112 protein-coding genes, 4 pseudogenes, 1 riboswitch and 1 other annotated feature (1 of these 118 only partly in view) are annotated in these 113,496 nt (G+C 41.9%); of the genes and pseudogenes, 88 read left to right on the top strand and 28 right to left on the bottom strand.

Annotated elements, in window-relative coordinates; genetic code table 11:
• A protein-coding gene (locus tag HMPREF1150_RS08775; protein ID WP_009659244.1) for a C69 family dipeptidase crosses the window boundary here: on the top strand, positions 1 to 261 show its end. Its footprint begins 1,791 nt before the window's first position; only the last 261 of its 2,052 coding nucleotides appear in the window; its start codon lies off the left edge, out of view; its stop codon occupies positions 259 to 261.
• Positions 262 to 351: 90 nt separating this feature from the next.
• On the opposite strand, the gene HMPREF1150_RS08780 is transcribed toward HMPREF1150_RS08775, so the two are convergent.
• On the bottom strand, positions 352 to 912 hold the full coding sequence (locus HMPREF1150_RS08780; protein ID WP_009659293.1) for a TetR/AcrR family transcriptional regulator: 561 nt from the start codon (positions 910 to 912) through the stop codon (positions 352 to 354).
• Between the two features lie 141 nt (positions 913 to 1,053).
• Here HMPREF1150_RS08780 and HMPREF1150_RS08785 point away from each other — a divergent pair, with 141 nt between their 5' ends.
• The 12 genes and pseudogenes from HMPREF1150_RS08785 to HMPREF1150_RS12000 all read left to right on the top strand — a co-directional run.
• On the top strand, positions 1,054 to 1,755 hold the full coding sequence (locus tag HMPREF1150_RS08785) for an ABC transporter ATP-binding protein (RefSeq protein ID WP_009659251.1): 702 nt from the start codon (positions 1,054 to 1,056) through the stop codon (positions 1,753 to 1,755).
• Between the two features lies 1 nt (position 1,756).
• Positions 1,757 to 4,477 carry an FtsX-like permease family protein gene (locus HMPREF1150_RS08790; RefSeq protein ID WP_009659271.1) on the top strand — a complete coding sequence of 907 codons (2,721 nt, stop codon included), beginning with the start codon at positions 1,757 to 1,759 and terminating at the stop codon, positions 4,475 to 4,477.
• Between the two features lie 95 nt (positions 4,478 to 4,572).
• The gene (locus HMPREF1150_RS08795; RefSeq protein WP_009659259.1) at positions 4,573 to 5,421 is read left to right on the top strand and encodes a metallophosphoesterase; all 849 of its coding nucleotides are present in this window, start codon (positions 4,573 to 4,575) and stop codon (positions 5,419 to 5,421) included.
• A 56-nt stretch (positions 5,422 to 5,477) separates the two neighbouring features.
• Positions 5,478 to 5,927, top strand: a complete 450-nt coding sequence (locus HMPREF1150_RS08800; protein ID WP_002912933.1) for an Rrf2 family transcriptional regulator — start codon at positions 5,478 to 5,480, stop codon at positions 5,925 to 5,927.
• A 227-nt stretch (positions 5,928 to 6,154) separates the two neighbouring features.
• Positions 6,155 to 7,012, top strand: a complete 858-nt coding sequence (locus tag HMPREF1150_RS08805; RefSeq protein WP_009659281.1) for a VOC family protein — start codon at positions 6,155 to 6,157, stop codon at positions 7,010 to 7,012.
• Positions 7,013 to 7,047: 35 nt separating this feature from the next.
• Positions 7,048 to 7,554, top strand: a complete 507-nt coding sequence (locus HMPREF1150_RS08810; protein ID WP_009659253.1) for a methylated-DNA--[protein]-cysteine S-methyltransferase — start codon at positions 7,048 to 7,050, stop codon at positions 7,552 to 7,554.
• 103 nt (positions 7,555 to 7,657) lie between these two features.
• Positions 7,658 to 8,224 (top strand): annotated as a pseudogene (locus HMPREF1150_RS08815) (type I restriction-modification system subunit M N-terminal domain-containing protein); the annotation flags it as partial.
• A gap of 31 nt (positions 8,225 to 8,255) precedes the next feature.
• Positions 8,256 to 10,268: a class I SAM-dependent DNA methyltransferase gene (locus tag HMPREF1150_RS08820; protein ID WP_009659272.1), complete on the top strand. Its 2,013-nt coding sequence runs from the start codon at positions 8,256 to 8,258 to the stop codon at positions 10,266 to 10,268.
• 2 nt (positions 10,269 to 10,270) lie between these two features.
• The gene (locus HMPREF1150_RS11400) at positions 10,271 to 11,572 is read left to right on the top strand and encodes a restriction endonuclease subunit S (protein ID WP_009659353.1); all 1,302 of its coding nucleotides are present in this window, start codon (positions 10,271 to 10,273) and stop codon (positions 11,570 to 11,572) included.
• Positions 11,572 to 14,574: a type I restriction endonuclease subunit R gene (locus HMPREF1150_RS08825; RefSeq protein WP_009659276.1), complete on the top strand. Its 3,003-nt coding sequence runs from the start codon at positions 11,572 to 11,574 to the stop codon at positions 14,572 to 14,574. Before HMPREF1150_RS11400 ends, HMPREF1150_RS08825 begins: the two co-directional genes overlap by 1 nt.
• Before the next feature lie 94 nt (positions 14,575 to 14,668).
• Positions 14,669 to 14,935 (top strand): annotated as a pseudogene (locus HMPREF1150_RS0111070) (recombinase family protein); the annotation flags it as partial.
• Positions 14,934 to 15,293, top strand: a pseudogene (locus HMPREF1150_RS12000) (type I restriction enzyme endonuclease domain-containing protein); the annotation flags it as partial. The pseudogenes HMPREF1150_RS0111070 and HMPREF1150_RS12000, both read left to right, overlap by 2 nt.
• Positions 15,294 to 15,480: 187 nt before the next feature.
• Here the strand turns inward: HMPREF1150_RS12000 and HMPREF1150_RS08835 are convergent.
• From HMPREF1150_RS08835 to HMPREF1150_RS08855, 5 genes are all read right to left on the bottom strand, one after another.
• Positions 15,481 to 16,173 carry an alpha/beta hydrolase-fold protein gene (locus HMPREF1150_RS08835; RefSeq protein WP_032905368.1) on the bottom strand — a complete coding sequence of 231 codons (693 nt, stop codon included), beginning with the start codon at positions 16,171 to 16,173 and terminating at the stop codon, positions 15,481 to 15,483.
• Positions 16,154 to 17,182, bottom strand: coding sequence for an ABC transporter substrate-binding protein (locus HMPREF1150_RS08840; protein ID WP_009659263.1), 1,029 nt, complete (start codon positions 17,180 to 17,182; stop codon positions 16,154 to 16,156). The genes HMPREF1150_RS08835 and HMPREF1150_RS08840 overlap by 20 nt, the downstream gene beginning before the upstream one ends.
• Positions 17,183 to 17,237: 55 nt before the next feature.
• The gene (locus HMPREF1150_RS08845) at positions 17,238 to 17,993 is read right to left on the bottom strand and encodes an ABC transporter ATP-binding protein (protein ID WP_009659294.1); all 756 of its coding nucleotides are present in this window, start codon (positions 17,991 to 17,993) and stop codon (positions 17,238 to 17,240) included.
• A 1-nt stretch (position 17,994) separates the two neighbouring features.
• Entirely contained in the window at positions 17,995 to 19,041 is a 1,047-nt protein-coding gene (locus tag HMPREF1150_RS08850) for an iron ABC transporter permease (RefSeq protein ID WP_009659260.1), read from the bottom strand.
• Positions 19,042 to 19,471: 430 nt separating this feature from the next.
• Positions 19,472 to 20,554, bottom strand: coding sequence for a Xaa-Pro peptidase family protein (locus tag HMPREF1150_RS08855; protein WP_009659300.1), 1,083 nt, complete (start codon positions 20,552 to 20,554; stop codon positions 19,472 to 19,474).
• A gap of 162 nt (positions 20,555 to 20,716) precedes the next feature.
• Between HMPREF1150_RS08855 and ccpA the strand changes: the two genes are divergently transcribed.
• The 6 genes from ccpA to thrS all read left to right on the top strand — a co-directional run bounded on the left by ccpA (position 20,717) and on the right by thrS (position 27,687).
• Positions 20,717 to 21,721 (top strand): catabolite control protein A, encoded by a 1,005-nt coding sequence (gene ccpA / locus HMPREF1150_RS08860; protein WP_002894913.1) that lies wholly within the window; start codon positions 20,717 to 20,719, stop codon positions 21,719 to 21,721.
• Positions 21,722 to 21,966: 245 nt separating this feature from the next.
• Positions 21,967 to 22,965, top strand: a complete 999-nt coding sequence (locus HMPREF1150_RS08865) for a glycosyltransferase family 4 protein (RefSeq protein ID WP_002904961.1) — start codon at positions 21,967 to 21,969, stop codon at positions 22,963 to 22,965.
• A gap of 1 nt (position 22,966) precedes the next feature.
• Positions 22,967 to 24,289: a glycosyltransferase family 4 protein gene (locus HMPREF1150_RS08870; RefSeq protein WP_002904960.1), complete on the top strand. Its 1,323-nt coding sequence runs from the start codon at positions 22,967 to 22,969 to the stop codon at positions 24,287 to 24,289.
• A 71-nt stretch (positions 24,290 to 24,360) separates the two neighbouring features.
• Complete coding sequence (locus tag HMPREF1150_RS08875) at positions 24,361 to 24,840, top strand: hypothetical protein (protein WP_009659292.1); 480 nt, start codon at positions 24,361 to 24,363, stop codon at positions 24,838 to 24,840.
• Between the two features lie 266 nt (positions 24,841 to 25,106).
• Positions 25,107 to 25,751 (top strand): ATPase AAA, encoded by a 645-nt coding sequence (locus HMPREF1150_RS08880; RefSeq protein WP_032905381.1) that lies wholly within the window; start codon positions 25,107 to 25,109, stop codon positions 25,749 to 25,751.
• Positions 25,744 to 27,687, top strand: coding sequence for a threonine--tRNA ligase (gene thrS / locus HMPREF1150_RS08885; RefSeq protein WP_009659313.1), 1,944 nt, complete (start codon positions 25,744 to 25,746; stop codon positions 27,685 to 27,687). The genes HMPREF1150_RS08880 and thrS overlap by 8 nt, the downstream gene beginning before the upstream one ends.
• A 103-nt stretch (positions 27,688 to 27,790) precedes the next feature.
• Here the strand turns inward: thrS and HMPREF1150_RS08890 are convergent, their stop codons facing one another.
• From HMPREF1150_RS08890 to HMPREF1150_RS08910, 5 genes are all read right to left on the bottom strand, one after another.
• Entirely contained in the window at positions 27,791 to 28,189 is a 399-nt protein-coding gene (locus tag HMPREF1150_RS08890; protein WP_009659277.1) for a hypothetical protein, read from the bottom strand.
• Between the two features lie 108 nt (positions 28,190 to 28,297).
• A complete protein-coding gene (locus HMPREF1150_RS08895) occupies positions 28,298 to 28,957 on the bottom strand; it encodes an amino acid ABC transporter permease (RefSeq protein WP_009659320.1) in 660 nt (219 codons plus the stop codon).
• A 10-nt stretch (positions 28,958 to 28,967) separates the two neighbouring features.
• Positions 28,968 to 29,648 carry an amino acid ABC transporter permease gene (locus HMPREF1150_RS08900; RefSeq protein WP_009659278.1) on the bottom strand — a complete coding sequence of 227 codons (681 nt, stop codon included), beginning with the start codon at positions 29,646 to 29,648 and terminating at the stop codon, positions 28,968 to 28,970.
• Positions 29,649 to 29,660: 12 nt separating this feature from the next.
• Positions 29,661 to 30,473 carry a transporter substrate-binding domain-containing protein gene (locus HMPREF1150_RS08905; RefSeq protein ID WP_009659316.1) on the bottom strand — a complete coding sequence of 271 codons (813 nt, stop codon included), beginning with the start codon at positions 30,471 to 30,473 and terminating at the stop codon, positions 29,661 to 29,663.
• Positions 30,474 to 30,487: 14 nt separating this feature from the next.
• Entirely contained in the window at positions 30,488 to 31,249 is a 762-nt protein-coding gene (locus tag HMPREF1150_RS08910; RefSeq protein ID WP_009659238.1) for an amino acid ABC transporter ATP-binding protein, read from the bottom strand.
• Between the two features lie 338 nt (positions 31,250 to 31,587).
• Here HMPREF1150_RS08910 and yycF point away from each other — a divergent pair, with 338 nt between their 5' ends.
• The 9 genes from yycF (at position 31,588) to ftsY (ending at position 42,377) form a co-directional block, all read left to right on the top strand.
• Entirely contained in the window at positions 31,588 to 32,289 is a 702-nt protein-coding gene (gene yycF, locus HMPREF1150_RS08915; protein WP_009659314.1) for a response regulator YycF, read from the top strand.
• Positions 32,282 to 33,631, top strand: a complete 1,350-nt coding sequence (vicK, locus tag HMPREF1150_RS08920; protein WP_002899938.1) for a cell wall metabolism sensor histidine kinase VicK — start codon at positions 32,282 to 32,284, stop codon at positions 33,629 to 33,631. Before yycF ends, vicK begins: the two co-directional genes overlap by 8 nt.
• A gap of 9 nt (positions 33,632 to 33,640) precedes the next feature.
• On the top strand, positions 33,641 to 34,441 hold the full coding sequence (locus tag HMPREF1150_RS08925; RefSeq protein WP_009659352.1) for an MBL fold metallo-hydrolase: 801 nt from the start codon (positions 33,641 to 33,643) through the stop codon (positions 34,439 to 34,441).
• A gap of 91 nt (positions 34,442 to 34,532) precedes the next feature.
• Positions 34,533 to 34,892 carry a YbaN family protein gene (locus HMPREF1150_RS08930; RefSeq protein WP_002903152.1) on the top strand — a complete coding sequence of 120 codons (360 nt, stop codon included), beginning with the start codon at positions 34,533 to 34,535 and terminating at the stop codon, positions 34,890 to 34,892.
• A gap of 121 nt (positions 34,893 to 35,013) precedes the next feature.
• On the top strand, positions 35,014 to 35,712 hold the full coding sequence (gene rnc / locus HMPREF1150_RS08935; protein ID WP_002903151.1) for a ribonuclease III: 699 nt from the start codon (positions 35,014 to 35,016) through the stop codon (positions 35,710 to 35,712).
• On the top strand, positions 35,703 to 39,239 hold the full coding sequence (smc, locus tag HMPREF1150_RS08940; protein WP_009659343.1) for a chromosome segregation protein SMC: 3,537 nt from the start codon (positions 35,703 to 35,705) through the stop codon (positions 39,237 to 39,239). Before rnc ends, smc begins: the two co-directional genes overlap by 10 nt.
• Position 39,240: 1 nt before the next feature.
• The gene (locus HMPREF1150_RS08945; RefSeq protein WP_002906098.1) at positions 39,241 to 40,035 is read left to right on the top strand and encodes a Cof-type HAD-IIB family hydrolase; all 795 of its coding nucleotides are present in this window, start codon (positions 39,241 to 39,243) and stop codon (positions 40,033 to 40,035) included.
• Positions 40,035 to 40,853, top strand: a complete 819-nt coding sequence (locus HMPREF1150_RS08950) for a Cof-type HAD-IIB family hydrolase (protein WP_009659296.1) — start codon at positions 40,035 to 40,037, stop codon at positions 40,851 to 40,853. The genes HMPREF1150_RS08945 and HMPREF1150_RS08950 overlap by 1 nt, the downstream gene beginning before the upstream one ends.
• A 3-nt stretch (positions 40,854 to 40,856) precedes the next feature.
• The gene (gene ftsY / locus HMPREF1150_RS08955) at positions 40,857 to 42,377 is read left to right on the top strand and encodes a signal recognition particle-docking protein FtsY (protein ID WP_009659247.1); all 1,521 of its coding nucleotides are present in this window, start codon (positions 40,857 to 40,859) and stop codon (positions 42,375 to 42,377) included.
• 50 nt (positions 42,378 to 42,427) lie between these two features.
• Here the strand turns inward: ftsY and zwf are convergent, their stop codons facing one another.
• From zwf to HMPREF1150_RS11490, 4 genes are all read right to left on the bottom strand, one after another.
• The gene (zwf, locus tag HMPREF1150_RS08960) at positions 42,428 to 43,888 is read right to left on the bottom strand and encodes a glucose-6-phosphate dehydrogenase (RefSeq protein ID WP_009659299.1); all 1,461 of its coding nucleotides are present in this window, start codon (positions 43,886 to 43,888) and stop codon (positions 42,428 to 42,430) included.
• Between the two features lie 174 nt (positions 43,889 to 44,062).
• On the bottom strand, positions 44,063 to 44,881 hold the full coding sequence (locus HMPREF1150_RS08965) for a TIGR03943 family protein (protein WP_032905367.1): 819 nt from the start codon (positions 44,879 to 44,881) through the stop codon (positions 44,063 to 44,065).
• Complete coding sequence (locus tag HMPREF1150_RS08970) at positions 44,878 to 45,783, bottom strand: permease (protein WP_002912891.1); 906 nt, start codon at positions 45,781 to 45,783, stop codon at positions 44,878 to 44,880. Before HMPREF1150_RS08970 ends, HMPREF1150_RS08965 begins: the two co-directional genes overlap by 4 nt.
• Positions 45,780 to 45,917, bottom strand: coding sequence for an SPJ_0845 family protein (locus tag HMPREF1150_RS11490; protein WP_002897213.1), 138 nt, complete (start codon positions 45,915 to 45,917; stop codon positions 45,780 to 45,782). The genes HMPREF1150_RS08970 and HMPREF1150_RS11490 overlap by 4 nt, the downstream gene beginning before the upstream one ends.
• Before the next feature lie 178 nt (positions 45,918 to 46,095).
• On the opposite strand from HMPREF1150_RS11490, the gene HMPREF1150_RS08975 reads away from it, so the two are divergent.
• From HMPREF1150_RS08975 to HMPREF1150_RS09020, 10 genes are all read left to right on the top strand, one after another.
• On the top strand, positions 46,096 to 48,228 hold the full coding sequence (locus HMPREF1150_RS08975; protein WP_009659356.1) for a Tex family protein: 2,133 nt from the start codon (positions 46,096 to 46,098) through the stop codon (positions 48,226 to 48,228).
• The gene (locus tag HMPREF1150_RS08980) at positions 48,215 to 48,652 is read left to right on the top strand and encodes a SprT family protein (protein WP_009659268.1); all 438 of its coding nucleotides are present in this window, start codon (positions 48,215 to 48,217) and stop codon (positions 48,650 to 48,652) included. The genes HMPREF1150_RS08975 and HMPREF1150_RS08980 overlap by 14 nt, the downstream gene beginning before the upstream one ends.
• A 137-nt stretch (positions 48,653 to 48,789) precedes the next feature.
• Positions 48,790 to 49,065: a PspC domain-containing protein gene (locus HMPREF1150_RS08985; protein ID WP_032905380.1), complete on the top strand. Its 276-nt coding sequence runs from the start codon at positions 48,790 to 48,792 to the stop codon at positions 49,063 to 49,065.
• Between the two features lie 71 nt (positions 49,066 to 49,136).
• Positions 49,137 to 49,625: a hypothetical protein gene (locus HMPREF1150_RS08990; RefSeq protein ID WP_009659347.1), complete on the top strand. Its 489-nt coding sequence runs from the start codon at positions 49,137 to 49,139 to the stop codon at positions 49,623 to 49,625.
• Between the two features lie 12 nt (positions 49,626 to 49,637).
• Entirely contained in the window at positions 49,638 to 50,087 is a 450-nt protein-coding gene (locus HMPREF1150_RS08995) for a hypothetical protein (RefSeq protein ID WP_009659266.1), read from the top strand.
• A gap of 47 nt (positions 50,088 to 50,134) precedes the next feature.
• Positions 50,135 to 50,626: an NUDIX domain-containing protein gene (locus tag HMPREF1150_RS09000; protein ID WP_009659262.1), complete on the top strand. Its 492-nt coding sequence runs from the start codon at positions 50,135 to 50,137 to the stop codon at positions 50,624 to 50,626.
• A 138-nt stretch (positions 50,627 to 50,764) separates the two neighbouring features.
• Positions 50,765 to 51,700, top strand: a complete 936-nt coding sequence (hprK, locus tag HMPREF1150_RS09005; RefSeq protein ID WP_009659315.1) for an HPr(Ser) kinase/phosphatase — start codon at positions 50,765 to 50,767, stop codon at positions 51,698 to 51,700.
• Complete coding sequence (gene lgt / locus HMPREF1150_RS09010; protein WP_002894973.1) at positions 51,693 to 52,478, top strand: prolipoprotein diacylglyceryl transferase; 786 nt, start codon at positions 51,693 to 51,695, stop codon at positions 52,476 to 52,478. The genes hprK and lgt overlap by 8 nt, the downstream gene beginning before the upstream one ends.
• A gap of 57 nt (positions 52,479 to 52,535) precedes the next feature.
• Positions 52,536 to 52,934, top strand: a complete 399-nt coding sequence (locus HMPREF1150_RS09015) for a DUF948 domain-containing protein (protein WP_002897219.1) — start codon at positions 52,536 to 52,538, stop codon at positions 52,932 to 52,934.
• 15 nt (positions 52,935 to 52,949) lie between these two features.
• Positions 52,950 to 53,429 carry a YtxH domain-containing protein gene (locus HMPREF1150_RS09020; RefSeq protein ID WP_002909316.1) on the top strand — a complete coding sequence of 160 codons (480 nt, stop codon included), beginning with the start codon at positions 52,950 to 52,952 and terminating at the stop codon, positions 53,427 to 53,429.
• 121 nt (positions 53,430 to 53,550) lie between these two features.
• On the opposite strand, the gene HMPREF1150_RS09025 is transcribed toward HMPREF1150_RS09020, so the two are convergent.
• Positions 53,551 to 53,853, bottom strand: a complete 303-nt coding sequence (locus HMPREF1150_RS09025; protein WP_009659279.1) for a DUF3270 family protein — start codon at positions 53,851 to 53,853, stop codon at positions 53,551 to 53,553.
• Positions 53,854 to 53,983: 130 nt separating this feature from the next.
• Here HMPREF1150_RS09025 and HMPREF1150_RS09030 point away from each other — a divergent pair, with 130 nt between their 5' ends.
• The 3 genes from HMPREF1150_RS09030 (at position 53,984) to HMPREF1150_RS0111065 (ending at position 56,823) form a co-directional block, all read left to right on the top strand.
• On the top strand, positions 53,984 to 54,913 hold the full coding sequence (locus HMPREF1150_RS09030; RefSeq protein ID WP_009659335.1) for a peptidase U32 family protein: 930 nt from the start codon (positions 53,984 to 53,986) through the stop codon (positions 54,911 to 54,913).
• Positions 54,914 to 55,140: 227 nt separating this feature from the next.
• Positions 55,141 to 56,427 carry a U32 family peptidase gene (locus HMPREF1150_RS09035; RefSeq protein WP_009659250.1) on the top strand — a complete coding sequence of 429 codons (1,287 nt, stop codon included), beginning with the start codon at positions 55,141 to 55,143 and terminating at the stop codon, positions 56,425 to 56,427.
• Between the two features lie 72 nt (positions 56,428 to 56,499).
• Positions 56,500 to 56,823: a CHY zinc finger protein gene (locus tag HMPREF1150_RS0111065; RefSeq protein WP_032905366.1), complete on the top strand. Its 324-nt coding sequence runs from the start codon at positions 56,500 to 56,502 to the stop codon at positions 56,821 to 56,823.
• A gap of 26 nt (positions 56,824 to 56,849) precedes the next feature.
• Here the strand turns inward: HMPREF1150_RS0111065 and HMPREF1150_RS09040 are convergent, their stop codons facing one another.
• Positions 56,850 to 57,206, bottom strand: a complete 357-nt coding sequence (locus HMPREF1150_RS09040) for a hypothetical protein (protein ID WP_002897226.1) — start codon at positions 57,204 to 57,206, stop codon at positions 56,850 to 56,852.
• Positions 57,207 to 57,296: 90 nt separating this feature from the next.
• Here HMPREF1150_RS09040 and HMPREF1150_RS09045 point away from each other — a divergent pair, with 90 nt between their 5' ends.
• Complete coding sequence (locus HMPREF1150_RS09045) at positions 57,297 to 57,509, top strand: YdbC family protein (RefSeq protein ID WP_002897227.1); 213 nt, start codon at positions 57,297 to 57,299, stop codon at positions 57,507 to 57,509.
• Positions 57,510 to 57,533: 24 nt separating this feature from the next.
• Here HMPREF1150_RS09045 and HMPREF1150_RS09050 read toward each other — a convergent pair whose 3' ends face one another.
• Together HMPREF1150_RS09050 and HMPREF1150_RS09055 are read right to left on the bottom strand one after the other, a co-directional pair.
• A complete protein-coding gene (locus HMPREF1150_RS09050; protein ID WP_009659324.1) occupies positions 57,534 to 58,079 on the bottom strand; it encodes a biotin transporter BioY in 546 nt (181 codons plus the stop codon).
• A 103-nt stretch (positions 58,080 to 58,182) separates the two neighbouring features.
• Positions 58,183 to 58,728, bottom strand: coding sequence for a biotin transporter BioY (locus tag HMPREF1150_RS09055; RefSeq protein WP_009659274.1), 546 nt, complete (start codon positions 58,726 to 58,728; stop codon positions 58,183 to 58,185).
• A 470-nt stretch (positions 58,729 to 59,198) separates the two neighbouring features.
• Here HMPREF1150_RS09055 and HMPREF1150_RS09060 point away from each other — a divergent pair, with 470 nt between their 5' ends.
• Positions 59,199 to 59,930: a cyclase family protein gene (locus HMPREF1150_RS09060; RefSeq protein WP_009659340.1), complete on the top strand. Its 732-nt coding sequence runs from the start codon at positions 59,199 to 59,201 to the stop codon at positions 59,928 to 59,930.
• Positions 59,931 to 60,282: 352 nt separating this feature from the next.
• Here the strand turns inward: HMPREF1150_RS09060 and gorA are convergent, their stop codons facing one another.
• On the bottom strand, positions 60,283 to 61,632 hold the full coding sequence (gorA, locus tag HMPREF1150_RS09065; protein ID WP_009659273.1) for a glutathione-disulfide reductase: 1,350 nt from the start codon (positions 61,630 to 61,632) through the stop codon (positions 60,283 to 60,285).
• A 209-nt stretch (positions 61,633 to 61,841) separates the two neighbouring features.
• Between gorA and HMPREF1150_RS09070 the strand changes: the two genes are divergently transcribed.
• Genes HMPREF1150_RS09070 through HMPREF1150_RS09080 form a run of 3 tightly spaced genes read left to right on the top strand, consistent with a single transcriptional unit; the run spans position 61,842 to position 64,955 of the window.
• Positions 61,842 to 63,005: an efflux RND transporter periplasmic adaptor subunit gene (locus tag HMPREF1150_RS09070; RefSeq protein WP_009659243.1), complete on the top strand. Its 1,164-nt coding sequence runs from the start codon at positions 61,842 to 61,844 to the stop codon at positions 63,003 to 63,005.
• Positions 62,989 to 63,687 carry an ABC transporter ATP-binding protein gene (locus HMPREF1150_RS09075; RefSeq protein ID WP_002912879.1) on the top strand — a complete coding sequence of 233 codons (699 nt, stop codon included), beginning with the start codon at positions 62,989 to 62,991 and terminating at the stop codon, positions 63,685 to 63,687. The genes HMPREF1150_RS09070 and HMPREF1150_RS09075 overlap by 17 nt, the downstream gene beginning before the upstream one ends.
• A complete protein-coding gene (locus HMPREF1150_RS09080; RefSeq protein ID WP_009659328.1) occupies positions 63,687 to 64,955 on the top strand; it encodes an ABC transporter permease in 1,269 nt (422 codons plus the stop codon). The genes HMPREF1150_RS09075 and HMPREF1150_RS09080 overlap by 1 nt, the downstream gene beginning before the upstream one ends.
• A 98-nt stretch (positions 64,956 to 65,053) precedes the next feature.
• On the opposite strand, the gene lysS is transcribed toward HMPREF1150_RS09080, so the two are convergent.
• From lysS to HMPREF1150_RS09110, 6 genes are all read right to left on the bottom strand, one after another.
• Positions 65,054 to 66,544 carry a lysine--tRNA ligase gene (lysS, locus tag HMPREF1150_RS09085; RefSeq protein WP_009659254.1) on the bottom strand — a complete coding sequence of 497 codons (1,491 nt, stop codon included), beginning with the start codon at positions 66,542 to 66,544 and terminating at the stop codon, positions 65,054 to 65,056.
• Between the two features lie 100 nt (positions 66,545 to 66,644).
• Positions 66,645 to 67,280, bottom strand: a complete 636-nt coding sequence (locus tag HMPREF1150_RS09090; protein WP_009659339.1) for a histidine phosphatase family protein — start codon at positions 67,278 to 67,280, stop codon at positions 66,645 to 66,647.
• 62 nt (positions 67,281 to 67,342) lie between these two features.
• Entirely contained in the window at positions 67,343 to 67,828 is a 486-nt protein-coding gene (locus tag HMPREF1150_RS09095; RefSeq protein ID WP_009659306.1) for an aminoacyl-tRNA deacylase, read from the bottom strand.
• The gene (locus HMPREF1150_RS09100; protein WP_009659235.1) at positions 67,821 to 68,669 is read right to left on the bottom strand and encodes a DUF368 domain-containing protein; all 849 of its coding nucleotides are present in this window, start codon (positions 68,667 to 68,669) and stop codon (positions 67,821 to 67,823) included. Before HMPREF1150_RS09100 ends, HMPREF1150_RS09095 begins: the two co-directional genes overlap by 8 nt.
• A gap of 142 nt (positions 68,670 to 68,811) precedes the next feature.
• Positions 68,812 to 69,669, bottom strand: coding sequence for a glycoside hydrolase family 25 protein (locus tag HMPREF1150_RS09105; RefSeq protein WP_002903128.1), 858 nt, complete (start codon positions 69,667 to 69,669; stop codon positions 68,812 to 68,814).
• Between the two features lie 209 nt (positions 69,670 to 69,878).
• Complete coding sequence (locus HMPREF1150_RS09110; protein WP_009659344.1) at positions 69,879 to 70,355, bottom strand: glutathione peroxidase; 477 nt, start codon at positions 70,353 to 70,355, stop codon at positions 69,879 to 69,881.
• 154 nt (positions 70,356 to 70,509) lie between these two features.
• Between HMPREF1150_RS09110 and HMPREF1150_RS09115 the strand changes: the two genes are divergently transcribed.
• The 19 genes from HMPREF1150_RS09115 to HMPREF1150_RS09205 all read left to right on the top strand — a co-directional run bounded on the left by HMPREF1150_RS09115 (position 70,510) and on the right by HMPREF1150_RS09205 (position 96,038).
• Positions 70,510 to 71,742: a cell division peptidoglycan polymerase FtsW gene (locus HMPREF1150_RS09115; protein ID WP_009659257.1), complete on the top strand. Its 1,233-nt coding sequence runs from the start codon at positions 70,510 to 70,512 to the stop codon at positions 71,740 to 71,742.
• A gap of 46 nt (positions 71,743 to 71,788) precedes the next feature.
• Positions 71,789 to 74,635 (top strand): phosphoenolpyruvate carboxylase, encoded by a 2,847-nt coding sequence (ppc, locus tag HMPREF1150_RS09120; protein WP_009659318.1) that lies wholly within the window; start codon positions 71,789 to 71,791, stop codon positions 74,633 to 74,635.
• Positions 74,636 to 74,889: 254 nt separating this feature from the next.
• Positions 74,890 to 76,086: an elongation factor Tu gene (tuf, locus tag HMPREF1150_RS09125; RefSeq protein ID WP_002895003.1), complete on the top strand. Its 1,197-nt coding sequence runs from the start codon at positions 74,890 to 74,892 to the stop codon at positions 76,084 to 76,086.
• Positions 76,087 to 76,401: 315 nt separating this feature from the next.
• Positions 76,402 to 77,676: a lipopolysaccharide biosynthesis protein gene (locus tag HMPREF1150_RS09130; RefSeq protein ID WP_032905379.1), complete on the top strand. Its 1,275-nt coding sequence runs from the start codon at positions 76,402 to 76,404 to the stop codon at positions 77,674 to 77,676.
• Positions 77,677 to 77,682: 6 nt separating this feature from the next.
• Positions 77,683 to 78,657, top strand: a complete 975-nt coding sequence (locus tag HMPREF1150_RS09135) for a glycosyltransferase family 2 protein (RefSeq protein ID WP_009659345.1) — start codon at positions 77,683 to 77,685, stop codon at positions 78,655 to 78,657.
• Between the two features lie 26 nt (positions 78,658 to 78,683).
• A complete protein-coding gene (locus HMPREF1150_RS09140) occupies positions 78,684 to 79,655 on the top strand; it encodes a glycosyltransferase (RefSeq protein WP_009659285.1) in 972 nt (323 codons plus the stop codon).
• Entirely contained in the window at positions 79,652 to 80,368 is a 717-nt protein-coding gene (locus HMPREF1150_RS09145; protein ID WP_032905365.1) for a glycosyltransferase family 2 protein, read from the top strand. Before HMPREF1150_RS09140 ends, HMPREF1150_RS09145 begins: the two co-directional genes overlap by 4 nt.
• On the top strand, positions 80,368 to 80,727 hold the full coding sequence (locus HMPREF1150_RS09150; protein WP_009659269.1) for a DUF2304 domain-containing protein: 360 nt from the start codon (positions 80,368 to 80,370) through the stop codon (positions 80,725 to 80,727). Before HMPREF1150_RS09145 ends, HMPREF1150_RS09150 begins: the two co-directional genes overlap by 1 nt.
• Complete coding sequence (locus HMPREF1150_RS09155) at positions 80,717 to 81,496, top strand: glycosyltransferase family 2 protein (RefSeq protein ID WP_009659327.1); 780 nt, start codon at positions 80,717 to 80,719, stop codon at positions 81,494 to 81,496. The genes HMPREF1150_RS09150 and HMPREF1150_RS09155 overlap by 11 nt, the downstream gene beginning before the upstream one ends.
• Positions 81,497 to 81,520: 24 nt before the next feature.
• On the top strand, positions 81,521 to 84,502 hold the full coding sequence (locus HMPREF1150_RS09160; RefSeq protein WP_002912848.1) for a rhamnan synthesis F family protein: 2,982 nt from the start codon (positions 81,521 to 81,523) through the stop codon (positions 84,500 to 84,502).
• Positions 84,489 to 85,796, top strand: a complete 1,308-nt coding sequence (locus HMPREF1150_RS09165; RefSeq protein ID WP_009659290.1) for a DUF2142 domain-containing protein — start codon at positions 84,489 to 84,491, stop codon at positions 85,794 to 85,796. Before HMPREF1150_RS09160 ends, HMPREF1150_RS09165 begins: the two co-directional genes overlap by 14 nt.
• A gap of 3 nt (positions 85,797 to 85,799) precedes the next feature.
• Entirely contained in the window at positions 85,800 to 87,047 is a 1,248-nt protein-coding gene (locus HMPREF1150_RS09170; RefSeq protein WP_009659249.1) for a glycosyltransferase family 4 protein, read from the top strand.
• A 113-nt stretch (positions 87,048 to 87,160) separates the two neighbouring features.
• Positions 87,161 to 88,309 (top strand): beta 1-4 rhamnosyltransferase Cps2T, encoded by a 1,149-nt coding sequence (gene cps2T / locus HMPREF1150_RS09175; RefSeq protein WP_009659331.1) that lies wholly within the window; start codon positions 87,161 to 87,163, stop codon positions 88,307 to 88,309.
• On the top strand, positions 88,306 to 89,241 hold the full coding sequence (locus tag HMPREF1150_RS09180; RefSeq protein WP_002912843.1) for a glycosyltransferase family 2 protein: 936 nt from the start codon (positions 88,306 to 88,308) through the stop codon (positions 89,239 to 89,241). Before cps2T ends, HMPREF1150_RS09180 begins: the two co-directional genes overlap by 4 nt.
• Positions 89,242 to 89,246: 5 nt before the next feature.
• Positions 89,247 to 90,053 (top strand): ABC transporter permease, encoded by an 807-nt coding sequence (locus HMPREF1150_RS09185; RefSeq protein WP_002912841.1) that lies wholly within the window; start codon positions 89,247 to 89,249, stop codon positions 90,051 to 90,053.
• Complete coding sequence (locus HMPREF1150_RS09190; RefSeq protein ID WP_002912840.1) at positions 90,053 to 91,258, top strand: ABC transporter ATP-binding protein; 1,206 nt, start codon at positions 90,053 to 90,055, stop codon at positions 91,256 to 91,258. The genes HMPREF1150_RS09185 and HMPREF1150_RS09190 overlap by 1 nt, the downstream gene beginning before the upstream one ends.
• A 16-nt stretch (positions 91,259 to 91,274) precedes the next feature.
• Positions 91,275 to 92,945, top strand: coding sequence for a rhamnan synthesis F family protein (locus HMPREF1150_RS09195; RefSeq protein ID WP_009659287.1), 1,671 nt, complete (start codon positions 91,275 to 91,277; stop codon positions 92,943 to 92,945).
• Between the two features lie 57 nt (positions 92,946 to 93,002).
• Positions 93,003 to 95,471, top strand: coding sequence for an LTA synthase family protein (locus HMPREF1150_RS09200; RefSeq protein WP_002912836.1), 2,469 nt, complete (start codon positions 93,003 to 93,005; stop codon positions 95,469 to 95,471).
• A 78-nt stretch (positions 95,472 to 95,549) separates the two neighbouring features.
• Positions 95,550 to 96,038: an EbsA family protein gene (locus tag HMPREF1150_RS09205; protein ID WP_002900006.1), complete on the top strand. Its 489-nt coding sequence runs from the start codon at positions 95,550 to 95,552 to the stop codon at positions 96,036 to 96,038.
• Here HMPREF1150_RS09205 and HMPREF1150_RS09210 read toward each other — a convergent pair.
• Entirely contained in the window at positions 96,035 to 96,232 is a 198-nt protein-coding gene (locus HMPREF1150_RS09210; RefSeq protein ID WP_295345912.1) for a ferredoxin, read from the bottom strand. The genes HMPREF1150_RS09205 and HMPREF1150_RS09210 overlap by 4 nt on opposite strands.
• Before the next feature lie 45 nt (positions 96,233 to 96,277).
• On the opposite strand from HMPREF1150_RS09210, the gene HMPREF1150_RS09215 reads away from it, so the two are divergent.
• The 16 genes from HMPREF1150_RS09215 to HMPREF1150_RS09285 all read left to right on the top strand — a co-directional run bounded on the left by HMPREF1150_RS09215 (position 96,278) and on the right by HMPREF1150_RS09285 (position 108,722).
• Complete coding sequence (locus HMPREF1150_RS09215) at positions 96,278 to 96,715, top strand: SAG1386/EF1546 family surface-associated protein (protein ID WP_002895035.1); 438 nt, start codon at positions 96,278 to 96,280, stop codon at positions 96,713 to 96,715.
• Between the two features lie 9 nt (positions 96,716 to 96,724).
• Entirely contained in the window at positions 96,725 to 97,402 is a 678-nt protein-coding gene (gene cmk / locus HMPREF1150_RS09220; protein WP_002920778.1) for a (d)CMP kinase, read from the top strand.
• A gap of 26 nt (positions 97,403 to 97,428) precedes the next feature.
• Positions 97,429 to 97,559 (top strand) — a sequence feature (ribosomal protein L20 leader region).
• A gap of 16 nt (positions 97,560 to 97,575) precedes the next feature.
• Positions 97,576 to 98,106: a translation initiation factor IF-3 gene (infC, locus tag HMPREF1150_RS09225; protein WP_002895037.1), complete on the top strand. Its 531-nt coding sequence runs from the start codon at positions 97,576 to 97,578 to the stop codon at positions 98,104 to 98,106.
• Between the two features lie 33 nt (positions 98,107 to 98,139).
• Positions 98,140 to 98,340 (top strand): 50S ribosomal protein L35, encoded by a 201-nt coding sequence (gene rpmI / locus HMPREF1150_RS09230; RefSeq protein ID WP_002895038.1) that lies wholly within the window; start codon positions 98,140 to 98,142, stop codon positions 98,338 to 98,340.
• A 44-nt stretch (positions 98,341 to 98,384) separates the two neighbouring features.
• Positions 98,385 to 98,744: a 50S ribosomal protein L20 gene (gene rplT, locus HMPREF1150_RS09235; RefSeq protein ID WP_000124830.1), complete on the top strand. Its 360-nt coding sequence runs from the start codon at positions 98,385 to 98,387 to the stop codon at positions 98,742 to 98,744.
• Positions 98,745 to 98,958: 214 nt separating this feature from the next.
• A complete protein-coding gene (locus HMPREF1150_RS09240; RefSeq protein WP_002895042.1) occupies positions 98,959 to 99,426 on the top strand; it encodes a deaminase in 468 nt (155 codons plus the stop codon).
• 34 nt (positions 99,427 to 99,460) lie between these two features.
• Positions 99,461 to 100,075, top strand: a complete 615-nt coding sequence (locus HMPREF1150_RS09245; protein WP_009659261.1) for a tetratricopeptide repeat protein — start codon at positions 99,461 to 99,463, stop codon at positions 100,073 to 100,075.
• Positions 100,076 to 100,419: 344 nt separating this feature from the next.
• A complete protein-coding gene (gene metK, locus HMPREF1150_RS09250) occupies positions 100,420 to 101,610 on the top strand; it encodes a methionine adenosyltransferase (RefSeq protein ID WP_009659323.1) in 1,191 nt (396 codons plus the stop codon).
• Positions 101,611 to 101,854: 244 nt separating this feature from the next.
• Positions 101,855 to 103,114 (top strand): UDP-N-acetylglucosamine 1-carboxyvinyltransferase, encoded by a 1,260-nt coding sequence (locus HMPREF1150_RS09255; protein ID WP_002895048.1) that lies wholly within the window; start codon positions 101,855 to 101,857, stop codon positions 103,112 to 103,114.
• A gap of 33 nt (positions 103,115 to 103,147) precedes the next feature.
• On the top strand, positions 103,148 to 103,699 hold the full coding sequence (locus tag HMPREF1150_RS09260) for a GNAT family N-acetyltransferase (protein ID WP_009659355.1): 552 nt from the start codon (positions 103,148 to 103,150) through the stop codon (positions 103,697 to 103,699).
• On the top strand, positions 103,692 to 104,969 hold the full coding sequence (gene spxR / locus HMPREF1150_RS09265) for a CBS-HotDog domain-containing transcription factor SpxR (protein ID WP_009659239.1): 1,278 nt from the start codon (positions 103,692 to 103,694) through the stop codon (positions 104,967 to 104,969). Before HMPREF1150_RS09260 ends, spxR begins: the two co-directional genes overlap by 8 nt.
• Before the next feature lie 21 nt (positions 104,970 to 104,990).
• Entirely contained in the window at positions 104,991 to 105,848 is an 858-nt protein-coding gene (locus HMPREF1150_RS09270) for a methionyl aminopeptidase (RefSeq protein ID WP_009659317.1), read from the top strand.
• Between the two features lie 33 nt (positions 105,849 to 105,881).
• A complete protein-coding gene (locus HMPREF1150_RS09275; protein ID WP_032905378.1) occupies positions 105,882 to 106,811 on the top strand; it encodes a YihY/virulence factor BrkB family protein in 930 nt (309 codons plus the stop codon).
• 38 nt (positions 106,812 to 106,849) lie between these two features.
• The gene (locus HMPREF1150_RS11395; RefSeq protein ID WP_009659267.1) at positions 106,850 to 107,209 is read left to right on the top strand and encodes a hypothetical protein; all 360 of its coding nucleotides are present in this window, start codon (positions 106,850 to 106,852) and stop codon (positions 107,207 to 107,209) included.
• A gap of 338 nt (positions 107,210 to 107,547) precedes the next feature.
• The gene (locus tag HMPREF1150_RS09280; RefSeq protein ID WP_002900018.1) at positions 107,548 to 107,997 is read left to right on the top strand and encodes a MarR family winged helix-turn-helix transcriptional regulator; all 450 of its coding nucleotides are present in this window, start codon (positions 107,548 to 107,550) and stop codon (positions 107,995 to 107,997) included.
• 17 nt (positions 107,998 to 108,014) lie between these two features.
• A complete protein-coding gene (locus HMPREF1150_RS09285; protein ID WP_009659255.1) occupies positions 108,015 to 108,722 on the top strand; it encodes a B3/4 domain-containing protein in 708 nt (235 codons plus the stop codon).
• 72 nt (positions 108,723 to 108,794) lie between these two features.
• Here the strand turns inward: HMPREF1150_RS09285 and HMPREF1150_RS09290 are convergent, their stop codons facing one another.
• Positions 108,795 to 109,235, bottom strand: coding sequence for a GtrA family protein (locus HMPREF1150_RS09290; protein ID WP_009659304.1), 441 nt, complete (start codon positions 109,233 to 109,235; stop codon positions 108,795 to 108,797).
• 28 nt (positions 109,236 to 109,263) lie between these two features.
• Positions 109,264 to 109,400, top strand: a riboswitch (PreQ1 riboswitch).
• On the opposite strand from HMPREF1150_RS09290, the gene HMPREF1150_RS09295 reads away from it, so the two are divergent.
• The 7 genes and pseudogenes from HMPREF1150_RS09295 to HMPREF1150_RS09325 all read left to right on the top strand — a co-directional run.
• Entirely contained in the window at positions 109,398 to 109,913 is a 516-nt protein-coding gene (locus tag HMPREF1150_RS09295) for a QueT transporter family protein (RefSeq protein ID WP_009659280.1), read from the top strand. (Overlaps the previous riboswitch by 3 nt.)
• 156 nt (positions 109,914 to 110,069) lie before the next feature.
• Positions 110,070 to 110,492: a hypothetical protein gene (locus HMPREF1150_RS09300; protein WP_009659330.1), complete on the top strand. Its 423-nt coding sequence runs from the start codon at positions 110,070 to 110,072 to the stop codon at positions 110,490 to 110,492.
• 14 nt (positions 110,493 to 110,506) lie between these two features.
• Positions 110,507 to 110,899, top strand: coding sequence for a hypothetical protein (locus HMPREF1150_RS09305; protein ID WP_002924159.1), 393 nt, complete (start codon positions 110,507 to 110,509; stop codon positions 110,897 to 110,899).
• A 20-nt stretch (positions 110,900 to 110,919) separates the two neighbouring features.
• Positions 110,920 to 111,255, top strand: a complete 336-nt coding sequence (locus HMPREF1150_RS09310) for a hypothetical protein (RefSeq protein ID WP_002924160.1) — start codon at positions 110,920 to 110,922, stop codon at positions 111,253 to 111,255.
• Positions 111,252 to 111,911, top strand: coding sequence for a hypothetical protein (locus HMPREF1150_RS09315; protein WP_009659256.1), 660 nt, complete (start codon positions 111,252 to 111,254; stop codon positions 111,909 to 111,911). The genes HMPREF1150_RS09310 and HMPREF1150_RS09315 overlap by 4 nt, the downstream gene beginning before the upstream one ends.
• Before the next feature lies 1 nt (position 111,912).
• A complete protein-coding gene (locus tag HMPREF1150_RS09320) occupies positions 111,913 to 112,389 on the top strand; it encodes a hypothetical protein (protein WP_002924162.1) in 477 nt (158 codons plus the stop codon).
• Between the two features lie 15 nt (positions 112,390 to 112,404).
• Positions 112,405 to 113,496 (top strand): annotated as a pseudogene (locus HMPREF1150_RS09325) (hypothetical protein); the annotation flags it as partial.

The following is a 113,496-nucleotide window of genomic DNA, read 5'->3' as shown; positions in this document are numbered from 1 at the left end:
CCAATAGATGCCGTCTATGCTTTGGATGAAAATGGCAAGCAGGTTGAGAAATTTGATGTAACAGTTAATCAAAACCAGACTATCAGCTTCACGACCAATCATTTCTCTGTTTACCAAGTGCAGTATCGAAATGAGCAGTCCGTCAAGGCCAAGAAAAAAGACCTGCCATCAACAGGGGAGCAAGTCACAATCATGGGCCTTGCAGGTTTGATTATCCTAGCAGGAGTCTTCTTCCTTTTGAAGAAAACAAAGAAAAACTAATCTAAAATAAAAAGAAGGCCGAGCAAAATGTTCGGCTTTTCATAGTGGAAAAAACGACTTTTGTCCAGGCTATACTTCAAGCTAGAGCCTTTATCTTAAATAGTCATAGTTATAAGTAGTCAAAATTATATCAGTGAGTTCTTCAGGTTCTTCTTGAGCTCCGCCGGCTATCCAAAGAGAAATAATCCCCTCAACACTGGATAGGAAGATTTCTAGGGCGTATTTCTGAGGGATGTGAAAATTCTCCTCTAAAAAACGCTGGGTAGCAGCCTTTTGCTTATCACTCAGAATGATACTGGTTATGTACTCCCGAATAGCTTCCCGAAAGTCAATATAATGGCTTCTGGTCAGGGCATTGATTAGACGCTCATTGGCACGCAGTATATGAAATTTTGCTATCATTAACTTTTGGGGATATTCGTTCTCCGCTTCAAACATGCTATAACTAGAAAGTTGGGAAATAATTTCGCTTTTGAGACTATCAACCATCTGATACTTATCTTGGTAGTGGAGGTAGAAGGTGCCGCGGTTAATCCCAGCCCGCATGCAGAGCTTGCTGATAGAGATATTATCAAATCTTTCCTCTGATAGTAGTTGAATCAAGGCTTCTTTGATGTCTTCCTTAGTGCTAGTTTTTCGTTTCTGGACCATTTTTCTTCCTTTTTGCTTAAATCAACACTTTGTTGATTTTTGGTTATTGCTTTTTATCTAAGCTCATTATATAATATCTGTGATTTGGAATCAACAGTTTGTTGATTTAAGGAAACGAGCTTTGAAAAGGAGAGGAACGATATGGCTTATATTGAAATGAAACATAGCTTTAAACGTTATCAAATGGGGGATACGGAAATAGTTGCCAATCACGATATTTCATTTGAGATTGAAAAGGGGGAACTGGTTATTATCCTGGGTGCTTCTGGTGCCGGTAAGTCTACGGTACTTAATATCCTCGGAGGTATGGATACCAATGATGAGGGAGACATCCTGATAGACGGACAGAATATTGCTGACTACAATTCCCACCAGCTGACGGACTATCGCCGCAATGACGTGGGCTTCGTCTTTCAGTTTTATAATTTGGTGCCTAACCTGACGGCAAAGGAAAATGTCGAATTGGCTTCTGAAATCGTCAAGGACGCTCAAGATCCTGTTGCCGTTCTAACTGCGGTTGGTATGGAAAATCGCCTCAATAATTTTCCGGCCCAGCTATCAGGAGGGGAGCAGCAGCGGGTGTCTATCGCTCGGGCTGTGGCTAAGAATCCCAAGATTTTGCTCTGCGATGAGCCGACAGGAGCTTTGGACTACAATACCGGCAAGCAAGTGCTGCAAATCTTACAGGACATGTCCCGCAATCAAGGGGCGACGGTGATTATCGTAACCCACAATGCTGCCTTGGCTCCCATTGCTGACCGGGTTATCCGCATGCACGATGCGAGGGTCAAGAGTGTTACAGTCAATGAACAACCGCAGGATATAAGTACATTGGAGTATTGATATGAAGAGAAAGATTTATTGGAAAGATATTCTGCGCTCCTTCACTAGCTCTAAAGGACGTTTCCTATCTATTTTAATCCTCATGATGCTGGGTTCTTTAGCTCTTGTGGGACTTAAGGTCGCTCCACCCAATATGCGCAGAACAGCAACAGATTACTTGAAAGAGCAGCGAACCATGGACTTGGCTGTTATGGCGGACTATGGTTTGGATAAGGCGGATCAAAAAGAGCTGGAAGCTATCAAGGGAGCTGATGTCGAGTTTGGCTATCTGACAGATGTCACCGTAGACGAAGAGGCTCTCCGAGTATTCTCGGATACCAAGGATATTTCAAACTTTCAAGTGACCTCTGGTCGTCTTCCCAAGAAAGAGAAAGAAATTGCTCTGGCTAGCTTTTGGTCTAAGAAATACAAACTTGGTCAGGAGATTGATCTGACCGAGAAAGCCGGCAGTCCGTCAGTTCTAAAAAACAAGACCTATAAGGTCGTGGGATTTGTCAACTCAGCAGAGCTTTGGTCTGATAGAAATCTGGGCAATGCGACTAGTGGCAGCGGGGCTTTATCTGCCTATGCTGTAGTCAGTCCAAAGGCCTTTGATACAGATGTTTACAGTATTGCCCGCCTGCGCTATCATGATTTAGAAAAGCTGGCTCCCTTCTCTGAAAGCTATCAGGAGCATTTGGAGCAGCACCAGACAGCTTTAGACAAGAGCCTGGAAGATAACGGAGCAGCTCGCTTTAAGCGATTAGAGGCAGATGCCAAAAGCACCATTCAAAAGGGCCAAGATAAGATTGCTCAGGCTGAGAGCGAACTGACCCAAGGTAAAAAACAATTAGAGCAAGCTCAGAGTCAGCTGGACCAGCAAAAAAGTCAGCTAGCAGCAGCTCAATCCGCTTCTATCCTCCCTCCTGCACAGCTCAGCCAGAGCCAGCAGATTCAGGAAGCTGAGTCCCAACTCAATCAGAAAAAAGCAGAGCTGGCACAGGCAGAGAAAGACTTATCAGCTAGCAAGGACAAGCTAGCTGACGCTAAGGCAAACCTTAGTCGTTTGAAAGAGCCGGCCTATCATAGCTATGACCGCAAGTCTCTGCCAGGTGGTAATGGCTATCATATGTATAAAAACTCCATGAATAGTATTGCGTCGATTGGTAATATTTTCCCAGTGGTGCTCTATCTGGTGGCTGCTATGGTGACCTTTACCACCATGACTCGCTTTGTCGATGAGGAGCGAACGAATGCAGGCGTCTTCAAAGCTCTAGGCTATCATAGCCGTGATATCATTCGCAAGTTTGCTCTTTACGGTTTGGTGGCGGGGAGTCTAGGTACCCTCATAGGGATTCTGCTGGGACATTATTTCTTATCGGGAGTGATTTCTTCTATTATTACCAGAGGAATGGTGCTTTCTGCCCCACATGCATATTTTTATATTTCCTATAGTTTACTGGCCCTGGGGATTTCCCTTCTTTCCAGCGTTCTCCCTGCCTATTTGGTGGCAAGACGGGAGCTGACAGAGGAAGCAGCTCACTTGCTTTTGCCCAAGCCACCGGTCAAGGGCTCCAAGATTTTCTTGGAAAGACTGCCCTTTATCTGGCGACGTCTTAGCTTTACTCAGAAGGTCACAGCACGCAATATCTTTCGCTATAAGCAGCGGATGTTTATGACCATCTTTGGTGTGGCAGGTTCTGTTGCCCTGCTCTTTGCCGGTCTAGGACTCCAATCTTCTATTGGTGGTATTCCCAAACGTCAGTTTGAGGAGATTCTGCGATACGACTTGATTGTTGCTGTCAATCCTGGGGAAAATCAAGCCGAACAAGACAAGCTGAAAAAGATGCTGGCAGATCACTCGATTGCTGACTATCAGGAAATCCATAGTGAAACCCTAACAGAGAAATACAAAGGGAAAAAAGAGACAGAATCAGTCACTTTAATGGTTACGGACAAGGAAAATTTTGAACCTTTTATTTCGTTAGAAAGTCCTGACAACCAGCAAAAGCTGACTCTCAAGGACGGTGCAGTCGTTTCGGATAAATTGGCCCGCATAGCTGGAGTTAGCCCCGGTGGCAGTATAGAGCTGGGTGGCAAGTCTGTCAAGCTCGCAGCAGTCAATGAGAATCATTTTGGCCATTTTGCCTTTATGAAGGCGACTGACTACCAGAAGATTTACGGGAAAAAGCCTGAGAAAAATGCTTATCTAGTGCGGCTCAAGGACTCTTCTAGTAAAAATATTGTCGATAAGGCCAATGAATTTATGAGCCTCAAGTCTGTCAAGAGTGTCTCCCAAAATGCTAGCATGGTGAAGCAGTTCAACGTCCTAGCTGATTCTCTTAATAATACGATGCTGGTTTTGGTCCTGATTTCCATTCTTTTAGCAGTCGTCATTCTCTACAACCTGACCAATATCAATGTAGCTGAGCGGATTCGCGAGCTGTCCACTATCAAGGTTTTGGGCTTCCATAATAAGGAAGTGACCCTCTATATCTATCGAGAGACCATTATTCTTTCAGTGATTGGGATGGCAGTTGGGCTTCTAGGCGGTTTCTTCCTGCATCGTTTTTTGATTGAGAAGGTTGCGCCTAGCATTATCAGCTTAACCCCTCAAGTAAGTCCCTCAGTCTATCTGTTTCCTCTAACAGCAGTGACTCTTATTCTGACCTTGCTTGGCTTCTTTGTCAATTACCGCCTCAGACGGGTGGATATGCTGGAAGCGCTCAAGTCTGTTGATTGATAAAAAAACACTTTAAAACTTTCACTCACTTAATGAGTGGAAGTTTTTTTGAACTTTGATATAATATTCCTTGTAAAGAAAGAGAAAGACATACGATGACACGAAAAATTGCCTTATTATCCGATGTGCATGGAAATAGCACAGCCTTGGAAGCAGTACTGGCGGATGCGGAAAGCCAGCAAGTGACAGAATATTGGTTTTTGGGGGACTTGCTCCTGCCAGGAACCGGTCGCAGAAATATCTTAGATAGGATGGAGCAGCTGCACATCAGCCTCCAGGTCAGGGGGAATTGGGAAGACAGTCTCTGGCATGCTTTGCATCAAAAGCTGGATTTGGATCGTCCCAGCCATCTCTACCTGACTCGGCTCTGCCATTTTGTCCTAGAGGAAATCCGTCCAGAAGAGATTGACCGCATGCAGGAACTTCCTCTGCAAATCCTAACAGAAGTAGAGGGGTTGAAGATTGCGGTCAGCCACCATCTGCCAGATAAGAATTGGGGGCGGGAGCTGATTCATATTGGCGAGCAGAGGGATTTCGACCGACTTTTTGATGGAAATGACTGTGCTGTTGCTGTTTATGGTCATATTCACCAACAGTTTCTCCGCTACGGGACTAAGGGCCAGCTGATTATCAATCCCGGCTCTATTGGTCAGCCATTCTTTCTAGATTCGGCTTTGCGTCAGGACTTGCGAGCCCAGTATGCCATTTTAGAGATTGATGAGACGGGTCTGGCTGATGTCGACCTTCGGCGCGTGGCTTATGATGTGGAGCAGGAGCTGAGATTGGCTCGGGAGCTCCACTTGCCTTACTATGAGATTTATCGGGAGAGTTTGGTCAATGGTATCCACCATACCCATAACCACGACCTGCTGCGGGAAATCAGTGAGCGGGAAGGCTATGCAGATGAGATTGCAGCTTTCTTAAAGTCCAGTCGTAACTCTTGAAGTTACACCCTTTTTGGGATATAATAGTGAGAGAAAATGATGAGGGAGGAGAGAAAATGCAGATTTCCAGCCGTTTTACCATTGCCACTCATATGCTGATTGTACTGGCTTTGGAGGGAAAAAAACAAAAACTGACAAGTGATATCCTTGCTGGCAGTGTCGGAGTCAACCCGGTCATTATCCGCAAGACCTTGTCCCAGCTCAAGAATGCCGGGATGATTACCGTTGCTCGTGGGACTGGAGGAGCAGAGATTGCCAAAGATTTGAAAGATATTAGTCTGTTGGACGTCTATAGTGCGGTTGAATGTCTAGGCAAGAGTGGCCAGCTCTTTAGTTTTCATGACAAGCCCAATCCAGACTGTCCTATCGGCAAGAACATTCACAATGTCTTAGATGACCGCTTGGCAGCTATTCAGGCAGCTATGGAAGCTGAATTGGCTCAGACCAGCCTTGACGAAGTTGTCGCAGCGACCGAAAAAGAAATTAAAGAACAATCTGTTTCCTAGTGAGCAGATTTTTTTTGTTAAGAATTTTCTAAGATGTAATTGTTGACATTACATTAGACTGTGCTATACTAATAGTTGTAATAAAAACAATTACAATCTGAATAATCCTTCGGAGCAAATAGAGATGTGGAAAACCATATCAAGGAACCTATCTCTGTTTTGGAGAAATAAAAAAAGATGGAGCAGGAGCACTCCTGACATTTAAAATTAAAGAGAGGAGAAAGAACATGACTTTTGAATATCAAAGCAAGATTTATCTAGGAGAGGTGGCACTTTATGTTGCCGATTTAGCAAGACAAAAGGACTTTTATCAGCGTGTTTTAGGGCTGGAGCTTTTGGAAGAGCAGGACGGACAGGTGGCTTTGGGCAGGGACGGACAAGCGCTGGTGAGACTCTTAGCAACCAGTGACCGACAGCCCGTCAAGTCGGCTTACGGTCTTTATCATTTGGCGCTTTTGCTTCCAAGTCGTCAAGCTTTGGCGGATATCCTTAAGCATTTATCAGAGAATAAAGTTCCTATGGTTGGAGGGGCAGACCACGGTTATAGTGAAGCCATTTATCTGGAGGATCCAGAAGGCAATGGCATTGAGCTTTATCGGGATAAACCTCAGGCTGATTGGGATATTCGAGAAGATGGCCGCATTATCGGAGTGACGGAAGCGCTCGCGGCTCAAGAAATCTATGAACTAGGTCAGGAAGTCCAACCATTTAGTATTGCGGAAGGCACTCGTATGGGCCATGTCCATCTGTCTGTGAAAAATAGCAGAGCTGCCAGTCATTTTTACCAAAAGCTTCTAGACTTGGAGGATAAATTTTCTGTACCTTCTGCTAGCTGGCTGGCATCCGGAAACTACCATCATCATTTAGCCGTTAATGAATGGGGAGGTTCTCACTTGAATCATCGCCAACCTAAGCAAATGGGACTAGCCTATTTCGAAGCGCAAGTAGAAGGGAAAGAAGACCTAGTAGCTATTTATGAAAATGCTCAGGACTTGCAAGCGCCAGTCCGATGGATTAGCTCCCAAGATCTGGAAGTCACAGACCCAGATGGAATTGTGGCTAAAGTTAAGACAAGAGTGGTATAATAAGGCATATCAAGAAGCTAAAAGAAAGAAAAAACATGTACAAGACTTATTATGCATCACCGATTGGTCGGATTCTTATCTTGACAGACGCAAATGCCTTGTTGGGGCTTTGGCTGGAGAATCAGAAATATTTTGGGGCAGGCTATGATCTGGAGCAAGCGCAGCAGGAGGAGACAGAAATCAGCCGACGCGTCTCTGCTTGGCTGGATGCTTATTTTAAGGGAGAAAATCCCGCAATAAATGAAATTCCATTGGCACCCCAAGTAACTGAGTTCAGAAGCAAGGTTCTGACAGTGCTGCAGAAGATTCCTTATGGACAAACGTCTACCTATTCAGACATTCTACGAGAATTACAAGCTGAGTACGGTAAGATTGGCTCGGCTAGAGCAGTCGGTGGTGCCATCGGCCATAATCCTATTTCACTACTGATTCCCTGTCACCGGATTGTCGGAAGCGACGGCAAGCTGACCGGCTATGCCGGCGGTCTTGATAAAAAAGCCTTCTTGTTGAAACTAGAGGCGGGGGAGAAAACAAGAGAATGACTGTTTTAAACTATTGATAAGCTAAAAAAGCATCGTTCGGTGCTTTTTAACTTACTTTAAATATGGTAAAATGGATGTGATTAAAATAGGAAAAGAGTATAAAATGGCGAAAAAATCAAACGCAAATATTGGATTTGAAAAGGAACTATGGGATGCTGCAGATTCACTTCGGGGGCACATTTCAGCGTCAGAGTACAGAAAAGTTATTGTTGGTCTAATCTTTTTAAAATATGTATCAGATGCTTTTGAAGAAAAATACCAACAATTACTTGCAGAGGGTTACGGATTTGAGAATGATCCTGATGCATATTCAGAGGAGAACATTTTCTTTGTCCCTGAAATAGCTAGATGGCAATTTATTGCGAGTCATGCCCATTCTTCGGAAATTGGCACAGTCTTGGATGAAGCTATGCGTGAAATTGAAGAGGATAATCCTAGTCTAGAGAATGTCCTTCCTCAGATCTATGCCAGTCCAGACTTAGATAAGCGAGTTTTAGGGGAAGTTGTAGACATCTTTACTAATATTCAAATGTATGAAGGTGAGAATGAAAAAGATATACTTGGGCGTGCTTATGAATATTGTATTGAACAGTTTGCGGCATATGAAGGAAAACGAGGCGGTGAATTTTATACTCCGACCAGCATCGTAGAAACGATTGTAGAAATATTAACATAAATACTATTTAATGGAGGATAACAAAATGAGCATTAGCATATCAGATAAGTCTAATTTTATATGGAAAATTGCAGATATCTTAAGAGGAGATTATAAACAACATGAGTATGCAGATGTCATACTTCCTTTTACAGTACTGAAACGTTTAGACAGCGTTTTAATAGATACGCACGATGAGGTTATTAGATTAAATAATACTTTAACTTATAAAAATAAAGCTCCTTTCTTATGCAAGGCGAGTGGATATAAATTTTATAACATCAGTGAATTTACTTTTGAAAAATTAAAAGATGATCCTGATAATCTTGATGAAAATATTGTCGATTATATAAAAGGGTTCTCTGATAACGCCAGAGAAATACTAGAAGCATTTAACATATATTCTCAAATAGAACGCCTAGAAAAAGAAGGACTTTTATATCTTATTGTTAGTAAATTTGCAGATGAAATTGACCTTCACCCAGATAGAGTATCTAACACTGAAATGGGATACATTTTTGAAGAACTTATTAGAAAATTTTCAGAAATGTCTAATGAAACTGCTGGTGAACACTTTACACCAAGAGAAGTTATTAGATTGATGGTGGCGGTTTTATTTGAGCCAGATATGAAAAAAATCACTGAACCTTCTTTCATGGCCAAGCTATATGATCCAGCTGCAGGAACGGGTGGGATGCTTTCAGCTGGAATATCATACGCGGAGGAATTGAATGAAAAAGCTATTATCGAGGTGTATGGTCAAGAACTTAATCAAAGTACTTATGCAGTATGTAAATCGGATACTTTGATTAAAGGTAAGGGTTATGAAAATATCTATTATGGAAATAGCTTCACGGAAGATGGACTAAAACTTGAAAAATTTGATTATATGCTTTGCAATCCTCCATTTGGTGTTGAATGGAAAAAGTATCAAGTTCCAATAAAAGATGAAGCTGAAGAAAAAGGATTTGATGGCAGATTTGGAGCAGGGTTACCTAGAATTTCTGATGGATCATTTTTGTTTTTACAACACATGATTAGCAAAATGAAAGATCCAAAAGACGGCGGTAGTAGAATCGGTATTGTATTTAATGGGTCACCATTATTTACTGGGGATGCTGGTTCGGGAGAAAGTGAAATCAGAAAATGGATAATTGAAAATGGATGGTTAGAAGCTATTATCGCATTACCAGATCAGTTGTTCTACAATACAGGAATCCTTACGTATATTTGGATTTTGAGCAATAGAAAGAGTAAACTCAGACAAGGCAAAATTCAACTTATTGATGGAACATCATTCTATGAAAGGATGAGAAAGCCTCTGGGTGATAAAAGAAAGCAATTATCTGAAGATGATATAAAAACTATTGCAAGTATATATGGTAGCTTTGTTGAAGGTGAATATTCTAAAATTTTTGATGAAGAAGACTTTGCCTATAACAAAGTGACTGTAGAAAGACCACTAAGATTAAATTTTAATACAAGCTTAGAAAGATTGGAAAGGCTATATCAAGAAACAGCATTTATAAATTTAGCTAAGTCAAAAAAGAAAAACGAGGAAGCAAGGGCCAAGGATATCGAAGATGGTGAAAAACTTCAGAAGTCAATTATTGCGACATTAAATAAAATTGATGAAACAATGCTCTATAAAAACAGAGATGATTTTGAAAAAGTAATTGCTAAAGTATTGAAAAAAGAGAGTATTAGCATAAAGGCTCCAGTGAAAAAGGCAATTTTAAATGCACTTTCAGAAAAAGATGAAACTGCAGAGATTTGTAGGGATAAAAATGGAAATCCAGAACCTGATTCCGACTTAAGAGATACAGAACAAATCCCTGTAAAAGAAGACATTCAAGATTACTTTAAAAGAGAAGTTTTACCGTATGCACCAGATGCTTGGATAGATGAAGATAAAACAAAAGTAGGTTATGAAATTCCATTCACAAAGTATTTTTGTAAGTATGAAGAACTTGGAAACTCCGATGAAACATTAGCTGAAATAAAGGCTTTAGGTAACTCAATCCAGGAATCTATAAAAAGTCTTTTTGAAGAGGTGTAGTCATGAAGTATGAAAAATATAAAGATTGTGGTATGGAATGGATAGGCGGTATACCTGTTCATTGGGACTTAATTAAATATAAATATTTCGCAAATTTATATACTGGCAATAGTATTCCAGATGGAGAAAAATATATCTATGAAGAGGTTGATGAAGGCTTTTCGTATATATCAACAAAAGATGTAGGTGTAGATAGAACTATAGACTATGACAACGGAATGCTGATTCCGTTTAGTAACAAAAAATTTAAGGTTGCACCCCAAAATAGTACGATAATGTGTATTGAAGGTGGAAGTGCAGGGATCAAAAAAGCATTTCTTGATATGGATGTGTGTTTTGGTAATAAGTTGTGTTGTTTTGATGTTAAAGGCGTTATTAATAAAAAGTATGTATATTATTTGCTAAATTCACCGGATTATGAACAATACTTCAAACTTCATGTAAATGGATTAATTGGAGGAGTAAATGTTCAAATATTAAAAAACTTTTTAGCACTACAACCTCCTATTGATGAACAAAATACTATAGTTAAATATCTCGATGATAAAACTTCTATAATTGACTCCATAATTAAGAATTTGGAAAGTGAAAAAGAGAAATTAGAGGTTTATAAAAGGGAGCTAATAGCAGAAGTAGTTACAAAAGGCCTTAATAGCAACATTCCTATGAAGGATAGTGGGGTTGATTGGATAGGTCAAGTTCCTGAACATTGGGAAATACATCCCCTATTTTCCATTTTCAAACAAAATAAAGTGAAAAATATAGGAATGGAAAATGACAACTTATTAAGTTTAAGTTATGGGAATATTATAAGAAAGGATATAGATACTACATTTGGACTTTTACCAGCAAATTTTGAAAACTATCAAATTGTAGACAAAGAATATATTATTTTAAGATTGACTGATTTACAAAATGATAAAAAAAGCTTAAGAACTGCTTTGGTAAATGAGAAAGGAATTATTACGTCTGCTTATATTGGGTTGGTAAAAATCAATTCCAAATGTAACACCGATTATATGCATTATTTATTACATTCATATGATCTCAGGAAAGTTTTTTATAGTATGGGTAGTGGATTAAGGCAAAGTTTAAACTTTGATGATATAAAAAGGTTGCCTATAGTATTACCAAAAGATGACGAACAGAAGGAAATAGTAGAATATCTTGATTATAGAGTTAATAAAGTTGAAAGTATTAAGAATAAGTTGCAATTACAAATAGAAAAATTAAGAGATTACAGAAAAATCCTTATTCATGAAGCTGTAACAGGTAAGGTAAAGATTGATGGAGGTGCAAAGTGATGGATACCACTGAAAGACGATTTGAAGAAGAAATAGAATATTCTCTTCTTAATATAGGTGAAGAAAAAGATAGATATATAAAGGGTAATCCTCAAAACTATAATAGAGAACTAGCTATGGATACTGGTGCTGTTATAGATTTTATAAAAAGCACTCAGAGTAAGGAGTGGACACTGCTTACCAAAAGACATGGTGCATTGGTTGAACAAAACTTCCTTAAGAGATTAGACAATGAACTAAAAAGAAGAGGAATGATTGATGTATTAAGGCATGGAATTGATGATACAGGGGTTTCATTTAAGCTTTCGTATTTCAAACCAGGTAGTACTATGAATAAATCTGCAATCGAATCATATGATATGAATCGATTAATGATTACAAGACAGGTGCATTATAGCCTTGATAACAATAATAGCTTGGATACAGTGATTTTCTTAAACGGATTACCAATCATTACAATTGAGTTAAAAAATCAATTAACAGGTCAAAATGTACAAAATGCAATATCTCAATATAAGAGTGATAGAAATCCTAAGGAAAAAATATTTGCATTTAAACAAAGGGCATTAGTTCATTTTGCTGTCGATGCAGATGAAATTTACATGACAACTAAGCTTGATGGACAAGATACTTTCTTTTTGCCATTTAATAGAGGTTGGAATGATGGTGCTGGGAATCCGCCGGTAGATGGGGATTACAAGACATCATACTTATGGAAAGACATTTTACAAAAAGATAGTTTAATGGATATCATCCAAAGATTTATCCAGATAAAAAAGGATGAAAACACAGGAAAAGAAACTCTTATATTTCCTAGATTTCATCAATTGAAAGTTGTAAGAAGACTTGTTAAGGATGTATATGAAAATGGATCGGGTAAGAATTATTTGATTCAGCATTCAGCAGGCAGTGGCAAATCCAACTCAATAGCATGGTTAGCACATCATTTGTCGAATTTACATGATAAAGAAAATAAGCCTGTTTTTAATAGTGTTATAGTTATCACTGATAGAAGAGTTCTTGATAAACAACTTCAAAGGGATATCTATAATATGGAGCATAAACAAGGTGTTGTAACCAAAGTTGATAAGAATTCAAAGCAGCTTACTAAGGCTTTAGAAAACGGGGATAAAATAATTATATGTACTTTGCAGAAGTTTCCTTTTGTAGATGTTTCTAATATATCTACAAAAGATAAGCGATTCGCAATTATAGTTGATGAGGCACATTCTTCTCAAACAGGTAAATCAAGTGAAAAACTAAGAGAGACTCTTGCAGATATATCTACAAAAGGTGAGGACTACATCGAAGAAAAACTTCATGCATTTGCTGAGTACGAGGCGAAACTAGAGAAGGATTCAGAAGAAGCAGAAATAGATGAAGCTATTTCTAATGAAATGAAAACACATGGTGTACAGCCAAATCTATCATTCTTTGCTTTTACTGCTACTCCTAAGCAAAAAACATTAGAGATTTTTGGTGAAAGAGATGATAGTGGAAAACCAGGTCCTTATGATAAATACAGCATGAAACAAGCTATTGAAGAAGGATTTATCTTTGATGTGCTTCAAAACTATACTACCTATAAAACATATTTTCAGTTAGGTAAAAAAGTTAAAGATGATCCTGAGTATGAAAAGAGCAAGGCTAATAAGGCGCTTGGAAGATATATGAGCTTGCATCCGCATAATTTAAGGCAGAAAACAGAGATTATTGTTGAACATTTTAGAAACAATGTGCAGCATTTAATTGGTGGGAAAGCTAAGGCTATGTTAGTAACAGGTTCTAGGCTTCATGCTGTTAGATACTATTTTGAGTTCCAAAAATATATACAAGAAAAACAGTATGGTGATTTAGGAATATTGGTTGCATTCTCAGGGGCTGTAAAAGATAGTATAACTGGAGAAATAAAAGAGTATACTGAGGAATCATTAAATAAGTTTCCTGAAAATGAGTTGCCTGAAAAATTTGATACAGAGGAATATCAAATTTTGTTGGTTGCTGAAAAATATCAAACCGGATTTGATCAACCACTACTACATACAATGTATGTAGATAAAAAATTGTCTGGTGTTAAAGCTGTTCAAACTTTGTCCAGAATCAATAGAATGTGCAAAGGAAAAACGGATACATTTGTTTTAGATTTTGTAAATGAAAAAGAAGATATACAGAAAGCCTTTCAAGATTATTATGTATCTACCACCGTTTCTGAAACAACTGATCCAAATATCATTTATGATATAAAGAATTTCTTAGATAGTTTTATGCTATATGAAGATAAAGATATAAATAATTTAGCTAAGATATTTTTCAAATTGAAAAAGACAGAAAAGCAAATGGATCTTGGAAGATTGAATTCATATATTGATCCATCTGTAGAAAAATATATGGATTTGGATAAAGAGGAGAGATTAGACTTTAAAAATGCTCTTAATAAGTATGTTAGACTATACTCATTCTTAACCCATATCATTCAGTTAGAGGATGCCAAACTCCATAAGTTTTATGCATTTGGAAAATTGCTATTAAGGAAGCTTCCAAGAGAAAGTGGTGAGAAATTCCCGAATCTGACAAATGATGTAGAATTGCAATACTACAGAATACAAAAACAATATGAAGGTAAAATAGAGTTAGAAGTGGAAGAAGGTGTTCTAAATAATCCGACCAGCGGTACTGGAATGCCATTTGAAGATGAGAAGGAAAACTTATCTAAAATTATTAATGATCTAAATTCAAGACTTGGAACAAATTTCACGGAGATTGATAAAGTTCTAGAGCAGATAGTTGAAGATATGTCTAAAGATGCTGAAATGGTCATAAGAGCAAAAAATCCATTAGATTTATTCAAAATTGTGTATGATGATAAAGTAATGGGTGTAGTTCTTTCTAGGATGACTAAAAACCAAGAATTCTGTGAGAAATACTTAGAGGATGAAGATTTTAGAATAGAAATTGATAAAATACTACTTCCATTAGTGTATAATCGATTAGCCGAAAAATAATAAACGAGCACTCGACTTAAAAATGATATGATACCTCTTAAGTAGACATGGTAAATAACCAAAATCTACTTAAGAGGTATTTTTATGTATAGAAGAGAAAAGGGTTGCAGGATATGCCAGAGTATCAACTGATAGTGAAGAACAGCAAACTTCCTATGAGGCACAGGTGGACTACTATACAAACTACATCAAAAGCAGAGATGACTGGGAGTTCGTACAAGTTTATACAGATGAAGGAATATCAGCTACAAACACCAAAAAGCGTGATGGTTTTAAGCGAATGGTAAAAGATGCCCTTGGTGGAAAGATAGACCTTATTGTTACTAAATCAGTTAGTAGATTTGCCAGAAATACCGTAGATAGGTCTTACAGATGAAGAATTGGCTTTCTATGACGCTTTGACACAACCACAAGCAGTCAAAGACTTTTATGAAAATGATGAGCTTGTTGCAATGACTCATGAATTAACTGAGACCTTGCGCAAAAGCAGAACTATTGATTGGCAGAAAAAACATTCTGCGCGTGCTCGTATGCGCATGCTTGTTAAACGGCTCCTTAGGAAATACAAATATCCACCAGAGGGTTTCGAAGACGCCATTGTGACAGTTATCAAGCAATGTGAAATGTGGACAGATAATCCTGATAATAATTATGAGTCTTATTCATTTTCTGACCAACTGATGGCTGCTGAAAGTAGGGTAGAATTTGAATCGAAATAAAATTTGACCGGCTATGCCGGCGGCCTTGATAAAAAATCCTTCCTACTGGAGTTGGAGGCGGGGGAGAAGACTCAATAAATCTTTCTACTCAAGATTTTTACCATTTTACTGGTGAGAGTCTTTTTACGTACAGCAATAAACTAAAAATCCCTTTGTCAGCTGTTGTAAGTGACAAAGGGGTTTTTCATTAGTCGAGATGCCATTGTGTGGCCAGCCAATCGGCAAAGCCACCATAGCGCTCTTTGAGGGCTTCATGATGACCGTAAGGATCAAAGACGGAGCAAGTTGTAAGGATTTCTTTCTGAATCAAGCGATGAATTTCTTCAGCATAAAAAGGAGCTTTGGAAAGTCGGTTCGAGTGATTCGCGCCTTCAGTCTTTCCATTCTGCAAATAGACTAGACAGTCCTTGTTTTTCAACTCCTGTGTCCGACAATAGTCGGTAAAACCAGGGTACCAAAAGGAACCGCAGATAGAAAAGACGCAGGGGATCTTGCAGTCGCTATAGAGACTGTAAACAGCCGCTAGTCCACCGAGAGAGTAGCCACCATAGGCAATTCTCTTGTCATCCAGTAGGTAGTGCTGTCTGATTTCGGTTAATATACCGTTGAATAGTTTCTGATGGTAGCTATCCGCTTCGCCGCCAAAATCAGGATTGCCAGGCTTTAGAGCATTGGCTTTCCAGGGTGTATAATCGTCCAGCCTGTTGTTCGATATCAGTCCGATCAAGATTACCGATGAAGAAAGCCTGCTCAGGTAGTTTATCTTTCCATCATTTAGTAAGATTGCTGGATAAGGTCGTGATTTGTCATAATCTTGGGGCAGGGCAATGTTGACAGTGATACCCTCCCAGACAAAAGTCTTATTTATTGACAAAGTCATTGATTTTCTCGAGTGAGTCGATTACAGCAGGACCATAATCCATGAACTCATCATAGGAGATGGTCATGATTTTCTGATTTTTGACCGCTGGAACATCTTCCAGAACGGGATTAGCTTTCATTAGATCAACTGCTTGTTCATCCATGGCCTTGTTGCGGTCGCTGGTTACATAGATGATGACTTCTGGATCCATAGAGACCAGATTTTCCAAGGTCAAGTCAGAGGTTCCGGTCGCTACATTGGTATAGCCGAGCTGGTTAAGCAGGCTCTCCTGTAGAGCAGATTTATAAGCACCGAAAGTCTCATCATTGTAGGCACACATGATGAGCGCTTTTTTCTTTTCACCTTGGCTAGCCTTATTAGCTTTCTTGACAGTGTCAATTCTTGTCTGCAGCTGGTCAGCATACTGATTGGCCTTGTCTTGGACATTAAAGATGGTTCCTATATTCTTGACATCTTCAACGATATTTCCTAGGTCTTGCTTGATATTAGACAGGGAAGCCTTCTGTGTGTAGACAGGGATTTTGTTTTCATTCCAGGCACTGACTGTTCCCAGAGATTTCTCGGAAAACATCATGTTTCGGCCAAGAAGAGCGTCTGGCTCATAAGATAGCACAGTTTCCTGTGATACGGTTTTCTTGTCGCCGACTTGCGGAATGGTGGCAATATCAGCCTTGTATTTATCTGTGACATCATTGTCTGGATTGAGCATACCGGCAATCTTGTCTTTCAATCCTAGTTCAATCAAGATTTCGGTCGTCGAAAGGTTGTTGGTGATGACCTTTTCCGGTGCCTTTTCAAAGACCTGATCAATCTCCTTGCCTTCGGCATCGTAAGTTTTGATTATCACTGGGTATTTTGTCTCTGCTGTGCTCTTTTTCGCGCTTTCTGTTTTGGAGGAAGATTGTGAAGTTGAGCTTTCTTTCGTACTCTCCTTAGATGAAGAATTGCAGGCTGCCATTGTCAGTGCAGCAGTTGCGACGAGTAAGATACTGAGTGTTTTTTTCATATTGCCTTCCTTTCTTGGGCTTGGAGCTTGTATAGATAAAGCTGAAAACAGATTCTTATAGATACTGAATCATGGCCTGTCGATCCTTGGTCCAGATCACTTTGCTCTGAATACCGTAAACGGTTTGCAGTGAATCATGGGTGATGGCCTCCTTTGGAGCGCCTTGGTATGCAATCTCACCTCCCTTCATGAGGTACAAATAGTCTGAATACCGACAAGCCAGTTGGATATCATGTAAAACAGCCAAAACATTGATGTTCAGGTCTTTGACGATACGCAGCATATCCAGCTGGTATTTGATATCCAGATGATTGGTTGGCTCGTCTAGGAGCAGTAGGCTTGGCTGCTGGGCCAAAGCGCGTGCCAGCAAGACTCTTTGCTTCTCACCGCCAGACAGGGATAGATAGGTTCGCTCTCTCTTGTCCAGCATGTCCACCTGTCTCAAGGCATGACGGACGAGGGCGTAGTCTTTTTCGCTCTCTTTTTGAAAAAGGGACAGATGGGGCGTCCTGCCCAGCATGACGATTTCTTGGACGGTACAGTCAAACTGAAGATGGTTAAACTGAGTTACAACGGCTATTTTCTGGGCAGCTCTTTTTATGCTGACCTGTTCAAGCGGCCTTCCGTTTAGATAAATGTTCCCGCTGTCAGGTTTGATTTGGCGGTAGATGGTTTTGAGCAGACTAGTTTTGCCACTTCCGTTGGGCCCTAAAATGGTGTGAAACTGATTTCCCTCGACCTTGAGCGAAATTCCTTTTAAGATCTCTTTTTGGCCGACAGCATAGTGGATATTTTGGCAAGTTAGATCCATTTTAGCTACTTACCTCCTTTCTGCTTTTGGCAACAATGTAGATGAAGAAGGGGGCGCCGACTAAAGCGGTGAAAATCCCAATCGGCAGCTCGGCATTTTTGACCAAAATTCGAGCTAAAACATCTGCCCAGACAAGAAAGAGAGAGCCGAGCAGGGTAGCGATAGGAAAGAGCCTTTTGTAATTGGTACCGACTAATCTACGAGCAATATGCGGAGTGATTAGTCCGACAAAGCCAATAATACCGCAGCAGGCAACCAGCACCGCTGTCATAATTGCGACAACTGTGATATAGAGGAACCAGTAAAAACGCAGAGGTACCCCCAGTGTCAAAGCTGCTTCGTCCCCCATCATCATAGTATTGAAAATACGATACTGGGAACAGAAAAACAAAAAGGAGAAACCAACAACAAGAGCCGGCAAGGCAAGGTCTGACCAAGAAGTTCCGGCTAGCGAGCCCATGGTCCAGAACTTGATCGTCATAAGGCTGTCAGCATTGGCACCGACGGAAATGATAAAGTTGGAAAAGGCGATAAAGAGGGCATTTACAACTGTTCCTGATAAAATCAGACTGCTTGTCGTCATTTTTCCCTGCATGGATGCGATAAAAAGGACCACAGCCGATGCCAGAATAGCTCCTATAAAGGCACCTGCGCCAGTAATGGATTTGAGGACTAAGATAATGCTCAGTGTGGCTCCGAAGGTTGCACCCGCTGAAATTCCCAGGATATAAGGCTCTGCGATGGGATTATTGACAGTAGATTGCATGACGCTGCCACAGACAGACAGGCCAGCACCAGCTAGGATTCCCAAAAGCACTCTTGGAACCCGCATGTTCCAAACAATCGCGATTGTGGACGGAGATAGTTTGCCTGTGCCAAGGGGAAAACCGAGCTTACTGAAAATAATCTGGTAAGTATCTTGTATGTCAATAGTGACCGATCCCAGGGATACAGCTAAAAAGAGGGAGAAAGCCAGAAAAATGATGAGAAGCAAGAGCAGGCAGACATAGCGAGAAAATCCGTGATTTTCTGACTTTTTAAAGAGCATCCAGACCTCCTTAACAGCAAAGATTAGAATTTTTAGACAATTTTTCATAAAAAATTATAACATTTTTAAATCAGAAGGGCAAGAAGGGATAAAAAACTCTGATATGATAAGGGTTTGTGACGCTTTCTCTTCTCAATGATGAAAGCATCGTGCTTAGTGTAAGAACTGGATAGTGAGGAGTAATTGATTTCTTCGGAAAGTCTCTGACAGCTCACATCATTAGAGGAAAAGCAGGTAAATCTAAATGACTTAGTATAATTACTAGGAAACAAGAAAAAAACGACAGAAACTTTTCTATCGTTTTTTTGAAATTATAAACGCTTAAGGACTAAGACAGCTATAACAATGTTCAACAATGATAGCTTAAATAGCCAGAAGGTCTTTGCCAAATCTAATAATCATTCAAGACATAATATAGGCTTATAAAATTCTATTCAAAATACAGCAAGTCCTTGCCAGTCTCGGTGAAGAGTTCAAAACCATTTTTAGTGACATGGCCGCAGTCTTCGATGCGGACACCGACCTTACCAGGGATGTAAATGCCAGGCTCAACAGAGAAGCACATGCCTTCTTCGATGACCATGTTGTTGCCCTCCATGATAGATGGAAATTCGTGAACATCCATACCGATACCATGGCCGAGGCGGTGATTGAAATACTTACCGTAGCCCGCTTTTTCGATGACTTGCCGAGCGGCGCGGTCTACTTCATGAGCTGTGACGCCTGGCTTGATAAAGTCAAGAGCAGCTTGCTGGGCTTCCAATGTCAGATGGTAGATATCTTTTTTAAACTGATCCGGCTGGCCGACAGCAACGGTCCTTGTCATATCGCTGGCATAGCCATTGACCATGCAGCCAAGGTCAAAGAGAAGGAGGGCGTTATTTTCGACTTTATTTGCTCCGGGAATGCCATGCGGATTAGCTGCATTATTTCCTGTCAGGACCATGGTTTCAAAGCTCATCTCATAGCCTTCGCGTTTGATAGCAAAGTCAATCTGAGCAATGATATCCGTTTCGGTATTTTCCAGTGAAATATTGTCAAAACCGATATTGACAGCCTTGTCAGCATATTGCCCAGCTACCAGCATTTTCTGGATTTCATCGGCTGATTTGATCAAGCGCAAGCGATTGACATAAGGAGTCAGGTTGGTAAATTCTGCAGTTTCAAAGACAGTTTTCAATCCATGATATTTGGTCAAAATCAAGTTGTCAAACTCAAGAGCGACAGTCTTGAAGGAGTGATCCGGCAGGGCTGCTTTAATCTTCTGCCAAGGATTTTCAGAGTCTATATAGCCAAGGACTGAAAAGGGAACAGATCCTGAAGCCCGCTCAACCTCTAGAGCTGGCACGAAGAGCAGGGGCTCATGGTCAGGATAGACAAACAAAAACATCTGCCGCTCATGCGGGTCACTGTAAAAACCAGTCAGATAATTGATAGTGACTGGATCAGACAGAACAGCAGCATCTAGCTTCTCATTCTCGAGATAGTGGGTGATTTGTTGGATTTTTGTCATGGTCACAACCTTCTTTCTATGCCTCTATTTTGGCAAAAAATGTCAAAAAAAGCAAGACTTTTCAAAAACTTATCAAAATACTTGAAAGTGTTTACAAGAAGTGATAAAATGGTGAATGTAGGAAAGTGAAAACGATATTTTCAATAGAAGAAAGGAAACTATATGAACACAGACGACACAGTAACGATTTATGATGTCGCCCGTGAAGCGGGAGTTTCGATGGCGACAGTCAGTCGAGTAGTGAATGGAAACAAGAACGTCAAAGAAAACACACGTAAAAAAGTTTTAGAGGTCATTGATCGTCTTGACTATCGTCCAAATGCAGTGGCACGTGGACTAGCCAGCAAGAAGACTACAACCGTCGGCGTTGTCATTCCAAATATTACCAATAGCTATTTCTCAACCTTGGCAAAAGGGATTGATGATATTGCCGAAATGTATAAATACAACATTGTCTTGGCTAACAGCGATGAGGATGATGATAAGGAAGTATCCGTTGTCAATACTCTCTTCTCTAAGCAGGTGGATGGCATTATTTTCATGGGCTATCATTTGACAGAGAAAATTCGCTCAGAGTTTTCACGTTCACGCACACCGGTCGTTTTGGCGGGTACTGTTGATGTGGAGCATCAGCTTCCGAGCGTCAATATTGACTACAAGCAAGCAACGGTTGATGCTGTAGAATTACTGGCTAAGCGCAATAAGAAAATTGCCTTTGTCAGCGGACCACTTGTAGATGATATCAACGGGAAAATCCGTCTATCAGGCTATAAAGATGGCTTGAAGAACAAGAAACTTTCTTACAGCGAAGGCTTGGTTTTTGAGTCTAAATATTCTTATGATGATGGCTACCACTTGGCGGAGCGTGTCATTGCTTCCAAAGCAACTGCAGCTTTTGTCACAGGAGATGAATTGGCAGCAGGCCTCTTAAATGGTCTGTCTGATCAAGGAATCAAGGTTCCAGAAGATTTTGAAATCATTACCAGTGATGATTCGCAAGTAGCTCGTTTCACTCGTCCTAACCTTTCCACAATCGGTCAGCCCCTCTATGACATCGGCGCTATCAGTATGCGCATGCTGACTAAGATTATGCATAAGGAAGAATTGGAAGAACGCGAAGTTCTCCTAGCTCACAGCATTAGCGAGCGTAAATCAACTCGGAAATAAGCGGTGTTCTGCAAGTCTGATTAGGAATTTCTCTGAACTTTAAAATCGAGTGAAGAGACTAAGTCAATGACTGCTTTAATAGAGTTTCATGATTATGAAGCGAGGCTGAGGTATAGTACCTCAGCTTTTTTGTGTTTCCGTTCAGCTAGAGCGTTTTCTATATGCTATCAGGCTTTGGATGGATTTTTTACCTCATTTGACCTTGTGGTTTTCCTTTTTATTTGATTTTCGGTATAATAGGAAGTATGAAAGTATTACTGTACCTTGAAGGAAAGTCCGTTTTGGAGAAATCAGGAATCGGCCGAGCCCTCCAGCACCAGATGCACGCCTTGGATTTGGCTGGGATTCCTTATACGACGGACGTTTTAGGAGATTATGATGTGGTCCACATCAATACCTATGGTCCCCGTAGCTTGCTTCTTCTGCATGCTGCCAAGAGGGGCAATAAAAAAGTGATTATGCATGGGCATTCGACCAAGGAGGACTTTGAAAATTCCTTTATTGGTTCCAATCTCTTTGCTCCGCTTTTTGGTAAATATCTGACTCACATGTATAAAAAGGCGGATTTCATTATCACGCCATCGGAGTATTCCAAGCAGCTGATCCAGTCTTATGGGGTCACTACACCCATGGTGGCTGTGTCAAACGGCATTGACCTGCCTAAGTATAAGAAAGATGCTCGCAAGGAAGAAGTATTTAAAAAGTACTTCAAGATTGAAGAGGGGCAGAAGGTGGTTGTCTGTGCTGGCCTTTATTTCCGCCGCAAGGGGATTGAGGATTTTGTAGAGGTTGCCCGCAGGATGCCAGATGTACGCTTTATCTGGCTGGGCTCTATCAATCTCTGGCTGATTCCGCGCAAGATTCGCCGGCTGGTTCTCTTTGACCATCCTGATAATGTCGAATTCCCTGGTTATTTTAAGGGAGCGGTATTTCAGGGAGCCATGTCTGGAGCAGATGCTTTCTTTTTCCCGTCCTATGAGGAAACTGAAGGAATTGTTGTCCTGGAAGCCTTGGCTAGTGAGCAGAATGTTGTGCTGCGTGATATTCCAGTCTATCAGGGCTGGGTGGATGAGCGTTCAGCCGAGCTCTGCCATAATGTAGATGAGTTTGTCCAGTCTCTGAGAAATGTCTTAGATAAAAAGGTGGACAAGCGCGAAGCAGGCTATCAGGTGGCTAAAAGCCGGTCTATTGACGATGTTGCAGATCAGTTAGTTGAGGCTTATCAAACAGTTTTGGAGATGTAAGATGCGTATTGGTCTTTTTACAGATACCTATTTTCCTCAGGTCTCTGGGGTTGCTACCAGTATTCGGACTTTGAAGACGGAGCTAGAAAAATTAGGTCACACAGTATTTATTTTTACGACGACGGACAAGGATGTCAATCGTTATGAAGATTGGCAGATTATTCGGATTCCCAGCGTACCTTTCTTTGCCTTTAAGGACCGAAGAGTGGCTTACCGAGGCTTTTCTCATGCCTTAGAAATTGCCCGTCAGTACCAGCTGGACATTATCCATACCCAGACTGAGTTTTCACTAGGGCTGCTGGGGATTTGGATTGCTAAAGAGCTGCGGATTCCGGTAGTACATACCTATCATACCCAGTATGAGGATTATGTGCACTATATTGCTAAGGGGATGGTCATCCGTCCTAGCATGGTCAAATATATCGTCCGTGGCTTCATGAGTGACTTGGATGGGGTTATTTGCCCTAGCGAGATTGTTTATGACCTTTTGGTTGATTATAAAATCGAAGCAGAAAAACGGGTGATTCCGACAGGGATTGAGCTGGCGAAGTTTGAGCGTCCAGAAATTTCGCGTGAGGATATCAAAAAGCTGCGTTTCAAGCTAGGACTGGCTGAAGATGAGATAATGCTGCTCAGTCTGTCCCGTATTTCTTATGAAAAGAATATCCAGGCTATCGTTGAGGCGATGCCTGCTGTTCTTGAAGAAAATGACAAAGTCAAGCTGGTCATTGTCGGCGACGGCCCCTACGCGGAAGACTTGAAAGAAATGGTTGCTAAGCTTCAGATTGAAGAAGCGGTCATCTTTACGGGGATGATTGCTCCTAGTGATACGGCCCTTTACTATAAAGCTGCGGATTTCTTTATCTCTGCCTCAACCAGTGAGACTCAAGGTCTGACTTATCTGGAAAGCTTAGCCAGCGGTACGCCGATTATTGCTCATGGCAATCCTTATCTGGATAATGTTATCAGTGACAAAATTTTTGGAACCCTTTATTACCAAGAGCGTGATTTATCAGGCGCTATTTTAGAGGCAATTATTGCGACGCCTGATATGGATGAGCAGAAGTTAGCAGACAAGCTCTACGAAATTTCAGCGGAGAATTTTGGCCGCAGAGTCTATGAGTTTTATCTGGATTTAACCATTTCCAAGGACTTCCACAACGAGCTTAGCCCAGAGGAAAGTGCTGCCAAGCGTCTGGCCAAGACGGTGGCCTATTTGCCTGGCAAGGTCATCTCTCTACCCATCAATGGCTCCGTTCGTATCCTCAAAGCTTCGAGTAAGCAAGTGAAAAAAATCAGGAATATTACTAAATTATTAGAATAGAAACATGCCTTGCATCATTGTGGCGATAGCTATTTATGCAAGGTTTTATTTAGAAATAGAGGAGAAATCTTATGAAAAAATATCTCAAACAGCTGCCTTTGTTGCTTTTGTTCTATGGCATTGTCGTTGGTTCGGGTTTGATTTGGGAACAAATTTGGCAATATTTTATAAATAATACAGAGAGTATGGGAAGCGATTTGAACTGGCTTTCTAATCTTAATTTATTTTATTATGCTGTGCTGCTTCCTTTGATTGGTGCAGTGATTGTTTATATAAATACTCGGATGCAAGGCTTTTCACTGCCCTTTCTTCTTTTGATTCCGGGGGTTCAGTATTATTACCTATTCAAAAACTTTTTTGACGGACTTTTTTACTCAGGAGATAAGATTTATAATCCAATCACTTCCACGTTTTATAATGCTAGGGATATTCATGTCTTGTTATTCCTTTCTTTGGGAGGAATGCTGTTGGCAGAGCAATACCGTAAAAAACGTCAAGCTGCCACTTTGAGTCAAGAGGCTCTAAATCGTTTTTCTGGTTTTGATGGTTAATAGCTCTTGCAAATTTTTCCAATCGTGCTATAATGTTTTCTAGAGACATATCACCTGCAGGAAATCTTTTAGAGAGCGCGTGGAGCTGGAAATCGCGTAGAGGATGCAGTTGGGACTACTCTATCAGCTTTTATGCAAACATAAAACGGTGGCTACGTTAGAGCCGATTCGAGGTGTGAGTCTTTTGACTTGCATAAATGAAGGTGGAACCACGTTGCGACGTCCTTTTGAGGATGTCGTTTTTTGTTTTGTCAGAAGGAGGAAGAATAGTGCTTTATATGATTGGCGGATCGCCTTGTAGTGGGAAGTCAACAATTGCTTCACTTCTTGCTAGACAGTATCAGCTGCTTCATATCAAGCTGGATGATTTGGTAGACGAGATGATGAGTCAAGCAAGTGCAGATTCACAGCCGATTTGCCTTCTTAGACAGGACAGAAATCCGGAACAAATCTGGATGAGAAATCCAAAAGAGATGGCTGATGAAGAATGGCGCTTTTATGAAGAGATTTTTCCTTATGTAAAATCTTACTTGATAAAAAATCAAGATAGACCTCTCTTGGTGGAGGGAGCAGGACTTTTGCCTCACTTGGTAAAGGAGCTTGAATGGCCAGCGCCTTCTTATCTATGCTTGACTCCGACAGCTGATTTTCAGAAAAAGCATTATAGACAGAGAGAATGGGTTCCTTATGTCTTAGAGGGAACAACCAATCCTGAGCAAGCTTTTGAAAACTGGATGCAGCGAGACATTCTTTTTGCCCAAATGGTTCGGAAGGAAGCGGTGAGATTAGGTTATCCTAGCCTCATGACAGATGGTAGTCAGTCAGAAAAGCAGACTGCGGAAGAGATTGCTCGAATCTTTAAATTGCTTAACAGAAACAATATAATATTAAAGGAGAAAACACATGATTAAGATTACTTTCCCAGATGGCGCTGTTCGTGAATTCGAATCTGGCGTTACAACTTTTGAAATTGCTCAATCTATCAGCAATTCCCTAGCTAAAAAAGCTTTGGCTGGTAAATTCAATGGCAAATTAATTGATACAACTCGCGCTATTACTGAAGATGGTGCTATTGAAATCGTGACACCTGACCACGAAGATGCTTTAGATGTCTTGCGTCACTCAGCAGCCCACCTCTTTGCGCAAGCAGCTCGCCGTCTTTTCCCAGATATTCACTTGGGCGTTGGTCCTGCTATTCAGGACGGTTTCTACTATGATACGGACAATGAAGCAGGGCAAATTTCAAATGAAGACCTGCCTCGTATCGAAGAAGAAATGAAGAAAATCGTCAAAGAAAACTTCCCATCCATCCGTGAAGAAGTGACCAAGGATGAGGCGCGTGAAATTTTCAAAAACGATCCTTACAAGTTGGAATTGATTGAAGAGCACTCTGAAGATGAGGATGGTTTGACTATCTACCGTCAGGGTGAATATGTGGATCTCTGCCGTGGGCCTCACGTTCCATCTACAGGTCGGATTCAAATCTTCCATCTCTTGAACGTGGCTGGAGCATACTGGCGCGGGAACAGCGACAATGCTATGATGCAGCGGGTCTATGGTACTGCTTGGTTTGACAAGAAAGACCTGAAGAAATATCTGCAAATGCGGGAAGAAGCTAAAGAACGCGACCACCGTAAGTTAGGTAAAGAGCTGGATCTCTTCATGATTTCACAAGAAGTGGGTCAAGGCTTGCCATTCTGGCTGCCAAACGGTGCGACGGTCCGTCGCGAGTTGGAGCGCTACATAGTTGACAAAGAGTTGGCTTCTGGCTACCAACACGTCTACACTCCGCCTTTGGCTTCTGTGGAGCTTTATAAGACTTCTGGCCACTGGGAGCACTACCAAGAGGATATGTTCCCAACCATGGATATGGGTGATGGAGAAGAGTTTGTTTTGCGTCCGATGAACTGCCCTCACCACATCCAGGTCTACAAACACCATGTTCACTCTTACCGTGAGCTGCCAATCCGTATTGCTGAGATTGGCATGATGCACCGTTACGAAAAATCTGGTGCCCTGACTGGTCTTCAACGTGTACGCGAAATGTCCTTGAATGACGGTCACCTCTTTGTTACTCCTGAACAAATCCAAGAAGAATTCCAGCGTGCGCTGCAGTTGATTATCGACGTTTACGCTGATTTCAACTTGACAGAATATCGTTTCCGTCTCTCTCTTCGTGACCCTCAGGATACGCATAAGTATTTTGATAACGATGAGATGTGGGAAAATGCCCAAACCATGCTGCGAGCAGCCTTGGACGAAATGGGTGTGGACTACTTTGAAGCAGAAGGAGAAGCAGCCTTCTACGGTCCTAAACTTGATATCCAGGTTAAAACAGCCCTAGGAAATGAAGAAACTCTGTCAACTATCCAGCTGGACTTCCTCTTGCCAGAGCGTTTTGATCTCAAGTATATCGGAGCTGACGGTGAAGAGCATCGCCCAGTTATGATTCACCGTGGGGTTATCTCAACTATGGAGCGCTTCACAGCTATCTTGATTGAGAATTACAAGGGTGCCTTCCCGACTTGGCTGGCTCCGCATCAAGTGACTTTGATTCCAGTTTCTAATGAAGCCCATATTGACTATGCTTGGCAAGTAGCTAAAAAGCTGCGTGATAGGGGTGTCCGTGCTGATGTGGATGAGCGTAATGAAAAGATGCAGTACAAGATTCGTGCCTCACAAACTAGCAAGATTCCTTATCAGCTCATCGTTGGTGACAAGGAAGTAGAAGACGGTACTGTCAATGTCCGCCGCTACGGTCAAAAAGAAACACATACAATACCAGTAGACGAATTTGTAGAGCAAATCTTAGCAGACATTGCCAGCAAATCCCGCGTTGAAAAGTAGAATTCATTAGATAACAATTAAACCCGAGCAATTAGCTCGGGTTTTATTGTTTTCTATCTGTAGGTAGAAACTTCTTTAACTAATTATGTTAGCAAGTTTAATCTTAATTCAAGTATTTATCCACATAATCATCAAAATCAGGATACTCATTTCGGTTCATGGCATAGAGCATTTCCCCATAGAGAGGGTCACTAGACGGGTCATCAGGTTCTAGAAGAGTAGCTATTTTCATATCATCATCTGGGAAAAGGATGGTGTAGTGATAGGTGTCGCTGACAGTGATACTGTAATATTTGGTATTATCTTGGTAGCCTGACTTATCTATCTTATAGTGAAATTCTTTATCGCCTAGCTTGCCTGTTTTGTCATTGAAGACAATGTCAATGTCCTCTCCGTTTGCTTTCTGAGCCTTCCATTTTCCCTGAAAGCTAGCGTACTGACTGCAGGCACTGAGAAAGATTAGTGTTAAGAAAGTGGTGAAAAGCAATGTCAGTTTTTTCATATCGTTCTCCTTGTCTATCCTTTGATATTATTCTACCACAAATATTAAAAATAAAAAAGCTGAGTTGGTAAACTCAACTTTTGGACAGTTGATCTGTATCTGAGCTACTTATTCTGCAGCTTGAGCCCAGCGTTGGGATAGCTTGCGCGAGAAGCTGGAAATGGCGAAGTTAATCAGGAAATAGATTGCTGCTACTAGTAGGTAGAGCGTGAAGACCTGTTCAGCTTCAAAATAGCGTCCCATTAGAATTTGAGCAGAACCAAAGAGTTCTTGGAGCGCAATAACAGAATAGAGCAGGCTGGTATCCTTAATCACTGTGACAAACTGAGAAATGATGGCTGGCAGCATTTTCCGAATAGCCTGAGGTAGGATGATAAAACGCAAAATCTGAAACTGAGTAAATCCTTGAGATAAGCCAGCTTCAGTCTGACCTGGGTCAATGGCATTGAGACCGCCTCGGATAATTTCTGCCAAAGCAGCAGAAGTAAAGACAGTGAAGCTGATGATACCGGCTGGCGTTGATTTAATCTGAAAGACTAAAAAGATAGTGAAAATCCAGAGCAGATTGGGTACATTACGGACAAATTCGATGTAAATGCTGGCAATCAGCTTGAGCAGTTTATTTTTTCCGTTTCTCATGACGGCTAGAATAGTTCCAAAAATCGTGGATAGGACAATGGAAATGAAAGAAATTTGCAGCGTCAGCCAGAGCCCCTTAAGGATAAAGAGGAGGTTGTTTGCGGTTAAGACTTTTAAAATATTTTCCATAGAGACCTCCTTAGATGCTGTAAGCTTGTTTATTGGCTTCCTCTACCCTACGTCCCCAGCTAGCGATTGGGAAGCAAAGGAGGAAGTAGAGCAGAGCTGCTCCGGCAAAAGCTGGTATGTAGTTGGAGTTCAGAGCAGACCAAGACTTGGTCACGAACATCAGATCCATACCAGAGATAATAGCGACGGTAGAAGTATTTTTTATCAGATTGACAACCTGATTGATTAGCGGTGGCAGGATAATCCGAAAAGCTTGGGGCAGGATGATATATCGCATAGTTTCGACATAGGTAAAGCCCTGAGATAGTGCAGCTTCGGTCTGTCCGCGAGGAATGGACTGGATACCTGAGCGGATAACTTCGGCGATATAAGCGCCGTGGTACAGTCCCACACAGAGAACCGCAGTCCAATAGATTGAGGGCATGATGGTGTAATTGCTGACTAGCGGAAGACCGTAAAAGACAATTACAAATTGAACTAAGAGTGGTGTATTCTGGTAAAACTCAACAAAAACACGAGCTAGACCACGTAGAACTTTATGCTTACCAGTGCTGATAGCTCCAAAGAAAATCCCTAGTAAAAGAGCCAAGGTCAGGGCACCGATAGAAATAGCTAAGGTAAAGAGGAATCCTTGGAAAAACTTGCCAAAGTCCGCAAAGTAGGCCTGCCAAGAAGAAATACTAAAACTCATGGGGTCTCCTTTCTAATCATCTGTTGAAGTAGATGGTTTTAAATCATATTTGTCATAAAGTTTCTGTAGACTGCCGTCTTCCTTCCATTTAGAGATTAGGCCATCTACATAGTCATTCAATTGAGTATTGGATTTTTTTGTTACCACACCATAATCGGCTTTTTTGAAGCTGTAATCCAGAATGTTTGACTTGGAGCTTACATAGCCGGTCAGGATGGACTTATCAACAGAAATGGCATCAATACGGTGAGCCCGCAAGGAAACAGCAAGTTCAGGGTAGGAGCCTAACTCCACATATTCGAAGTTGAGTTTTTTCTCTTGGGCGATTTCTTCCAGCAAGGTCTGAGTGATAGAGCCTTGAACGACGCCGATAGTCTTGTTATTCAAGTCCTTGACGTCTGTAATTTTGCTGGATTTATTAACCAAAAAACCAGAAGCATCAGTGTAGTAAGGGGTTGTGAAATTATAGATTTCCTTACGCTCATCTGTGATGGTAAAAGTCGCAATGACCATGTCAACTTGTCCATTGTCTAGCAGTGGTCCGCGGGTTTGTGCGGTAACTGGGACGTAGTTGATTTTGACGCCTAGTTCCTTGGCAATTTTCTTTGCAATATCGATTTCTAGACCGCTGTAAGTATTACTATCAGGATTGAGGTAACCAAAGTTAGGTACATCCTGTTTGACACCGACATTGAGGACACCACGTTTCTGGATAGCCTTGACCTGTTGGCTGGTACTGGAATCGGCTTGTGCGGGAACGACGTGAATCAAGCCAAGAGTCAATAGGAGTAAGACTAGGCTGATGATTATTTTCTTTAGTTTCATAGATCTTCTCCTTTCTAAGAAAGCACATTATCACTCTCATGGTTGATAATTTTACTGAGAAATTGCTTAGCGCGAGGTTCAGTAGGATTGTCAAAGAAAGCATCTACATCAGTAGTATCCACCAGCACCTCACCGTCTGCCATGAAGATAATGCGGTCAGCTACCTCACGGGCAAAACCCATTTCGTGTGTGACCACAATCATGTTCATGCCGTCTTTGGCTAATTTTTGCATAACAGCCAGAACATCACCGATTGTTTCAGGGTCCAGGGCAGAAGTTGGTTCATCAAAGAGTAGGAGCTCAGGGTGCATGGCTAAACCACGGGCAATGGCAATCCTTTGCTTTTGTCCACCGGACAGCATGCCTGGGTAAGAGTCTTTTTTGTCCCACATGTTGACAAATTCTAGATATTTTTGAGCGATTTTTTTAGCTTCTTGTTTATCCATTCCTAAAACTTTAATAGGCGCCAAGGTAACATTTTCTAACACCGTTTTGTGGGGGTAAAGATTAAAATGTTGAAAGACCATTCCGACTTCTTTGCGTAAGTTGACCAGATCTTTGGCAGCAGCGTTCACGACCTCATGGCCGTTGACAATCAGACTTCCCTGGTCAATACCTTCTAAAGCGTTGATTGTACGGATAAGAGTAGATTTTCCTGAGCCAGATGGTCCTAACAGTACGACTACTTGCCCTTTTTCAAAACTGAGATTGATATTGCGCAGAGCATGGTAATCTCCGTAATACTTTTCGACATTTTTAAATTCAACTAAAGCCATATCTTTCTCCTTTGTGTTAGATAATATGACATAGATTTTACCATAGAATAAATAAACTGTCAAATTGAATAAAAATGACTATTTTTATTCAGAGAGAAATTTTTTTGATGAGAATCGTCCATTTTCTACAAATGTGGAATAAAAATGGCTTGAATTAGTGTTTTTTAAGAAAACTTTGGTATAATAAGATATATAAATAAATAAAATTGGATTGGGAGTCTAGCTAGGCAAACTAGATTGCCTTTTGCACGTGTTGATGCAGGACGACTTAGCTGACTATGTCACAACTTTTCTATCATGGAGTTGATTCAATCCCAATCTTATGTTAAGGTGAACATATGAAGAAAATATTAGTTGTAGATGATGAGAAGCCAATCTCAGATATTATTAAGTTTAATATGGCCAAGGAAGGCTATGAGGTTTTGACTGCTTTTGATGGTAAGGAAGCCTTGGAAATGTTTGAAGCAGAACAGCCAGATATCTTGATTTTGGACTTGATGCTGCCAGAAGTGGATGGATTGGAAGTGGCTCGGACTATTCGTAAGACCAGCAATGTTCCGATTATTGTATTGTCCGCTAAGGACAGTGAGTTTGACAAGGTTATCGGCCTTGAAATCGGTGCGGATGATTATGTGACCAAGCCTTTCTCAAATCGTGAGCTTCAGGCGCGTGTTAAGGCACTTCTTCGTCGGGCAGACCTTGTTGTGGAAAACCAAATAGAAGAAAGTGGCCCGAACGAGCTGACCATTGGGGAACTGCAGATTTTGCCAGATGCTTTTGTTGCTAAGAAGCATGGCAAGGAGCTGGAGTTGACTCACCGCGAGTTTGAACTTCTTCACCATTTGGCGACACATATCGGTCAGGTGATGACACGTGAGCACTTGCTGGAAACAGTATGGGGTTATGACTATTTTGGCGATGTCCGTACAGTCGATGTGACCATTCGTCGCCTGCGTGAAAAGATTGAAGATACGCCAAGCCGACCTGAGTATATCCTGACTCGCCGCGGAGTTGGCTACTATATGAGAAATAATGATTGAAGCAATTAAACAATTTGTGATTTCTGCGGATTTTGTCTTTGCAATCATTATTATCGGCTTCATTGTAGTTGTTGCCTTGCTTTTATTGGAAAATCGCCGTGATAACCAAAAGCTTGTACAGCTTAATCAAAAGGTTAAAGATTTGATTGCAGGGGACTATTCTGAAGTGCTGGACATGCAGGGAAGTCCGGAAATCACAGATATGACCAACAGTATCAATGATCTTTCAGAGGTCATTCGACTGACACATGAAAACCTTGAGCAAGAAACAAAACGCCTTTCCAGTATCCTGTCCTATATGACAGATGGCGTGCTTGCGACCAACCGCCGGGGACAGATTATCACTATCAACGATATGGCAACCAAGCAGTTGGGAGTTAAGAGAGATGAGGTCCAAAATATGAGTATTTTGGATCTGCTTTCGATTTCAGACGAGTATGATTTGAGGGACCTGATTACCAATGTACCTGAGCTGACGATAGATTCTCAGGATGAAAATGGTGAGTATTTGAGCTTGCGGGTTCGCTTTGCCCTAGTAAGGCGTGAGTCGGGCTTCATTTCTGGTTTGGTAGCTGTCTTGCATGACACGACAGAGCAGGACAAGGAAGAGCGGGAGCGTCGCCTCTTTGTCTCCAACGTCAGCCATGAGTTGCGGACTCCGCTGACCAGTGTTAAGTCCTATCTGGAAGCCCTGGATGAGGGAGCCTTGTCTGAGCCAGTAGCGCCAGACTTTGTCAAGGTATCGCTCAATGAAACCAACCGCATGATGCGGATGGTGACGGACTTGCTCAGCTTGTCACGTATCGACAACGAGACTAGTCATCTGGAAGTGGAGCTGACGAATTTTACAGCCTTTATCACCTTTATCCTCAATCGCTTTGACAAGATAAAAAATCAAGACGAAACCAAGAAATATGAGATTATCCGTGATTATCCGATAACACCGATTTGGGTGGAGATTGATACAGATAAGCTGACCCAGGTGATTGATAATATCATGAACAATGCCATCAAGTATTCGCCAGATGGTGGAACCATTACTGTTTCCATCAAGACAACTGATGAGCAGTTGATTCTCTCGATTGCAGATGAAGGTCTGGGGATTCCCAAACAGGACCTTCCTAAGATTTTTGATCGCTTTTATCGAGTGGACAAAGCACGCAGCCGTGCCCAAGGCGGAACGGGTCTGGGGCTGGCTATTGCCAAGGAAATTATCAAGCAGCATCAGGGCTTTATCTGGGCTAAGAGTGAGTATGGTGTGGGCTCGACCTTTACCATTGTCTTGCCTTATGAGAATGATGGTGTCCGGGATGACGACTGGGATAATGAAGATGATATATAGAAAGTAAACATGACTAAAGGATTTCAATACAGTATTCTGGCGTCAGGATCAAGTGGTAACTGTTTCTATCTGGAAACAGATCAAAAGCGGATTCTGGTTGACGCTGGCTTATCAGGCAAGAAAATTACGAGCTTGCTGGGCGAAATTGGCCGCAAGCCTGAGGATTTGGATGCTATTTTAGTGACTCATGAGCACAAGGATCACATTCATGGTGTTGGTGTATTGGCTCGCAAGTATCATCTGGATATTTATGCTAATGAGGCCACTTGGAAGGCTATGGAAAAGGACCTGGGCAAGCTGGATGCTAGTCAAAAGCATATCTTTGAATTGGGCAAGACCAAGACCTTTGGAGACTTGGATGTGGAGAGCTTTGGTGTTAGTCATGACGCAGCCTGTCCACAATTTTACCGCTTTATGAAGGATGACAAAAGCTTTGTCATGCTGACGGATACGGGCTATGTCAGTGACCGGATGGCTGGAATTATCGAAAATGCCGATGCTTACCTGATTGAGAGCAACCATGATATTGAAATTCTCCGCAGCGGTGCCTACCCATGGAGTCTCAAGCAGAGGATTCTGTCGGATATGGGTCACTTGTCCAATGAAGATGGAGCAGAGACTATGATTCGGACTCTGGGCAATCGCACCAAGCGAATATATCTGGGCCATCTCAGTAAGGAAAATAATATCAAAGAATTGGCTCACATGACCATGGTCAATCAACTGGCTCAAGCCGATATGGCAGTCGGTCACGACTTCCAGGTCTATGATACCTCGCCTGATAACGCAACGCCTTTGACGAGTATTTAAACACCAGACCGAAAGGTTTAGTTTTCTCGCTCTAGTGCGGTATCCATTAAATATTTAAAAAGCAACAATTTTATTTTACAAAGGAGCTTGTATGCGGCCAATTTATTTTGTGGTAGGTCTATTATCTTTAGGGTTGGGAGTTTTGGGGATTTTTCTGCCTCTCCTGCCGACGACACCATTTCTTCTCTTGTCCATTGCCTGCTTTTCGCGCAGTTCCAAGCGCTTTGAGAATTGGCTCTATCATACAAAGATGTATCAGACCTATGTGGCAGATTTTCGAGAGACAGGAACGATTGCCAAGGAGCGTAAGAAAAAGATCATCGTTTCCATCTATATCTTGATGGGGATTTCCATTTTTCTAGCGCCTATTATTTGGGTTAAGATTGGACTGTTGGGTCTGACCGTTTTTATCACCTATTATTTGTTTAAAGTAATTCCGGATAAGGAATAGAAATCACTGTCAGCAGGTGCGTTTGCGCCTGTTTTTTGTTATAATAGAGACTGTATATCTTTGGAAAGGAAAAGGTATCGTGCTGCTTATCTGACTGAAGTCAGCATGATCTAAAATAGTAATGGAAAATTTGAAAAAAGCATTGCTGGAGCAGTTTGACTTGGTTTTCTCTGATGAGACCTTGTTGGAAACGGCTTTTACTCATACGAGCTATGCCAATGAGCACCGCCTCTTAAAAATTTCACACAATGAGCGCTTGGAATTTTTAGGAGACGCTGTTCTGCAACTGATTATTTCGGAGTATCTTTATACCAAGTATCCTAAGAGACCAGAGGGCGATCTGTCCAAGCTGCGCTCCATGATTGTTCGGGAAGAGAGCCTGGCAGGATTTGCCCGTGATTGTCAGTTTGATCAGTTTATCAAGCTGGGACGCGGAGAGGAGAAGTCTGGCGGCCGGAATCGTGATACGATTTTAGGAGATTTGTTCGAGGCCTTTTTAGGCGCTTTGCTCTTGGATAAGGGTGTGGAAGCAGTCAAAAGCTTTCTCTATCAAGTCATGATTCCCAAGGTGGAAGCGGGAGATTTTGAGCGGGTGACGGACTATAAGACAAAGCTGCAGGAGTTGCTGCAGATTAATGGCGATGTGGAAATTGCCTATCAGGTCGTCTCCGAGACAGGGCCGGCTCATGCCAAAAATTTCGAGGTGGCCGTTCTCATCAATGGTCGTAAGTCCGGTCAAGGCCAGGGGCGTTCTAAAAAGCTGGCCGAGCAGGAAGCTGCTAAAAACGCATTTGAAAAGGAAAGTTCTTCATGTTTTTAAAGGAAATTGAAATTCAGGGCTTCAAGTCATTTGCTGATAAGACTAAAGTTGTCTTTGATCAGGGAGTGACAGCGGTTGTTGGGCCAAATGGTTCCGGCAAGTCCAATATTACGGAGAGCCTGCGCTGGGCCTTGGGAGAGTCCAGTGTGAAAAGTCTGCGGGGCGGCAAGATGCCCGATGTGATTTTTGCGGGAACAGAAACCCGCAAGCCACTAAATTACGCATCAGTGGTAGTGGTTCTGGATAACAGTGACCAATTTATCAAGGATGCTGCCAATGAGATTCGGGTGGAGCGTCACATTTACCGCAGCGGTGACAGTGAGTATAAGATTGACGGTAAAAAAGTCCGTCTGCGCGATGTCCATGATCTCTTCATGGATACTGGGCTGGGACGAGATTCCTTCTCCATCATTTCCCAAGGGAAAGTTGAAGAAATCTTTAACAGCAAGCCGGAGGAACGCCGGGCAATTTTTGAGGAAGCAGCTGGAGTGCTTAAGTATAAGACACGCCGCAAAGAAACGGAAAGCAAGCTTAGTCAAACCCAGGATAATCTGGATCGACTTGAAGACATTATCTACGAGCTGGAGAGCCAGATCAAGCCCTTGGAGAAGCAGGCTGAAACTGCTAAGCGCTTCTTGAGTCTGGATGGCCAGCGCCGAGAGCTTTACTTGGATGTTTTGGTCGCTCAGTTGACAGCTAATAAGGAAAGACTGACCCAGGCTGAAGAAGATTTAACGAGTATCCAGCAGGAGCTAGCAGCCTACTACAGCAAGCGCGATGAGCTGGAAGTTGAAAATCAAACCTTGAAGGCCAAGCGCCATGAGCTCAATCAAACTTTGTCTGATGATCAAGCTAGTTTGCTGGAATTGACCCGCTTAATCAGTGATTTGGAGCGTCAGATTGACCTTTCTAAGCTGGAGTCCAGCCAAGCAGCGACGAGCCGTCGGGAAAATGAAGAACGTTTGGCCGCTTTGTCAGAAAAACTGGCTCAGATAGAAAGCAACATAGAAGACAAGCAGGCTGAATTGAGCCAAATAGCTGCCAAACTGACTGACAATGAGCAGTCTATCACTGCTTTGGAAGCAGAATTAGCAGACTTTTCAGATGATCCAGACCAGCTGATTGAGCATTTGCGTGAGCAGTATGTCAAGCTCATGCAGGAAGAGGCAAATCTTTCTAATGACTTGACTTCTCTGGAGAGCCAGCTGGCTAGTGAGCTTAAATTAGCTGAGAGAAAGAAAGCTGACTATGCTAAGCTGCAGGCTGATTTGGAGGCTAGCCAGACTCAGGAGCAGGCTGGTTTGGGGGAGTTGGAAATTGCTCGCCAAGCCCTCAAGGGCCTACTGGCTGACTACCAGAGTCAGGTTCAGTTGGTAGAGAAGCTAGAGGCTGACTATAAGCATCAGCAGACTAAGATGTTTGAGCTTTTGGATGACCTCAAAAACAAGCAGGCACGTTCCAATAGCTTGGAGGCCATTCTTAAAAATCACAGCAATTTCTATGCTGGAGTCAAGAGTGTGCTGCAGGAGGCTGACCGCCTGGGAGGTATTGTAGGAGCAGTTAGCGAAAAACTCAGCTTTGACCCCCACTATCAGACTGCGCTGGAAATTGCGTTGGGAGCCAGCAGTCAGAATATCATCGTGGAAGATGAGGCGGCTGCGACTCGGGCTATCGAATTTCTGAAGAAAAATCGGGCTGGCCGGGCAACCTTCCTGCCTTTAACAACCATCAAGCCGCGTCAGCTGCCTGACCATAACCGTGCTACAATTGAAAAAAGTGCTGGTTTTCTGGGACTGGCTTCTTCCTTGGTCAGCTATGAGTCATCGTTAGACAGCATTTTTCAAAATCTGCTGGGAACGACTGCTATTTTTGATACAGTGGAGCATGCCCGAGCGGCAGCTCGTCAAGTACGCTATCAGGTTCGCATGGTGACTTTGGATGGGACGGAGCTTCGGACTGGCGGATCTTATGCTGGTGGTGCCAACCGCAATAACAATACTATCTTTATCAAGCCGGAGCTAGATGCTTTGTTTGAGGAGATTAAGCAGAAAAATGCCAGCTTGAAAGAGCAGGAAGAAGCAGTGCAAATTCTGCAAAACCAGCTAAGTCAGGCTAAGCAGGTATTGGAACAAATCAAGACAGACGGTGAGCAGGCTCGCTTGGCTGAGCAAAAGGCTAATCTAGCCTATGAACAGTTAGCCAAACGCGTAGAAGAGCTCACAAGCCTGAAAAATCTACAGGAACAGGAGTTGGCTGGTCAATCTGCTTTGGATATCTCAGAAGAAAAAGACCGACTGCAGACCCGCTTGACTGAGATTGAGCAAGAAAAAACGGATATCACAGCAGAAATAGAGCAGGTTAAGTCGAACAAAGATGCTGTTCAAGCTCGTTTCGACAAGCTTTCCTCTCGCCTAGCAGAACTCAAGCTCCAGCGGACAGAGCTGACCTCCAATCAACGCTTTGAAAAGAATGACTTGGAACGTCTGTCCGAGGAAAAAGCCAGCCTTGCAAAAGAGCAGTCGACCTTGGAACTTTTGATGGAGCAAAAGGAGCAGTCCAGCTTGCAAAAGGTGGATATTACGATTCTGGAAGAGCAATTAGAGACCGCCAAGCAAGAAAAGATTGAGCTGGATCAAAGACTGATTCGTCTGAAATTTGAGCTTGAAGATCTAGAAGGTCAGTCTGACGATATTGCCAGTCGTTTGGAGCAAGCCCGCCATCAAAATGAAGAATTGATTCGCCGGCAGGCTAAAGCAGAGGCAGAAAAGGATAAGCTCATGGATGTCATGCGCCGTCTGGCAAGCAATCTGACAGATGACTATCAGATGAGCTTTGATGAAGCAAGCAGCCAGGCTCGGCCTTTAGAAAGTTTACCAGCTGCTGAAAGCCAAGTTAAGGATCTGGAAAAAGCTATTCGAGCTTTAGGTCCAGTCAATCTGGAAGCAGTTGAGCAGTTTGAAGAAGTCAGCAACCGTTTGAACTTCCTCAATGAGCAGCGAGACGATGTCCTATCAGCCAAAAATCTGCTCTTAGAGACGATTGAAGAGATGAATGACGAAGTCAAGGAACGTTTTAAATCAACCTTTGAAGCCATTCGTGAAAGCTTCAAAGTGACTTTCCGTCAGATGTTTGGCGGTGGTTCGGCAGACCTGATATTGACGGAGGGAGACTTGCTGACAGCTGGTGTAGAAATCTCCGTGCAGCCACCGGGAAAGAAAATCCAGTCGCTTAATCTGATGAGCGGTGGCGAGAAGGCCTTGTCAGCTTTGGCTCTACTCTTCTCTATCATCCGCGTTAAGACCATTCCTTTTGTCATCTTGGACGAGGTCGAAGCAGCGCTGGACGAAGCGAATGTTAAACGCTTTGGGGATTATCTCAATCGATTTGACAAGGACAGCCAATTCATCGTGGTCACTCACCGTAAGGGAACCATGTCAGCTGCAGACTCTATTTACGGAGTTACCATGCAGGAATCTGGGGTTTCCAAGATTGTCTCGGTCAAGTTAAAAGATTTAGAAAGTATGTAAAATGAGTATAAAATTAGTAGCAACGGATATGGATGGCACCTTTTTGGACAGTAAAGGTCAGTTTGATATGGACCGCCTCAAGCAAGTTTTGGCTCGCTTCAAAGAAAAAGATATGTACTTTGCCGTAGCCAGCGGACGGGGTCTCTTGTCGCTGGAAAAGCTGTTTGAGGAAGTACGCAATGAGATTATTTTTATTGCTGAAAACGGTAGTTTAGTGGAATTTCACGGCGAGGATCTCTATGAAGCAACCATGCCTCGGAATTTTTATCTCAATGTTTTTGACAAGCTGCAGGAATCTCCCTATGTCAATGTCAACGAGCTGCTTTTGACGGGCAAACGTGCCTGCTATGTCTTGGAGACTGTGGATCCGACCTATCTTTCTTTCAGTGCTCATTATAATGAAAATATTCAAAAAGTAGCTAGCCTGGCTGATATCGACGATGAAATTTTCAAGTTTACGACCAATTTTGCTGAGGACCAAGTCGCAGCTGGTGAAGCTTGGGTCAATGAGAATATCGATGGAGTCAAGGCCATGACAACTGGCTACAAGTCCATTGACATCGTTCTGGACCATGTGGATAAGGGGGTTGCCATTGTCGAGCTGGCCAAGAAGCTAGACATAGATCTTTCTCAGGTTATGGTTTTTGGCGATAATCTCAACGATATGCACATGATGCAGGTGGCTGGCTATCCGATCGCGACTGAAAATGCTCGCCCTGAGATTTTAGAAGTCGCCAAGGAAGTCATCGGCCACCATGATGCTCAGTCGGTTATCACTTACATGGAGGGATTGTAATGGCAGATATAAAACTGATTGCTCTGGACTTGGATGGGACTCTCCTGACTTCAGACAAGAAGATTTCTGAGCGTAATTTAGCAGCTTTAAAAGCAGCTCAGGCCAAGGGAGTTAAGGTAGTTCTGACTACTGGCCGCCCTCTTAAGGCCATGGACTTTTTCCTGCATGAGCTGGGAACAGACGGTCGAGAGGATGAGTACACCATTACTTTTAATGGTGGTCTTGTTCAGCGCAACACTGGAGAAATCCTTGATAAAACAGTCTTTTCTTATGATGATGTGGCTCGGATTTACGAGGAGACGGACAAGCTCTACATACCGCTTGATGCTATCTGCGAAGGACTTGTCTATCAGATTCAGTCCGATCAAGATTCGCTTTATGCTCAGTTCAATCCTGCTCTGACCTTTGAGTCCATTGATTTTAGTGATTTGTCCAGCCAGCAGACTTATAACAAATGTGTCACTGCTTATGCTCAAGAACCACTGGATGCGGCTATTGAGCAAATTTCACCGGAATTATTTGAGCGCTATGAGATTTTTAAATCTAGAGAAATGCTGCTGGAGTGGTCCCCTAAAAATGTCCATAAGGCTAATGGTTTGGAGAAACTAATTGCCCATTTAGGCATTGAGAGAAGTCAGGTCATGGCTTGTGGTGATGAAGCCAACGATCTGTCTATGATTGAGTGGGCTGGTCTGGGAGTAGCCATGCAGAATGCAGTAGCCATCGTCAAAGAAGCAGCCAATGTGGTGACACCTATGACTAATGATGAGGATGCAGTGGCTTGGGCTATTGAAGAATATATACTAAAGGAGGATTAGCCGATGGGATTATTTGACCGCCTTTTCGGCCGAAAAAAGCAAGAACCACCGATCGAAGAAGTTGTCAAGGAAGCATTGGAAAACATTGACGAGCTTGAAGAAGAAACAGCGCCTGCTCCAGAAGCAGGAGAAAATCTTGAAGCGGAAGCTGTTCAGTCCTATCAGGACGAGCAGCAACTTGATGACCAAATTTCGGATACAAAAGATAGTTTAGCTGATGTTGAAGAGCCAGCATCTCAAGCTATCCAAGAAGAAAGCAAGGAGCCAGAGCATGAAAGAGAAATTATTGCAGAAAATCAAGAAGTGGCTCAAGGAGCAAGTCAGACTGAAGAAACTTTAGAAGAGCACCAGCCTGAAAGCAGTGACGAAACGGTAGAAGAACTTGTTGAACAAACAAACCTTTCGGATAAAGCATCATCTCATATTGAGCATGAAGCTGTTTCTCATGACGAGGTGGTAACTGATTCAAATAATGAGGTCGAGCTAGAAATAGAAACTGAACCACTGGCAGAATCAGAACAGGTCGATCAAGCAGCTGATGTTGCTGAAGAATCAGAAGCAGCAGCTACAGAAGAGCCTGCAGGACTTCCTCAAGAGGAATCCACTCAGGAAAAATATGACCGCAGCCTAAAGAAGACTCGGACAGGGTTTGGAGCACGGCTCAATGCCTTCTTTGCCAATTTCCGCTCAGTAGATGAAGAGTTCTTCGAAGACTTGGAAGAGCTGCTCATCACTAGTGATGTAGGGGTTCAAGTGGCTTCCAGTCTGACTGAGGAACTACGCTATGAAGCGCGTCTGGGAAATGCTAAAAAACCAGCTGCTCTGCGCCAGCTGATTATTGAAAAATTGGTAGACATTTATGAGAAAGATGGCCGCTTTAATGAAAAAATCAATTTCCAAAACGGACTGACTGTCATGCTCTTTGTTGGGGTCAACGGAGTCGGTAAGACTACCTCTATCGGTAAACTAGCCTATAAGTACAAACAACAAGGCAAGAAAGTCATGTTGGTAGCAGCAGATACATTCCGAGCTGGAGCAGTAGCTCAGCTGGCTGAATGGGGTCGGCGCGTTGACGTTCCAGTAGTAACAGGGCCTGAAAAGAGCGACCCTGCCAGCGTGGTTTATGACGGAATGGAGCGTGCTCAGGCAGAGCAGGTTGATGTTCTTATGATTGACACGGCTGGTCGCCTACAAAATAAGGACAATCTCATGGCGGAACTGGAGAAAATTGGCCGTATTATTAAGCGGGTGGATCCAGAAGCGCCACATGAAACTTTCCTAGCTCTCGATGCTTCAACCGGTCAGAATGCTCTGGTTCAGGCCAAGGAATTTTCTAAAATTACTCCAGTCACAGGAATTGTACTGACGAAGATTGATGGAACAGCTCGAGGTGGGGTTGTGCTAGCCATTCGTCAGGAATTGGATATCCCAGTGAAGCTGATTGGCTTTGGAGAAAAGATTGATGATATCGGTGAGTTTAACTCGGAGAACTTTATGAAAGGCCTGCTTGAAGGCTTGGTATAAAACAAAAAACCAGTATGAGTACTGGTTTTTTTATGAACAATTTTTAAATTTTATTTGTTTGGAGACCACTGCCAGTCAGCTCCAAATTCTCTAAGGAGTTCAAAGGAAGCATCTGGTCCCATAGAACCGACAGGATACTCATGAAGAGGCACTTCGTTGCTATGCCAGAGCTCTTCAATCTGATCGATCAGCTCCCAGCTGGAGCGGACTTCATCCCAGTGGCTGAAGTTGGTTGAGTCATTATTAAGGACGTCAAAGATTAATTTTTCGTAAGGATCAGGGGAAGCACCGCTAGCTGTTGCGTCTGTTCGATAGTCCAGAGAGAGAGGAGCTAAGCTGAAGCGCTCGCCAACCTCTTTACCATTCATGCTGAGAGAGAAGCCCTCAGTCGGCTGGATATGAATGGTCAGAACATTTGGTGCTAATTCCTCACCAAAGATAGACTCCATTTGTTTAAAGACAATATTAACAAGAGTGCCTTTTTCAGTGAGGCGTTTACCAGTTCGGAAGAAAAATGGAACATCACGGAAACGTTCGCTATTTACGAAGAAAGCTCCTGAAGCAAAGGTTTCGGTCATAGAGTCAGGATTGACATTAGGCTCGCTCCGGTAGGAGATGTATTTCTTGCCTTTGACTGTGCCAGACTTATACTGACCGCGGATAAAGAAGCGTTTTAGGTCTTCTTTATTCGGCTCTACCAAGCGTTCAAAAACTTTGACTTTCTCTGCTCGAATGTCCTCTTTGCTGAAGCTTTTCGGCTTGTCCATAGCTAAGAGTGACAGTAGCTGTAAGGTATGATTCTGCACCATATCCCGTAGAGCACCGGACTGGTCATAGTAACCGCCACGTTCTTCGACACCTAGCTTTTCTGCAAAGGTAATCTGGACATTGTCAATGTAGTCACGATTCCAGATGTTTTCAAAGATAAGATTGGCAAAGCGGATAGCGAAGATGCTCTGAATCATTTCCTTGCCTAGATAATGGTCAATACGGAAAATCTGCTCTTCATTAAAGGCAGCCAAGAGTTCTTCATTAAGTTGGCTGGCAGTTGCCAAGTCTGTCCCGAAAGGTTTTTCGACAATCAGGCGTTCAAATCCTTTGCCATCTACGATGTTTTCAGACTTGAGGTGTTTGGCAATGGTTCCGAAAAATTGCGGAGCCATGGACAGGAAGAAGAGCTTATTGTGCTCGGCTTGGTATTGCTCATTGAGTCGGTTTTGAAGCTTGCGCAGCTCAATGTAGTGCTCGGTATCCTGCACATCATGACTTTGATAGTAGAAGTGACTGGCAAACTCTTGGGCTTGCTCTGGACTGTCAGCTAAATCAGCGATTGCCTCGACAACTACAGACTCAAAATACTCCTTGCTCCAAGGCCGGCGGGCTGTTCCAATGACTGCAAAATGCTTGGAAAGATTGCCAGACTTATAGAGCCTGAAGAGGGATGGATAGAGTTTTCTTTTGGCCAAGTCACCGCTGGCTCCGAAAATTGTTACAATAACTTTTGAAGACATCCTGATACCTATTTTCTAAATGATGTCTCTATTTTATCACAATTTTTCTAAAGATTGTATTCAGAAATTCGGTTTCTGAAAAGGGGGATAAATAGAGAGGAATTGACCGCTGCTTGAAACATATTCAAATACAAAAAATGAGACTTAGACACGATTGTGCCAGCCTCGTTTTCTTTATTCAAATACCCGATAAACGTAAGGATTTTCTGGTTTTTCTACCTTATCAAAGCTTTCAACTTCTAGAGTTGGCAGGCTTTGTCCAAGACTTTTATGGTAGTGCATGGTAATTTTTCCTTTGGCATGAATCCAAGTATTATTCTCGAAATGCTGGGTATTTCCAGTCGTCAAGAGGCCATAGACACCTGAGTCGGCGATACAATGGATAATACCGAAGCGAAAGAGAAATTGACTCTTCTGGTCGCTGGGATCATTGTAGACAAAGCCGGTGAACTCCAGCGTCTTGCCCACAAACTCGTCGGGATAATCATAGATGACCTCCATGATTTCCATGTAGTTCTCAGTTGTGACCTGAATGGTATCTTGCTTGATATACTTCTTGGCAGCTGCCCGCATTTCTTTTTCGTAAGCCCCCTTGGTAAAGTAGGTACTGGTGTCCGGCTTCAGGTATTGGCTGGTTGTGCCTTCGTCCTGCTGAATAGCAGTTGAAGTTCCCTCAGCCAGCGGGAAATGAAAACCTTTAGCAGAAACTGTAGTCGAATCCAAGGTTACAGTTGGAAAGAAAATTCCCACAAAAAGCGGAATGACAAGGAGCAGCACGCTGCCAAACTTGGCCCAGCGAGTGTTTAAATGACTGTGAACCTCCATCTTCTTCATCCAGATGATGAGCTGCACGACAGCCAAGACAAAAGACAGAATCATAGACAAGTATGCCAGATAGGAGTAATGGAGATTGATATATTGGTTGAGCTTGCCTGTCAGCTGTAGGTACATGGTGATCTCAAAGTAGCCGACTAAGATTAGAAATCGGATCATAGCACTACCCCCACAAGCCAAGAGTAAAGAAAGACGACGACGGTAACCAGGCTGATAAATTGCCAGATAAAGCGTGTCTTAAAGTAGTTTTTCATCATCAGCAGATTCTTGACATCTAGCATAGGCCCAATGACCAAGAAAGCTAAGACTGGCGATAAGCCGAAACTAGCAATCAAGGAGCTCCCAATGAAAGCATCAGCTTCGCTGCAAAGTGAGAGCAGGAAGGACAGCAGCATGAGCAGGAGAATAGCAACAGCTGGTGTTGAGCTGATGGAGGTCAAGATTCTGGTTGGCACATAGACCTGGACTAGGCTGGCAAAGAGACAGCCAAAGACCAGATAGCGACCTGTATCGAAAAATTCATCAATGGCTTGAACGAAGACTTGAAAAAGCTTTTGTCTCTTGCTGAGATGTGAAAAGTCATGCTCATGAACAGCCTTGCGATTTTCTTTCTGAATATTACTATCCGCAAAGAAGCCCAGGAAAATCCCTAAAAGAATAGCCACGACCATAGAACCTAAAGCACGAAGCAGAGCCATTCGGAAGGAATTACCAAAGGCTGAGTAGGTCGCAAAGAGCACGATGGGGTTGATGACTGGAGCCGTTACCAGAAAAGGCAAAGCCGTGTAGCTGGGAACTTTCTTTTCCAGAAACCGATTTATAATAGGGACGATTCCGCACTCGCAAGAAGGGAAGACAAAACCAACCAAGCTTCCAAAGAAAATCCGAGCCCATTTGTTCTTGGGTAGGAAACGATAAACCTTGTCTGGCGTGACATACACCTCGATAAAGCCAGAAATGATACTTCCAATCAAGACAAAAGGCAGGGCCTCAATGATAATGGAGAGAAAAATGGCACCAGCTTGCAGGACACTGGCCGGTAGCTGAGAGAAGAAGCTCATTCTTTTTTATCCTTCTCGTTTTTAGATTTTTTCTTGTCTTCCTCAGGGAACTCTACCTTTTCCATCTTGGGCAGGGTCGCAAACTCCTCGAACATCTTGTCCAAATCGTCTGATCTAGTAAATTTAACAGCCATAAAGGCACCTCATTTCTAAAATAATAATTCTATTATACTACCAATTATCAAAAAATGAAATTTTGAAACATAAGGGACTTCTTGTCGCTGATTTACCCTAAATTTTTTTGTACAAATAGTACTAAATAGTTCTAAAATAGCCTATCTTTCAAAGCACTTGTGATATAATAGGATTGTTATGGAAAATATAAATATTGAAAAAATTGCCCAGAAATTGGGCCTTAAAGAAAGCCAAGTATCACAGGTCCTAGATCTGACCGCTGAGGGGAATACGATTCCTTTTATTGCTCGTTACCGTAAGGAAATGACAGGAAATCTGGATGAGGTCGAGATTAAGGCAATCATTGACTTAGATAAGAGCATGACTGCCTTGGCAGAGCGTAAAGCGACGGTCTTAGCTAAGATTGAGGAGCAGGGCAAACTAACGGATGCGCTGCGCTCTGAGATTGAGGCTGCTGAAAAGCTGGCTGATGTGGAAGAACTTTATCTGCCCTACAAGGAGAAGCGCCGTACCAAGGCTACTATTGCTCGTGAAGCAGGTCTCTTTCCTTTGGCCCGCTTCATCCTACAGGATGCGGCTAACTTGCAGGAAGAGGCAGAGAAACTTACTAGTGAAGCCTTTCCAACAGCAGAAGCTGCTCTAGCTGGAGCAGTGGATATTCTGACTGAAGCAATTTCCGAAGATACTAAGCTGCGGGCTTGGACCTACCATGAGATGCAGACCAATTCTTCTATCGTATCCAGTCTCAAAGACGGTGATTTGGATGAAAAGCAGATCTTCCAAATTTATTATGATTTTTCTGAAAAAGTAGCGACTATGCAAGGCTACAGGACTCTGGCTCTTAATCGTGGTGAGAAGCTAGGTATTCTCAAGGTTGGCTTTGAGCACAATCTCGAGAAGATCCTGCGCTTCTTTGAAGTACGTTTCAAGGTGAAAAATGCCTATATTATCGAAGCTGTCCAGCAAGCAGTCAAAAAGAAAATCATTCCAGCCATGGAGCGCCGTATTCGGACCGAGCTGACTGAAGCTGCTGAGGATGGTGCGATTCAGCTCTTCTCAGAAAATCTCCGTCATCTCCTTCTGATTGCTCCTCTCAAAGGCCGCGTAGTACTGGGCTTTGACCCAGCCTTTCGGACAGGAGCCAAGCTGGCTGTTGTTGATGCGACAGGAAAAATGCTGACGACCCATGTTATTTATCCAGTAGCGCCAGCAAAGCCAGCTCAGATTGAAGCATCTAAGAAAGAGTTATCGGAGCTGATTGAGCAGTTTGGCGTGGAAATCATTGCCATCGGAAACGGAACTGCCAGCCGAGAAAGCGAAGCCTTTGTAGCAGAAGTTTTGAAATCTCATCCGAATGTCAGCTATGTTATCGTCAATGAAAGCGGAGCATCTGTCTACTCTGCTAGTGAACTGGCTCGTCATGAGTTTCCAGATTTGACTGTTGAAAAGCGTTCAGCTATTTCCATTGCCCGCCGTCTGCAAGATCCTTTAGCTGAGCTGGTTAAGATTGATCCTAAGTCTATCGGGGTTGGTCAGTACCAACATGATGTCAGCCAGAAAAAACTGTCTGAAAGTCTGGACTTTGTCGTTGATACCGTGGTTAACCAGGTCGGGGTCAATATCAACACCGCAAGTCCTGCCCTGCTGGCCCACGTAGCTGGTCTCAATAAGACTATCTCAGAAAATATTGTTAAATATCGGGAAACAGAAGGCTTGATTCGGTCTCGCGAGGCCATCAAGAAAGTGCCGCGTCTAGGCGCAAAGGCTTTTGAACAGGCAGCCGGCTTCCTGCGTATTCCCGAAAGTGATAACCTGCTAGACAATACAGGCGTTCACCCAGAGTCTTATAAGGCGGTGGAGGAGCTCTTTAAGCGTCTTGACATTAGCAGTTTAGATGAAGCAGCCCAAGCCAAATTAAAAGCAGTGCAGACTGCTAGTTTGGCTGCAGAGCTAGGCTTGGGAGAAGAAACCCTCAAAGATATTATTGCTGATTTGCTTAAGCCTGGTCGGGATTTGCGAGATTCCTTTGACGCGCCAGTCTTGCGGCAGGATGTCTTGGATATCAAGGACTTGCGTATCGGTCAAAAGCTGGAAGGAGTCGTTCGGAATGTCGTTGATTTCGGAGCCTTTGTGGATATCGGTATCCACGAGGACGGTCTTATCCATATCTCCAAGCTGAGCACAGACTATATCAAGCATCCTAGTCAGGTCCTATCTGTTGGTGACTTGGTCACTGTCTGGGTGGATAAGCTAGATGTGGAGCGGGAGAAGGTTAACCTCTCTCTGATAGCACCAAATGAATCTAACTAACTATGTCAAGCGGGTTTCGCTTGAGGATTTTGGCTGGGAATTCCGCCATCAAGCATATTGGAACAAGCGCCTCCGGACTACAGGGGGACGCTTCTTTCCTAAAGATGGCCATCTAGATTTTAACCCAAAAATCTATGAAACTTTTGGGCTGGAAACTTTCCGAAAAATTGTCCGCCATGAGCTGGCTCACTATCATCTCTATTATCAGGGTAAAGGTTATCGCCATGGGCATAGAGATTTTAAAGACCTGCTCAAGCGAGTTGATGGTCTGCGCTACGCTCCATCCTTGTCCGACTCGCAAACCTTTCTCATCTATGAATGCCTGAGCTGCGGAGCACTTATCCGTCGCAGACGCAGAGTCAATCTTCAAAAATACCGTTGCGGACGCTGTATGGGCAAGCTTCGTTTGTCGGAGAATGGTTGATAATTATTAAGAGAGTTCATTGAAGAACTCTCTTTTTTAAAAGAATGAATATTCTAATCCATAATCAGCCTTTGGCCCGATTGTTTTCTTATAAAATATGGTAGAATAAAGTAAATATGATCATTGAGGTCTCTATCATGAACGTGAAATTCTATAAGTTGAAAAAGAATCGACTGATTTCCGGTGTCTTGTCCGGTCTGTCTGATAAATTTGATTTTGATCTGAGCCTGGTGCGCTTCCTCTTTATTATCTTTACTGTGGTCAATTTCGGCTTGGGAATTCTCATCTATATCCTGCTGGCCATGGTTATGCCTTATAAAGAAGACTTAGAAGAAGAAATGTACGGAACTGGTCCACGCAAACGAAAAGAAGCGGAAGCTATCGAAGACGATAAAGACGGTTGGTTTTGGTAATTCTTAATAAAATAGAAAATTTCGGGATGCACTCCCGATTTTTTACTAGATGAAGAGGAGAGAATGATTTTATGAAAAAATTTTCAATCATATGGTATGCACTCAAGTTCTTGCTTTATATTATTCTGTCATTTATTGTTAGTTTTGGAGGGTTTGGTCTTCTGGCTTTTCTCCTTAAGTTTAATTACGGCACTAGTCTGACAATGTCTTTTCTAGGGATGATGATTTTTGGCTATGGCTTTTTGAATTTTTTCTTCTTTCTGTTTACACCGCCAACTAATCAATCTCTGAAAAAAAGTGTTTTGCTACTATCTATTTTTATGCATCCGCTTTTTATTGCAGTTTCTGTTTTCTTTTTGAATAGTTCTCATGCAGATGGTCTAAGTAATTGGTTCAATAGCCTTAAGAGCATGATTCCAATATTCTTCATTATTATTCTGGTTAATACGTTTCTTTATTTCTTAGCCTATTCTATCAAAAAGGCACGTGAGCAGCTACATATGGCTAAACAAATGGAAAAGAGTGAGTCACTTGATTTATCAGATCATTTTGAAGATTAGAAAGGCAGCATTATGAAACAATTTTCTTTACCGGTGTATTTGTGGAAATTTTTCCTCTATTTGATTATTAGTTTAATTCTACATCTAGTTCTTATTTTTGTAGCGGGCATGGTGGCAGGGGGATATGCTCTCTTTTTTGTTTTCTTTATAGGTATTCTAGCTTTTCCATTTGGTCTATGGAATTTCTTCTTTTTCTGGAAAGTATTATCTCCGGAGCAAAGCTCAAAGCGTTTAGTAGGACTTGTATCTATCTTATTTCTGCCAGTTCTAACTCTCATAATTTATGGTTTTGTTGGAGGTTTCCAAATAATTATAAACTCCCTTCCTAGCAGCCTATTTTATATTTTTGGTATGCTAGTTTCAAATACAATCGTATTCTCTATAGCTCATTCAATCAATCTTTCTAACTATAAAAAGCGAGATATGTCTCAAACTGAAAATGATCAGAGTGAAATAGACTGAACCTTACAAATTCAACGAAAACCTAAGCACTTATCCAAGGAGGAAATATGACAGAAGTTTGGAATGCTTATGACTTAAATCGAAATCAACTCCCTCATCTCCTGGTTCGAGGAGAAAAAATTCCTGAAGGACAGTTTCATCTCTGTGTCAATGTCTTGGTTCGCCATCAGGATGGCGATATTCTCTTTATGCGACGGTCAGCAAATAAAAGTCTCTATCCTGGCTACTATGAGTTCGGAGCGGGAGGCAGTGTGCTGGCAGGAGAGGATAGTCAGACAGCCGCCCTGCGTGAGTTAAAAGAGGAAACGGGCCTGGTTCCTGACAGCATCAGGCTTTTGGAGCAGGTGTGCTCTATCAAAGACCAGTGCCATTTCGACTACTATGAGGTGGTTGTGTCTGGCGATAAGAGTCAAGTCCGCTATCAGGAAGGCGAAACAGATGCTCATGTCTGGTTACCCCTGAAAGAGGTCCCTGCCTTTGTAGAAAACCATCCCTGTTTTAATAACCAAAAGAAGATTCTTAACAGCCTGATTGACTAAGACTATGGCTGTTTTTCTATTTTTACTAAAAAGTTGATTTAAATCAAAATATTTTTTCGACCTAAAATCAATCTTAAAGATTCTTTTGAGGTAAAAATTTGCTATAATAGAAGCAGACAAATTTGAAGGGAGAAGACAATGTCAGTAAAGGTCAAAGACCTCTTAAAAATGTCTCGTCTGTCTCAGGAGTACGGAGATAAAGTTTTACTGGAGAAAGAAATTAAAACTTCAGATATTTCTCGGCCTGGACTTGAAATGACTGGATATTTTGATTTTTATACACCCGAGCGGATACAACTGATTGGGATGAAAGAGTGGTCTTATCTGATGAAGATGAGCTCTCATAATCGCCATCAAGTACTGCTGAAAATGTTCCAGCCTGAGACGCCGGTGGTTATCATTGCTCGAAATTTAGAGATTCCTAAAGAAATGATTGAGGCGGCTGATGAGAAGCAGGTTGCTATTCTTAGAAGCAAAACCTCCACCAGTCGCTTGTCTGGAGAAATTTCCAGTTATCTTGATTCCCGGCTAGCTGAGAGAACCAGTGTCCATGGGGTCCTGATGGATATCTATGGAATGGGAGTTCTCATCCAAGGAGACAGTGGAATTGGTAAAAGTGAAACAGGGCTTGAGTTGGTTAAGCGTGGCCATCGTTTGGTTGCGGACGATCGAGTGGATATCTATGCCAAGGATGAAGTGACTCTTTGGGGAGAACCGGCTGAAATCCTGCGCCACCTATTGGAAATTCGTGGTGTTGGTATCATCGATGTCATGAGCTTATACGGAGCCAGTGCAGTAAAAGATTCTTCTCAAGTTCAGATAGCTGTCTATTTGGAGAATTACGATACTCAAAAAACTTTTGACCGTCTAGGTAATGATACAGAGGAGCTGGAGGTTGCCGGTGTCAGAATTCCACGTATTCGGATTCCTGTAAAGACTGGCCGCAATATCTCAGTCGTGATTGAAGCTGCAGCGATGAACTATCGAGCTAAGCAAATGGGCTATGATGCTACCAAGATCTTTGAAGAACGCCTCACTGATTTAATTAGCCGAAATGAGGTGAAACATGATTGATCCAGTAGCTATCCAACTTGGGCCTATCAGTATTCGCTGGTATGCCATCTGTATTGTCACAGGCTTAGTTTTAGCCGTTTATCTTGCCATGAAGGAGGCTCCACGTCGGAAGATTATTCCTGATGATATTTTGGATTTTATCCTAGTGGCTTTTCCCGTAGCCATCGTGGGTGCCCGGCTTTATTACGTGGCCTTTGAATGGGATTATTACGGTAAGAATCTGATAAAAATCATTGATTTTTGGAATGGCGGAATAGCAGGTATTGCCATTTATGGTGGGCTGATAGCTGGTGCCATTGTTCTCTATTTCTTCTGTCGGAGAAGGCTGATTCACCCAGTTGATTTTCTGGATATTGCAGCACCAAGTGTGATGATTGCCCAGAGTATTGGTCGCTGGGGAAATTTTGCCAACCATGAAGCCTATGGTGCAGCAGTCAAGAGTTTGGACTATCTGCCTAGCTTTATTCGTGAGAATATGTATATCGAGGGCAGCTACAGACAGCCAACTTTCCTCTATGAATCTGTATGGAACCTAATTGGCTTTATCTTGATTATTGTTCTCCGCCGTCGGCCTAAGTTGCTGAGGCAGGGAGAAATCGCCGCCTTCTATCTAATTTGGTATGGATTTGGTCGGATGATTATTGAGGGTATGCGGACGGACAGTCTTATGTTTGCTGGTCTGCGCGTTTCCCAATGGCTGTCGCTGATTCTTATTTTTGTCGGAATCGGCATCATCATTTACCAAAGAAAAAAGAAAGCCCCTTATTATCAAGAATAAGAAATGCTTAGAGCCGCTGACTCTTGTAAGAGATGTCTGCAATGAAAGGAGAGAAATATGATAATTGAAATTGCTTATGCATTACTAGCGGTAGCGCTCATTATCTTCGTGATTTACTTGACGATTACTGTCAAAAATCTGGGCGAGAAAGCTGGTAAAATGCTAGATGAAACAGAAAATACCATCAAGGTCTTGACTTCTGATGTCAACGTGACCCTTCACCAAACCAATGATTTACTGGCCAAGGTCAATGTCTTAACTGACGACATCAATCAAAAAGTCGCAACCATTGATCCTTTGTTTACAGCTGTGGCGGACCTGTCTGAGTCCGTTTCAGATTTGAACGTTCAGGCGCGTACGCTGAGTAAAAAAGCGGTGTCTGCTGGTAAAGGAACCGTCAAAACTACAGCTGGTTTATCTGCTTTGCGTTTTGCTTCAAAATTGTTTAAAAAATAAGAAAGAAGGTCTATTATGGGAAAATTTTCATCACTGTTATTGGGCGCTGTTACTGGTGCAGCTGCTGCCTATTTTCTGACCAGTAAGAAAGGAAAGGAAACGACAGATAAGGTTCGGGACTTTGTTAAGGAATACCAAGAAAATCCTGATGATATCCATGAAGCTGTCGTTCAGTCTGCTAAAGACTTTTCAAATCAAGCTGTTAGCGCAATTCAACAAACCAAAGAAAAGGTTGAGAAAGGCGAGATTACAACTGAAACAGTCATCGAATCTGTCAAAGAAACGACAAAATCTGTCGTTGACTACTCACAAGATAAGTTTAACGAAATCAAAGAAAAATTTGATAAAGAAGAAAGCAGCTTAGCTGAGGAAGAACCTGTGATCTTCGAAGAGGGAGAAGAACCTTCAGAAGAAATCATCATTGACTTCGGAGCAGAAGCGACAGAAGGACAAGAAGAAAAGGCTGTTGAAATAGACAGTCAAGAAGAAAAATAAAACAAAGAAGACTAGCAAAATTGCTAGTCTTCTTTGTTTACAAGAACGAAAAAAAGAACCGAGGACTTAAAGCGTCGTCGGTTTTTCTTATATTTTAAAATCGTAGAATCACAAGGTTGGTTTATTTGTTAGTTTGGCGTTTCTTTGCGAACAGGCGATAAGATTGAATGCTAATCAGGCTGGAAGCAATGGCCAAAGTGAAGGACATAAATGTATTCATTTTTAAACTCAAAAATACAAAGCTAAACAAAACTGTCAAGACACAGAAAACAGCAATATTTAAGAAGAAAAAGAGTTCACTTAATCTTGGTGATGTTTCTGCTTCAGGTAAGTACTCTTGATAGAGTGGTGTTTGTTCAGATTCAATTTCTTGGTAGTAGTAGTCAGTTGGGTCATCATATTGTTGGTATTTTCTTACGTGCATAATTCTCTCTCCTTACAGTACCCTCTAATTCTACCATTTTTTTGCAGTTTTAAATATTACAAAAGAGTTACAAAACGAATAAATTCGAATGAAAAACCACTCCTTTATATTTTTTTGCTATAATGGTTGTATGAAAAAGATAATTATTACAGCAACAGCTGAAAGTATAGAACAAGTTGAGGAACTTTTGAAGGCGAATGTCGATCGAATTTATGTCGGAGAGAAAAATTATGGCCTTCGTTTGCCTCATAATTTTAGTTTAGACGAATTAACTCGAATTTCTGACTTGGTTCACCAAGCAGGAAAAGAGTTGACCGTTGCGGTGAACGCGCTCATGCATCAAGAAATGATGGATAAGATCAAGCCCTATCTTGATTTTCTGCAGGAGATTGGGGCAGATTATATTACCGTTGGTGATGCTGGTGTTTTCTATGTGCTGCAGCGCGATGGTTATAAATTAAAGACCATTTACGATGCCTCGACCATGGTTACCAGCAGCCGTCAGGTTAACTTTTGGGCTAAGAACGCAGGAGTTTCAGAAGCTGTCCTAGCGCGTGAGATTCCTTCTGCTGAGCTTTTTAAGATGCCAGAAATTCTGGAAATTCCTGCTGAAGTCTTGGTTTACGGAGCTAGTGTCATCCATCACTCCAAGCGTCCTCTTTTGCAGAATTACTATAATTTTACTCATATCGATGATGAAAAGACACGGGAGCGAGACCTCTTTCTGGCGGAACCAAGCGATCCGCAGAGCCATTACTCGATTTTTGAGGACAATCATGGTACTCATATTTTTGCCAATAATGACTTGGATTTGATGACCAAGCTGATAGAGTTGGTTGACCATGGATTCTGCCACTGGAAGTTGGAAGGTCTCTACACACCTGGTCACAACTTTGTCAAGATTGCTAAGATTTTTGTAGAGGCAAGGGATTTGATTGAAGCAGGCAAGTTTAGCTCAGACCAAGCTTTTGTGCTGGATGAAGCGATTCACAAACTGCATCCGAAAAATCGTTTTCTCGATACCGGATTTTATGACTATGATCCTGATATGGTAAAATAAATATTTAAACTAGGACTCCTTTTAGGAGTTCTTTTTTGAGAACAAAAATAATATTTATAAAGCAGGGTTAAAAAATAGATGTTTCAAACTGTTTTTTGAATTAATTCGAATAATCTGAAAATTAGAATTGTGAAAATAATTCAAAGAACCTTGCTTTTAGGGGTAAATTACTATAAAATAATAAGGATTAGACATCAACACTTTTATATTGCAAATAGGAGAAAATGATGGCAAGAAAGTTTAAACGACCAGAGGTGTTATCACCTGCTGGTACTTTGGAAAAGCTAAAAGTAGCTGTTCGATATGGAGCAGATGCTGTTTTTATTGGCGGACAGGCCTATGGTTTGCGCAGTCGGGCTGGGAACTTTACCTTTGAACAGATGGAAGAAGGGGTTCAGTTTGCGGCTCGTTATGGTGCCAAGGTCTATGTCGCGGCCAATATGGTCATGCACGAGGGTAACGAAGAGGGAGCTGGTGAGTGGTTCCGACATTTGCGAGACATCGGGATTGCGGCTGTCATTGTTTCAGATCCGGCTTTGATTGCTATTGCAGCATCAGAAGCACCTGGTCTGGAAATCCACCTATCGACTCAGGCCAGTGCGACCAACTATGAAACGCTTGAGTTCTGGAAAAATCTAGGCTTGACTCGTGTTGTTCTAGCTCGCGAAGTTTCTATGGCTGAGCTAGCTGAAATTCGCCGACGGACTGACGTTGAAATAGAAGCCTTTGTTCATGGAGCGATGTGTATTTCCTACTCTGGACGCTGTACATTATCCAACCATATGAGTATGCGCGATGCCAATCGTGGAGGCTGCTCGCAATCCTGCCGTTGGAAATACGACCTCTACGATATGCCTTTCGGACAAGAACGTAAGAGCTTGAAGGGGGAAGTTCCGGAAGAATTTTCCATGTCCGCAGTTGATATGTCCATGATTGACCGCATACCAGACATGATTGAAAATGGAGTAGATAGCTTGAAGATTGAGGGACGGATGAAGTCTATTCATTATGTTTCTACGGTGACTAACTGCTATAAAGCAGCTGTAAATGCTTATCTAGAAAGTCCTGAAAAGTTTGAAGCTATCAAGCAAGACTTGGTCGATGAGATGTGGAAGGTTGCTCAACGTGAATTGGCCACAGGATTCTACTATCATACTCCAACAGAGAATGAGCAGCTTTTCGGAGCGCGACGCAAGATTCCAGAATACAAATTTGTAGCAGAAGTAGTAGCCTATGACGCAGACAGTCAGACAGCGACTATTCGTCAGCGAAATGTTATTCACGAAGGGGATCAGGTTGAATTTTACGGACCGGGCTTCCGTCATTTTGAAACCTTTATCACAGACCTTCGAGATGCTGATGGTAACAAAATTGATCGGGCTCCTAATCCGATGGAGCTTCTGACCATTCACTTGGAGCAGCCCGTAGAAGCTGGCGATATGGTGCGGGCTCGAAAGGAAGGCTTGATTAATCTATACAAGGAAGATGGCACTAGCGTGACCGTCCGAGCTTAATCTTATATTCATAGGTGGTTTTTTAATCTAAAAGCCATCTTTATGAATAGAGGTTATCAGAGAGGATGTAGCATGATGCAGGTTTACGGAGATATTCTTGATGAGGAGACTCGCTGCCAGCATTATCATAGTGAGAAAGATATCGTAGCTCTTAAATGCTTTAATTGTCAGAAATACTATCCTTGCTTTCTCTGTCATGACCGCTACGAAGATCATGTTTTTCTGGCCTATCCTGTGAGTCGGTCAGAAGATCGAGTAGTTCTTTGTGGTCATTGCAGGACTGAGCTGACTATTTCCCAGTATCTTGACTGTAAGGATACTTGTCCTATCTGTACTCATCCTTTTAATCCAGGCTGCAAGAAGCATCGATCAATTTATTTTCAGACAAACAAATAACTCTTCCATCCAGCTGGATAGAAGAGTTATCTTTTGAAACGACGGTTGGTGATGCGAATGTCCTTCTTTTGGGCTTCACGGATATTATTGGGTACGAGACTGATTCGCTTGATGTCTTGCACGCGGATAATAGTGGTCATACTTTTCTTGAAATTTTTAATAATCAGCTGCTGGCGCTCGCGATCGTATTTGACAATGTCACCAGTGAAGCTTTTATCCAGAAAGATAACGTGGACACCAGATTGTTTTCGCAGAGCTAGCTCGATGGTACGCAGGATGCGGCCACTGTCCTCTGGTCCTTGTTCATTCTTTTTGCCACTGATAAATTCGTTGGCTCTTTGTAAAATCATTTCGAGATATTTTTTCATAGCTAAAATCTCCATAACTTGTTACAATATATTATATAACAAAATTCCCTAAATTGTAAATTCTTTTACGAATTATTAGTTGGAAAATAAAACAAGAGGTGAAATATGGCAGAATTTACATTCGAAATCGAAGAAAAACTTCTGGTCCTATCTGAAAATGACAAGGGCTGGACTAAGGAGCTTAATCGCGTTAGCTTTAATGGAGCACCAGCTAAGTATGATATTCGGACTTGGAGTCCAGACCACAGCAAAATGGGCAAGGGAATTACACTTTCTAATGAAGAATTCCAAGTTCTCGTGGATGCATTTAAAAACTGATAGAGAAAGCTCTATCAGTTTTTTCTATTTCTCTGAAAAGTAGGGATGAAATTTCAGACTCTTAAAAATAGGAATGCTGATGATGGTGATGACAACCATTTTTAGCAAATCAGGCAGGATAAAAGGAGTTAGTCCAACCGCGACCGACTTAGAGAAATCAAATCCTCCCAAGAAATGCAGTCCTAAGATACCACCGACAAAGACGAGAGCATCACCCAATACATTGGCTATAAAAACCATATAGAAAGGACTGTCCTTATGGGTCAGACTGGATGTCACAAAGGCAAAGAGTAAGTAGAACCAGAGATAGCCGGCGCTAGGGCCAAAGAGAGCCTGGAAACCACCACTTCCTCCAGCAAAGACCGGTAGGCCGATAGCTCCCAGCAGCAGATAAATAAAGACTGACAAAACTGCTTCGCGAGGTTTGAAAATCGTTGCAATCAAACCGATAACAAAAGTCTGCAGCGTGATGGGAACGGGGCCAATGGAAATAGTTAATTGGGATAGGACAGCTAGGAAGGCAGCTCCGATAGCTGGGAGGGCAAGAAGAAATGCTTTGTTCTTGTTCATAAATAGTAAACCTCTTTTTAATTTTATGGTAACTATTTTAAAAGCTAAATAAAAAAAAGTCAAGTCCTTCTTAATCGGACGAGACAATTATACAGACAGATTCTTATTTCTCTGAAAAGTAGGGATGAAATTTCAGACTCTTAAAAATAGGGATGCTGATAATGGTGATGGCAATAATTTTTATCAATCCAGGCAGGATAAAAGGAGTTAGGCCAACGTCTACTGACTTAGAGAAATCAAGTCCTCCAAAAAACTGCAGCCCTAAGATACCACCGACAAAGACGAGAGCGGCACCCAATACATTGGCTATAAAAATCATATAGAAAGGACTGTCCTTATGAGTCAGACTGGATGTCACAAACGAAAAGGGTAAGAAGAACCAGAGATAGCCGGCGCTAGGGCCAAAGAGAGCCTGAAAACCACCGCTTCCTCCAGCAAAGACCGGCAGACCAATAGCTCCCAGCAATAGATAAATAATGACTGACAAAACCGCTTCGCGAGGTTTGAAAATCGTCGCAATCAGACCGATAACAAAAGTCTGCAGCGTGATGGGAATGGGGCCGATGGAAATAGTAAATTGGGACAGGACAGCTAGAAAAGCTGCTCCGATAGCTGGGAGGGCAAGAAGAAAAGCTTTGTTCTTGTTCATAAATAGTAAACCTCTTTTTAATTTTATGGTAACTATTTTAAAAGCTAAATAAAAAAAGTCAAGTCCTTCTTAATCGGACGAGACAATTATACAGACAGATTCTTATTTTCGTTTCTTGCTTCTGACGAGCAAGACGAAGAAGGCGATAAGACCAAAAATATTAAAGAAAAGGATGCCCAAGGCTGCAAGAAGCTTTTTCGTTTTACTCATCTGTTTCCCTCGTTTCTGGATTGCTTTGTTCTATCATATCAAAATTTTCAATGCTTGAATAGGTTTCATTAGAAAAAATAGCTATAGCTTTAAACTATATTATTTTCAATAAAAAAGGATTATCTAAAAGTGCTATAAAGAATTGCAGCAGCACACTTTGATTGATATAATAATGCAAAAGTAAATAAGAGTTTTTGCTAGAGGTGTGGGTGCGTAATCAACATCTTCCTAAAGCAAGACTGACTAGATTAGAGAAGGCTATGACAGATTTATTAAAAATTTATCAGGAACTACAGGAGAAAAAATGGGTTAACTTGTCCCATCAGATTAGGGAAGACAGTCCGCATTTTCCAGCTCTACCTGCCTTGGAGAAGAAGGACATTTTCACTTTGAAAGACGGTTTTCATGTTCAGCAGTTTTCTGTAGTTGGCCAGTACGGGACTCATATTGATGCTCCGATTCACTTTGTGGAGGGTGGTCGCTGGTTGGAAGAGATTGAACTAAAAGATCTTTTCCTGCCTTTGGTGGTTATTGATAAGTCTAAGGAAGTAGCAGAGAATCCAGACTTTATACTGGGCAAGCAGGATATTTTAGATTTTGAAGCGGAGCACGGGCAGATTGAGCCAGGAACGTTTGTTGCTTTTCGTTCAGACTGGTCCAAGCGTTGGCCAAGTCAATCAGCTATGCGCAATCTGGATGATCAGGAGATTCAGCATACTCCTGGGTGGGGACAGGATGCTCTAGAGTTCCTTATCCATGAGCGTGGTGTCAAGGCGGTAGGTCACGAAACTTTTGATACAGATGCGGGTATTCCTACAGCGGAGCATGGGCTGCTCAATGAATATTATCTTTTGGAGCAGGACATTTATCAGCTAGAAGTTATGACTAATCTGGATCAGCTGCCGGCTAAGGGTGCTCTCATCTCAATTAGCTTCCCCAACTGGCATCAAGCCAGCGGTTCACCAGTTAGGGCTGTAGCTATTTTACCATAAAGAAAAAGGAGTCTGAGATTTCATTTCAGGCTCCTTGTCTCATATAATAACTAATAAAAAAATTGCTTTTTATAATCTTTGGAATTTCTTGATGGATATTTGTTAATTACCTTTTTAAATAGTGATGTAGTAGTCTATGGTCTGAAAAAAATCTGAATTTCTTCCATTAGACTGATATTTGAAAGGAATGTCAAATGAAGTTGAAATAGTTTTGATTACAATCTTACAAAAATGTAAGATTCGTCTGTAAAATGAAAGATTAGGTTATGGAACGATCAACATCTTTATTATAAAATGGTAGCAGAAGTCAAAAAGAGGCTGGAATACCAAACCTCTTCTGATTTTGAATTTTTTATCGCATGGTCACGAATTCTTCGGAACCTGTCGGGTGAATAGCAACCGTAGCATCAAAGTCAGCTTTGGTAGCGCCCATTTTGATAGCAACTGCGAAACCTTGAATCATCTCGTCTACCCCGTAGCCGATACCGTGCAGACCGACGACCTTTTCATCCTCACCGACAGTGATGAGCTTGAACTTGGCCTGTTGGCGGTGTTGGGTGACAGCTGAATACATGGATGTGAAGCTAGATGTGTAAACGTGGATATTTTCAGCTCCGTAAGTCTTGATAGCCTCCACCTCAGTCAGGCCGACTGTTCCAATAGCGGGATGGGAGAAGACGACGGTTGGAATAGTTGAGTAGTCCATCTTAGCATCTATTTTGCCATTGAAAAGACGCTCAGACAGGGTCCGTCCAGCCTTGATAGCAACAGGAGTTAATTCTTTTTCACCTGTTACATCGCCAAGAGCATAGATACCTGGAACCACAGTGTTTTGGTACTCATCTACAGCGATGAAGCCACGTTCATTGAGAGTGACGCCAGCTGCTTCCAGATTGAGGTCTTGAACATTTGGCTTACGTCCGATTGCCCAGATGACATGCTGTGCTGTGTGACTGCTGCCATCTTCAAAGTAGAGTTTGAGCTGACCATCAGGAAGTTTTTCCAGCTTTTGTGGAATCTTATGGGTATGAAGCTGGAGTCCAGACTTTTCCATTTCTTGGAGTAAACCGTCAATTAGATAGCTGTCAAAGTTGCGCAGTGGTCGATCCTTACGAACAAAAAGGTCTGTTTTAACTCTCAGAGCATGGAGCACGCCGGCTAGCTCAACTGCTATATAGCCTGCTCCGACAATGGCAACAGATTCAGGTAATTCTTCCCAAGCAAAGACATCGTCGGAATTCTCGCCGTAGCCTGCGCCAGGGATATTTGGAATAGCAGCATGAGCACCCGTCGCGATAACGATATGCTTGGCGCGAATAAGCTCACCGTTGACTTGGACAGTGTTTGCATCCACAAAACGGGCACGTCCTTCGATCAGCTCAACACCATTCCGCTTGAAGCTACCATCATAGGACGAACGTGCTCGGTCAATATAAGCTTCGCGATTTTTCCGAAGGGTAGCAAAATCAAAAGCTTGATTATCAGAGGTAAATCCGTAGTCTGGTCCATAATGATGGATAGCTTCAGCGATTTGAGCTCCGTACCACATAATCTTCTTTGGGACACAGCCAACATTGACACAGGTGCCACCCAGTTTCTTTTCTTCAATAACGGCAACCTTGGCACCGTATTCGCCGGCCCGATTCATGGTAGCAATTCCCCCGCTGCCACCGCCAATAGCAATCATATCAAATTCTTTCATTTTGTTAGAATCTCCTTCTATTATATGAGGTAATTGTACCTTTTTTAGCAGGTGAATGCAAAAATCTGCTACGGATTTGAGTGGAGTGACTATCTGAGATAAAATAGCAACCATTTGTGAAAAACTGTAAATTTTTTTAGAAGAATTATGATAGCCTTGTGATATAATATAACAAAAGAAAATCGTTTTCATCAAGAGGAGGAAAAGAGATGAAAAAGTTAAAGAAATGGCAATTATTTAGCATTATTGGAGCTACGATTGCAGTTGTTGCAGGAGCAATTCTCTTCATGTTTTTAAATGGAGGGAATCCTGCTGAGATGCCGGTCGATACGACTCCATTAGTCCAGAAAGCCAAGGAAGGCTCAGTGGCTTCTTCTGTCTTGTTGACAGGCAATGTTACAGCCAGCAACGAGCAGTACATCTACTATGACAGCACCAAGGGTGACTTGGAAAATGTACTGGTCAATGTAGGCGATCAAGTGACTGCCGGTCAAGCTTTGGTTACTTATAAAAGTGCAGAGGCTCAGGCTGCCTATGATGCGGCTGCTCGGGCGGTTAGCAAAGCCGATCGTCAATTGCATGACTTGCAAACCAATGGTGTGACTGTAAATACAACTGGTGACGAAGAAGCAGATGGTGCGTCTGAAGCTCAGGCTCAGCGTTCTGTGGAGTCACAGGCAGCTGACCTGCGCGATGCTCGAGCTGATGCAGTGGATAATATGAATAAAGCGCAAGCTACTCTCAATGCCCTAACAGTGACCAGCACTGCAGATGGTACGGTCGTAGAAGTCAACCGTGATGTTTCAAAATCAACAACAGGTGCCACTCAAACCTTGGTTCACATCGTCAGCAATGGAAATCTGCAGATAAAGGGTGAATTATCCGAATACAATCTGGCTAACTTGTCTGTCGGTCAAGAAGTGACCATTACATCAAAGGTTTACCCAGATAAGAAATGGACTGGTAAAATCAGCTACATTTCCAACTATCCAAAAGACGGCCAGCAGGCAGCAGCTCAGCCATCTGGAACTGGTGGTAGCGGAACAGCTTCAGGTTCTAAATATCCATTTACAATTGACATTACCAGCGAGATTGGTGAGCTCAAACAAGGTTTCTCTGTCAATATTGAAGTTAAAAACAATACTCAGGGACTCATTGTGCCAGTTAGCAGTGTGGTAATGGACGGAGACAAAAACTATGTTTGGGTTCTGGAAAAAGGAGTTGCCAAGAAGACAGAAGTGACGCTCGGAAATGCTGATGCTGAAAATCAAGAAATCTCATCTGGTTTGACAAAGGATAGTAAAGTTATCATCAATCCGACAGATAGCTTGAAAGACGGTCAAGAGGTGAAATCTTATGAAGAAGCTAATTGAGTTAAAAAATATTAATAAGAGCTATCGCAATGGAGACCAGGAACTGCAGGTATTAAAAGACATCAGTCTGGAGGTTGAGGAGGGTGAGTTTGTTGCCATCATGGGACCGTCTGGATCTGGTAAGTCTACTCTGATGAATATCATTGGGATGCTGGATCGTCCGACCACTGGTGAATATCATCTGGGAAGCGAAGAAGTAGCTAAGCTAGGTGATAAGAAGCTGGCCAAGGTTCGAAATAAGCAAATCGGCTTTGTCTTTCAGCAGTTCTTTCTCTTGTCTAAGCTCAATGCCTTGCAAAATGTGGAACTGCCCTTGATCTATGCAGGTGTCGGTCTATCTAAACGTAAGTCCTTGGCTGAGCAGTTTCTGACCAAGGTGGAGCTGGACACGCGGATGCATCACCTGCCTTCAGAGCTTTCCGGAGGACAGAAGCAGCGGGTAGCCATTGCGCGTGCTTTGGTCAATAATCCCTCTTTGATTCTGGCTGACGAACCAACAGGAGCCTTGGATACTAAGACTGGTGAGCAGATTATGGAGCTCTTAACTGAGCTCAATCGAGAAGGGAAAACCATTATCATGGTGACCCACGAGCCTGAGATTGCTGCCTATGCCAAACGGCAGATTGTCATTCGTGACGGAATCATCTCGTCTGATAGCGCTAAGGAAGGAGGACTAGCCTAATGCAAAACTGGAAATTTGCCATTAGCTCCATTCTTGGACACAAGATGCGGTCTTTTCTGACCATGATTGGGATTATTATCGGAGTGGCTTCGGTTGTGGTTATCATGGCCTTAGGAGATTCCATTACCCGGCGGGTCAATGAGAGTTTTACCAAAAGTCAGAAAAACATGCGCCTCGTCTTTTCTCCTAAAAAGAGCAAGGACGGCTCCTACACACAAACGGCTGATCTCTATTCAGTAAATGTAGAAGATGAAAGCGAAGAAGTGGTGGAGCCACCCAAGGCCCAGGAAGCCTGGGTTAAGGAATTGACCCATATCAAGGGAGTGGACGGCTACTATGTGACCAACTCAGCTATGGAAACCTTTAGCTACGAAAATAAGCAGGCTGAGCGCGTCAACTTTGTCGGTGCAAACATGACTTATATTCAGGTGAAAAAATACAAAATCATTGCTGGTCGCGCTTTAAGACAGCAAGACTATCAAGGTTTTGCCAGTGTTGTGTTGCTGGACGAAGATCTGGCTGCGACTCTCTTTTCTTCCGCTGAAGAAGCAATCAATAAAATTGTGACAGTGGGTGCAAGTAACTATCGGGTGATTGGGGTTTATAGAGATCCTGAAACTGCTGCTGCATCTGGCTCCATGCAGGTCTATGGTGGTAATGCCATTACGACCAATACTCTCATAGCTGCTAACTTTGGAGTTGATGAAATTTCAGAGATTGTTCTTCGAGTGAATGATACTAGCTTGGTTCCAGAACTTGGTCCTAAGGTTGCCAAGAAATTAACAGAAATTGCTGGTCTCCAACAGGGCGAATATCAAGTGACAGATGATAGTGCCCTCTATCAGGAAGTGCAAAAAATTTATGGTGCCATGACAGGCGTTATCGGTGCTATTGCCGGAATCTCCCTCTTTGTCGGAGGTATCGGTGTCATGAATATCATGTTGGTATCGGTCACTGAGCGGACTCGTGAAATAGGTCTACGGAAGGCTCTGGGAGCAACGCGTGGCAACATACTGATGCAATTTTTGATTGAGTCTATGATTTTGACACTGATTGGTGGTTTGATTGGACTGGTTCTAGCTGCAGGACTTGCGTCTGTGCTAGGCTCAGCCATGAGTCAAATGCTGGAAGGAACTCCAGTGACGGTATCACTCACGGTCAGCATCGTCAGCCTTCTCTTCTCAGCAACTATCGGTGTTCTCTTCGGAATCCTGCCGGCCAACAAGGCCTCCAAACTGGATCCAATTGAAGCACTAAGATATGAATAATATAATTAAAAGTCTGGGGAACCAGACTTTTTTGTGATGAAAAAATCCTGCTGGAATTCCAGCAGGATTTGCATTCTTAATATCGTATAAAATACAGATTATTTCATCGTTGGGAAGAGCAGGACATCGCGAATGGTAGTCACGTCTGTTAGCAACATAACCAGACGGTCGATACCGATTCCTAGGCCTCCAGTTGGAGGCATACCGTATTCCAGTGCTTCAACAAAGTCATAATCAATGCCAGTTGCTTCGTCATCACCCAGTTCTTTGGCTTTTGCCTGTGCTTCAAAACGAGATAGTTGATCAATTGGATCGTTCAACTCGGTGAAGGCATTGGCATATTCTTTGGTCATGATGAAGAGCTCGAAACGGTCCGTGAAGCGTGGGTCTTCTGGATTTTTCTTAGCCAGAGGTGACACTGCTACTGGGTGACCGTAGACAAAGGTTGGCTGAATCAAGGTTTCTTCCACAAATTCTTCAAAGAAAGCATTGATAACATGGCCAACTTCGGTGAAGTGCTTTTCAAGCGGAACTTTCTTTTCCTGAGCCAAGGCAGCAGCTTCTTCAAAACTCATATCTTGCCAGAAATCAACACCAGTAATTTCCTTGATGGCGTCAACCATGTGAACGCGTTTAAATGGTTCATTAATCTTGATTTCAGTTCCTTGGTAGTTGACCGGTCCATCTCCATTAACAGAGACGGCTGCATGTTGGATAATGCCTTCAGTCAAGTCCATGATATCTTGGAAGTCCGCATAGGCTTGGTAAACCTCGATGGAAGTGAACTCTGGATTGTGAGTAGCATCCATTCCTTCGTTACGGAAGATACGGCCAATCTCATAAACTCGCTCCATACCACCGACGATGAGACGTTTAAGGTGAAGCTCGGTTGCAATCCGCAGTACCATGTCAATGTTTTGGGCATTGTGGTGGGTGATAAATGGACGGGCAGCAGCACCGCCAGCCTCATTGTGGAGAACAGGAGTTTCAACTTCAAGGAAGCCTTGGCCATCCAAGTAACGGCGGATTTCTGAGATGATTTTTGAGCGAGTGACAAAGCGTTCAAAGCTTTCGCGGTTGGAAATCAAATCCAAATAACGTTTACGGTAGATGGTTTCAACATCTGACAAGCCGTGGAATTTTTCAGGCAGGGGACGCAGAGCCTTAGACAGATGAGTAAGGTGTGTCGCCTTGATAGAAAGCTCCCCCATATCCGTCCGCATAATCTCACCTTCAATACCGAGGAAATCTCCTAAGTCAGCCTTTTTGAAGATTTCATAGTTTTCTTCACCAACCGCATCTTTACGAACATAAATCTGGATTTGGCCTTCACGATCTTGAATATGGGCAAAGCCAACTTTTCCTTTGCCGCGCTTGGTCATGAGACGGCCAGCGATAATAGCTGTTTCATTGAGTTCGTTTAATTCTTCTTTATCTTTATCGTTGTATTTTTCTTTCAGTTGATCAGAGTTAGCAGTCCGTTCAAAGCGTTTGCCAAAAGGGTCAATTCCCTGCTCAGCCAGCGCAGCCATTTTTTCACGGCGTATAATCTGCTGGTCGTTTAATTCCTCGATATGTTCAGTAGTCATGTTTTTCCTCCAAAAGTTTTCCTACCTATTTTATCACAAAAGGTAGGGAAATTCATCTATATTTGGCTATAAAGTAAGAAAAAAAGCTAGAAATCCAGCTTTACTTTTCTGCCTTTTCAAGTAGGTAATCCGTATTATTCCAAGTGATCAGTTCAAAATTCTCAAAGTCTTCTGTTTCAAGGATGGTGATACTGGCATTGGTCAGACCGCCATTCTTGCGTAAAAGAGGTGTATCATAGCCCAGCATAGTCCGAATGCTGGCGGTTAAGTTAGCACCGTGGCCGACAATGAGCACTTGTTCATAGTCCTTGTCCTTTAAGGTCTTGATAAAGGAAATGGTTCGGTGGGTAGTATGATAGACCGACTCAGCGTCAAAAAACGTATGATTAAATTGCGAAAGGTTGTGGCGGAAGGCAGTCATCTGATGCGGATAGATGGCTTCTATGGTAGAAATTTTTGCGCCTTCCAATTTTCCCAACTGCCATTCTCGCAGTTCAGGTACTGATGCGATTTCAGTCGGAAACTGGCTTTCTTCTTGGATAATCTCAGCAGAGCGAATGGCGCGAGGGAGGTCGCTGCTGTAAATCTTGCCAAATTGTGTCTGAGCCAGATGTTTTCCTAGGCTATGCAGTTCTTCAACGGCGGTTGGCAGCAGTGGCGAATCACCGCTGGCTCCCTGAAAGCGGCCTTCCTGATTCCATTCCGTTCTTCCGTGTCGGACAAAGTATAATTTCATAGTGGTTGATTGTTTCTTTCTTATTAGAGTTTATTGAGAATATTAGGTGCAGTATTGAAAAATTATGAACTAGGATTTTCCTTGAGGTCTGCAAAGTCAGCTTGAACAAAATCTGCTAAATCTTGAGCCTTGATTTCGATACTGCGGCCGACTTCGCCAGCTGACACGATGATGCTATCTCGCTCTAGAGCTGACTGGTCAATATAGATTGGAAAGTTGTGCTTTTGCCGGATACCGACAGGATTATTGGCTCCGTGGATATAGCCCGTTGTCTTTTCCAAGTCTTTCTGAGGAATCATACTGACCTTTTTATTACCAGAAATCTTGGCCATTTTCTTTTCGGACAGATGCTCTGTGATAGGTAAGATACCGATTAGTGTGTCAGTTTTGTCTCCTGTCAAGGCCAAGGTTTTATAAATCTGCGAACGGTCCAAGTCATCGGCTGGCTGTTCTGCTAAGGCATTTAGCTGCAGGCCTCGATGTTCAATCTTAGCCTTGCTTAAAATTTGCTCGACCAGTGTTTTTTTGATTTTTGTTTTTTTAGCCATTAGTGTATCTCTCTTCTAATTGTGACATCCAGAGTCCCAGCCAGGTTCCCAGACCGAAGAAAAAGGCTGCAAGGACAAGTGTCAATATAGAAACTCCATGATAGCTGATGCTTTCACTGTTTCCTGCTTGTGGCACTACAATGAGAAGTGTACTGGATAGGACGATGCCAATGATAAAGTGATAGACACGAGAGTAGTAGTTTTTCAAAATATGATCCATCAGCTTAGAGAAGAGAATCAGTGCCAAGGCTCCTCCAATTCCGATAGGAAGAAAAGTGCCCAAGAGATCCAGTTTGCGAAAGCCATTTAGCATAGGGGCATAGAGTCCTAAAATCAAGAGAAGGTTGGACGGACTGAGTCCGGGAATTAAAATGCCCAGTGCAATCAAGGCTCCTGCTAAGATGAAAGAGAGAAAGTTAGCTGGCAAGGTCCCTACCATGCCATTTAAGGAATAAAGAAAAATTCCTGAGACGATGAGGCTGACCCAGAAAACGAGAATATCAATCCGATCACGCTCACTTTTAGCAACAGACTCTTTAATGAGGCTAGGAACAGTCCCGATGATGGCTCCGGCAAATCCCCAGAGGACAATCACTTTGTAGTTGTCCAGCAGCAGATTGACAGGATGGGAGAAGGCAGCGATTCCTAAAACCATTCCGATTCCAACTGGTATGAAATAGAGAACATTTTCGACGAAGTTTTCCTTTAAGTGTGCTAAAAAATGAATCAAGCGTTCGTAAATACCTAAGATAGCTGCTAAAACACCGCCTGAAACTCCCGGCAAAATAAAGCCAAGTGCAATGACCATTCCTTTGAAAATTCTATTCAACCAAGAAATCATTGTATTTTCCTTTTCTAATTTCATTTATCAAATCATTATATCATAAAATATAGGCTTTATTAAGAGGAAACGACTGGAAATTTCCTATTTTATGACAATAAAAAACGACAGCAGTCTTTGAGACTTGAGCTGTCGTTCTGAGCTATTGACTTTCTTTAGGAACTGTAAATAGCTTTTGATAAGTAGCCGTCTGGTCTTTCAAGGTTGACAGCTGGTTCAAATCAAGATAATGGGAGAAGCCAGTCAGCTGACCTTGTGATGTGTACTGATGCAAGTCGTAATCTTGCTCTGTATTCGGTGCGGCATTGTAGTAGCCGTCGTCATTACCATAAGTCGGAATCCAAATAGCTGTGAACTTGTCAGTGGAGATACTGTGTTCCTCCATAAAATAGGTTCCAATATAGATCCCAATATTTTTAACACCAAGTGACTCTAGCTTGGCTCGGAAAGCCTCAACTCCCGCATTCATGTCAGACATGGTCTTTTCTTCGACATCTAGCCAATAATAGGTTGGATGGTACTTGGCAGAAGCCTTGTAGAAACTTTCAGCTTCTTTTTCCATTTCTTTTTTGCTATTGGCGGCTACATAGGCATAGACAGCAACAGGGATGTTGCGCTTTTGAAATTCTTTGATGTGTCTTTCATAAGACTTGTCCAGACCATTCAGATGGGTTGCTGCATTTTCTTTTTTGGCCTGCGCTCCACTATGAACACGGACAATTACTCCTGAAACATTCTGTGCGAGTAAGTCGTAATTAATCTCACTTGGCAGCTGCCAGCCAGAAATGTCAATGATTGGTCTGGAAATAAACTCTTCATCCAAGGACGAATCGTCAGATGTTTCCTCTTTTTTTGAGGAACTTGGAGTTTGTTTAGTTTGTGAAATTTTTGCCTGTGCTTGCTTTTCCTGAGAGTCAGTAATTTGCTTGCTTATCAAAATAAAAATAATAAAAGAAGCAAAGAAAATTAGGATTGCAAGCGGTTTAATCCTCTTCCTCATACTGGTTTATTTTAACTTAAAACAAATAAAAAAGCAAAAAATATCCCCAGAATTGCTAGAAAATGAATAAAATGTAATATAATTGAAATATTATAAAGCAAAAACAAGACATTTTGAAAGCTCAAAATGTCTTGTTTTTTTAAAAGAGCTTAGCTAAGCTGTGGAAGGTGAGTTTCCGTTGGCTAAATCGTTTTGCTTTTTCTTACCTTTTATAATAGCTTTTGAATGAGCTCTTCAATCTTTTTGGGAGAAGTTTGCGGAGAGAAACGTTTGATGACTGTTCCGTCTCGGCTAACCAGAAACTTTGTGAAATTCCATTTGATCTTTTCACCCAGAAGACCGCCCTTTTCTTTTTTGAGCCAGTCAAAGAGTGGAGCAGTATGAGGACCGTTGACATCAATCTTAGCAAATCGAGGAAAGGTCGTTCCATAGTTAAGGCTGCAAAAGTTGTTGATTTCTGCAGCGTCTCCAGGGGTCTGCTGGCCAAACTGATTGCAGGGGAAATCCAGAATATCAAATCCGTCTTTCTGATAGCGCTCATAGAGTTCCTGCAGTTCTTGATACTGAGGAGTGAAGCCGCAGCCGGTCGCTGTATTGACAATCAGCAGAATCTTTCCTTTATAATCACTCATTTTTTGCAGACTTCCGTCTTGTTTTTGGATTTCGATATCATAAATGTCTGTCATGTTCTCCTCCTATGTTTGCTTCCTATCTTATCACAGTTTTATGCAAAAAGGCGAAAGCAAGGCCATATTATTCCAGTCTCTGCACTAATGCTTTTTTTTCAATCCAAAAGGTGGTATAATGAGAATTGAATTTTTAGAAGTTTAATGGTGAAATATGAAAATTGACAAGAAGCACTTGTTGAATTATTCCATCTTGATTCCCTATTTGATTTTATCTGTTTTGGGATTGATTGTGGTCTATTCAACGACGAGTCCTACCTCGATTCAGGCCGGAGGAAATGGTTTTGGAATGGTCTTGAATCAGGGGATTTTTTGGATAATAAGTCTCTTTATAATTACGCTCCTATATAGAATCCGCTTGGGTTTCCTGAAAAAAGGAGGCATCCTGACTATAGTTATCTTTGCTGAGATTATCCTCTTACTCTTATCTCGTTTTATAACTGGTACTATTAACGGTGCCCATGGTTGGCTCAAGCTTGGAGCTTTCAGTATTCAGCCTGCGGAGTATTTGAAGATTATTCTGGTCTGGTATCTAGCTTTTCGCTTCACAAAGAGGCAGGAGGAGATAAAGGTCTATGACTACCAAGCCCTGACCCATAACCATTGGTTTCCTAAAGCCTTTAACGACTGGCGGACCATGGTGGCTATTCTGATTGGGATTGTAGCGATTATGCCAGACCTTGGAAATGCGACTATTCTATTTTTGACCGTCGTAATAATGATAGCTGTCAGCGGGATTGGCTATCGATGGTTTTCTACGATGCTGGGAGCCATTGTTAGTGTTTCGGGATTGGTTTTGACTAGCATATGGTTAATTGGAGTTGAGCGCGTGGCCAAGATTCCAGTCTTTGGGTATGTGGCCAAGCGTTTCAGCGCTTTCTTCAATCCTTTCAAAGACCTATCTGGCTCAGGCCACCAATTGGCTAATTCCTACTATGCTATGAGTAATGGCGGCTGGTTTGGTCTAGGCTTGGGGAACTCTATTGAGAAGCGCGGCTATTTGCCGGAAGCTCATACGGACTTTGTATTTTCTATCGTGATAGAGGAGTTTGGTTTCTTTGGTGCCAGTCTGATTCTGGCTTTACTCTTTTTCCTAATTTTGAGAATTATCTTGGTCGGGATTCGGGCTAAGAATCCATTTAACTCCATGATGGCTTTGGGAATCGGCGGTATGATACTCATGCAGACCTTTATCAATATCGGTGGAATCTCAGGTCTCATTCCGTCTACAGGAGTAACTTTCCCTTTCCTATCGCAAGGAGGGAACAGTCTTCTGGTCTTGTCAGTAGCCATCGCCTTGGTACTTAATATTGATGCCAACGAGCGTCGTGATGCCCTCTATGAGCAGATGGAAGCAGAGGCCCAAGACCAGTCTGAGGAAGCTTAATCGCAGTTCGTATGAACAGTTGTTGCAAAAATGAAAGGTGCAGATTATGTCATTTAACAAATTAGAAAGCTACAGCAATAAAGAAGTGATTCGAGAAGAAGTCGCTATTTTGACAGACTTGCTTGCCGATATTACTCGAAATCTTCTCAGCCCTGAGACTTTTGAAAAAATCTCCCTTATGGAGGAGTTGGCGGTTAACTCCAAATATCATGAGTTAAAAGCGATTGTAGAAGAACTAACGACAGATGAAATGGTTTATATTTCTCGTTATTTCTCTATTTTGCCGCTTTTGATTAATATCTCAGAAGACGTGGACTTGGCTTATGAAATCAACCATCAGAACAATATCAATCAAGATTATCTTGGGAAGCTGTCAACAACCATTGACCTGATTTCAACGCGGGAAAATGCTCAGGAAATCTTGGAAAATCTGAATGTTGTGCCAGTACTGACTGCTCACCCGACGCAAGTTCAGCGCAAGACTATTCTGGACTTAACCAATCATATCCATAGTTTGCTGCGCCAGCATCGTGATGTTAAAGCGGGTCTGGTCAATGAGAAGAAGTGGCTAGGAAATCTCCGTCGCTATATTGAGCTCATGATGCAGACGGATATGATCCGTGAGAAAAAGCTGAAAGTGACCAATGAGATTACCAATGTCATGGAGTACTACAACAGCTCTTTCCTACAAGCGATCACCAACTTTATGGTCGAATATAGACGCTTGGCAGAAGAGCGGGGCATCAAGCTGGATAATCCTAAGCCTATTACCATGGGAATGTGGATTGGCGGTGACCGAGATGGCAATCCTTTTGTAACAGCAGAAACCCTCAAACTATCTGCCACTCTCCAGAGTGAAGTCATCCTCAACTATTATATTGACAAGGTTTATACACTCTATCGCACCTTCTCGCTCTCGACCAATCTCTCAGAAACCAGTCAGGCAGTAGCAGAAATGGCAGCGCTGTCTACTGACAAGTCTGTTTATCGGGAAAATGAGCCTTACCGCCGTGCTTTTCACTATATCCAGTCCAAGCTGATTCAAACCTTGCTTTACCTAAAAGAAGGCAATTTTTCAAATGATGGTCAGCGATTGACTGACCGAGCTGAGGAAAAATTTTCTGCGAAGGCTAACCTTTCTGTCAGCAATAAAGGAAGAGAAATCATTCCTAACTATATCCAGTCTCGTATCAGCGAGACCCTGACCGAGCTGAAGAAAGAAGAGACACCTTCTTACAAAACCGCTCAGGAATTTAAAGAAGACTTGCAGGTCATTTATGATTCTCTTATCGAACATCATGGGGAAGCCTTGGTAAGTGGGGACTTGACTGAACTTCTCCAAGCGGTTGATGTTTTCGGCTTCTTCTTGGCCAGCATTGATATGCGTCAGGATTCCAGCGTTCATGAGGCTTGTGTGGCTGAGCTCTTGGCTTCGGCTAATATTGTTCAGGATTATAGCAATCTGTCAGAAGAAGAAAAATGCCAGGTTCTCCTCAAACAGCTGCTAGAAGATCCTCGTATCCTGTCAGCTACTCACGAGCCTAAGTCCGAACTTCTGCAAAAGGAACTGGAAATCTTCAAAACAGCTCGTCAGCTAAAAGATGCCATTGGTGAAGAAGTGATTAAGCAAAATATTATTTCTCACTCGACCAGTGTATCAGATCTACTTGAGTTGGCTATTATGCTCAAGGAAGTAGGGTTGATTGATGAAAATGGTGCTCGTGTCCAGATTGTTCCGCTCTTTGAGACTATTGAGGACTTGGACAATTCCTGCGATACCATGGAGAAATACCTGTCTCTGCCAATTGCTCAGAAGTGGATAGCCTCTAAGGATAATTATCAGGAAATCATGCTGGGCTATTCAGATAGTAATAAGGACGGTGGCTACCTGTCTTCTTGCTGGACTCTCTACAAGGCTCAACAGCAGCTGACAGCCATCGGTGATAAGTTTGGCGTAAAAATCACTTTCTTCCATGGTCGAGGTGGTACAGTGGGACGCGGTGGCGGCCCAACCTATGAAGCCATCACTTCCCAGCCATTGCGCAGTATCAATGACCGGATCCGTCTGACTGAGCAAGGGGAAGTCATTGGTAATAAATATGGAAATAAAGACGCAGCCTACTATAACTTGGAAATGCTGGTATCTGCTGCCATCAACCGCATGGTAACTCATAAGAAGAGCGATAGACATACGTCTGATAAATATGAGCGAATTATGGACCAAGTAGTTAATCGCAGTTATCAGATTTACCGTGATTTGGTCTTTGGCGACGAGCGTTTTTACGATTATTTCTTTGAATCCAGTCCGATCAAGGCTATCTCTAGCTTTAATATCGGTTCTCGTCCAGCTGCCCGTAAAACCATCACTGAAATCGGTGGTCTCCGGGCTATTCCATGGGTCTTCTCATGGTCTCAAAGTCGGGTTATGTTTCCGGGCTGGTATGGTGTTGGGTCAAGTTTCAAGGAATTCATTGATGAAGACCCAGAAAATAACTTAGCCTTTCTGCAATTTATGTATAAGAGATGGCCTTTCTTCAAGTCACTCTTATCAAATGTAGACATGGTTCTGTCTAAGTCAAATATGAATATCGCTTTTGAGTATGCGCAGCTTTGTGAAGAACAGAATGTGCGTGATATTTTCAATATTATCTTGGATGAGTGGCAGCTGACTAAGGATGTCATTCTAGAGATTGAAGGGCACGATGAGCTTCTGGCAGAAAACACCTATCTGAGAGATAGCTTGCACTATCGTATGCCTTACTTCAATGTTTTGAACTATATCCAGCTAGAGCTAATCAAGCGTCAGCGCAACGGTCAGCTTACACCAGATCAAGAAAAGCTGATTCACATCACCATCAACGGTATAGCGACTGGTCTGCGAAACTCTGGCTAATACAAAGAGAAAATCGGAATTGTTCCGGTTTTTTCTATTTTTGTAACCAAAGGGCTTTTTAATTCGTTATACTAGTGACAATTCAACCGCTTTTCTTGGTATAAACCTTACTACAAATTAGACAAGGAATAATTCACAAAAAAATGCTAAAAGACTTGCATTTTCATTTAAATTTGATAAAATAGTAAGGAAAGTTAGACTGTATTGCCTACTGTCTATCTATAAAATATATTTTATTGGAGGCTTTTACTCAAATGGCAAAAGAAAAATACGATCGTAGTAAACCACACGTTAACATTGGTACTATCGGACACGTTGACCACGGTAAAACTACTTTGACAGCAGCTATCACAACTGTATTGGCACGTCGCTTGCCTTCAGCAGTTAACCAACCTAAAGACTATGCGTCTATCGATGCTGCTCCAGAAGAACGCGAACGCGGAATCACTATCAACACTGCGCACGTTGAGTATGAAACTGCTAAGCGTCACTACGCTCACATCGACGCTCCAGGACACGCGGACTACGTTAAAAACATGATCACTGGTGCCGCTCAAATGGACGGAGCAATCCTTGTAGTAGCTTCAACTGACGGACCAATGCCACAAACTCGTGAGCACATCTTGCTTTCACGTCAGGTTGGTGTTAAACACTTGATCGTCTTCATGAACAAAGTTGACTTGGTTGACGATGAAGAATTGCTTGAATTGGTTGAAATGGAAATCCGTGACCTCTTGTCAGAATATGACTTCCCAGGTGACGATCTTCCAGTTATCCAAGGTTCAGCTCTTAAAGCTCTTGAAGGTGACTCTAAATATGAAGACATCATCATGGAATTGATGGACACTGTTGATGAGTACATCCCAGAACCAGAACGCGATACTGACAAGCCATTGCTTCTTCCAGTCGAAGACGTATTCTCAATCACTGGTCGTGGTACAGTTGCTTCAGGACGTATCGACCGTGGTATCGTTAAAGTCAACGACGAAATCGAAATCGTTGGTATCAAAGAAGAAATCCAAAAAGCAGTTGTTACTGGTGTTGAAATGTTCCGTAAACAGCTTGACGAAGGTCTTGCAGGGGACAACGTAGGTGTACTTCTCCGTGGTATCCAACGTGATGAAATCGAACGTGGACAAGTTATCGCTAAACCAGGTTCAATCAACCCACACACTAAATTCAAGGGTGAAGTTTATATCCTTACTAAAGAAGAAGGCGGACGTCACACTCCATTCTTCAACAACTACCGTCCACAGTTCTACTTCCGTACAACTGACGTTACAGGTTCAATCGAACTTCCAGCAGGTACTGAAATGGTAATGCCTGGTGATAACGTAACAATCGACGTTGAGTTGATCCACCCAATCGCCGTTGAACAAGGTACTACTTTCTCTATCCGTGAAGGTGGACGTACCGTTGGTTCAGGTATGGTTACAGAAATCGAAGCTTAATTCGATTCCGTTCCCAGATAACAATTATAGTCAGACACTAAACCCCGTGAAAACGGGGTTTTTTTAGTATGTATTGTAATTGTTTTTTAAAATAAGGAAGAATAGAAGGCGACCAGTAATCTCCAGAGTAGATAGCTCGATTTTGCAGAAGCATCTTGAAGATGATTTAAGAGGAGGGAAGGGAAGAAGTATAGATATATGCTTGATAGAAGTTTTGCCCTTTTTAATTAGGTTGGGGAGAAATGAGTATCTAGTACCCTAAGGATACTTTTTTTACAGGAATTTATGGTATAATTGGATAAAGTTTTATTTATAATGAAAGAGAGTTTGATTATATTGAAAGTGGTATCGCCACAAAAGATTTTCTTTTGGAATATTCTTGGCAGCCTGTCTTCAGCAGCTGTATCTGTTATTTTATTATTTATAGTTACTCGGACTTTATCTAGTGAGTCAGCTGACTTATATAGTTTTTCTTATGCAATTGCGAATTTACTAGTTATTGTTGCGGGGTTTCAAGTTCGAGATTTTCAAGCAACAGATATTAAAGAAAAATATTCTTTTGATGCATATTTGACTACTAGATTTCTAACTAATATTTTAATGATATTAATTTTATTAGGTTATTTAATTTTAAATTCTTCTACTCATGAAAATTTTTGGATTATATTTTGGGTATCTTTTTTCAGAGTTAGTGAAGCGCTGTCTGATGTATTTCAAGGTTTGTTTCAACAGAAAGAACGATTAGATATAGCTGGTCAATCATTATTTTTTAGAAATATAATTTCAACAATAATATTCGCTGTTCTGTTATTATTTTCTAAAAATCTTCTTTTATCTATTGTTTTTCAAACACTCACCTCTTTCATAGTAGTTCTTTTTTTTGATTTTCCAAAATCTAAGTTGTTTCATCGTATTAATATCTCTACAGTAAAGCTAAAAGATATTTATAGTATTTTAAAGGACTGCTTACCTTTATTTATAAATGCTTTTTTATTAGTTTCAATCTATAACCAACCTAAGTATGCATTAAACGATATTTTTAATAGGGGATTGATTGAAGCGGGAGTACAGAGAGACTTTAGTATTTTATTCACTCCAATTTTTGCAATGAATCTAATGATTGTTTTTTTACGCCCTATGGTTACACAACTAGCAATTTTCAAGGAAGAGAATAAAATTTCTCATTTTATTACGTATAAAAATAACTTGTTTAAGATTTTATGGGGAACAAGTGTTTTGATTTGTCTTGGTGGGGCGATTGCTGCCATACCTATTTTAAATATCATTTATGGGACAAGGTTGGATCAATATCAAATTAGTTTCGTCATTCTTTTGTTAGGTGGTATTGCTAGTACGTTTTCTACAGTATGTGATAATATTTTAACTGTTTTTAGAAAACATCATTATTTAGTCATTTCATTCTTAGCGGGGTATCTTGTATCCATTCTTACAGCTGAACCACTAGTATCCCAATACGGAATTTTTGGAGCCTCTTTGTCTTTCCTTATCTCTATGATTGCTTGGTTGAGTGTCTCGCTGATTATTTATTTTATGACGAATCAATATACTTTTTTGAGAAGGAGAGGATAGGGTGATATGAAATTTTCTATTGTCGTTGCTGCATATAATGTTGCAGAGTATTTGAATAAATGCGTTGATAGTATTGCGAACCAATATTTTGATACTTCGAATTTTGAAGTTATACTTATTGACGATGGATCAACTGATCAAAAAACTAGTAAGATATGTGATGATTTATCTGATAAGTATAGTGTTGTAAGGGTTATACATCAAGAAAATCAAGGGCTCTCTTCTGCAAGGAATACTGGCATAAAAAATAGTTTTGGAGAATATATTCTTTTTGTAGATGGCGATGATTTTTGGAGCAATAAAAATTTTTTATCAAATTTATCAAGTCATTCTGAAAAGTATAAGAGCGATGTAATTATTTTTTCATATTCTAAATATTATAGTGTTGATAATCATAAAAAAATTACATTAAAAAATACTTCTAATTATAATAATTATTATGAAAATGTTATACAATTGGTTTCTAATGAAGTAATGACAGCGCCAGCTTGGAATAAGTGTGTAAAAAAAGAACTATTTGATATGGGAGTGAGTTTTCCTATTGGATTATTATCTGAAGATTGTTTGTATTGCGCGAATTTATTGAAAAGAATGAAATCTTATTCTGTTTTAGATATAGAGTGCTATATGTATAGGCAAAATAGGGATGGAAGTATAACTAATATTGTGAAAGAGAAAAATGTAATAGATATTTTGAAAAGCATTAAAGAAGGAATGGCTGATAATACTCAATATAATAATAAGCTTCGTCAAGCTTTAAACATCTATTTCGCAATCTCTTATATCTCTATACTGCCTTATGTAAATCAATACATTGACAATTTTGAAATTAAAGAGTTGCTTTACCAGTATAAGTATTTGCTACAGTATGCAAAATATATAGAGAACCGAGCATTTAAATTAACAGGCCTAGTAGCCAAGTTATTTGGGATAAAGTTTTCGATAAAACTATTTCCTGTTTTATTGAAGTTTTATAAATAGATTAGTCTAGTTACGAAAGGGAAAATATGTCTAAACCAGCTATTTCAGTTATTGTTCCAGTTTATAATGCACAAGATGGAATTAAACGCTGTGTAGATTCTCTTTTGAATCAATCGTTTAAGAATTTTGAAATTATTCTTCTGAACGATGGTTCGGAAGATAACTCTTTAAATATTTTAAAAGAATATGAATTGAAGTATAGTTTTGTAAGAGTAATTGACAAACAAAATGAAGGAGTTGCAGTAACTAGAAATAAGGGGATTCTTCTAGCTGAGGGAGAATATACTATGTTCATGGATAATGATGATTTTGTTGATAGTGATTACATCGAAACTTTTTATCAGGCTATCCATGAGAAAAATTTAGACTTGGTTATTGGTGGGTACAAACGTGTCAATCAGAATAACCAGATTATCTTTAGTCAAGAGATACAACAATCAGAGTGGTCCAAGTACATTATAATGGCTCCTTGGTCAAAAATTTACCGTACTGAGTTCTTGAGAAAAAACAATATAATTTTTTTTGACTATGGTATAGGAGAGGATATCATATTTAATCTAACTGCATATAAGACAACAGATAAAATAGGATTGTTAGACTATAAAGGATATAATTGGTATTACAATAATAAGAGTATTTCTAACACTTCTCAGAGAGGTTTTTCTCCTAAAATTGATATTTTAGTTCTTTTTTCAAAAATATTAGAGCTGGGTAAGCCATCTGAGCTAGTAGTATACTACTTGAAAAGATATTATGTTTGGTATTTGCTTTTTTCTGGGAGAGCCTCATCAAATCAGGAGTTTATTCATCAGTATATTAGGATCAAGGAATGGTTAAAAGAGAATAAACTCATCAGTACTATCTCTCCGTTGTCTAAGAAGGTTCAGGGCGAAAGGTTTCAGACTAAAATTTCACTTATTGTTTTTTTGAGCATAGAGAAGTTAAGGTTAGTTCCATTATTTGCTAAAATTTATTGTAAAGGGAAGAAAGATAATTGAAAGTTTTAATGATAATTCCTGCTTATAATGAGGAAGAAAGTATTTTAAATACGGTTATGAGCATTGTAGAATATCGGAAGAAAGTTGATTTTGACTTAGACTACGTAGTGATCAATGATGGGTCAGTTGACAGAACTAAGGAGATTTTGGACAACCATCATCTGAATGCTATCCATTTGGTTATGAATTTGGGGATTGGCGGAGCTGTTCAGACGGGCTATAAGTATGCTCTTGAGAAGAATTATGATGTGGCCGTACAGTTTGATGGAGACGGCCAGCATGATATTGAGTCGCTGGATGCTTTGCTGGAGCCTATTCGTCGTCAGCAGGCTGATTTGGTTGTTGGTTCTCGTTTTATCGGTGACAAGTCTTCAGAATTTCAGACGACTTTTATGCGGCGTTTTGGTATTACCATTATTTCAGCATTTATTAAATTAACAACAGGCAAAAGGATTCTGGATACCACATCGGGCTATCGATTGGCTAATCGAGACATTATTAGACAATTCGCTGCGCGCTATCCTATAAAATATCCTGAGCCAGAATCAATCGTCCATATCTTGAAGCGGAAATATAAAGTGGTGGAAGAACCAGCCAATATGTTTGAACGTGCAGGAGGAGTCTCTTCAATTACTCCGATTAAGTCCATTCGCTACATGATTGAAGTTTGCTCTTCGATCTTGATTGCTGCTTTTATGAAAGAGAGTGAATAATGTCCATTTTGTCTATTGTTATGCTAGTGGCTTCAGTTCTATTCCTGTATTTTGTCTTTCGGAATATCAATCAAAACAATATTTTGTTTGAGCAAGCCTTTATGTGGATTATTATTGGCTTTGTACTGATTGTTATCTCTATTTTTGATTGGATTCCAGTTTCGATTGCCAAATTGTTAGGCTTTGAACTGACCTCAAACTTTGTCATGTCCTTGGCCATCTTTTTCCTGCTGGTTATTGTTTTTTTACATACTATTTCTATTTCAAAGCAAAAGGAGCAAATCAAGCAGTTGGTGCAAGAACTGTCCATCATCAAGCAAAGAATGTCCAAGTTAGAGAGTGAAAAAGATGAAAAATAACCATACCTGGGTGATTTGTGCCTATGGCGAAAGTGAATTTTTAGAAGCATGTATCCTGTCATTGCAAGCTCAAACCTTGCCTTCAAAAATTATCTGCTATAGCTCAACACCGCTGGATTCAATCAAGCAGTTGTGCCAGAAGTACGGTATTCCTTTTTATACGAAAGAAGGCGGAGGTATCGGTAAGGACTGGAACAATGCCCTTTCCTTTGTTGAGACGGCTTATGCTACCATTGCCCACCAGGATGACTACTATGAGCCTGCTTATCTGGCGGCTGTGATGCAGAAAATAGAGCAGTCGAAGGATATTCTCATTGCCTATACAGACTATTTTGAAGAGAAAAATGGAGTCAAAATTCCGGCTAATACCAATCTGAAAATCAAGACTCTCATGCTTAAAACCTTGAATCTGATGCCAGCCAGCCGTTTTTGGAGAAATCGGGTCCTGGCTTTTGGCAATCCCATTTCCTGTCCAGCGGTGACTTACAACTTAGAGGCATTAAGGGATTTTCAATTTGATGAGGAAATGCGCGTGAGTCTGGATTGGTATGCTTGGTACAAGATTAGCGCCTATAAGGGTCGCTTTGCTTATATTTCTGAGAAGCTTATGTGCCACCGGATTCATGGAGAGTCTGAAACAACCAAGACTATTTCAGATAATACTCGAACCAAAGAGGACTTGTTCATGTATCAGCTTTTCTGGCCCAAGTGGATGGCTAATTTGATAAATAAAGCATACATGAAGAGTCAAGATGCTAACTCAAACTAATAGAGTTATTTACAAGGAAAGTATATGAAAGATTTAATATCTGTTGTTGTAACTTGTTACAACCATCAAGATTACATTGAACAGTGTTTGCGCAGTATTTTTGCTCAGACCTATCGAAATATTGAGTTACTGGTATTGGATGATGGCTCCTCTGACCATTCTGCTGAAATCATAGAGGCTGTCTTGGCGGATTCCCCTTTTCCGACGCGGTTTGAAAGTCATGAAAATATGGGGGTCGTCAAGACAAGAAACAAGGCTTTGCAGCAAATTCAAGGCACTTATTTTATTTTTGTGGATAGTGACGATTTTCTGGATTCAGACTATATTGAGAGCTTCTATACAAGCATGGTGCAAGAGGAGGCAGATATTGTCTATGGTGATTTGTATGATCCTGATAAAAAGGAAGTTTACCTTAAATCACGGCCATTTGACAAGCTAGCTTTCTTAACGGAAAATTTTATTTCCAACTGTTCTCTCATTCGTCGTTCGGTTGCTGATGGTATTTATTATGATGAAGCTCTGAATCGTGAAAAACTGGAAGACTATGATTTCCTTTTAAACTTAATTATCAATCAAGGTGCGAAACCAGTTTATGATGCAAAAACAAAGCTGAATTATCGGGTCTTTGATGAGGAATCAATCTCTAAACGGGATTCTACGAGATATCATTACGAAATGTATCTGAAAATTCTGCGTAAGTATGTAAAACAGATACCAGATGAAATATATCAAGCTCTGGGCAAGAACATATTTACATTGGAAGGCCGCTTGGATGAGTTGATTCAGCATATGGATAAAGTGAACGACTATGTTCTTGAACTGCAGGAGGATCAGCGGCAGTTACATCAAAATCTAGATTCCCTGAAATCCAGACTGAGAACGATAAAAGAACAGCGGGATGAGGCTATTCAGGAGCAGTTTCGTATTCGCCGATCTATTTCCTATCGGCTGGGGAATGGTGTGATTACCCCATTGAAACGTCTGGCTCGATTAGTCAAAAATCCTCGCAGTATCAAAGTTGCTTTAAGTCGGATTAAGCAACAGCTGGTTCGTTTGAAACGCCAAGTTAAGTCTCCTAAGGTTTATTATTATCAATGGTTGCGGAATTCTCAAAGGGGAAAAGCTTTAGCTTCAGTTTCAAGCGGCGAAAAAGTCTTAGTCTATGTCATTTTTGAATCCGAGCCACGCTTGCAGCAGTACAAGGTTATCTTTTTAGAAAAGTTAGCAACTTTGGCTGATAAGACTCTCATCGTCGTTAACGGCGGACTGGTTGCAGAAGATTTAGAAACTTTAGGACAGTATGGCCAAGTCTTGGTGCGGGATAATACTGGCTATGATACGGCAGCTTTTCGTGAAGGCATTCTTTCCTTAGGAAAGGAAACGTTGCAGCATTGTTTTCAGCTGATGCTCGTCAATGACACCAATATCGGACCTATGAGTGATCTGGCGGCTGTCTTTCAAACTATGGCTGGCCGAAATCTTGATTTTTGGGGAATTTCCTATGGTGAGACCCAGGAAGATATCACTGGTTTTAACCGCTATGGTTACATTCCCAATCACCTACAGTCTTATTTTTTGGTGATTGAGCCTTTGCTGCTTCAGTCCGAAGAATTCTACGACTATTGGGAAGTGTTAACTGATACGGATTCACGGGAAGAGGCTATCGGAAAACATGAAACGACTTTTACCAAGTACTTTGCTGACTTGGGCTATCGTTACGATGCCTTGGTTCACGAAAATCAGGATTCGGCTATGTATATTCATCCATTAAGGATGTTAAAGGCCGGTAGTCCTCTGATTAAGTATACTTCTTTGAAGAATTATGATGATCAGCAGTTTTTATGGCAAGGTCTGGAAAGAGAGTCAGAGGTTCCTGATTTGTTGGACTATGTTCGGGAGAAGACAGATTATCCAGTAGAAATTCTTGAGAACATTGTTCAAAAATTCAAAGATGTGCCTCGTGATCAATACATTCTCATCATTGACGGTGTAGAGAACATCATTCCGCAGTGTACGCGCTACCGTGTGCTCAATAAGGCAGAGCAGCTTAGAAAGAATGGTTTTGCTGTGAAAGTGGTCAATGCGTCTAAGTTTATTCTGTCTCAGGCCCAGTATGCCAGCCATATCATTATCTACCGCGCTCCTTGGTCCGCTCAACTCCAGCTTTTATGTGATTTGGCTCGGGAGGAGCATAAGCCAGTTTATTTTGATATTGATGATTTGGTCTTTGATACCCTTTATACGGACCAGCTAAGCTATACACAAGGCTTATCTGAGAAGGAAAAGGGCAATTATGATGCTGGGGTGAAGAATTACGGAAAAATGCTGGCGGCTTGTGATGGAGCGATTACCTCCACGAATCAGTTAAAAGAGGAATTGCTCAAATACAAGGACTCAGTTCTGCTGAATCGTAATCTGGCGTCCAGCGAATTGATTGCGGTTAGCTCGCAATTCTTGAAGGAAGACTTTGGTGAAGACGACAGAATCAAAATTGGCTATTTCTCTGGCTCCATCAGCCACAATGAAAATTTTGAGCTCATCAAGCCGGCTATCAAAGAAGTGCTAGACAACTACCCATCCGTGGAGCTTCATATTGTAGGGCACTTGGATATCCCGCAGGATATGAAACAATATTCGCAGCGTATTGTTATCCATGAGTATGTGGACTGGAAGGCCTTGCCTCAGTTGATTAGTCAGGTTGATATTAATCTAGCTCCGTTGGTTGACTCAGTCTTTAATCGGGCCAAGTCAGAAATCAAGTGGATAGAAGCAGCTCTAGTCAAGGTGCCAACGATTGCCAGTCATATCGGTGCTTTTTCTGATATGATGATTGACGGTCAGACGGGACTTTTGGCTAAAGATGGTGAATGGAAAGAAAAGCTGGAAAGTCTGATTCTTTCTGCGGATTTACGCAGAGAACTGGCGGAGAATGCCTACGCTTTTGTATTAGAAAATTGCAGTTTAGATAAAAAAGATGAAATGGTGACTTATTTTGAAAAGAAATAAAGAAGTAAAAGTTGAGAATATTTTCTTGCTGCTGGCAAGTATCTTTGTCTTGACTTTTATGATTGCACAGCCGATTAATCGAGTGCCTGATGAGACCAATCACGCTCGTATGACATGGGAAATCTTCCATAAACCGACTAGTCGAACATATAAATGGATGGATAAAATCCCATCCGCTCCGAATGTTTCGCCGGCAGAGTACAAGCAACTGTTCTCAGAGAAGATAGATATGACGCAAGAAGAGTTTGCCTTTGGCTTTAATCTCAAGGCTATCTCTTTCCTGCCTCAGCTCATAGGTATGACCTTAGGAAGCTTGCTTTATCCGTCAGTAGGCTTCATCGTGATGATGGGGCGGCTCTTTAATGCCTTGGCATACATCATCGGGGTTTATCTGCTGATTAAATATTTCAAATATGGCAAAAAAGCTCTGCTTTTCCTATCTCTTTTGCCTATTATGGTCCAGCAGGCAGCTTCTCTCTCTTATGATGTGATGAGCTATCTGGAGATTATGCTGGCGGTTGGCTTTTTGACCAATATTGCCTACCATAAGAGATTTACTAATAGAAATGTACTGGAGCTTTTGGTGATTTCTATAGGCCTCTTTGTAACCAAACCGAATAATGTTCTTTTATTAGGATTGCTACCTTTTGTTGATTTTGAGTTTGAAGGATTCCTTGCGGTTCTGAACAAGCCTTTTCTTGCAACCAAAGCTTTTGTAGCTCGTTATCGCCCTATCTTCTATGTACTTGGCTTTTCCGCTTTCTTTCTTGCCTTGCATCTGGCATTTCGCAATCAGGGAGGGCTCTTGCACTATGGCCAAGTCTTACTGAATACACTCTTTAAACAAAGTGTTAATGGTGACTTGAATACGATTTTGACAATCGGTATGTTTGGTTTCTTGGGTAATTTTACTATTCAGCTGCCGCTTTGGCTGATTTTTATTGATGTGGCAGTCTTGGCGATTATCTTTTTGCAGTCGCAGAAAGATTTTATGACCAAGGGTTACACAGTCATGTCGCGTTATCTGTTTCTGGTTCAAGTGATTGCTGTTGTGTCGATTATGTATCTGCAGTGGACGCCAATCGTCCTAGGTAAAGGTGCCATGATATCTGTTGGTTCTCAGGGACGTTATTTTACACCCTTCTTGATCTTACTGCTACCAACTGTTGCTAATCTAGGAACCTTGGACATTAAAGACAGGGTGGTGAATCGAATGATGGTTGGGACTCTGGTAGCTAACTTCTTGGTTTCCCTCTACTTGATGGTGCCCTTTTATTGGAATGTATTAGGATAAGCTATGAAAAAAAAGATATTATTCATTTCGCCAACTGGAACGCTGGATAATGGAGCTGAAATCTCTATTGTCAATTTGATGGAATACTTGGTCCAGACAGGCCATCAGGTTATCAATGCGATTCCAGATTATCATGTAGCCGTTCAGCAGGACTATATATCCAGCTTGGCAGCCTTGGGTATTGAGACTATAGCCTTGCCGTCAGTTAAATGGTGGTGGGAGGACGCGCCTGGTGGCCTGCCGGACAGTCCTGAGTCTAGAGCTCGCTCTTATCAAGAAAGTACCTCAGCGCTCAGAAAGATACTAACGGAGCGAAAGATTGATTTGGTTATTACCAACACGGTCAATATGTTTCAAGGTGCAGTGGCAGCGGCCTGCGAGAATGTTCCGCATTTCTGGCTGATTCATGAATTTCCTGACGGAGAGTTTGGTTACTATAAGGAAAAGCTAGATTTTATCAGTGATTATTCGCAGGAAATATTTGCAGTTAGAGGTGCCTTGCAGAGACAGTTACAGGAGCTGCTGCCAGACAGAAAAGTCTTGTCTTTTGCCCCTTTTACGAAAATTCATCCTACTAATACAGGAGAAAGGGATGGAGCCGAAAGGCGTATTGTGTCAGTCGGACGTTTGACAGAGCGGAAAAATCAATTAGAATTGATAAAGGCCTATAACCAGCTATCTCAGCCAAAACCGGCCTTAGTTTTTATCGGTGCCTGGGATGAGGAGTACAAAAAAAGATGCGATACTTATATCTCTGAACACCAGATAAAAAATATTAGTTTCCTGGGACACAAGGACAATCCTTGGGCAGAGGTGACGGCAGCAGATCTTGCGGTATTTCCTTCTGCAATGGAAACTTTTGGCTTAGTCTATATTGAAGCGATTATGAATGGCCTTCCGACCATTTTGTCGGACAATCCTGGTCATCTATCTGCCTATGAAATCTTTGAAGAAGGCCAGCTGTATTCATCTGGTAATATCGAGGGGTTGGCTGATAAGATAAACATTGCCTTGGCAAACTTTGAGGGATTAAAAGACCAGTCGGTGGCCAATCTTGGCAAAATCCAAGAGCGCTACTCGGTTCAGAGTGTTTACCAAAACTTATTGGATAAGATTGAAAATACTGAAATGTATCAGGCTAACTCTTTGCGCCATGTCAAGTGCTTATTGGATACAAATTTACCTTCTCAACAAGCCAGCTCTTTCTTACGCAAAGTGAAAAATAAGCTGTTTTCTGGTAGAAGAGGTTAAAGAAAGAAAAGGACAAGTTCAGCCGTGGCTCTACCTGTCCTTTTTGTATTATACAAACACACTAGAAAGTGGTATAATAGAATGGATTGTAAAATCTTGAATTGAGGGAAATCATGAAACATGTCTTCATCATCGGGAGTCGGGGACTTCCTGCCAAATATGGAGGATTTGAAACCTTTGTCGAAAAATTGACAGAACATCAAATCTCTTCTCAAATCCAATATCATGTGGCTTGCTTATCAGATGATGAAGCTTTTCATCATTTTGATTACAAGGGGGTAGACTGTTTTACAGTAAATCCACCTAAGCTTGGCCCAGCCCGAGTAATTGCCTATGATATGATGGCTGTCTCCTATGCCCTCAAGTTTGCTAAAAAAGAGCAGATTGAACAGCCTATTTTTTACATTCTTGGAAATACGATTGGTGCTTTTATATTTCCCTTTGCTCGTCGTATCCATCAGGCAGGCGGTAAATTCTTTATCAATCCTGACGGGTTGGAGTGGAAGCGGGCCAAATGGTCTAAGCCAGTTCAAGCCTATCTCAAGTATTCTGAAAAGGTCATGACCAAGCATGCAGACTTGGTTATAGCGGATAATCAAGGCATCGAAAGCTATATTCAAAAAGCTTATCCTTGGTCTAAAACGACCTGTATCGCTTATGGAACCGACCTTTATCTGTCCAATCTGACGGAAAACGAAGGCAAGGTCAGGGTCTTCTTTGAAAAGTGGGCCAGTAAGGAAAAAGACTACTACCTCATTGTCGGACGCTTCGTTCCGGAAAACAACTATGAAACCATCATTCAAGAATTTATGAAGTCCAAAACCCAACGTGACTTGCTGATTATCTGCAATCATGAGGGCAATCCCTATTTTGAAGAACTCAAGCAGAAAACAGGCTTTGACCATGATTCTCGCATTAAGTTTGTCGGGACGGTCTATGATCAAAATCTGCTCAAATATATCCGTAATCATGCTTTTGCATATATACATGGTCATGAGGTTGGCGGGACCAATCCGGGACTCTTGGAAGCTCTGGCTCAGACAGATGCCAATCTGGTATTGGATGTGGACTTCAATCGGAAGGTAGCAAAAGAAACGGCTCTCTACTGGGAAAAAGAAAAAGGCCAGCTGGCCCAGCTGATTGACCGAGTAGATGCGCAAACAGATTTTACGGAGCTAGGTCAAGCCGCCAAAGAAAATATGAAAGAAAACTACACCTGGGAAAAAATTGTGGGTGAATACGAGGATTTATTTTTATCATGAAAGTGACCATTCTTCTGTCCGCCTATAATGGGGAACAGTTTCTGGCCGAGCAGATTAAGAGTATCCAAGAGCAGACATATAGGGACTGGCAGCTGCTGATTCGTGATGATGGCTCTACAGATGGGACGCGTGCTGTCATCGAAGACTTTTGCCGCAAGGATGACCGTATTTCCTTTATCAATCGGGAAAATCCACAAAATCTGGGTGTCATTCAGAGTTTTCATAGCCTGCTTCAATACCAAGATTCGGATTTCTATCTCTTTAGCGACCAAGATGACGTTTGGCTGCCAGACAAGATTGCCATGCAGTTGGCTGAGGCAGACAAATATGATAGCAGTCAGCCCTTGCTGGTGTATACTGACTTGAAGGTCGTAGATCAAGAGCTACAGGTTGTTCACGAAAGCATGATTCGCACTCAGTCAGATCACGCTAATATAGAACTAGTCCAAGAGTTGACGGAGAATACGGTGACGGGCGGTGTTTCTATGATAAATCGCGCCTTGGCCCAACTTTGGACTGGGAAGGAAGAGCATGAACTGCTCATGCACGATTGGTATCTGGGCTTGCTGGCTGCGGCTTTTGGTAATCTAGTCTATATTGACAAGCCGGGTGAGCTCTATCGACAACATTCGAATAATGTGCTAGGAGCTCGAACGCTCAGAAAACGCGTTAAAAACTGGGTTCGTCCCCATGTTCTTTTTGCCAAATATTGGAAATTGATAAAAGACAGTCAGACCCAGGCTAGAAATTTGCTGGTCCTGCCGCTGATTGCTGAAAATAGAGAGTTAATTGAGAACTTTGTGACCATTATGGAGGTGCCTTTTAAGGAGCGCTGGCGCAGGATTCGCCAGTATGGCTATCGTAAAAACCGCACTTTCCATACCCTTGTTTTTACAAGCCTCATTCTCACAAAGTTTGCTTATAAGGAGTAATATTCATGGATTTTTTTAGTAAAAAAAATCGAATTCTTTTGAAAGAATTAATCAAGACGGATTTTAAGTTGCGTTATCAAGGATCTTTGGTCGGCTATCTCTGGTCGATTTTGAAGCCATTGATGATGTTTACTATCATGTATCTGGTCTTTGTCCGCTTTTTGCGCTTTGATGACGGGACACCCCACTATACAGTAGGGCTTTTGCTGGGGATGGTTTTCTGGTCTTTCTTTACTGAAGCCACCAATATGGGCATGCTTTCCATCGTTTCTCGGGGAGATTTGCTTCGTAAATTGAACTTTCCAAAACATACCATCGTCTTTTCATCGGTTCTTGGAGCAGCTATCAATTTTCTGATTAATCTAGTCGTTGTTTTCCTTTTCGCCTTGATCAATCAGGTGGAATTCGGCTTGCATACGCTAGTAATTATTCCTCTTTTTCTGGAAGTATTGGTCTTGGCAATGGGCTGTGCCCTCATGCTTTCTTCCTTGTTTGTGAAGTATCGGGATATTGGACCGATTTGGGAAGTGGCTCTTCAAGCAGGAATGTACGCCAGCCCGATTATCTACTCTCTGAACTTCCTTTTGGATGGTAAAAAACTTTTTGTAGCTAAAATTATGATGCTCAATCCGATTGCCCAGATGCTGCAGGACATGCGCCATTTCATTGTTGCTCCTGTTAATGTCAGAGGCTGGGATATTGTGAATAACAAACTAATCGCCCTTATTCCTTATATGATTCCTTTTGTGATATTGGCTCTAGGTTTGTTCTTCTTTAATAAAAATGCTAAGAGATTTGCGGAGATTTTATAATGTCAAATAATATTGCAGTAAAAGTCGACCATGTAAGTAAATTCTTTCGATTGCCTACTGAGGCTACTCAGAGTTTGAGAACCAGTCTGGTCAATCGCTTTAAGGGGATCAAAGGCTACAAAGAACAGCATGTTTTGAAAGATATTTCCTTTGAGGTCGAAAAAGGTGACTTCTACGGGATTGTTGGCCGCAATGGATCTGGTAAGTCCACCCTCCTGAAAATTATCTCTGAGATTTATATTCCGGAGAAGGGCAAGGTAACTATTGATGGTAAGTTGGTTTCCTTTATTGAGCTGGGTGTCGGTTTCAATCCAGAACTAACTGGCCGCGAAAATGTTTATATGAATGGTGCCATGCTGGGATTCTCAACAGAAGAAGTAGACGACATGTACGATGATATCGTGGAGTTTGCTGAGCTGGGCGAGTTTATGAATCAAAAACTCAAGAACTATTCCAGCGGTATGCAGGTGCGTTTGGCCTTTTCTGTGGCCATCAAGGCTCAGGGTGATATTCTGATTTTGGACGAGGTCTTGGCTGTTGGGGACGAAGCCTTTCAGCGTAAGTGTAATGACTATTTCAAAGATCGCAAGGAGTCAGGTAAGACGACCATTCTGGTGACCCATGACATGGGAGCTGTTAAAAAATATTGTAATAAGGCCGTCTTGATTGAAAATGGCTTGGTCAAGGCTATCGGCAATCCAGATGATGTGGCGAACCAGTACAGTCTCGACAATGCGACTGAAACAAAAGCCATGAACGAAGGATTCCAGGTTGAGAATGCAGCAGTTTCTGATTTGAAGGTTAAGCTCTTGCATTCGCCTCAGATTTCACCTGAACAAGAGATTGAATTTGAAATTTCTTATCGGGTTAATCAAGACCTCCCGACTTATGTTTCCTTTTCTCTGACAGATATCGATCGAACTATCTGGCTTTACAATGATAATTCCATGGATCAGCCGACAGAGGGAGCTGGACAGAAGCGCTTGACTTACAAGTGCCATGTGACACAGATAAATAACGCTAAGTTAAAACTGCAGGTTTCAGTGCGGGATCAGGAAGAACAAATTCTAGCCTTTGCAGACTCTCAGAACAACCCAGTTATCTTGGTCAATCGCCAGGATATTAAGGATGACGATGTCTCTGCTAAGGATTCTGCCACTGGCTTAATCCAGCGTAATGGCAGTTGGAAGATTTCTCAATCATAAAGAATAAGGTATTTTCATGGAACGAATATTACTCTATGTTCATTTCAATAAATGCAATCATATAAGCGGTCATGTCTTCTATCAATTGGAGCAGCTAAAGCCGCTTTTTTCTAAGATTCTTTTTATTTCAAATAGTCCTTTGAGCAATGAGGACAAATGCCGGCTGAGAGAAGACTTGGGAATTTCTGACTTGCTTGAGCGGGATAATCGAGGCTTTGATTTTGCAGCTTGGCGTGACGGTATGAACTGGCTGGGTTTTGATACTTTGCAGAACTCAGACTCTCTGACTCTCATGAACGACACTTGCTTTGGTCCACTATGGGATTTGGCGCCCATTTATCAGCGCTTTGAAGAGGAACCGCAAGCAGATTTTTGGGGAATGACTAATTTTCGCAAGACCAGGTACTTTGAAGAGCACCTGCAGAGCTACTTTGTCACCTTTAAGCAGTCAGTTCTCAAAGACAAGTCTTTCCGTGAATTTTGGTCTCAGGTAGAAGATTTTACTGACGTTCAAGATGTGATAGACCATTACGAGACCCAGTTTACCAAACGTTTTGTAGAGGCAGGATTCAGATATCAATCTCTCCTTGATACCCGTCAGGAAGAAGCAGGAGAATTGGTTCATCCAGATTTTTCATACTATAAGCCTCTTAGGATTCTGGAAGCAAAGATTCCTTTTCTAAAGGTAAAAGCTCTCACAGGCAATCCTTTTTTGGCTAGGTATTTGCTGGAAGATCTTGAAACAAACTCGTCTTATCCAACTTCGCTTATTAGGCAACACCTTTTCTACTATTTTGGTCCAGACCTTCCTTGTTTGCTGCAGGACAAGTATTTGTCTCAGGCAACTTCGAACTACCGGACAGTTCAGCCTGTCCTCCTGCATATTCATGTAACGGATTTTCCTATTTTTCAGCAGTATCAGGACAAGCTATTCTCTCTGTCATCTCAGTATCAGTATTTATTGACAACAAACCAGCCAGAAGTGCTGAAACAGCTGCAGACAGCTCTGGGTCATCTAGGCAATAAAGTGCAGATTATCCTAAGTCAGAAATCTCATGCCTGGCTTGCCATGCTAGAGCAGAAGGAAATTCTGCAAAACTATGCTTATATCGGCCATCTATCTACTCATCGATTGGTGGAGAATCAGGCAGTTTTTGACCAAGCTATGCGCTCTGATTTGATAAATATGATGGTTTATTATGCAGATACAAGCATAGAAGCGCTAGAGCAGGAGTCTGCTGTAGGGCTGGTTATTCCAGATTTGCCGCGCCTAGTCAGAGATGGCTTGTTTGAGTCAGAACCGCCGCGTCCAAGGCTGGCTGCTATCTGGCAGGAAGCTGATTTGCATAAGTCTTTTGACTGTATGACTCCCCCTTCTCTAACGAGAGTCTATGGTGGCTTTGTATGGTTTAAATACTCTGCTTTGGCTAGTTTGTTCCAGATGAAGAGTTTAGAAAGCTTGCCATCCTCTGAGCAGGAGCTGTCTGATGTTTTAGAGCATTTATTGGTTTATCTAGCTTGGGACAGTCATTATGATTTCAAGATTATGCCCTTATCTTCCCTCCCCTCTTTACTGGACTGGCAGAGGAAAAAGGCAGAGTTGACCGAGCAAAAAGAAAAATTAAGTCAGAAAAATTTATCTCAAAAGATTAGAAATCGTTTGTCCAATCTTTTAAAGAAAAAGTGAGATTCTTAATTCACAAAAAATCTCGCTAGAGAATTTAACTATTTACCAGAAAGAAAAATGAAATTTTTATTCAACCACTATAAGCAGTTCTCATACCTGCTGATTAGTTTTTTACTTTTAGATATAGTCGCTGTCACGACAGTTTTACTATTGGAGGAAGGCGAAGATTTGCGGAGCTATCCAGCCTTGTGGCTGGCCTTTCTGATGTTGCTTCCTCTTTTGTTTGGCTTGGGCAAGCTTTTGTCTCAGCTCTTCAGCAAAAGATTTTTCCTATGGTCAGCTATTATTTACGCTCTTTATACAGGATTTTCTTACTTACTGAGAGTAACGCAGCATGTCAATGATTTTGAGTTCAAAGCAGAACGGGTTTTCAGCAATCATTTTTGGCAGTTTAACTCCCTGCCTGGCTTGCTTTTGATTTTCTTATTTGCGTATATTTTTATCCATTTTCCAAAGCTTAAAAAACGCTTTCCAGGTAAGTTCTTGCAGGTTAATAAGAAAAATAGAGAGGTACTGGAAAATCTTTTTCTCTCCCAATTCTTTCTATTTCTTGCTTTGATGGACGATAAGATGCCGGAATTGCTGCATCACCAAAGCTATTTAGTGAATTTCCTTGAGGAAGGCAAGTTGGATATAACGCAGAACTTTGTGCTAACTTTCCTCTGCCTTATCGCACTAATCTTTATCCTGCTTTCTCTCCCCAGCTTTCTAGCTGTTAAGGGATTGCGTGATCTCGCTCAGAATAAAGCCAGTGTTTCTGTTGCTTTTGTGTTGAGTGCAGTGTTTGCTCTTATATTTAACTATACAATCCAAAATAGTATCCGAGGAGATGTGATTGTTTTGGATCAGTATCTTTTTACTGGAGCCAGTCTCTTTCAAATCATTGTTTTTTTCATGATTTTTATGGCTCTTTACCTGATTTTCAATCATTTTCTCCTGCCAACCATGCTGATAACAGCGCTAGTAGTGGTTGCTTCCATAGCCAGCAGTCTAAAATTTCAGTATCGCCAAGAGCCAATATTGCCTAGTGATATGGTCTGGCTGAGAAATCCCAAGACTCTCTTTGACTTTCTCGGAGGCAATTATGGATTTTATGCTATTTTGGGACTTGCTGCTCTAGGCGCTCTCTATTGGTATTTGCGCAAGAAAATCTTGCCAGGCAAGCTCATTACCGTTCTTAAATACCAGCTTCTCTTGCTAGTCCTGCCCTTGGTCTTTTTCTTGGGAGTCATGGATATATTTGCCACTAAAAAGAATGGCAAAATAGTAGAGAATATCCCAGTCATTTCGGTCTTAAATAATTACCATGACCTGACTTGGATGGGAAATACTGTCAATTCACAGCTGCGCTCTCTTTCTTTTGTCTGGTTTTCACAGATGTCGGATACAACCATGATTGAGCCACGTGGCTATTCTAAGGAAAAGATTCAAGAGATAGAAAAAAAGTATAAGAATGTTGCGGAAGATATTAACAAAGAACGCCAGAATAAAATCGAAGATCAAACGGTAATTTATCTCCTGAGTGAAAGTTTTTCTGATCCAGCTCGGGTTGATGGCGTTACTATGTCTGAGAATCCAATTCCTTATATTCAGGAAGTTAAAACTCGCACCACCAGTGGACTGATGAAGTCAGACGGCTATGGTGGAGGAACGGCCAACATGGAATTTCAGACCCTGACAGGTTTGCCTTTTTATAATCTGTCTCCATCTATTTCGGTTCTCTATACTGAAATTGTCCCGAGGATGAATAGATTCCCTTCCATTAGCGATGCTTATTCATCTAAGAATCGGACAGTAATCCATCTGGCCTCCCCTAGCAATTATGCCAGAAATGTCATTTACCAGGATTTGGGATTTGATACCTTTATTCACTATGGTACCAAAGGCCTGAAGGGGGATAATATAGGTGGTAATTACAGCGATAAAACGACTTATAATCAAGTCTTGGAGCATTTGAATGGCAAGCAGGGACAGTTTTTCTCTGTCATGACCATGCAGAACCACATGCCTTGGAGTGAGCCCAATCCTGTCTACATGTCTGCCAGCTATCCTGATTTTAGCAAGGAAGGGAACGAATCTCTTTCCAGCTATGTCAGAATGCTTTACCATACAGATCAGGCGACCAAGGAGTTTTTGGAGAAGCTTTCAAAGGTAGATAAAAAAGTAACAGTCGTCTTTTACGGTGACCATTTGCCTGGTCTCTATCCTCAGTCAGCCTTTAAAGAAAATCCAGAAAGCCAATATCTGACAGATTATTTCGTTTGGAGTAATTATGAAACTCCTAAACTCGATTATCCAAGAGTCAATTCTAGTGATTTCTCCGCTCTCTTACTGGAGCAGACCAATTCCAAAGTATCACCTTACTATGCTTTATTAACAGAAGTATTGCATAAAGCAAGTGTCGATAAAAAGGAATTGGACGAAGAAGCTCAAGAAATAGCAGATGATTTGAAACTGATTGAGTATGATATGGTCAGAGGAAAGGGTTACTTGTCTGATAGCTTCTTTAAGACAGCAAAATCATAAATAAAAAATAGAATAGGCAAGTCTACCTGTTCTATTTTTTCTTAATTTATGCTAAACTAGTAGTATGGGGGTGTGAGCATGATAAAGATTTTCGGTAAGGTTCGCTATCACTGGCAGCCAGATGTAGCTATCCTGATAATATATTGGTCTTTATCGGTCATTCCGATTTTTGTTGGCCTGGCTTTGATGTATGAAAGCTCACGAGTGCCGACTCTTGTTCTGTTTTCTTTCTTCTTGTTCATGGTTTTGCTGGGAATGGGAGTTCATCGTTATTTTACCATTTATGATGATGGAACCTTGCGAATTATCACAGCCAATCCCTTTACTCCGATAAAGGTCAAGATTTCAGATATTGAAAAAGTCGAAGTGACTAAGACGTCAATTACCTTATATTTTAAAGGGCAGAACCGCAGCCGGAGTTTTTGTATGCGCAAGTGGCCTAAGAAATATTTTGTCAATGCTCTGGCCCTTAATGAGCATTTTAAGGGTGAGGTAGAATTAGTAGATAATTTTACCCATATTGACTATTTTGAAGCTTACTATGGCAGTCAGTCCAAAAAATCCTAGTCTTTCAAAAGAGCTCGGGTTGGACAGTTTTTGATGGCTTCCACGACATCGGGATCCTCAGCGATTTCCTTTTCTAGGAGCTGGTCGTCCTGGTAAAATTTGACGATGCCATTGTCATGATAGTCAAAGAGATCAGAGTAGGTTTGACAAAGCCCACAGGCAATGCACCGTTCGGGAATGAGTGTTACTTTCATACCCATATTGTAATAAGATTTTAAGAAAAACTCAAGGAGGAAGTCATGGAAAAAGAACCATGGGAAGAAGATGTATACGATAACGGAGAAGATAAGTTGAAACGAACCAAGAAATTTAGCGCCTTGAATGCAGATCGCTTGTTGACCATATTAACCATTATTTTCTGTATTTTAGTGGTAGCGGTGGTGTGCTTCCTGACCTATCTGTCTACTGGAGGAAGTAATAGACAGACCCAAATGGAAGGTTTCTACGGCACTTCAGCAGCAAGTTCCAGCAGTGAAGCGTCTTCTACAGCAGAGCAGACAGCGGCAAATACCACAGAATCCTCTGAGGGAACTCTGACTGTCCAGCCTGGTGAAGGCGAGGCAGCCATTGCAGCGCGTGCAGGTATTTCTATTGCCAAGCTGGAACAGCTTAACCCTTCTCATATGTCTACTGGTTCTTGGTATGCCAATCCAGGTGATGTTGTGAAGATTGAGTAGGAGCCAGCCATGAAACAGATTCAAATTGCGATTGATGGTCCAGCTTCCAGTGGAAAATCGACCGTTGCCAAGATTATTGCTAAGGATTTTGGCTATACTTATTTAGATACAGGAGCCATGTACCGGGCTGCAACCTATTTGGCTCTGCGGCATCATCTAACAGAAGCAGATGCCACTGAAATTGTAGACTTGCTCAATAATCATTCGGTCAGTTTTGGTCGAGCAGAAGATGGCGAGCAGCTAGTCTTTGTCGGCGACGTGGATGTGACTCACCCGATTCGGGAAAATGAAGTTACCAATAATGTTTCCTGGGTATCAGCCATTCCTCAAGTCCGTGAGAAACTAGTGGCCTTGCAGCAGCAAATTGCAGCTCAGGGAGGGATTGTCATGGATGGTCGTGATATTGGAACGGTTGTCTTGCCTCAGGCTGAGCTCAAGATTTATCTGGTAGCCTCGGTTGATGAAAGAGCTGAGCGCCGATATAAGGAAAATCTATCTAAAGGCATTCCTGCTGACTTGGAGAAACTGAAAGAAGAAATCGCAGAGCGGGATTATAAGGACAGTCACCGCGAGGTTTCGCCGTTGAAACCTGCAGACGATGCCATTCATTTTGATACCACGGGTGTTGGTATTTCTGAAGTTGTTGCATTTATCGAAGAAAAAGCGAAAAAAATCATTGACAAATAAAATGAAACTTGGTATGATAGTAGAGTTGAGAAAAGCAGAAGTGAGAGCTTCTCGCCTTGCGACTAACGTTGTCTGGCTCTACAGGATTTAGTTTCAGTGATGAAATACTATCATGTAGTGCGGGTTTGCGTTAGCAGGTCCGCACTTGTTTTTCTCTAAAAATAAAAAAAGAGGTGAAAACCATAGCAAAACAAGACTTATTCATCAATGATGAAATTCGTGTGCGTGAAGTTCGCTTGATCGGTCTTGACGGCGAACAATTAGGTATTAAACCGCTGAGCGAAGCGCAGTCTCTTGCGGATGAAGCAAATGTCGATTTGGTCCTGATTCAGCCACAAGCTAAACCACCTGTTGCAAAAATTATGGACTATGGTAAGTTCAAATTTGAGTACCAGAAAAAACAAAAAGAACAACGCAAGAAACAAAGTGTTGTTACTGTGAAGGAAGTCCGTCTCAGCCCAACTATTGACAAGGGAGACTTTGACACTAAACTTCGCAACGCACGCAAATTCCTTGAAAAAGGAAATAAAATAAAGGTATCTATCCGCTTCAAAGGCCGGATGATTACCCACAAAGAAATCGGGGCTAAAGTTTTAGCAGATTTTGCTGAAGCGACTCAAGATGTTGCTATTATTGAGCAAAAGCCTAAGATGGATGGACGTCAGATGTTCATGCAGATGGCGCCAATTCCTGACAAAAAATAGATTGTCAGAAAGACAGAAAAAGGAGAAAACATTATGCCAAAACAAAAAACACACCGCGCATCAGCTAAACGTTTCAAACGTACAGGTTCTGGTGGCTTGAAACGTTTCCGTGCTTACACTTCTCACCGTTTCCACGGAAAGACTAAAAAACAACGCCGTCATCTTCGAAAAGCAGGAATGGTGCATGCAGGAGATTTCAAGCGTATCAAAGCAATGCTTACAGGTCTGAAATAAGAGCTACTGTAACGATTATCTAGGAAATATTGGAGGAAATATAAATGGCACGTGTTAAAGGTGGCGTTGTATCACGCAAACGCCGTAAACGTATTTTAAAATTAGCTAAAGGTTACTATGGAGCAAAACATATCTTGTTCCGTACTGCAAAAGAGCAAGTAATGAACTCTTACTACTATGCATACCGTGACCGTCGTCAGAAAAAACGTGACTTCCGCAAACTTTGGATCACTCGTATCAATGCGGCAGCTCGTTTGAACGGCCTTTCATACTCACAATTGATGCATGGTTTGAAATTGGCTGAGATTGAAGTTAACCGTAAAATGTTGGCTGACTTGGCTGTTAACGATGCAGCAGCTTTCACAGCTCTTGCAGATGCAGCTAAAGCTAAGCTTGGTAAATAATTAAAATAAGAACTGAGGATTTCCTTGGTTCTTTTTCGATAACTCTTAATGAAAAGTATGAAGAGGGAAATAGTCTGCCATGCCATTTATAGTATAGATAAAGGCATGTTGCTGATAAGATAGCTTTCATGATAAAGCTAGTTAAAAATAGGAATTTGCGATATAATAGAAAAAAATACTTATGTGAATAAAAAATCAGTAGAATGGAGAAATTATGTCAGAGAATCGTTTGGCTTGGGATCAGTATTTTGCGGCTCAGGCTCTCTTAATCGCTAATCGCTCAACTTGCAAACGAGCCAAAGTCGGTGCTGTCTTGGTCAAGGATAATAAAGTTATTTCAACTGGTTACAATGGCTCGGTTTCAGGGACTGAGCACTGTATTGACCATGAGTGCTTGGTTATTGACGGTCACTGCGTGCGGACCTTGCATGCTGAGGTCAATGCCATCTTGCAAGGAGCCGAGCGGGGCGTTCCCAAGGGCTTTACGGCTTATGTAACCCATTTTCCCTGCCTCAACTGTACCAAACAACTGCTTCAGGTCGGCTGCAAGCGCGTGGTCTACATCAACCAATATCGCATAGATGACTATGCTCAGTATCTCTACAAGGAAAAAGAGGTAGAATTAGTTCATTTGCCGCTGGATGATGTCAAGAAGGCCATCGCTCAGACGGATTTGGTTTAGTGGGAGAAGTTCTGGAGGTAAAAGGAGAAGGCAGATGAATGAGAGATTGGCAGCCGCTTGGCAGCATTTCTTTGAAGGACGGTTAAATAAGGCCGAAGAACTAGAGCGGCAGCTTGAAAAAGATTCCTTTAGCCGCTGGAATTTGCGAGCTTATCTTGCTGTAGAAAGGCAAGATTATCAGAATGCTTTTGCAAATTTGGAGCTTTATCTGATTCAGGCTCAGAATGATAGTGATATTGAAAATGAGCATATCGCTTATCATCAGCTAGGCTATGTTGCTAGAGCTGCGGGAGATTTTTATCAAGCTTTAGAGTGGATAGAAAAAGAAGCTGCTTTCCTAGCGATGTATTTCCCAGATGACCATTATCGTCAATCAGTAAATCTCTATGAGTTAGGCTACCTAAATCTTAAATTAGGCCGATTGACTCAAGCTCAGGAGTTTATGCGAAAGTCGCATATCTATGCTAAGGAGTCAGATGATGTGGTAAACCATGCATGTATTTGCCGAGGATTGGGTGAAATTGCTCAAGCTTTGGGAAATCTCAAAGAAGCAAGAACCAACTTTGCGGCTGCTATCAGACTTTTTGACCAAGCTGGTGATGCTATCGGTAAGGCGGAAGTTGAAGAGTTGTTAGCAAGCTGCCCTTAGTTTATCATTGCAATAAAGCTATAGTTTCTGATTATAGCTTTTTCTATTTAAAAAATTCTGAATTTTTTAGCGAAAAGTGGTATAATGAAGAAGTTATATAGTCCCGATAAGGTGGTAGGAAACTTCTATCAGTACTTTGTAACTCGCAAACAATGACGGCTCCAAAAGTCGCACGTCATTCTACGGTTGCCGCTATTCTGCGGTCAACCTATGCGTCTTACTAGCTTCAGAAATAAAAAGGTATTGTTTTTATTTCTTTCGCGTCGTAACTCGCAGGTGACATGTTTTTAAAGAGTTTTTGAGTTTGTTTACTTGTTTAATATTTTTTAAGGGGGGACATTTCTATGTCAGAACGTAAACTTTTCACGTCTGAGTCTGTATCGGAGGGGCATCCTGATAAAATTGCAGACCAAATTTCCGATGCTATTTTGGATGCTGTCTTGAGTCAGGATCCAGATGCCCATGTGGCTGCCGAAACAGCCGTTTATACAGGCTCGGTTCATGTTTTTGGTGAAATTTCGACCACAGCTTATGTAGATATTAACCGTGTGGTTCGTGATACCATTGCAGAGATTGGCTACACCAATACAGAATATGGATTTTCAGCAGAGACAGTCGGTGTGCATCCGTCTTTGGTGGAGCAGTCGCCAGATATTGCTCAGGGTGTCAATGAAGCTCTGGAAGTTCGTGGGAATGCGGATCAAGATCCATTGGACTTGATTGGTGCTGGAGACCAGGGGCTTATGTTTGGCTTTGCAGTGGATGAAACGCCAGAGCTCATGCCGCTTCCTATATCGCTCAGTCACAAGCTAGTCCGTCGATTGGCAGAGTTGCGCAAATCAGGAGAGATTGCCTATCTGCGTCCAGATGCTAAGTCACAGGTGACCGTTGAGTATGATGAAAATGACCAGCCAGTGCACGTGGATACGGTAGTTATTTCGACCCAGCATGATCCAGAAGTGACCAATGAAGAGATTCATCGTGATGTGATTGAAAAGGTAATTAAAGCAGTTATTCCAGCCCAGTATTTGGATGATAAGACGAAATTCTTCATCAATCCAACCGGTCGCTTTGTAATTGGCGGCCCGCAAGGTGACTCTGGCTTGACTGGACGTAAGATTATTGTGGATACTTACGGCGGTTATGCTCGTCATGGTGGCGGTGCCTTCTCTGGTAAGGATGCAACCAAGGTTGACCGCTCAGCTTCATACGCAGCTCGTTACATTGCTAAAAACATCGTGGCTGCTGGACTGGCCAAGAAAGCAGAAGTGCAGTTAGCCTATGCCATTGGTGTGGCTCAGCCGGTTTCTGTACGGATTGATACTTTTGGAACTGGTACTGTTGCAGAAAGCAAGCTTCAGGAAGCTGTTCGTCAGATTTTTGATCTGCGTCCGGCCGGTATCATTCAAATGCTGGATCTGAAACGCCCAATCTATCGTCAGACAGCAGCTTATGGCCACATGGGTAGGACAGATATTGACCTGCCTTGGGAAAAGTTGGATAAGGTAGAGGCATTGAAAGCATCAGTGCAGTAAGAAGATAGTTCTCAATCGTAATGGTTGAGAGCTTTTTTATATAGGTAATATTTGCAAGGCAAGCAGTCTAGCCTTGCGCTTCTCTCATTCCTGGTAATACTGTATTTTTCTGAAAATACTATTAAAAAAGTAATTTTTCAGTTTCATTTTAATTTCAATTGTCTTATTTATCTAAAAGTATAGGAAATTTCCCGAATCTGTGGTATAATAAATGGCAATACCTTGAAAGAGCTTTATTTTAAACATGAAAAAAATTGTAATACATGGTGGTCGCCCCTTAAAAGGAGAGGTGACTATTAATGGTGCTAAAAACAGTGTCGTTGCCTTGATTCCGGCTGTGATTCTGGCGGATGATATTGTAACGTTGGATGGCGTTCCGGATATTTCGGATGTGGATAGTCTGATTGATATCATGATTGCCATGGGGGCTAGTGTTACTCGCTCTGAGGACAGTCTGACGATTGATCCGCGTGGTATCCAAAATGTCCCTATGCCTTATGGAAAAATCAACAGTCTAAGGGCTTCCTATTATTTCTATGGCAGCTTGCTTGGCCGCTATGGTGAAGCGACGGTAGGTCTGCCTGGTGGCTGTGACTTGGGGCCGCGTCCTATTGACTTGCATCTCAAGGCTTTTGAAGCAATGGGGGCTAAGATGACCATGGATGGCAACTACATGAACCTATCCACAGGGGGTCAGCAGCTGAAAGGCGCTAGCATTTATATGGATACGGTCAGCGTGGGTGCTACCATCAATACTATGTTAGCTGCTGTCAAGGCAAAAGGTCGGACTATTATTGAAAATGCAGCGCGGGAGCCAGAAATCATTGATGTGGCAACTCTTTTGAATAATATGGGAGCGCATATCCGCGGAGCAGGAACTGATATTATCACGATTGAGGGGGTTCCACACCTCCATGGAACACGTCATCAAGTAATTCCAGACCGTATCGAGGCAGGAACTTATATCGCCCTTGCTGCGGCTATTGGTCAGGGAATTCAGATTAATAATGTCCTTTATGAGCATTTGGAGAGTTTTATTGCCAAGCTTGAGGAAATGGGTGTTCGGATGACGGTTTCTGAAGACAGCATTTTTGTCGAAGAGCAGCAAAACCTGCGAGCTATAAACATCAAGACTTCCCCTTATCCAGGCTTTGCAACTGACCTACAACAGCCGATTACTCCGCTCTTGCTGACGGCTAATGGCCATGGTAAGATTACGGACACCATCTATGAGAAGCGGGTTAACCATGTGGCGGAGCTGGCTAAGATGGCAGGTAAGATTTCGACCAGCAGCGACCAGATTGTCTATGAGGGGCCAAATCAGCTGCAGGGAGCTCAGGTCAAGGCGACCGATTTACGAGCAGGAGCTGCCTTGGTTATTGCTGGTTTGATGGCTCAGGGAAAGACAGAAATTACTAATATTGAGTTTATCCTGCGTGGCTATTCTAATATTATTGAAAAATTAACAAGTCTGGGTGCAGATATCCAGTTGATAGAAGAATAAGCGTTTTTCGCTTATTTTTTGTAGAGGTAGCAGATGAATTTATGGACACATTTAGCAGCCTGCTCATTTATTGAGACAGAGCATGCTTTTTTGCGGCCCATTGTCTTTGAAGATGCAGGAGCCCTATATAAGATTGCGTCCAATCCGGAAAATACTCAGTTCATCTTTCCGACAGAAGCAAGCCTAGAGGAAAGTGAATACGTCATTGCCAATTTCTTTATGAAAAATCCTCTGGGGATTTGGGCCATTTGTCACAAGGAAACGCAGGAAATGATTGGCTCTGTCAAGTTTGAAAAGATGGACGAGATCAAGAAAGAAGCTGAGTTAGGTTATTTTCTGCGGCAAGACTACTGGGGACGAGGGCTGATGACAGAAATTGTCCGAGAGATTGCTTTTCTATCTTTTACCCGCTTTGACTTCAAGCGTCTCAGCATTATTACTCATGCAGAGAACCTAGCTAGTCAAAAGGTAGCTCAAAAATCTGGCTTCAGCCTCTACCGGCAGTTTAAAGGGAGCGATCGATACACGAGGAAGATGAGAGATTATCTGGAGTACCGTTATGAGAGAGGAGATTTTAATGAGTAAGCATCAGGAAATTTTAACTTATCTTGAAAATCTTCCAATCGGCAAGAGGGTCAGTGTTCGCAGTATTTCAAACTATCTGGGAGTCAGCGACGGTACGGCCTATCGAGCGATCAAGGAAGCGGAGAACCGCGGTATTGTTGAGACCAGGCCTCGGAGTGGTACGGTTCGGGTCAAGTCCAAGAAAGTTGTCTTGGAGCATCTGACCTATAAGGAAATCGTTGATATTACAGGCTCAGAAGTATTGGCCGGAGAAGACGGTCTAGAAAAAGAATTTAATAAGTTCTCCATCGGAGCCATGACGGAGCAGAATATCCTGCGCTATCTGACAGAGGGCGGTCTCCTGATTGTTGGAGATCGGACAAAAATCCAGCTTTTGGCCTTGGAAAATGAGAATGCGGTGTTGGTTACTGGAGGTTTTGAAGTCAGCTCGGAAGTTCTGAAGATGGCTAATCTGCTTAATATACCGGTTCTCAGGACCAAGCACGATACCTACACCGTGGCAACCATGATTAATCGTGCCCTGTCCAATATGCAAATCAAGACCGATATTTTAACAGTGGAGCAGGTCTATCGCTCCAGCCACGAGTACGGCTTCTTGCATGATACAGATACTGTTCGTGACTATCTGGACTTGGTCCGCCGCAATCGTGCCAGCCGGTTTCCGGTTATCAATCAGCAGCAAATGTTGGTGGGAGTAGTAACCATGCGGGATGCAGGAGATAAGTCTCCTCTGACAACCTTGGACAAGGTCATGACGAAAAACGTCTTTATGACAGGCTTATCTGCTAATATTGCCAATATCAGCCAGCGCATGATTGCAGAAGATTTTGAAATGATACCAGTGGTTCGCAGCAACCAGACCTTGCTGGGCGTGATTACACGGCGGGACATTATGGAAAAAATGAGCCGTTCTCAGATTTCCAGCCTGCCGACTTTCAGTGAGCAGGTAGGACAGAAGATTAGCCGTCAGGATGATTTGTTTTCCTTTACTGTTGAGCCATTTATGCTGGAGCAAAATGGTGTGCTGGCCAACGGTGTGCTGACAGAAATTTTGACTCGGATTACCCAGCAGCTCATGGTCAACAGTGGCCGCAGCCTGATAATCGACCAGCTGATGATTTATTTCTTTCAGGCGGTCCAGATTGATGATCTGCTGCATATCCAGCCGCGTATTATCCGTCAGACTAGGCGGACAGCCATTATTGACTTTGAGATGTATTTGGAAGCGATGCTGGTTGCCAAAGCCACGATTACAGTGAAAATTAATTAAGAAGAGGAATTTAGAGAAAGAATGATTACTTTAAAATCACAGCGTGAAATTGACTTGATGGACAAGAGTGGAGATTTTCTGGCTTCTGTCCATATCGGTTTGAGAGACTTGATTAAGCCAGGCATTGACATGTGGGACATAGAAGAGTATGTCCGCAAGCGTTGTAAAGAAGACAATGCGCTGCCTCTGCAGATTGGTGTTGAAGGGTCTGTCATGGACTATCCTTATGCGACTTGCTGCTCTCTTAATGACGAGGTAGCCCATGCCTTTCCCCGTCATCAGAAACTGGTAGAAGGCGATGTCATCAGCGTTGATATGGTTGTTGGCTTGGTCGATAAGGCAGAGCTGGATGTGTCCAAGCTAGATTTTGACAATGTGGAACAGATGAAGCAACACACAGAGAGCTTCCGGGGCGGTGTGGCGGATTCTTGTTGGACCTATGCAGTAGGGAAAATTAGCCCAGAGGCTCAGCAGCTGATGGATGTGACCAAGGAATGTCTCTACCGTGGAATTGCGGCTGCCAAGGTTGGCAATCGTATTGGCGACATTGGCGCAGCTATTCAGGAATGTGCTGAAAGTCATGGCTATGGCGTTGTGCGGGATTTGGTCGGTCACGGTGTTGGCCCAACCATGCATGAGGAGCCTATGGTGCCGCATTACGGTCGAGCAGGACGCGGCTTGCGCTTGCGTGAGGGAATGGTTCTGACCATTGAGCCCATGATCAATACAGGTACCTGGGAAATCGATACGGACTTTGAGACCGGCTGGGCACATAAAACGCTGGATGGCGGCTTGTCTTGCCAGTATGAGCATCAGTTTGTCATTACAAAAGATGGTCCTGTCATTCTGACCAGCCAGGGAGAAGAAGGGACTTATTAGAAATCAAAGGCTGGGCACTTGTCTCAGCTTTTTTTGAAGGAGAAGAGAGTGAAGAAATTTTTTGCCAAGATTCGTAGAAATCAGTTTTTAAGAGAATTTTTCCGTTTTTATAAAGAGGCAGATAGTGAGCTGAGCAGCGTTGCAGTTGCTTATTATTGGCTGATTTCCGTTTTTCCCTTGCTCTTAATTGTGGTGAATATTTTGCCCTATTTTCACATTCCGGTGGCGGATTTTCTGACAGCTATCAAGGACATGCTACCAGAGACTTTATATGATGTTGTAGCAAAAGTCATGCGTGAAGTGCTAACCCAGCCCTCGACTGGCCTGCTGAGCTTCTCAGTCTTGTCGGCTCTTTGGACTTTTTCCAAGTCCATGAATTTCCTACAGATTGCCTTTAACAAAGCCTATGGGGTAGCTAAGAGTCGGGGGCTGATTTCCCATCGCGTCATGAGTTTGGTTGTCAGTATTGGCCTGCAGATTCTCTTTGCCTTGGCCCTCTTTCTGACCATGTTTGGTCATATGTCGCTTGATTTTCTCCGTACCTATTGGAAGCTGGATAGCCAGCTCTATCAGCACTTGCAGAATTTTACCGAGCCTCTGATTTACGCCGTACTCTTTGCGGTTTTGGTTATGTTTTATTATTTCCTGCCCAATGTGAAAATTAGCAAGAAACGCTATGTTCTGCCCGGCAGCGCCTTTGTGCTCTTGACTATTCTGGCTTTGCTGAATATCTTTTCCGTCTATATGGATAATTATTTAAATCACCTAGTTGATGTTCGCTTTTTCAGCTCTATCATTATGGTTGTGATGATGTTTTGGTTTATCATAATTGCTAAAATTTTGATTGTTGGTGCAGTGCTTAATGCCAGTATCCAGAGCTGCTGTGAGTCAGGGTTTCAAGTTGAGAGCACTGGACGCTTTACTTTCAAGAAGAAGGAGCAGGATGGGGAAGGTGAATTATAATATGGCATTATTTAAGAATGGTAGAAGAGGATGATAAGATGAGAAGAAAAAGTAGAATTGTTTTATGGCTACTGCTAGGTGGAATATTTTCCATAATTACACTAACTGGTTGTAGGACACTGAATCCCTCGGTTCCTGAAAATCGAACAGAGGAAGAATATGTTCTGGAAAATAGCTTCAAGCCTTTCTTTAACTTTTTAGCAGCAGAAAAGAAAGATTTATCAACTGTTCAAGAATATAGCTCTTATTTATTGGAACAGGAGAATCCCTCAAGTACTTTACAACACCATAAAATTGATTTAGAAAGAAAAGGCAATATATTAGAGGGAAATTATAATATTGGTTATAATGATGGGGAGCCAAATTCAACAGACAACTTTACAAACCATTACTTATAAAGCTAATGATTACCTTGATTTTATAAAAGAGATAAAAGAGAATTATAATATTAAGAGTAAGAGTTATGTGAGTATTACTTTAACTAATAGAGGATATGGAGAATTTTCTGTGGATATCAGTATTGAAGCTGAGAATGGACAATATATTAGTGTTTTAAATCATATTGTGTTGAAAAAAACAGAGGAACAGTAGAAAAATACTAGAAGATAAAACCTTTGTTAAATTCTTGCATTTTTCAATTTAAAGAGGATTTTCTTCTTTTTCTTTTCGGTTAATTTTATTGCATTTGCAATAAAATGTGTTATAATAGAGTCAAATAAAAATTAAAGGAGGGGATATGTCAGTATTGCGGGAAATTGGGATTATTGCTCGAGCTTTGGATTCCATTGCTAATATTGAGTTTCGTGATATAGAGCTAGCAAGAGGTCAATACCTTTATTTGGTGCGAATCGCGGAGAATCCAGGGATCATCCAAGAGGAGCTGTCGGAGCTTCTCAAGGTGGATCGCTCAACGATTGCCCGCTCTGTCAAGAAGCTAGAGGCCAAGGGCTTGGTCCAGCAGAAGGCAGCCAAGGGCAACAAGAAGAACAAGGAATGGTTTGTGACGGAAAAAGGAGAAAAACTTTATCCTTTGATCCTAGCTGAGAATGACTATTCTGAAGAGACTTCCCTGCAGGGCTTTTCTCAAGCGGAAGTTCAAGCCTTGGAGAAAATGCTGATCCGAGTGCGTGAAAACATCACAGGTGACTGGGAAGCCGTCAAAAAAGGACAAAAAAGAAACTATTAAGATTAAAGAGGTGCATCATGAAAGTTACAGTTGAACATGAATTTTGGCAAGTATTTCCGGAAGGTCAGATTAGTGTTTTAGTGGTCAAGGGACTGGATAATAGTGTGGATGAAAGTAAGGACCCATATTTCAAATCCCTGCTGGATAAGGGAGCGAAACGAGCTGAGGACTTTATCTTAGATGAGAACTTCACTCAAAATGAAGTCATTCAGGAGTGGCGGCAGGCTTTCAGCAAATTCAAGACCAAGAAAGGAGCACGATCCTCTATCGAAGCCCTGCTCAAGCGGGTTAGTCAGGGGCGGGAATTTCATCCAATCAATCCTTTGGTCGATATCTACAACAGTGTCTCGCTGTCTTATGCGGTTCCATGTGGCGGTGAGGATTTGGATAAGATTGTTGGAGATTTACGTCTAGGAAAAGCAAAGGGTGGCGAAGCCTTTTTCCCGCTGGGAGCTGAGAGTGACGCGCCGGCTCTGCCAGAAGAAATCATCTACTATGATGAAGAAGGGGCTGTCTGCCGTTGCCTTAACTGGCGAGAAGCCCAACGAACTATGCTGACAGAAGCGACCAAGGATGCCATCTTGGTCATTGAGGCCATCAATGGAGAGCAAGCAGCGCGTGCACAAGCAGCCATGACAGAACTCCAGACTCTGATTGAGGACTATTTTGGTGTCAAGGGTGAAATCACTCATCTGACGCTTGACAATCCAAGCTTGGAAATTTAAGACTATAAAAATCTGGATCAGAATTATCTGGTCCAGATTTGCTTTTATAGGGTGAAATAGACTGATTCGTTGTTATTTTTTCTTGTTTTCAAAGATGAAGAGTTTACTGAAAACATAGTTGAGAACAATAATAAGTACTTGAGAAAAAAGTGACTCGATAGAGTTGATAAGATTGCGGTTATTGTTGACAAATTGCCCGATAATATTAGGGTAAGTATCTACTAATAATTTTGCAAGAACAATATCCAGCAAAAGAGTGCCAGAACGAGCCAGAGCAAATTTAAGAAGTCGTTTTTGCCAACCTTTGCGCTGCTGTTTAAAGACAATGGTATCATTTGTGATAAAGGCAAAAAGTACTGCTGTGACATTAGCAGTAATGGTCGCAAATAATGTCTGTCCTGTAAGAGCGAAGATAAGGAGACGAGTAGTCATATAAACAAGGGTAGCTGCCACACCAAAGAAGAGGTAGGACAGAACCTCATTGTCAAAGAATTTTTTGATTAAAGTTTTCATAAAGATAGTCTATCATATTTCTAGGATTTATGCTATACTAGTTGGGTTGCCAAATCTGTGGGGCAATCAACTAATGATGCTCCTCTTATGCGAGGCAACCCTTGGCGCTTAACTTCTTTCGCCAAGCATATTATACGCGGTAAAGCCGCTAAAGGAGAAAACATGAAACAAGAAAAACTGAGAGTTCGTGATTTGGCTCAGATTGCCATTGTTGCTGCTATTTATGTAGCTCTTACGATTACGCCCCCTTTAAATGCTATTAGTTATGGGGCCTATCAGTTCAGAATTTCTGAAATGATGAACTTTATGGCATTTTATAACCGAAAATATATCATGGGAGTCACCATTGGTTGTATGATTGCTAATCTCTATAGTTTTGGAATCGTTGATGTCTTCGTCGGCGGTGGGTCAACCTTAGTCTTCCTGTCACTGGGAGTCTACCTCTTCAATCGCTATAAGAATCAATATCTGATTAAAGGCTTGATTCGTTTGGATCACTTCTATTTTGCGATTTTCTTCTCTATTTCGATGGTGACCATTGCTGCAGAATTACATTTCTTGCAAGGCTTGCCATTCTTTCTGACTTGGTTTACAACAGCCATTGGAGAATTTGCTTCTTTGATTGTTGGAGCTATCCTTATTAACCAGATTACAAAAAGTATTGATTTGACAAAATAGGCTTTTTGTGGCTCTGATGTGTGTAAATAGACAGATTGGAAGCATTTGCATATTTTTTTACTTCATGGTATGCTAGAAGTGTACATTTAGACTAAGATTAGTCTCATTAAACTTCTTGGTAGGGGAGACCAAAAAAACAACGCAAGGAGGTTCTGTATGGAACAAAATGAGCAGCTTAGGGAGTATTTGATAATCAAAAAAGAGGCCTATCATTGGCTTCTTTGGTGGGGACTTGCATACCTTATTGGAGTGGCGGGTGTCATTATATTACTATATAATGATTTACCGTCCTACAATAGGTATTTTTCTATTCTCACGATTATTATGCTCCCTATTTGGTTTGTCGGGGCTTTTCCTCTATTTATGGCAAAAAATCAAATAGAAAAAGAGCACCCAGAATTTAACGCTGTTAAGACCAAAGAGGTCGTGGTGCCTATGTCTATGCGGAAAAAGCGATATCTGATGCTTCTTCCAGCGCTCGTAGTTGTGGCTTTTGTCTTTGTGAAAAGCTATCAGTCGGGCATGGCAGAGAAAGAAAAAAAGGAAATCTACGAGATTATCCAACAGTATCGTAATTAAGGAAGGAGAAGAGTATGGCAAGTGATGAAGAATTGAAAAGCAGGGTAGAAAACCTGAGCGGTGAAAAGAGAAAATATGAGCGGGTGCGAAATAGTATTCGGTCGCATAGTTTGAGTCATATGCGTAGTCTGGATGATATGAACAATTTTATCGATTATTGTGAAAAAATCATCGGCATTGTAGACGGTGAAGAGGGCTATCATTACATCAGCAATCTTTCTGAACATCTCAAAGAAGATGTCAAAACGATGAAAAAATACCGCGACTATGTTCGTGACGCCAATCAGTCATTCGTCAATCTGCACAATCTTTTAGAATCGAAAATCAGTAGCCTTGACAGTCAGATTGATAGTGCTAAATCTGAATACAATGAAGGAAAATGGAATCCTTTCGAAAGAATGTGGTAATTAAGGAGGAGTGTGTATAAATGAATACAAATATCAATGATATTCAAGACCGTTATACGGCTGAGACGGTACAATACGAAAGTAGCAATATTGCTGCGGTGTTGGAAAATCTAAAAGCAGCCGTGACTTTGATAGAGACAACCATTCCTTCTAATATCTCCGCTATGGAAAGCAGTGAGAGCCTCTGGAGCGGAAAGGCTAAGGAGCAATATCTGGGGCTGAAGGATTTTCTCAAACAGTACCAAGGTGATTTTTCTTCTAGCGTGAAGGAGCTGAAAACGGCTGTTGAGGGGCTGGAAACCCTGCTCAATTCAACTTCCCAAGCCAATGTAAAAAAGGAGATTGACAACGGATGAAGACTTTTACTTTGGAGGCGATTTACGCCTTACACATGTTTAACGATTATTCGGATGACCTCTTCTTTCTGCCCCTGCCTAGCGAAGAGGGAAAAACTCGCTTGGAAAATCTGCGCCAGGTTTTAGAAAAAGGCTACGAGGACTTGGGGAAAATGGGCTTGGTGATTGATAACGAGCCGACGGAAGAGTGCGCTTATTACGGCGCTTTTCTGGAGCGTTATCACAAGGCGATTTACCATTGTCAGGTGGACAGCAATTATTTCTGCGCGCAGGAAACCGACAGCAACAAGTGGACGACGACGGTCATCAAGCAGATTGGCGATAATCAATATGTGATTGAAACTTTGCATAGCCTGGTTTTTCTGGCGCATTTGAAAGACATTCATCCGATTTTGAAGGACTTGGAAGAGAAGCGCAAGAACTACGCTTACTACAGCTGGGAACCTTTTTCGGCTTTTCGCTTACAGGCTTACTATGCCGACAATGAAGCCATTCGTTTGCAGACATTTCGGCGCAAGGAGCTGCTGAAAGACAGTCTCTTTTTGGAGGCGCCATCGGGCTTGTATGAGTTTGATGTGGCGCATGAACGCATTCGCTCGATGGACGGTGAGGAATTACGAGATGAGATTATCCACGATTTGAAAGTGAGGGTGTAATATGGCAGACAAAATTAGTATTGACCTAACGCAGCAGGAACAGCTTTTGCTCCATATCCGAACTATGGTCACTTCAGCAACCCAGCTGAGTACGAAATTAAAAGAAGGAGTTGACGGCTTGCCTGCGCTCACTTCAAAGGGAGAAGTGCATAATCGTATGGTTGGAAATGAGAATCAGCTGATTCGATTTGTCACGAAAGCGCAGACTTTTCAGACTTTGACCGAGGTCATATTTAAGCACACACAGACCACCTATAGCGAATTTATTGATACTGATAAGATACTGGCTATGGACATCGCCAACAGTATTTTATATAGCTCCGAGACTTCTGCTGAGGACAAGCAGGGGATAAAAGACGATCCTAAGGGCTCTGTTGACAAGCTGAAAAAATCTATTCAAGACGAGAATGGTGAAATTCACAAGAATATGAAGGGGACCAAGTCTTCTGATATTATCATCGGTACTGGTGGAGCCTGATAGAGAGGAGTTACAATGGCTAAATATTATACGAATGAACCTGACTTTAAAGAAGGCTCTAAGACGGGTTGGTTTCACAGCAACATCAACTGCGTAAAGGACTTGCTACGCGATATTGATGAAGTGTCAAATAAGGTCAATTCTGAGGGCTTAGCTCATCTCTATGTGGCAACGGGAGAAGCGACTTTGGGGCGTGACATGCCCGTCGGTCCTTTTGAAGATGCGGAGCACCATGCTCTTCATCGCTTGGATGCCTCTAAGAAAGTCCACAAGGAAATCGTCCAAAATATTGACGGGAAATTCTTTGAGGGCTTGGATAATGCTTTGGAGAGTCTCAATAAGGTCAACGAAGGGAAAAACCAGTATAAGAGTAAGTATTTGACTTATACGAAAACCAACACGACTTACGATGAGTACGGGACTGCGATAGAGTACACCACCACGGAACACTACAGTATTTCGGATATTGTCAATAGCGACAAAACCCCGATACCCGCCGCCAAGGAACTCTACGATGCTAAGCTCAAGCTGGCAAAAGAAGGCTTGGCGAAGATTGAGAAAGAAGATCATGAGAATTACGAAAAGCTCAAGGGCTTGAGCGACCAACAGCTCATGGAAGCTATGTTTCCGACGCAAGTCGGCGAGTACGAGCGGGCGCGCTCGACTTGGAAGGAGGACAACAAAGGCTGGTTGCAGTGGGTTGAAATTGGTGGTAAAATTATAGCAGTGGGTGCCATTATCGCAGGGAGTGTCCTGAGCGGAGGAACACTCGCTCCTATCCTTATCGGAGCAGGGACAGCTTACCTGGTGGCAGATAGCGGTTATCAGGCGTTTAGCGGGGAGACCATTTCGGGGAAACGGCTGACTGACGGGGAGCGCATCTGGGCAGGTGTGGACGCAGTCTTGACGGCAGCGACCGGTGGCTTTGCGACCTATGCCAGCGTGCTTGCCAAGACAGGGAAAGCCGCCTCTACGACGGTACAGACAGTCGGCAAGGTTGCCAATTATGCCGATGATGCCAATGACATCGCTCATACGGTGACCGCGATGCAGGATGACCCCTTGGGCGCAGCACTCCAATTTGGAATAGGGCGTGCGATTGGTCAT

The sequence above is a fragment of the Streptococcus sp. AS14 genome, from assembly GCF_000286495.1.
Taxonomy (GTDB): Bacteria; Bacillota; Bacilli; order Lactobacillales; family Streptococcaceae; genus Streptococcus; species Streptococcus sanguinis_P.
Note: the sequence above shows the minus strand (reverse complement) of the source record. Positions and strands in the feature narration are given on the sequence as shown.

What these genes read in the sequence shown, in the direction of transcription:
- HMPREF1150_RS08780 (WP_009659293.1), bottom strand. Translation starts at nt 912, where the DNA reads ATGGTCCAGAAACGAAAAACTAGCACTAAGGAAGACATCAAAGAAGCC.
- HMPREF1150_RS08785 (WP_009659251.1), top strand. Translation starts at nt 1,054, where the DNA reads ATGGCTTATATTGAAATGAAACATAGCTTTAAACGTTATCAAATGGGG.
- HMPREF1150_RS08790 (WP_009659271.1), top strand. Translation starts at nt 1,757, where the DNA reads ATGAAGAGAAAGATTTATTGGAAAGATATTCTGCGCTCCTTCACTAGC.
- HMPREF1150_RS08795 (WP_009659259.1), top strand. Translation starts at nt 4,573, where the DNA reads ATGACACGAAAAATTGCCTTATTATCCGATGTGCATGGAAATAGCACA.
- HMPREF1150_RS08800 (WP_002912933.1), top strand. Translation starts at nt 5,478, where the DNA reads ATGCAGATTTCCAGCCGTTTTACCATTGCCACTCATATGCTGATTGTA.
- HMPREF1150_RS08805 (WP_009659281.1), top strand. Translation starts at nt 6,155, where the DNA reads ATGACTTTTGAATATCAAAGCAAGATTTATCTAGGAGAGGTGGCACTT.
- HMPREF1150_RS08810 (WP_009659253.1), top strand. Translation starts at nt 7,048, where the DNA reads ATGTACAAGACTTATTATGCATCACCGATTGGTCGGATTCTTATCTTG.
- HMPREF1150_RS08820 (WP_009659272.1), top strand. Translation starts at nt 8,256, where the DNA reads ATGAGCATTAGCATATCAGATAAGTCTAATTTTATATGGAAAATTGCA.
- HMPREF1150_RS11400 (WP_009659353.1), top strand. Translation starts at nt 10,271, where the DNA reads ATGAAGTATGAAAAATATAAAGATTGTGGTATGGAATGGATAGGCGGT.
- HMPREF1150_RS08825 (WP_009659276.1), top strand. Translation starts at nt 11,572, where the DNA reads ATGGATACCACTGAAAGACGATTTGAAGAAGAAATAGAATATTCTCTT.
- HMPREF1150_RS08835 (WP_032905368.1), bottom strand. Translation starts at nt 16,173, where the DNA reads ATGACTTTGTCAATAAATAAGACTTTTGTCTGGGAGGGTATCACTGTC.
- HMPREF1150_RS08840 (WP_009659263.1), bottom strand. Translation starts at nt 17,182, where the DNA reads ATGAAAAAAACACTCAGTATCTTACTCGTCGCAACTGCTGCACTGACA.
- HMPREF1150_RS08845 (WP_009659294.1), bottom strand. Translation starts at nt 17,993, where the DNA reads ATGGATCTAACTTGCCAAAATATCCACTATGCTGTCGGCCAAAAAGAG.
- HMPREF1150_RS08850 (WP_009659260.1), bottom strand. Translation starts at nt 19,041, where the DNA reads ATGCTCTTTAAAAAGTCAGAAAATCACGGATTTTCTCGCTATGTCTGC.
- HMPREF1150_RS08855 (WP_009659300.1), bottom strand. Translation starts at nt 20,554, where the DNA reads ATGACAAAAATCCAACAAATCACCCACTATCTCGAGAATGAGAAGCTA.
- ccpA (WP_002894913.1), top strand. Translation starts at nt 20,717, where the DNA reads ATGAACACAGACGACACAGTAACGATTTATGATGTCGCCCGTGAAGCG.
- HMPREF1150_RS08865 (WP_002904961.1), top strand. Translation starts at nt 21,967, where the DNA reads ATGAAAGTATTACTGTACCTTGAAGGAAAGTCCGTTTTGGAGAAATCA.
- HMPREF1150_RS08870 (WP_002904960.1), top strand. Translation starts at nt 22,967, where the DNA reads ATGCGTATTGGTCTTTTTACAGATACCTATTTTCCTCAGGTCTCTGGG.
- HMPREF1150_RS08875 (WP_009659292.1), top strand. Translation starts at nt 24,361, where the DNA reads ATGAAAAAATATCTCAAACAGCTGCCTTTGTTGCTTTTGTTCTATGGC.
- thrS (WP_009659313.1), top strand. Translation starts at nt 25,744, where the DNA reads ATGATTAAGATTACTTTCCCAGATGGCGCTGTTCGTGAATTCGAATCT.
- HMPREF1150_RS08890 (WP_009659277.1), bottom strand. Translation starts at nt 28,189, where the DNA reads ATGAAAAAACTGACATTGCTTTTCACCACTTTCTTAACACTAATCTTT.
- HMPREF1150_RS08895 (WP_009659320.1), bottom strand. Translation starts at nt 28,957, where the DNA reads ATGGAAAATATTTTAAAAGTCTTAACCGCAAACAACCTCCTCTTTATC.
- HMPREF1150_RS08900 (WP_009659278.1), bottom strand. Translation starts at nt 29,648, where the DNA reads ATGAGTTTTAGTATTTCTTCTTGGCAGGCCTACTTTGCGGACTTTGGC.
- HMPREF1150_RS08905 (WP_009659316.1), bottom strand. Translation starts at nt 30,473, where the DNA reads ATGAAACTAAAGAAAATAATCATCAGCCTAGTCTTACTCCTATTGACT.
- HMPREF1150_RS08910 (WP_009659238.1), bottom strand. Translation starts at nt 31,249, where the DNA reads ATGGCTTTAGTTGAATTTAAAAATGTCGAAAAGTATTACGGAGATTAC.
- yycF (WP_009659314.1), top strand. Translation starts at nt 31,588, where the DNA reads ATGAAGAAAATATTAGTTGTAGATGATGAGAAGCCAATCTCAGATATT.
- vicK (WP_002899938.1), top strand. Translation starts at nt 32,282, where the DNA reads ATGATTGAAGCAATTAAACAATTTGTGATTTCTGCGGATTTTGTCTTT.
- HMPREF1150_RS08925 (WP_009659352.1), top strand. Translation starts at nt 33,641, where the DNA reads ATGACTAAAGGATTTCAATACAGTATTCTGGCGTCAGGATCAAGTGGT.
- HMPREF1150_RS08930 (WP_002903152.1), top strand. Translation starts at nt 34,533, where the DNA reads ATGCGGCCAATTTATTTTGTGGTAGGTCTATTATCTTTAGGGTTGGGA.
- rnc (WP_002903151.1), top strand. Translation starts at nt 35,014, where the DNA reads ATGGAAAATTTGAAAAAAGCATTGCTGGAGCAGTTTGACTTGGTTTTC.
- smc (WP_009659343.1), top strand. Translation starts at nt 35,703, where the DNA reads ATGTTTTTAAAGGAAATTGAAATTCAGGGCTTCAAGTCATTTGCTGAT.
- HMPREF1150_RS08945 (WP_002906098.1), top strand. Translation starts at nt 39,241, where the DNA reads ATGAGTATAAAATTAGTAGCAACGGATATGGATGGCACCTTTTTGGAC.
- HMPREF1150_RS08950 (WP_009659296.1), top strand. Translation starts at nt 40,035, where the DNA reads ATGGCAGATATAAAACTGATTGCTCTGGACTTGGATGGGACTCTCCTG.
- ftsY (WP_009659247.1), top strand. Translation starts at nt 40,857, where the DNA reads ATGGGATTATTTGACCGCCTTTTCGGCCGAAAAAAGCAAGAACCACCG.
- zwf (WP_009659299.1), bottom strand. Translation starts at nt 43,888, where the DNA reads ATGTCTTCAAAAGTTATTGTAACAATTTTCGGAGCCAGCGGTGACTTG.
- HMPREF1150_RS08965 (WP_032905367.1), bottom strand. Translation starts at nt 44,881, where the DNA reads ATGATCCGATTTCTAATCTTAGTCGGCTACTTTGAGATCACCATGTAC.
- HMPREF1150_RS08970 (WP_002912891.1), bottom strand. Translation starts at nt 45,783, where the DNA reads ATGAGCTTCTTCTCTCAGCTACCGGCCAGTGTCCTGCAAGCTGGTGCC.
- HMPREF1150_RS11490 (WP_002897213.1), bottom strand. Translation starts at nt 45,917, where the DNA reads ATGGCTGTTAAATTTACTAGATCAGACGATTTGGACAAGATGTTCGAG.
- HMPREF1150_RS08975 (WP_009659356.1), top strand. Translation starts at nt 46,096, where the DNA reads ATGGAAAATATAAATATTGAAAAAATTGCCCAGAAATTGGGCCTTAAA.
- HMPREF1150_RS08980 (WP_009659268.1), top strand. Translation starts at nt 48,215, where the DNA reads ATGAATCTAACTAACTATGTCAAGCGGGTTTCGCTTGAGGATTTTGGC.
- HMPREF1150_RS08985 (WP_032905380.1), top strand. Translation starts at nt 48,790, where the DNA reads ATGAACGTGAAATTCTATAAGTTGAAAAAGAATCGACTGATTTCCGGT.
- HMPREF1150_RS08990 (WP_009659347.1), top strand. Translation starts at nt 49,137, where the DNA reads ATGAAAAAATTTTCAATCATATGGTATGCACTCAAGTTCTTGCTTTAT.
- HMPREF1150_RS08995 (WP_009659266.1), top strand. Translation starts at nt 49,638, where the DNA reads ATGAAACAATTTTCTTTACCGGTGTATTTGTGGAAATTTTTCCTCTAT.
- HMPREF1150_RS09000 (WP_009659262.1), top strand. Translation starts at nt 50,135, where the DNA reads ATGACAGAAGTTTGGAATGCTTATGACTTAAATCGAAATCAACTCCCT.
- hprK (WP_009659315.1), top strand. Translation starts at nt 50,765, where the DNA reads ATGTCAGTAAAGGTCAAAGACCTCTTAAAAATGTCTCGTCTGTCTCAG.
- lgt (WP_002894973.1), top strand. Translation starts at nt 51,693, where the DNA reads ATGATTGATCCAGTAGCTATCCAACTTGGGCCTATCAGTATTCGCTGG.
- HMPREF1150_RS09015 (WP_002897219.1), top strand. Translation starts at nt 52,536, where the DNA reads ATGATAATTGAAATTGCTTATGCATTACTAGCGGTAGCGCTCATTATC.
- HMPREF1150_RS09020 (WP_002909316.1), top strand. Translation starts at nt 52,950, where the DNA reads ATGGGAAAATTTTCATCACTGTTATTGGGCGCTGTTACTGGTGCAGCT.
- HMPREF1150_RS09025 (WP_009659279.1), bottom strand. Translation starts at nt 53,853, where the DNA reads ATGCACGTAAGAAAATACCAACAATATGATGACCCAACTGACTACTAC.
- HMPREF1150_RS09030 (WP_009659335.1), top strand. Translation starts at nt 53,984, where the DNA reads ATGAAAAAGATAATTATTACAGCAACAGCTGAAAGTATAGAACAAGTT.
- HMPREF1150_RS09035 (WP_009659250.1), top strand. Translation starts at nt 55,141, where the DNA reads ATGGCAAGAAAGTTTAAACGACCAGAGGTGTTATCACCTGCTGGTACT.
- HMPREF1150_RS0111065 (WP_032905366.1), top strand. Translation starts at nt 56,500, where the DNA reads ATGATGCAGGTTTACGGAGATATTCTTGATGAGGAGACTCGCTGCCAG.
- HMPREF1150_RS09040 (WP_002897226.1), bottom strand. Translation starts at nt 57,206, where the DNA reads ATGGAGATTTTAGCTATGAAAAAATATCTCGAAATGATTTTACAAAGA.
- HMPREF1150_RS09045 (WP_002897227.1), top strand. Translation starts at nt 57,297, where the DNA reads ATGGCAGAATTTACATTCGAAATCGAAGAAAAACTTCTGGTCCTATCT.
- HMPREF1150_RS09050 (WP_009659324.1), bottom strand. Translation starts at nt 58,079, where the DNA reads ATGAACAAGAACAAAGCATTTCTTCTTGCCCTCCCAGCTATCGGAGCT.
- HMPREF1150_RS09055 (WP_009659274.1), bottom strand. Translation starts at nt 58,728, where the DNA reads ATGAACAAGAACAAAGCTTTTCTTCTTGCCCTCCCAGCTATCGGAGCA.
- HMPREF1150_RS09060 (WP_009659340.1), top strand. Translation starts at nt 59,199, where the DNA reads ATGACAGATTTATTAAAAATTTATCAGGAACTACAGGAGAAAAAATGG.
- gorA (WP_009659273.1), bottom strand. Translation starts at nt 61,632, where the DNA reads ATGAAAGAATTTGATATGATTGCTATTGGCGGTGGCAGCGGGGGAATT.
- HMPREF1150_RS09070 (WP_009659243.1), top strand. Translation starts at nt 61,842, where the DNA reads ATGAAAAAGTTAAAGAAATGGCAATTATTTAGCATTATTGGAGCTACG.
- HMPREF1150_RS09075 (WP_002912879.1), top strand. Translation starts at nt 62,989, where the DNA reads ATGAAGAAGCTAATTGAGTTAAAAAATATTAATAAGAGCTATCGCAAT.
- HMPREF1150_RS09080 (WP_009659328.1), top strand. Translation starts at nt 63,687, where the DNA reads ATGCAAAACTGGAAATTTGCCATTAGCTCCATTCTTGGACACAAGATG.
- lysS (WP_009659254.1), bottom strand. Translation starts at nt 66,544, where the DNA reads ATGACTACTGAACATATCGAGGAATTAAACGACCAGCAGATTATACGC.
- HMPREF1150_RS09090 (WP_009659339.1), bottom strand. Translation starts at nt 67,280, where the DNA reads ATGAAATTATACTTTGTCCGACACGGAAGAACGGAATGGAATCAGGAA.
- HMPREF1150_RS09095 (WP_009659306.1), bottom strand. Translation starts at nt 67,828, where the DNA reads ATGGCTAAAAAAACAAAAATCAAAAAAACACTGGTCGAGCAAATTTTA.
- HMPREF1150_RS09100 (WP_009659235.1), bottom strand. Translation starts at nt 68,669, where the DNA reads ATGATTTCTTGGTTGAATAGAATTTTCAAAGGAATGGTCATTGCACTT.
- HMPREF1150_RS09105 (WP_002903128.1), bottom strand. Translation starts at nt 69,669, where the DNA reads ATGAGGAAGAGGATTAAACCGCTTGCAATCCTAATTTTCTTTGCTTCT.
- HMPREF1150_RS09110 (WP_009659344.1), bottom strand. Translation starts at nt 70,355, where the DNA reads ATGACAGACATTTATGATATCGAAATCCAAAAACAAGACGGAAGTCTG.
- HMPREF1150_RS09115 (WP_009659257.1), top strand. Translation starts at nt 70,510, where the DNA reads ATGAAAATTGACAAGAAGCACTTGTTGAATTATTCCATCTTGATTCCC.
- ppc (WP_009659318.1), top strand. Translation starts at nt 71,789, where the DNA reads ATGTCATTTAACAAATTAGAAAGCTACAGCAATAAAGAAGTGATTCGA.
- tuf (WP_002895003.1), top strand. Translation starts at nt 74,890, where the DNA reads ATGGCAAAAGAAAAATACGATCGTAGTAAACCACACGTTAACATTGGT.
- HMPREF1150_RS09130 (WP_032905379.1), top strand. Translation starts at nt 76,402, where the DNA reads ATGAAAGAGAGTTTGATTATATTGAAAGTGGTATCGCCACAAAAGATT.
- HMPREF1150_RS09135 (WP_009659345.1), top strand. Translation starts at nt 77,683, where the DNA reads ATGAAATTTTCTATTGTCGTTGCTGCATATAATGTTGCAGAGTATTTG.
- HMPREF1150_RS09140 (WP_009659285.1), top strand. Translation starts at nt 78,684, where the DNA reads ATGTCTAAACCAGCTATTTCAGTTATTGTTCCAGTTTATAATGCACAA.
- HMPREF1150_RS09150 (WP_009659269.1), top strand. Translation starts at nt 80,368, where the DNA reads ATGTCCATTTTGTCTATTGTTATGCTAGTGGCTTCAGTTCTATTCCTG.
- HMPREF1150_RS09155 (WP_009659327.1), top strand. Translation starts at nt 80,717, where the DNA reads ATGAAAAATAACCATACCTGGGTGATTTGTGCCTATGGCGAAAGTGAA.
- HMPREF1150_RS09160 (WP_002912848.1), top strand. Translation starts at nt 81,521, where the DNA reads ATGAAAGATTTAATATCTGTTGTTGTAACTTGTTACAACCATCAAGAT.
- HMPREF1150_RS09170 (WP_009659249.1), top strand. Translation starts at nt 85,800, where the DNA reads ATGAAAAAAAAGATATTATTCATTTCGCCAACTGGAACGCTGGATAAT.
- cps2T (WP_009659331.1), top strand. Translation starts at nt 87,161, where the DNA reads ATGAAACATGTCTTCATCATCGGGAGTCGGGGACTTCCTGCCAAATAT.
- HMPREF1150_RS09180 (WP_002912843.1), top strand. Translation starts at nt 88,306, where the DNA reads ATGAAAGTGACCATTCTTCTGTCCGCCTATAATGGGGAACAGTTTCTG.
- HMPREF1150_RS09185 (WP_002912841.1), top strand. Translation starts at nt 89,247, where the DNA reads ATGGATTTTTTTAGTAAAAAAAATCGAATTCTTTTGAAAGAATTAATC.
- HMPREF1150_RS09190 (WP_002912840.1), top strand. Translation starts at nt 90,053, where the DNA reads ATGTCAAATAATATTGCAGTAAAAGTCGACCATGTAAGTAAATTCTTT.
- HMPREF1150_RS09195 (WP_009659287.1), top strand. Translation starts at nt 91,275, where the DNA reads ATGGAACGAATATTACTCTATGTTCATTTCAATAAATGCAATCATATA.
- HMPREF1150_RS09200 (WP_002912836.1), top strand. Translation starts at nt 93,003, where the DNA reads ATGAAATTTTTATTCAACCACTATAAGCAGTTCTCATACCTGCTGATT.
- HMPREF1150_RS09205 (WP_002900006.1), top strand. Translation starts at nt 95,550, where the DNA reads ATGATAAAGATTTTCGGTAAGGTTCGCTATCACTGGCAGCCAGATGTA.
- HMPREF1150_RS09210 (WP_295345912.1), bottom strand. Translation starts at nt 96,232, where the DNA reads ATGAAAGTAACACTCATTCCCGAACGGTGCATTGCCTGTGGGCTTTGT.
- HMPREF1150_RS09215 (WP_002895035.1), top strand. Translation starts at nt 96,278, where the DNA reads ATGGAAAAAGAACCATGGGAAGAAGATGTATACGATAACGGAGAAGAT.
- cmk (WP_002920778.1), top strand. Translation starts at nt 96,725, where the DNA reads ATGAAACAGATTCAAATTGCGATTGATGGTCCAGCTTCCAGTGGAAAA.
- rpmI (WP_002895038.1), top strand. Translation starts at nt 98,140, where the DNA reads ATGCCAAAACAAAAAACACACCGCGCATCAGCTAAACGTTTCAAACGT.
- rplT (WP_000124830.1), top strand. Translation starts at nt 98,385, where the DNA reads ATGGCACGTGTTAAAGGTGGCGTTGTATCACGCAAACGCCGTAAACGT.
- HMPREF1150_RS09240 (WP_002895042.1), top strand. Translation starts at nt 98,959, where the DNA reads ATGTCAGAGAATCGTTTGGCTTGGGATCAGTATTTTGCGGCTCAGGCT.
- HMPREF1150_RS09245 (WP_009659261.1), top strand. Translation starts at nt 99,461, where the DNA reads ATGAATGAGAGATTGGCAGCCGCTTGGCAGCATTTCTTTGAAGGACGG.
- metK (WP_009659323.1), top strand. Translation starts at nt 100,420, where the DNA reads ATGTCAGAACGTAAACTTTTCACGTCTGAGTCTGTATCGGAGGGGCAT.
- HMPREF1150_RS09255 (WP_002895048.1), top strand. Translation starts at nt 101,855, where the DNA reads ATGAAAAAAATTGTAATACATGGTGGTCGCCCCTTAAAAGGAGAGGTG.
- HMPREF1150_RS09260 (WP_009659355.1), top strand. Translation starts at nt 103,148, where the DNA reads ATGAATTTATGGACACATTTAGCAGCCTGCTCATTTATTGAGACAGAG.
- spxR (WP_009659239.1), top strand. Translation starts at nt 103,692, where the DNA reads ATGAGTAAGCATCAGGAAATTTTAACTTATCTTGAAAATCTTCCAATC.
- HMPREF1150_RS09270 (WP_009659317.1), top strand. Translation starts at nt 104,991, where the DNA reads ATGATTACTTTAAAATCACAGCGTGAAATTGACTTGATGGACAAGAGT.
- HMPREF1150_RS11395 (WP_009659267.1), top strand. Translation starts at nt 106,850, where the DNA reads ATGAGAAGAAAAAGTAGAATTGTTTTATGGCTACTGCTAGGTGGAATA.
- HMPREF1150_RS09280 (WP_002900018.1), top strand. Translation starts at nt 107,548, where the DNA reads ATGTCAGTATTGCGGGAAATTGGGATTATTGCTCGAGCTTTGGATTCC.
- HMPREF1150_RS09285 (WP_009659255.1), top strand. Translation starts at nt 108,015, where the DNA reads ATGAAAGTTACAGTTGAACATGAATTTTGGCAAGTATTTCCGGAAGGT.
- HMPREF1150_RS09290 (WP_009659304.1), bottom strand. Translation starts at nt 109,235, where the DNA reads ATGAAAACTTTAATCAAAAAATTCTTTGACAATGAGGTTCTGTCCTAC.
- HMPREF1150_RS09295 (WP_009659280.1), top strand. Translation starts at nt 109,398, where the DNA reads ATGAAACAAGAAAAACTGAGAGTTCGTGATTTGGCTCAGATTGCCATT.
- HMPREF1150_RS09300 (WP_009659330.1), top strand. Translation starts at nt 110,070, where the DNA reads ATGGAACAAAATGAGCAGCTTAGGGAGTATTTGATAATCAAAAAAGAG.
- HMPREF1150_RS09305 (WP_002924159.1), top strand. Translation starts at nt 110,507, where the DNA reads ATGGCAAGTGATGAAGAATTGAAAAGCAGGGTAGAAAACCTGAGCGGT.
- HMPREF1150_RS09310 (WP_002924160.1), top strand. Translation starts at nt 110,920, where the DNA reads ATGAATACAAATATCAATGATATTCAAGACCGTTATACGGCTGAGACG.
- HMPREF1150_RS09315 (WP_009659256.1), top strand. Translation starts at nt 111,252, where the DNA reads ATGAAGACTTTTACTTTGGAGGCGATTTACGCCTTACACATGTTTAAC.
- HMPREF1150_RS09320 (WP_002924162.1), top strand. Translation starts at nt 111,913, where the DNA reads ATGGCAGACAAAATTAGTATTGACCTAACGCAGCAGGAACAGCTTTTG.